The organism is Rhodopseudomonas palustris (assembly GCF_003226555.1).
GTDB lineage: Bacteria > Pseudomonadota > Alphaproteobacteria > Rhizobiales > Xanthobacteraceae > Rhodopseudomonas > Rhodopseudomonas palustris_I.
The window spans coordinates 1-111,336 of sequence record NZ_QKQS01000038.1 but is presented as its reverse complement, the minus strand read 5'-3'; the positions used below and the strand labels follow the sequence as shown (position 1 = coordinate 111,336).

Sequence of the window (111,336 nt, the reverse complement as noted above, 5' to 3'; positions counted from 1 at the left end):
TCACCCGCGACCGCGAGCGCCAGGAGGACGTGTTCCAGACCCTGCAGCACGCCATCGAATATCTCGACCATGCGCCTTGCGGGTTCTTCTCGGTCAATCCCGCCGGCAACCTGGTCTATGTCAACGCCACGCTGGCGAACTGGCTCGACCATGACCTCGCCGAGATCGGCTCCGGGGGTCTGAAGCTGTCGGATGTCGTCTCCGGCGACGGCGCCTCGCTGCTCACCTCGATCGTGCCCGAGCCGGGCGAGGTGAAGACCGAAGTGTTCGACATCGACCTGAAGAAGCGCGGCGGCCAGACCGTCCCGGTGCGGCTGTATCACAAGCTGGCGTTCGGCGCCGACGGCACGCCCGGCCCGTCGCGCACCCTGGTGATCAGCCGCGCCCGCGATGATCGGCTCGATCCGCAGCGTGCCGCCGAAATCCGCTTCATGCGGTTCTTCGATCAAACCCCGATGGCGATCGCCACCGTCGACAAAACCGGCATGGTGGTGCGCGCCAACGCCCGGCTGGCCAAGCTGACACAGAGCCTCGATCCGGCCGGTTCGGCGGGATCGAAGTCGATCCTTGCGGCGGCCTCCGCCCGTGACCGTGCGGTGCTTGCCGGCGCGATCGAGCAGGCCGCCAAGGGGCAGGCCGATATCGCCCCGGTCGAAGTGATGCTCGCCAGCGCCAAGGAGCGCTGGGGCCAGTTCTTCGTCACTGCGGTCGCCGACGAGACCGACAACGAAGCGGCGATCGTCTACATGCTGGAGACCACCGAGCGCCGTGCTCTGGAGAACCAGGTCAACCAGGCGCAGAAGATGGACACCATCGGCCAGCTCGCCGGTGGCATCGCGCACGACTTCAACAACGTGCTGTCGGCCATCATGATGGCCAACGACTTCCTGCTGAACGCCCACAAGCCGACCGATCCGTCGTTCCAGGACATCATGCAGATCAAGCAGAACGCCACCCGCGCTGCGACCCTGGTGCGGCAGCTCTTGGCGTTCTCGCGCAAACAGACGTTGCGGCCGCAGGTGCTCGATCTCGGCGAGGCGCTGACCGACATCGACCGGCTGCTCAAGCGGCTGATCGGCGAGAGGATCTCGCTGGAGATGCAGCACGGCCGCGATCTGTGGCGGACCAAGGCCGACGTCTCGCAATTCGAGCAGGTGATCGTCAATCTTGCCGTCAACGCCCGCGACGCGATGCCGGACGGCGGCAAGCTGACGATCCGCACCGCCAACGTCACGGCCTCCGCGGCCGCGCAGCTCGGGCACAACGGCATGCCGGCGGCGGACTATGTCTGCGTCGAAGTCTCCGACACCGGCACCGGCATCCCGCCGGAGATCGTCGACAAGATCTTCGAGCCGTTCTTCTCGACCAAGGAAGTCGGCAAGGGCACCGGGCTCGGACTGTCGACGGTGTACGGCATCATCAAGCAGACCGGCGGCTTCGTGTATGTCGATTCGGAAATCGGCAAGGGCACCACCTTCCGGATCTATCTGCCGCGCCACGAGCAGGCCGCCGAGCCGCAGGTCGAGGCGCCCGCCGTCGCCGCTGCGTCCGAGCCGGCACCGGCGACGCCGAAGCCGCGCGCCGACCTGACCGGGCAGGGCACCATCCTCTTGGTCGAAGACGAGGAAGGCCTGCGCTCGCTCAACGCCCGTGGCCTGCGTTCGCGCGGTTATGAGGTGATCGAAGCCTCCAACGGCGTCGAAGCGCTGGAGGAATTCGATGCCGTGAGCGGCGAAGTCGACCTCGTGGTATCCGACGTGGTGATGCCGGAAATGGATGGCCCGACGCTGCTGAAGGCGATGCGCGGCCGCAACCCGGACCTGAAGATCATCTTCGTCTCCGGCTACGCCGAGGACGCGTTCGAAAAGAGCCTGCCGGAAAACGAACAGTTCGCCTTCCTGGCCAAGCCGTTCGCACTCAGCGCGCTGGTTGCGAAGGTGAAGGAGACGATGGAGGCGAGTTGAAATACAGTGGTGAGAGGACGTATTTGATTTCTGAGATGATTTGATCAGTCCCGGTCTAGGGGCGGGCTGCTCGATGAGCATTTCGATGAGCATTGACGACAAGCGATCTAAGCTCACCCCACAGGCATTGGCGGGCAAAAAGAGGCTCGAGGTCTGGGCGCTCTTTCTGGAATGGCTTGACGGTCACGCCGATAGCGGTTGGGTCTTCCGCGGGATGGGAGATCCAGGGTTCGAGCTGGTGCCGGGTATTGGGCGTGGAAAGTACTCGCTCGCCAAGGAGCGGACGCTTATCGAAATATTCGAGCGGCGAGCTGCCGAGTTCATGGATTTGTCTCGGCTGAGCCGGTGGGAACGACTTGCCCTCGCTCAGCATCATGGCCTGCCCACCCGGCTGCTCGACTGGACAACCAATCCTCTTGTCGCAGCCTATTTCGCCGTTACGGCGTCTCCCAAGAGTGTATCGGTCCGGCTTACCAGACCGCGCTCGCCCTCGTTTCAGGCGGTGCCCGCCGCTGGCGAGGTCGGTGCGCGTATCGTCGCTTACCGAGTGAGGACACGGCAGATCATCGATCAAACGGAGGACGAGGATCCTTTCGCAAGGAGCGAAGTTGGATTTCTGCTTCCGCGTGCGGTGGCTACGAGGATCGTCAATCAAGGTGGGTTGTTCAGTTCTCATCCTGCACCGAACGTGCCGTGGGCGGCACCGCTCGACGAAGCCGCTCACGTTTTCGACATTCCGGCTGCTCTGCGCGGCTATTTTCAGCGGCGGCTGTTCTATTTTGGTATGGATTCGCAGCGGATCATGGGCGGATTGGACGGCCTGGGTGCGCGCCTTGCTTGGCAGTACAATGCTGGTATCGGATTGGGAGCGGTCAGATGACGGTCTCCGGCGCTCACAAGGTTCCGAAGCTGAAGCCGGTCGAAGATCGGAGGCTGCTTCGAGCGATCATTGATGCTGTCAGCGAGTACGATCTCGCCTCTTCGCCGGAATGGGATCAACTCGATCAATTATCGACCCACACCGAATTCGAGTCCATCGACGCGAATCCTGACGGTATTTTTGAGGGACCGGACAATTCGTTCGAGGCTGTGGGCGACGTGTATGTGACGTTGAATTACGGCGATCGTCGCGATTCGACGGCCGTCTCCGATGCCTTTCCGGTGCAAGTGGCGGGGACCTTTGACAGGCAGACCGGGAAAGTCGTCGTCGAATCCGTCAGCGTCGACACTTCTTCCTTCTACAATTAGGTTGCCAATTCACGCCTCCCGCGACCGAGGGCCGCAGGCGTGCGACGACGCGCCCGCTTCCTTTTTGATGGGCGCTGCCCATTTTAGCAGCGCTTCCCCCTGCCGGGGATTGAGGGAGTGACATGAATTTCTTGCATCGCACGCGTGGCATCGTCGCTGCTCTTGCCGTGACCATGGCTTTGGCGCTGCCGATGGCGATGGTGCTGTCGTCGGCCGCCGACGCCCGTGCCGGTCGGAGCAGCAGCATGGGCTCGCGCGGCTCGCGCAGCTTCTCAGCGCCGCCGAGCACCAGCACGGCGCCGGGCGCCGCCCAGCCGTTCAACCGCACCTACAGCCAGCCGGGCAGCCCCGGCATGAGCGGCCCGGCCGCCGGTGCCGCCAGCAAAGGCGGCTTCTTCAATCGTCCGGGCATGGGCATGCTCGGCGGCCTCGCCGCGGGCTTCCTCGGCGCCGGTCTGCTCGGCATGCTGTTCGGCGGCGGCTTCCTCTCTGGTCTCGGCAGCTTCGCCTCGATCATCGGGCTGGTGCTGCAGGTCGCGCTGGTCGTGATCCTGGCGCGTCTGGCCTGGGGCTGGTGGCAGCGCCGCAACAATCCGCAGGCGGCCTATGCGCCCGGTCCGGTGGCCGGCCAGGGACCGCGGCCCGATGGCGCCTATGCGATGGACCAATCGGCCAACCAGGGCGCACAGCCGGCCTCACGCGGCGGGTTCGGCTTCGGTGGCGGCGCCGGCAACGACCGGCCGCTGGAGATCAAGCCGGAGGATTACGAGGCGTTCGAGCGTCTGCTCGGCGACGTCCAGGCCGCTTGGTCGAACGAGGACATCGACCGGCTGCGTCAGCTCGCCACTCCGGAAATGGCGTCGTATTTCGCCAAGGATCTGGAGGAGAACAAGGCCGCCAACGACATCAACAAGGTGTCGGATGTGAAGCTGCTGCAAGGCGATCTCGCCGAAGCCTGGCGCGAGGGCGAAACCGACTTCGCAACCGTGGCGATGCGGTTCTCGCTGGTCGACAAGACCCTGGAGCGCGGCACCGATCGGCTGGTCGCCGGCAGTGAGACGCCTATCGAGGCGACCGAGATCTGGACCTTCACCCGGCGTCCCGGCGCGAGCTGGGAACTGGCGGCGATCCAGCAGACCAACTGACACCGTTCTCCCGAGCGATCCCTTCATCGAAGCGCCGCGGACCTTCCGCGGCGCTTTTTTGTTAGGCTTGGGCGTGCGGCGCCTTGCGGAAGGGCGGCGCGTCGATCACCACGGGGGGCCGAACCGATGGCTTACGAACTGTATTACTGGCCGACCATTCAGGGCCGCGGCGAATTCATCCGGCTGGCGCTCGAAGAGGCCGGCGCCGACTATGTCGATGCTGCCCGCCGCAGCAAGGCTGGCATGGCGACGATGATGAAGCTGATGCAGGCCAAGCAGGGCACGCCGCCATTCGCGCCGCCGTTTCTCAAAGCCGGCAAGCTGACGATCGGCCAGACCGCCGGCATCCTGCTGTATCTCGGCGGCCGCCACGGCCTTGCGCCCGCCGGCGAAGCGGGCCGGCTGTGGGTGCATCAGCTTCAGCTCACCATCGCCGATCTGGTGCAGGAGGTGCACGACACCCATCACCCGATCGGCACCATGCTGTACTACGACGACCAGCGGAAACCGGCGAAGAAGCGCACCGCCCAGTTCTGGGAGAACCGCGCGCCGAAATTCCTCGGCTACTTCGAACGCCTGATCGCCGGTGGGGGCGGCGCTTATCTCATCGGGCGCAAGCTGAGCTACGCCGACCTGTCGCTGTTTCAAATTGTCGAGGGCCTGCGTTACGCGTTTCCGAAGCACATGAAAAAATTCGAACGCGACATCCCCAAGCTGGTCGCGTTGCACGATCGCATCGCCGAGCGCCCGAACATCGCCGCCTACCTCGCCAGCGACCGCCGGATTCCGTTCAACCAGGACGGCATCTTCCGGCACTACAAGGAACTGGACAAGTAACAGCTCGTCGGTGGCGCCCGACCTCTCCCCACGTCATTCCGGGGCGCGCCGAGAGGCGCGAACCCGGAATCTGACCTGAGCCCATCACTTCGAGGTTCCGGGTTCGCTCGCTGACGCGAGCGCCCCGGAATGACCGTTGAAGGTGTCGCTGCGGACTACCTGTGCTGCTCGCGCCGGCGGAGTGTAGACGCGCCGGCCGTGCGCCACACGGCCTGCCGTTCGGCCCAGCGCCGAAACGACAAAGCCCCGCGCGTGGCGGGGCCCGTCGTCGCTTCTGAAACGCGCCTTCGCGGTCTACGCGAGCTGGTCGACGCGGGTGCCCTGTCCGGGCGGCAGCGCCGCTTTCGGCGGCTGGATGCTGGTGGTGTCCTTGTCGTCTTTCGGCGGCGGAGGTGGCGGCGGTGGGCTCGCCTGAGCCGCCGGCTTGGCCACCGGTGTCGACGACACGCTCGAAATGCTGTCCATCAGTCTTTCCTCGTGTTGGCCAACGTCCCCCGATGAGATGGTGCGTCGATGGCGGCTTGCCATCTGCCGCGCCCGGGTAGGCATCGGATCACGGCTGATGATCGCGCTGTCCGGTGAACTTTGCGCGCACCGCCGCGCCGGCATTTGTTTCAAATGCCGCGTTGTCGCCGCAGGACCAGCCGGGCCGGTTGCGGTTACTCGCTGCTGTCGCGGCTGATCGAGATCGAGGAGTCGGTCTTGGTCCGGGCGCAGCGCATGTCGAGCCGGCGGAAGCGGGTCTTGATGTCGTTGCCGCGCAGGATGCCGACCCGCCCAAAGCAGCGCTTGACGGCGCGCAAGCTGTCCGGCTTCGGGATCGTGAACACGATCGCGGCGGCGCTGGCGATCAGCTCCTGAAACTCCGGCGACGGCTTTCGCGCCGGGGCCTGACCGTAGATCTCGTTCTTCACCGTGCGGCTCGGACACCCCAGCCGCAGCGCCTTCGTGGCCGGATGCGACAGGTAGATCATATTGGCCGCGGTCTTGCCGATGCCGATCCCGCCGATCTGGGCCTTGAGCTGCTTGGCGAGATCGTCACAACGATCGGCCCGGGCGGGGGAGGCGGCGAACGCGGCGGCGGTGATGGCGACTCCGACGAGCCACGCGGCGCGGTCAGGCAAGCGGAACCAACGGTCGGCAACGGCGGTCATCAATCCCTCCGCGATCAGTTCGGGGCGAAGTCTCATAGCGGAGGGTGGCGGAAATGCAAACTGCCCCACCTTCTGTTGACTGCTGCGCTTTGTGGATGCTCTTGAGGCCGTACAAAAGTATGGTAACATAGCCATACCAGCGTGGCGGTCGGCCGATGACGAGCTTCGAGTGGGACGTCACCAAGGACAGGCTCAATCGCGCCAAGCACGGCGTCGGCTTCGCAGAGGCTCAGCTCGCATTCCTGGATCCATCGCGCGTGATCGCCGAAGACCTTGGTCATAGCCAGACCGAGCAGCGCTATTTCTGTTTCGGGAGAGTGGGACCCGGAATTCTCACGGTGCGTTTTACGTGGCGCGGCAGTCAGATCCGGATCTTCGGCGCCGGTTATTGGCGAAAGGGAAAGGCGACCTATGAAGAAATCAACGGTCAAATATAGCAAGGGAGAGATCGGCCGTGTTCGCGTCGTCGACGATTTCCTGCCGCCGCCGGATCAGCTCGTGTTGCGCGAAGCCAACGTCAAGGTGACCCTCAGCCTGTCGCAGCGCTCGGTCGAGTTCTTCAAGCGCGCCGCGGCAAAGCAGAACGTGCCGTATCAGCGGATGATCCGTGCGCTGGTCGACGCTTATGCGGAAAAGCAGGAGGGACGACGGTAGTTGAGCCGGCATCGCGGCTGACCTGCCCCCATCCCCGTTTTGAACCCTTCAAAACTCCGCCGAAACCGCCTAGACAGGGCCGCGAATTTCCCCATTCGAGGCCTTGTCCATGAACGCTCCCACGCCGATTCCGTCCGCCGCCACCCCGGTTCCGCCCTACAGGCACACCCCGCTGTTCCCGCTGGGCAAGGACGACACCGTCTATCGCAAGATCACATCGGATGGCGTGCGGGTCGAGAAGGTGCTCGGGCGCGACATGCTGGTGGTGGAGCGCGAGGCGCTGCGGGCGTTGTCGGAGGCGGCGTTCGGCGAGATCAACCATTATCTGCGGCCGGGGCATCTCGCCCAGCTCCGCAAGATCCTCGACGATCCGGAGGCGAGTCCGAACGACAAGTTCGTCGCGCTGGATTTTCTGAAGAACGCCAACATCGCCGCCGGCGGTGTGCTGCCGATGTGCCAGGACACCGGCACCGCGATCATCATGGGCAAGAAAGGCGCGAACGTCATCACCGACGGCGACGACGAGGCGGCGCTGTCGGAGGGCGCGCGCGACGCTTACTTGCGTCGCAATCTGCGCTACTCGCAGGTCGCGCCGCTGTCGATGTTCGAAGAGAAGAACACCGCCAACAACATGCCGGCGCAGTGCGAGATCTACGCCGAGGGCGACGACGCCTACAAGTTCATGTTCATGGCCAAGGGCGGCGGCTCGGCCAACAAGAGCTTCCTGTTCCAGGCGACGCCGTCGCTGCTGACGCGCGACCGGCTGCTGGCGTTCCTGAAAGAGAAGATCATGACGCTCGGCACCGCGGCGTGCCCGCCCTATCACCTGGCGATCGTGATCGGCGGCACCTCGGTCGAGACCACCATGAAGACGGTGAAGCTGGCGAGCGCGCGCTATCTCGATGCGCTGCCGACCCAGGGCTCCGAACTCGGCAACGCCTTCCGCGACGTCGAGATGGAGCAGGACATCCACAAGATGACGCAGAGCCTCGGCGTGGGCGCGCAGTTCGGCGGCAAGTATTTCTGCCATGACGTCCGCGTCATCCGGCTGCCGCGCCACGGCGCCAGTCTGCCGATCGGGCTCGGGGTGTCGTGTTCGGCCGACCGGCAGATGCTCGGCAAGATCACCAAGGACGGCGTGTATCTGGAGGAGCTCGAGCACAACCCGGCGCAGTATCTGCCCGAGGTCGAGCAGGCGCTCGGCGACGAGGTCGTCAAGATCGACCTCAACCAGCCGATGAAGGACATTCTCGCCACGCTGACCAAATATCCGACCAAGACCCGGCTGTCGCTGACCGGCACCATGATCGTGGCGCGCGACGCCGCCCATGCCAAGCTGCGCGACCGGCTGGAGAAGGGCGAGCCGCTGCCGGACTACTTCAAGAACCACCCGGTGTACTACGCCGGCCCGGCCAAGACGCCGGACGGCTACGCCTCCGGCGCGTTTGGTCCGACCACCGCGGGGCGGATGGATTCGTTCGTCGATCAGTTTCAGGCGGCCGGCGGCTCGATGGTCATGGTCGCCAAGGGCAACCGCGCACCGGCGGTGCGCGAGGCGTGCAAGAAATACGGCGGCTTCTATCTCGGCTCGATCGGCGGCGCGGCGGCCAACCTCGCCGAGCACTGCATCAAGAAGGTCGAGGTGCTGGAATATCCCGAGCTGGGCATGGAGGCGATCTGGAAAATCGACGTCGTCGACTTTCCGGCCTTCATCATCGTCGACGACAAGGGCAACGACTTCTTCAAGGAACTGAATCTGGGGTGAGCTGCCGATCGGCGCTCACCACTCGCACCGTCATTCCGGGGCGCTCACGACGTGAGCGAACCCGGAATCTCGCCGTTCACGGCACCCAACCGGTTCAATGCAGAGCATCTCGGGATTCCGGGCTCGCTCGCTGACGCGAGCGCCCCGGAATGACCGCTTGGGGCAGGGGGGCTGCCGCGTAGGCGGGGCGCTTTATGCCTTCGTCCCGGTGAACGGGAACGAGCCCATCGGGCCGATGCCCATCTCGCCAGAGATGCTGTCGCTCAGGATATTGTACGTCAGCAAACCACCGTCATTCCGGGGCGCTCACGACGTGAGCGAACCCGGAATCTCGCCGTTCATGGCACCCAAGCGGTTCAACGCAGCACATCTCGGGATTCCGGGCTCGCTCGCTGACGCGAGCGCCCCGGAATGACTGCTTGGGGCGGGCACGCTGCCGCGCAGGCGGGGCGCTTTACGCCTTCGTTCCGGTGAACGGGAACGAGCCCATCGGGCCGATGCCCATTTCGCCCGACATGCTGTCGCCGCTCACCGTGCCGGTGTAGCTCAGGGTCAGCGGCATCGGGTTGGTGATCGACAGTTTCCAGGCGACGTCGTCGCCGCTCACGGTGCCGTCGAAGATCTCGCCGGCATCGCCGTCGGCGGATTGCGTGCCGGTGAGCGTGCCGCCGTCGGCCTTCAACGTCAGATCGGCCTGCCGCTCGCCCATCGGCGTGCTCATGGTGAGTTTCCAGTTTCCGTCGACTGCCATGTGTTTCTCCCCTTGGTCCCGGCCCTCGTGAGTTCACCGGGCGGCCCCTCTTAGTATGCTGCGGGAGCGACAAACAAGCCCGAAGCTGCGGTACGGCTGCGGCCAGGGGCCGCGATGCTCCGAACGCGCAGATCGGGCGGTGTCCTGCTCCGCCTATCGTCCATGCAGATACCTGTGGTGCACTGCACACGTCGTGCTATTCTGATGCAACGATGGAGGACGCCTCGAGGTTCCACGGTAACGGTGGAGGCCCGACATGCGTTTGTCATTTGCGATCGCCGCGTTCGGCTGTGCGGCGCTACTGTCTGGAGTGATCAGCACCCCGGCCGCAGCCCAGGTCGAAGTGGTGTCCGAAGTGACCACGACCGGCCTCGACGTTGTGGCGCAGCCTGCAGTTCCCGGACGGTTTGTGTTGAACGCGGCCGTCCGCACTGACTACGGCGCCGGCGTCGCCGACGGGCGGATCGTGTTCTACGACCTTTCGACCAGCACGGTGTTGGGCTGGACCGATGCCGCAAGACCGAGCCTGACGGTGGATGGTCTGGCGCCGGGCCGGCATCTGCTGCGCGCCGATTACGCCGGCAGCGCCAGCCGGCTGCCGCTCGTCGTGCTGCCGAGCCAGTCGGCCGAGGTCGCGCTCGACGTCCTCGTCAAGCCGCGGCTGATCCTGTCCTCGTCCAATCCGGCACCGGCGCCTGGCGCGGTGGTCACGTTGACGGCGGCAGTCACGGGCTCGCACGGCCCGCCCACCGGCATGGTGAGCTTCCGCGACGGCGACCGGGTGATTGCCGCGCATGTGCCGCTCGATCGCACCGGGCAGGCTACTTTCACCACCTCAGCGCTCGACAACGGGATCGGAGGTGTCGTGGTGATTTACGAAGGCGACTGCCACTATGCCCCGGCCGCGGCCCAGATCGGCCCCACCGAAGATGGTGCCCTGGCGCTGGCAGCGACACCGCGGATGTAAGTTGCCACTAAGATTCCGCGCCGACAGGCGTGGCCACAGCCGGGTCGGCGACCGCCGCGGCTCGTCGCCGGTGACGGATCGCCAGCCGGAACACCAGATACTGCGCGGCGACGGCCGCCACCTTGAATGCCGGCGCGATCACCATGACGTAGAACGTCCAGATCTTGATGTCGCCGGTCATCGCCGCCGCGACCACCCCGGCGCCGAGCAGCAGCATCAGCGCCGCCCAGCCATAGCCGGCGATCCGCACATAGTCCGGGATGGTTGCGCCGACGATCGGCGGCACGTAGCGCAGCATCCAGTCGCGGCGCAGCATCAACAGCCCGACTGCGATGTGGCCGACGCTCGGCTTGATCAGGACGAAGCGGGGGTCATTGGTCAGCAGCGTCGCGCCGCCGAGCACCACCACCAGCGCGACGCTGGCATAGGCCATCACGTCGAGCCGCTGGCCCTTGATCTTGGCGTAGATGAACTGTCCGACCGCACCGAGCACGGCGACGATCGTCGCCAGGGCGACGTTGCCGGTGGAGAAATACAGCACCACGAAGATGATGGTGGAAAAGAAGTCGCTGCCGAGCTTGGCGAACACCGCCTTCATTGCACGTTTCTCCAGCTCGCGCCGCTGGCGGCCAGCCACGGCGGCGCGACGTCGGCCCCGCGCGATAGTGCGGGCCCCGTCTGGGGAAGTAAACCGCGGCGGCCCGGCGGCAAGGGCCGGACACCTACTTTAGAACGAGTTCAGTTTGGCGCGGCCAGGGCGGTGGCCCGGCCCGGGGCGCCGAACGGTTTGGGCCTGTCCGTGCCGCAGGCAAAGCCGCGCGCCAGCTCGTCAGCGGCCTGCCGCGCCAGCTCATTGGCGTTGCGGTTGGCGGCGACGTCGACATAGGCGACATGGCACACCGGGCCCGGCGGCAGCCGCGTCACCACCAGCATCTGCTTGGTGTTGGGCCGGCCGGCCTTGCCGACATCGTCGTTGTCGGCGAGGTGCCAGCGCTGGATGATCGCGAACGGCTTGCCGGCGCCGTCGAGCCGCCACTCCACCGTGTCGGTGGTGGAGTTGAACGGGCCGAACGAGGCGCTGGCCGCCGGCTGATCGTTGGCGTCCTTGCGGTTGCGGCCGACGGTGACGGTCTGGCGCAGGTCGATCTCCGCCACCACCACCACCAGTCCATCCTGGCCCGGGCAGAGCCACTCGCCGGCGTCTTCGTCCTTCCCGGCCGCCCGCACGACGCGGCAGGATTTCGGCGCGGTCGAGCTGTAGACGCTGGTCGCGCCGTCGGCCCGGGCCGGCGTATCGAGCGCCGGCAGTGCGGCGAGGAGGAGCGGCAGGGCGAGGGCAGGGAGCAGTCGCATCGGCAAGCCTTGCATCACATATCTCGTCGGTTCGACGCCGCTCGGCTGGGGAAGGTTCGAGACCGAATCCGCGAAAGCACTGCCATTCGTCGCGGAATCGCTCTAGAACGGCGCCTTCGTGTGTCCTTTAGCCGCGTTCGAATCGAAGAACCATGCCCCTGTTGTCGAAAGACCATTACCGCGTCGGCCGCTCCAAGACCGGGCTCGGCCTGTTCGCCGTCAAGCCGATCAAGAAGGGCGCCAAGATCATCCGGTATTTCGGACCGCTGCTCGATGCGCGCAACAAGAAGCACGACGGCATCGAGAACAAATATCTGTTCGAGCTGAACAAGCGCTGGACCATCGACGGCTCGGTGCGCAAGAACATCGCCCGCTACATCAACCACGCCTGCAAGCCGAACGCCGAGTCCGACGTCAACCCGAGCAAGAAGCGCGTGATCATTCGGGCCATCAAGAACATCGAGCCGGGCGAAGAGATCAACTACGACTACGGCACCGACTACTTCAAAGCCTATCTGAAGCCGATCGGCTGCAAATGCGCGTCCTGCGAAAAGAAGCGCAAGAAGAAGGCCGCCGAAGCCAGGGCCGAAAAAGCCAAGCTGAAGCTGAAGGCCGAGCGCAAGGCGCAGGCCGAGGCCGACAAGGCCGCCCGCAAGGCCGCGAAGGCGTCCGGCAAGGCGACGAAGGACAAGGCCTCGAAGCCGGACAAGGTCGCCACGTCGAAGGCGCCGGAAGGCGCGAAGGCGAAAACGGCGGCGACGACGAAGGGCACCAGCAAGGCAGCGAAGACCAAGGTGGTGACCGCGAAAGCCGGCAAGACCAAAGCCGCCAAGTCGGCAAAGACCACGTCGTCGCGCAAGACGTCTGCGAGCAAATCCAAGAGCAAATCCAAGGCCGCCTGATCGTCGGCATCGCCTCTCATCGCGTCATTGCGAGGAGGCGAAGCCGACGAAGCAATCCAGACCCGTGCACGAAGCTGGATTGCTTCGCTTCGCTCGCAATGACGGCGGAAGCTTTGGTGCTAACTGGCCAAGGCTGCATCACTCCGCTTCAGCCCGATGAACTGCAACTCGGCGAAGATCCCGACCACCGTCGCCTGCAGCAGCACGAAGGCGATGCCGAGCGCGTTCGAGGCTACTGACCCGCTGAGCAGCAGGGCGACGCTGCCGAGCGTCCACAGCGCGTTGCCCGCAATCACAATCAGCACCAGCGCGCGCGGCAGCACGGCGCGGGTGCCGAGCCATCCGACCAGAGCGGCGTAGCCGATCAGGAACAGTCCGGTTTCCAGCAGCAGCGGCTGCGGCAGGGCGAGAAGGCGCGAGAGTGTGCCGGCCGCCAAGCTCAGCAGCAGCGCCATCGCGCCGCTGACGAGTGCGTCGGCCTGCAAGGCGCGGCGGAGCAGCGTCGAGGGGCGGGTCATGGAGAGGTGGATCATGGAATATCTCCTTCGGTTGCAGCGATGCCCCGAAGGATGCCGCGATGCGCGACGCAATTCGATTACCTGGCAGGTCAGAGACGCTTTACCTCGGAGGTCATGGATGCTGTGCGGCGCGCGTGCTAGCCTTCGCGCATGAACACCAACGTGTCGTCGATCAGCGCCGTCGCCGGCGCGCAGCCGGTCCGGATCGGCGATTACTTGCGGCAGTGGCGGCAGCGCCGCCGGCTCAGTCAGCTCGATCTCGCGCTCGACGCGGAAATCTCGGCGCGGCATCTGTCGTTTGTCGAGACGGGACGCGCCTCGCCGTCACGCGAGATGGTACTGCGGCTCGCCGAACGGCTCGACGTGCCGCTCCGTGAACGCAACGTGCTGCTCGTCGCAGCCGGCTTCGCACCGGCGTTCCCGCAGCGCTCGCTGGACGATCCGGCGCTCGCTGCGGTGCGGGCTGCGGTCGATCAGGTGCTTGCCGCGCACGAGCCGAACCCGGCGCTGGCGGTCGATCGGCACTGGAACCTGGTGTCGGCCAACCGCATGGTGGCGCCGATGCTCGACGGCGTTGCGCCGCATCTGCTGGCGCCGCCGCTCAACGTGCTGCGGCTGTCGTTTCATCCCGAAGGCTTGGCGGCACGCACCGCCAATCTGGGCGAGTGGTGCGCGCATCTGCTCGAGCGCCTACATCGGCAGTGCGAGACCTGCGCCGATCCGAAGCTGATCGCGCTGTACGAGGAACTGAAAACCTATCCTGTGCCGGCACGCGCTACGCCAATCGCGCCGGATTCGGTCGCAGTGCCGTTCCGTCTGCAGTTCGGCGACGAGGTATTGAGCTTCATCTCCACCACCATGGTGTTTGGTACGCCGATTGACGTCACGCTGTCGGAAATCGCAATCGAGACATTCTTTCCGGCCGATCCGATCACGGGGACGCGATTGCGTGAGCTGGCGGCGCGGCTCTGATCCGCCTTGTCCGGCGTTGCCTGCGCCCCATCTGTGTGGGAGGGTGCCGCCAACGACAACGAGGAGACGCCGATGAGCACGCTGAAGCCGCTGACGATCGACGTGGTGTCCGACGTAGTCTGCCCGTGGTGCTACATCGGCAAGAAGCGCATCGAGCAGGCGATCGCGCTGGCGCCGGAGGTGCCGGTCGAGCTGATCTATCGGCCGTTCTTCCTCAATCCTTGGGTGCCGCGCGAGGGCATCAGCCGCGACGAGTACCTGACCAAGAAGTTCGGATCGCCCGAACGCTATAAGGAAATCGCCGGCCGCATCGCCGAGACGGCCGCGCAGGAAGGTCTGGAGTATCACCCCGAGCGCGTGCAGCGGCAGCCGAACACGATCGATTGCCATCGCCTGATCCATTGGGCGAGCGCGATCGGGCAGGGGCCGGCGATGAAGCAACGCCTGATGGAATTGTACTTCCGCGACGGCGGCGATCTCACCGATCCCGAGGTGCTGGTGCAGGCTGCGGCCGAGTGCGGCCTCGATGCCGACGACATCCGCGCCAGGCTCGCCACCGATCAGGATATCGAGGAAGTCTCGGCGCAGGCGCAGGAGGCCACCGAGAAGGGCATCTCCGGGGTGCCGACCTACGTGTTCATGCATCAATACGCGGTGTCCGGCGCGCAGGAGCCGGCCCTGATCGCCCGCGCCATCCGCAAGCTGTCGGCGGAGCTGAACGCCGAGGCTGCGGAGTAATCAGCGCTTCAATAGCCGCTTGGCGAGGTGCCGCAACCGGTCGCGCGCCGACAGCACCGCGACGATCGGCGCGAACAGCGGATCGCGCTTGCGCAGCGGCAGCACCAGATCGCCGACCGCGAACCGGCCGCGCCAGATCGGATCGATCATCGGATGCTGGGCGCTGGCGGTGGAGTCGGCGAAGCTGATCTCCTGGTCGGCGCACAGATGCCGCGTCAGCGCCAGCGTTAGCAGCACGCCGGGCGAACAGCGCGCAAAACTCTCGTCGATCCCGAGCTTGAAGAAATAGGCCCGGTCGCCGTGGCGCAGCACGATGCCGGCGGCGACCGGCGTCGTGCCGGCCGACAATGTGATCACTTCGCATTGGCCGCGCGAGGCGAGCGCGACCGCGGCGCTGCGCAGCCGGGCGGCCAGCTCCGGCTGCCGCTTCAGCGAACTGCCGCCGCGGCCCTTCCAGCCGCTGTCTTCCAGGGCGAGAAACACGTCGAATGCGCGGGCCGCATCGTCCGCCGAGCGTGCGGCAGTGAACCCCACTTCGCCGTGTTCGCCGAGACGCCGTTCCAGCCGGCGCAATTCCTTCAGCTTCTTGGCGCCGAGGCCGTCGCGCAGCAGCTCTTCCGCGTCCCGTGTGGCGTCGAGGCAAGCGCGGGTCCAGCCGCGGATCAGCCGCGGGGCGAGCCCTTGCGCCGCGAGCACACGGGTGAATGCTGCCACCGCTTCGCCGTCGCGCGCGACGTCGCGCAGCACCAGCGCCCTGGCACCGGCGGCGCGGGCCTGCGCCAGCAGCTTGGCGGCGGCTTCATCCGCCGCGCCGCGATCGAGCAGCGGGGTGTCGAGCGAACGGAACAGATCGGCCGACACCAGGGCCGGCAGCGGCAGGCGGAACGCGCGCCAGCAGGAGAGCACCGGTGCCACGCCGATCAGCCGTCCGATGGAATCGTGTGCGGTCAGCGTCCGCGTTGCAGCGTCGTCGCCATTCGCCGCAATCACCCAGTCCCGCAGGTAGTAGCCGTTCGGCTCGACCACTCGGGTCGCCAGATCGCACCACGCTGCCTGATCGATCGCGGCGATGCCGGACAGGACGCCCGGCCCGTCGGCCGTCGGCGCGGCGGCGCCGGCGCGTCGATGTACCAGCGGCGTGGTGGGGAAGGTCTCGGCCAAGGCTGTCGGTCCTCGAACTTGTCGAACGGCGCCGGCGAGCAACCCGGCGCGGGTGGTTTCAGAACCTAACCGCCGATCCCCCAACATCGCCTTGGCTGCGCAAGGCAAATTGCCGACAACGTTAACCGCAGCTTTCCTTGGCGATCGGCGCGCGGCGTCGATTTGCCACGTCGCGCGCCTGAACCGGCCGGCCCTGGACGGCGACCAACAGCGATTACCGACTGGGCAAGGAGGCGCCATGCGACGGGCGATGCTGAAGACCGCGGCGGTTGCCGCCGGTTTGCTGTTCGGAGTGGCCGCCGCCGCGGCGGAGAGCCGGGTCGCGCTGGTGATCGGGCAATCGGCCTATCGGGCGGTTCCGGCGCTGCCCAATCCGGTGAACGACGCCAAGGCGGTCGCCGCGCTGCTCGGCGAGGCCGGCTTCGAGGTCAGCGAGGCTGTCGATCTCGGCCAGACCGAGCTGCGCGCCAAGCTCGGCGACTTCGCCGCCACGGTCGCGGCCAAAGGGCCCGATACGGTGGCGCTGCTGTTCTATGCCGGCCATGGCATTCAGGTCGATGGCGAGAACTATCTGATCCCGGTCGATGTCGACCCCAAGCGCGAGGCCGACATTCCGCTGCAGGCGGTGAGGCTCGACGACGTGCTCAACACGCTGAGTTCGGTGCCGAGCAAGAGCCGGATCATCATGCTCGATGCCTGTCGCAACAATCCGTTTCCGAGCATCAACAAGACCACCGGGCAGGGGCTGGCGCTGGTCGATACCAAGTCCGGGGCGCCGGGCACGCTGCTGTCGTACTCGACCTCGCCGGGCGCGGAGGCCGAGGACGGAGGCGGCAGCAACAGCCCCTACACCGCCGCGCTGCTGAAGGCCGGGCGCGAGAACGGGCTGAAAATCGAAGATACCTTCAAACGGGTCCGGCTTGCGGTGCATCAGGTGACCGAAGGCCGGCAGACGCCGTGGGAAAGTTCCTCTCTGGTCGAGGACTTCCAGTTCTTCGCCGCCCCTGCCGCAGCGCCGAGCGACGACGCGACGCCGAAGCCGCGCACGGTCGAGGAGTGGCGCGATTTCCTCAAGGGCAAGCCGGTGGATCAGGCCAACGCGCTGATCGTGTCCGATGGTTCGGCCGACGCCTATGAGGCGTTCGTCGGGCTGTATGCCGAGCCGCCGTTCGCACCGGAGGCCAAGCGCTGGCTCGATCGCCATCGCCGGATGAAGGCCTGGAACAGGGCGGTGCTCACCAACACCGGTTCGGCCTACACCGCCTTCCTGACCGAATATCCCGACAGCGACTTGACCGGAACCGCGCGCAAGCTGGCGGAGCGGCTGCGCAACCGGCCCGACAATGCGGTGGTGGTGCCGGCCGCGCTGGCGACGCCGGTCGTGGCGGCTGCGGGCGCGACCTGTCCGTGCGGGCCGACGCCGCTGCTGAAGCAAAAGGTCGAGCCGAAGAAGGCCGACGTGAAGAAGACCAAGACCCGCGCCGAGCGCGACGATCCGCCCAAGCGCGGCAAGAAGGCGTCGCGTAGCCGGGTCTATGTCGAGGACGAAGAGGATGACGTCGTGGTCGTGCGGCGTCCGCCGGTCTACGCCGTGCCGCCCGGCCCGGTGATCCAGTTCGGCGGCGGTTACCGTGGCGGTTACGGCGGGCCCAATCGCGGCGGTTCAATCGGTCCGAGCCGCGGTCGCTACTGAACCTGCCACCCGCAAAGGTGTCGAGCGGCTGTTGTGAAGCCGGCGTCCGGCGCGCTCAGAGCATCGCGAACGCGCTCGATACCATTGCCACCGGCTTCCGGTCGTTGGCGCCGAGCAGCGTGACCCGGCCGAAGCTCATGGTGCGGCCGAGCCGGACCAGACGCGCGTCAGCGATCACGTCAGTCGAAGCGACCGCTTTGAGGAAGTGGGTGGTCTGATCGACCGTGGTCATCGGGCGGAAGCCGCGGTTGCCGGCGCAGACCGCGAACACCATCGCGGTGTCGGCCAGTGCCATCAGCGCCTGGCCGCAGACCACGCCACCGCTGCGGCACAGCCGCTCGGAGAATGCCATCCGCAAGACGGCGCCGGGCTGCCAGTCGGACGGGCTGCCGGCCGGCGGATCGAGTTCGAGCGCTTCAATCGACAGGCCGAGCTCCAGCACCCAGGGCGCGAACGCCTCCTGCAGCATCCGCCGCGCCTCCTGGAGGCCGAACTCCGCCAGATGCTGCTCTGCCATGCGTCTCTCCCTGACCCGTTGATTATCCGCGTGTTTCGCGACGTTTCGCAGCATCCCACCCGATTCGGGACGGCTTGAAAACGACACCGTCGATCCCTTAAGTTCGGCGGCATCCGAAAGGGGACACGATGGTCAGACGAGTTGCGTTGGTGGTCGGCCTGGTGGTGACGGCGATCGTGGTGAGCGGTTGCACCAAATGCGGTCCGATCTGGGAAGACTGGCAGTCGCCGAAATCCTGCCGGTCGGATCATCTGTAGCGCGGCAGCCGCTGAGGCGGCGCGGCGCGAGAGGAGTTTGCGATGAAGATTCTGCACGGCGTTGCCGTCCTGGCCCTGCTGACCGGACCGGCCTTTGCCCAGGGCGAGGGCCCGCACGTCAATCTGGTGCCGGAGATCCAGCACAAGAGCCCGGAAGAGAAGGCCCAGGACGCGATCCGGCAGAAGGCCTACCAGGAGTCGCTGCGCAAGATCCCGGACGCCCAGGCGCCCAACGACCCCTGGGGCGGCGTCCGCGGCGCGGACTCCGGTCAGCCCAAGGCCAAGCGCAAGGCCCATCAGGCCAATTAAGCTCGTCTGAAGACCACACCCCGGGTGATCGGCAGGTGGTCAAAACGGCACAGATTTTTTCTGCGATTTGAGGATGATGCGCTGACGGAACCTTGGCGTACGCAACTCGGTGCGCGCCGGCTCCGGCTGACTCATTCGTTTTCGTTCGCAGGATATCACGTGTCGTCAAGCGAGGTGCCGTTCGATCCAAAGGTCTTTCTTCGCAGTGCAGGTACGGGGCGCACCGTTCTGCAATTTCGAACCAACCAGACCATTTTCACGCAGGACGAAGCGGCCGACTGCGTGATGTATATCCAGCACGGCCGCATCAAACTGTCGGTAATGTCGGAGCAGGGCAAAGGCGCAGTCGTCGCCATCCTCCAACCCGGCCAGTTCTTCGGTGAGAGCGGGTTGCTCGCGCATCGGCGTCGCGCGACCGCGATCGCGCTGGAAGAGTGCACCGTCACCACGATCACCAACGCGACGATGATGGCGACGCTGCAGCGCGAGCCGGCGCTATGCGAGCTGTTTACCCGGCATCTGGTCGCCCGCAATACGCGGGTCGAGGACGACCTGATCGACCAGCTGTTCAACAACAGCGAGAAAAGGCTGGCGCGGCTGCTGCTGCTGCTCGCCGACGCGGTCGAGGATTCCCGGCCGATACCGATCGAGATCAGCCAGGAGACGCTGGCGGAGATGATCGGCACCACGCGCTCGCGCGTCAGCTACTTCATGAACAAGTTCCGCAAGGCCGGCTTCATCGACTACAATGGCCGGATCGAGGTCCATCCCACCTTACGAAACGCGGTCCTGCCCGACCGGCCCCGTGTTGTCGCGAGCGACCGCAAGCAGGAATGATCCGAGGCGGATTGATCGCGCCGGCTGGACCTCGGCCGGCGCTCTGCTGCGTGCCGCGTTAAACCGGTGTCTGGTTCATTCTTTCTTGTCGCCGAGTAGATGCCCGGTGCGGCGGTCGACGAAGTGCATCTGCGAGCAGGCCGGGCAATGCAGCAACTCGAAGGTCGCTTGGGCGGCGCTTTCGGAATCGTCTTTGAGCCAAGCCTGGACCTTCATGCCGGTCCGCGGACACTGATAAAGCACATGCGCCATAGGGAAGGCCGGTTCCGCCTTTAGTTCTAGAAGACGACTTGCCGGCAACGGCCGTCCATGCGCTTGATCTAGATCAATTAGCTTACTATTTTACCGTTAAATTGGGTTTGAATCGCAGGCAAGCCCAATCCGGTTGATACTCGCGGTAATTGATGCAGCCGCCCACAACCGAATCGTCAAGTCGCTGATCCGGAAAAGCAAAAGGCCGCAGGCGTCGAACGCCGTGCGGCCTGTTCAATGTTGCTCAGTCAGTGCGCGGGTTACTTGCGGGCGCAGCTCACCTCGATCCGCACCGAGCTGGCGCCGCAGCGCGCGGTCATGGTGCCGTTCTCGACTGTGATGTTGTCGCTGAACCGGGCCGAGCCGTTGCTGACGCAGAGTGCGGAGACCAATGTTTCGCCGGCTTCGCAGGTGGTCGGGCAACCATTGGCCGAACAACTGGTCGAGGTCAGGGTGCGGATGCTGGAGGCTGATGCGCCATCCTTGCCGGCAGGGCCCGCCGGTCCGGCGGGACCCGCTGGTCCTTGCGGGCCGGGCTCGCCTTGCGGTCCGCGGGCGCCTTGGTCGCAGCCCGCCAGCGCGATGGCGGCACCTGTTAGCGCGATCAGTGCGCTCATCCGAAGTCCATGCTTGGCTGCCCGCCGCATCGCGCACTCCCTGTCGCTTCGGCCGGATGCTGTCGGCAACCGGCCACTCATCTGTAAGGCGATCATCGAGCTGGTCGCCGCTTGCACCTGAATCCTAAAGCATCCGGGCTTGAAACGGAACCTGGCCGGGTGGTGACCAAATTGCCGCAGCAGCGCCGAATGGGGGAAGCTGCTGGTCCGCCACCTTCCGGCATGCAGCAGTTCTGGACGGGGAAAACAAGGAGCCCCGAACGAGGCCGTGTTCGGGGCTCCGGTCAGCGTCGAAACTCCCCACCTCTAGAAAGTTCGGCAGTGACACCGCTACGCTAGCGGCGCGGATTTGGCATTGCCTATGCGTCAGATCAAATACCGCTACGGCCACTAACCACTGGTGCTGGTTTGCGGATCGCGCTCGGTGAGCTGGGCGATCAGTTGCTTCAGCACCCGGCGCCGGTCTTCATCTTGGGTCTCTGCCAGCAGCCGGCGATACAGTTTCAGGTTCTCGTCACGGACGAATGTTTCCAAGACGCTCTCCTGTGCGTTGCTCCCCGAGGGGCTCGGCCACCATCCCGGCGCATGCTCCCGTCGTTGCTCGCCCCCTTCGCAGCCGGATGGCAATACCACATTAATACACGTAAAAGTTCATGTCGATCCGAAAGCTGTCCGAAAGTTGCAGGTCGCCGCCAGCCGATGTCCGGAGGACACTGGACGTCATGTCCATCGTCAACGGGGTGACCTCATCCGAAGGAATGTATGGCGAGGACGCGCGCGTGCAGTAAAGCTGACGGGCGGTCATTTCGCGGGACATGGAAGATGAGCTTTTGGTACGTGGTCGACGCCGTCGCGGTCGGAATCGTCCTGCCCTGGATCGTCGCGACCTATCGATTGCTTGAAGCGTTCAAGCGCGGCACCGGCGCCGGCCTGACCAAATGGGCGATCTATGCCGCGGTCTGCGTGCCGGCGATGCTGCTGGTGATGTGGGGAATCCAGAACCTGCGCTGAGCCCGGACGGCGCGGCGCTTACTGCGGCTCGGGAACGCCGTACACCGCCGTCGCGACGCTGCCGTTGCGGATCCGCCGCGCCTCGGTCATTGCCCGCTGCACGTCGAGGTCGCCGGAATCGCTGGAGAAGGTGATCAGGCGGTTACAATGCGGGCACTGGGTCTGAAACCCCTCCCGCATGTTCCTGATCTTCTCCCGGAACGGCACCCGGCAGCGGCTGCACTGCACCCGAACCTTGTCCGGGAGTTTTGGCGTGGCGAGAAGGCTGTCCATCCAGGCTTTGTGGCAAAGGAGAGTTAAAAAGGGTGAAACAGGGAGCCCAAACCGCTCTCTTTGGTCGGTCAAGGTCGGAGGGCACCGGCAATTCGGAAAGAACATATTGCGAACTGAGAACAAATGGAGTACATTGATTTCGCCGGCTGAGACCGGCGCCTGTTTGTCCGCTTGGCGAATCCGTCCATAAGGAGCACGTTGATGGCTGCCCCCACTGCATTGCGTATCGTCGAAGGTTCTTCCATGGACAAATCCAAGGCGCTGTCCGCGGCGCTGTCTCAGATCGAGCGCCAGTTCGGCAAGGGCTCGGTGATGAAGCTCGGCAAGAACGATCGCTCGATGGATATCGAGACGATCTCGTCGGGCTCGCTCGGGCTCGATATCGCGCTCGGCGTCGGCGGTCTGCCGAAGGGGCGGATCGTCGAGATCTACGGGCCGGAATCCTCCGGCAAGACCACGCTGGCGCTGCATTGCGTCGCGGAAGCTCAGAAGAAGGGCGGCATCTGCGCCTTCGTCGACGCCGAACACGCACTCGACCCGGTCTATGCCCGCAAGCTCGGCGTCAACGTCGACGACCTTTTGATCTCGCAGCCCGACCACGGCGAGCAGGCGCTGGAAATCGCCGACACCCTGGTGCGTTCCGGCGCGATCGATGTGCTGATCATCGATTCGGTGGCGGCGCTGGTGCCGCGCGCCGAACTCGAAGGCGAAATGGGCGACGCGCTGCCCGGCCTGCAGGCCCGCTTGATGAGCCAGGCGCTGCGCAAGCTGACCGCCTCGATCAACAAGTCCAACACCATGGTGATCTTCATCAACCAGATCCGGATGAAGATCGGCGTGATGTACGGCTCGCCGGAGACTACCACCGGCGGCAACGCGCTGAAGTTCTACGCCTCGGTCCGACTCGACATCCGCCGCATCGGCCAGATCAAGGAGCGTGACGAGGTGGTCGGCAACCAGACCCGCGTCAAGGTGGTGAAGAACAAGCTGGCGCCGCCGTTCAAGCAGGTCGAGTTCGACATCATGTACGGCGAGGGCGTGTCCAAGATGGGCGAAATCCTCGACCTCGGCGTCAAGGCCGGCATCGTCGAGAAGTCCGGTGCCTGGTTCTCGCACGACAGCCAGCGATTGGGGCAGGGACGTGAGAACGCCAAGGCGTTCCTCAAGGCCAATCCGGACATGACCGCCAAGATCGAGGCGGCGATCCGTCAGAACTCCGGCCTGATCGCCGAACAGATCCTCGCCGGCTCGCCGGAGCGCGACACCGACGGCGAGGAGCCGATCGAGGAATAAGCCGCGCACGGCCGGGCGGTCGCGCCGCCGGCTTTGTCCGGTCCGAGCTTTCGAAGCGAACGCAAGACGGCGAGTGCAGCGATCCCCTGTTGCCGGGGCCCCCGCGGCGCTCGCCGCATCCGTTTTGGGACGGCTGGATTGCTGCTCGAGACCGAAGATGCTGTGCTGATGCGTTGTTCTCAAACAAGCGCTGTTCTCGAACAAATGTCATGCGCGAGCTTGACCCGCCTGCGCGGTCGTAGCCGCTTCGGCGCGGCGAAGGCCCGCGCATCCATCGCGCGCGCAGCGCGCTCAATTGAGGCAAGTTGCAAAGAGGATGGATCGCCGGGGCGCGCCCGGCGATGACGTCTTCAGTGTGGCGAGGCCGCCTATCCAAAGACCGATCTTCCTACTCCGCCGCGCGGGCGTAGTCGGCGGCGAGTGCGTAGTCTTCAACCGGCGGGCACGAGCAGATCAGGTTGCGGTCGCCATAGACGTTGTCGACGCGGCCGACCGGGCTCCAATATTTGTCGGTGCGCGAGTTCGGCGCCGGGAAGCAGCCTTCGGTGCGCGGATAGGGCCGGGTCCATTCGGCGCTGGTGACGTCGTGCGCGGTGTGCGGGGCGTGGCGCAGCGGCGACTGGTCGATTTTGTAGCGGCCGTCTTCCACCTGCGCGATCTCGCGGCGGATCGCGATCATGGCGTCGCAGAACCGGTCGATCTCGGCCTTCGATTCCGACTCGGTCGGTTCGATCATCAGCGTGCCCGGCACCGGGAAGCTCATGGTCGGGGCGTGGAAGCCATAGTCGATCAGACGCTTGGCGATGTCGTCGACGGTGACCCCGGTGGTGGCCTTCAGCGGCCGCGGATCGATGATGCACTCGTGCGCGACCCGGCCGCGCTGGTTGCGATACAGCACCGGGAAATGCGGCTGCAGCCTTGCTGCGATGTAGTTGGCATTGAGGATCGCGATCTCAGTGGCGCGCTTCAGGCCGGCCGCACCCATCATCAGGATGTAGATGTAGGAGATCGTCAGGATCGAGGCCGAGCCCCACGGCGCCGCCGACACCGTGCCGCCGCCATGCAGGCCGCCGTTCAGCGGTTCGCCCTCGGCCGGATGGCCGGGCAGGAACGGCGCCAGATGCGCGCGCACGCCGATCGGCCCCATGCCCGGGCCGCCGCCGCCGTGCGGGATGCAGAAGGTCTTGTGCAGATTGAGGTGGCTGACGTCGGCGCCGTAATCGCCGGGGCGTGCCAGGCCGACCTGGGCGTTGAGATTGGCGCCGTCGAGATAGACCTGGCCGCCATGGGCGTGGACGATGTCGCAGATGTCGCGGATGTGTTCTTCGAACACCCCGTGGGTCGACGGGTAGGTGATCATCACCGCCGCGAGATTGGCCGAGTGCGCCTCGGCCTTGGCGCGTAGATCGTCGACGTCGACGTCGCCATGGGCGTCACAGCCGACCACCACCACGTCCATGCCGGCCATCGCCGCGGACGCGGGGTTGGTGCCGTGCGCCGACGATGGAATCAGGCAGACTTTGCGATGCGGCTCGCCGCGCGACAGATGATAGCCGCGGATCGCCAGCAGGCCGGCATATTCGCCCTGCGCGCCGGAGTTCGGCTGCAGCGACACCGCGTCATAGCCGGTGATCTCGGCGAGCCAGGTTTCCAGCCTGGCGAACAGCGCGTGATAGCCGGCGGCCTGCGCCTTCGGCACGAACGGATGCAGGCTGCCGAACTCGGGCCAGGTCAGCGGCATCATCTCGGTGGTGGCGTTCAGTTTCATGGTGCAGGAACCGAGCGGAATCATCGCGCGGTCGAGCGCGAGGTCACGGTCCGACAGCTTGCGCATGTAGCGCAGCAGTTCGGTTTCCGACCGATAGTCCTGGAACGCGGCTTGCGTCAGGTAGTCGCTGGTCCGCTTCAGCGCGGCCGGCAGCGCGGTGCCGAGCGCGTCACCCGCCTCGCGTTCCACCGCCGCATAATCGAGCGAACCGCCGAATGCGCGCCACAGCGCTTCGACGATCGCCGGCGTCGTGGTCTCGTCGAGCGAGATGCCGAGCGAGGAGGCGTTGATCCGCAGATTGATCCTGTCGGCCTCTGCGCGCGCCACGATGGCGTCGCGGCGATCGCCGACCGCGATGGTCAGCGTGTCGAAATACGTGCCGTTGTCAGGGGCGAAGCCGAGCTGCCGCAGGCCGGCCGCCAGCACCGCGGTGCGCCGGTGAACGCGGCGTGCGATTGCGGCGAGGCCGTCGGGCCCGTGATACACCGCATACATCGCGTTGATCACCGCCAGCAGCACCTGCGCGGTGCAGATGTTGGAGGTCGCCTTCTCGCGGCGGATGTGCTGCTCGCGGGTCTGCAGCGCCAGCCGGTAGGCCGGCTGGCCGTGGCTGTCGATCGACAGCCCGACGATGCGGCCGGGCAGGCTGCGCTTCAGACTGTCGCGCACCGCCATATAGCCGGCGTGCGGTCCGCCATAGCCCATCGGCACGCCGAAGCGCTGCGCCGAGCCGATCGCGATGTCGGCGCCGAGTTCACCGGGCGGAGTGATTAGCGTCAGCGCAAGCAGATCGGCCGCGACAACAGCCAGCGCGCCCTTGTGGCGCAGCGCCGCGATCGCGGCGCGCGGATCGCTCAAACGCCCCGACGACCCGGGATATTGCAGCAGCGCGCCGAATACGTCGGCGCCTTCCAGTTCGGTCTCCGGATTGCCGACGATGATGCGCCAGCCGAGCGGCTCGGCGCGGGTGCGCAGCACCGCGATCGTCTGCGGATGGGTGTCGGCATCGACGAAGAATGCCTTGGCGCTCTTGGCCGCCGCGCGTTCGGCGAGCGCCATCGCTTCCGCCGCCGCGGTGCCTTCGTCGAGCAGCGAGGCGTTGGCGACGTCGAGCCCGGTGAGGTCGCAGATCATGGTCTGGAAGTTGAACAACGCTTCCAGACGGCCCTGGCTGATCTCGGGCTGATACGGCGTATAGGCCGTGTACCAGGCGGGATTCTCCAGAATATTGCGCTGGATCACGGTCGGCAGGATGGTGCCGTAATAGCCTTGGCCAATCAGCGAGGTGAACACTTGGTTCTGTGCGCCGAGTTCGCTCATATGCGCCAGCGCTTCGCTCTCGGTCAGCGGCGCGCCGAGCTTCAGCGGCTCGCGATGCCGGATCGCAAACGGCACCGTCTCGGCGACCAGCTGCTCCAGGCTGCCGGCCCCGACCGTCGTCAGCATCGTGGCGATGTCCTGCGGTGAGGGCCCGATATGCCGACGCACGAAGTCGTTGGCGGCGTCGATCGGTCGGCGATGCGGCATGCTCTGGTCCTCGTCAAATGCAACGGCCCCGAGGGCTGTTGCTCGGAATGCTCTACGCGTCATTGCGAGGAGCGAAGCGACGAAGCAATCCAAGGCTCAGTGCTCGGGACTCTGGATTGCTTCGCTTCGCTCGCAATGACGAATGTGAAAGTTGATCGACCTAAGCCGTGTGGGCCTTGTAGGCGACCTCGTCCATCAGGCCGTCGAGTTCGCTCTTGTCGGTGATCTTCAGTTTGAAGAACCAGGCGGCGCCGCCGGCGTCGGAATTCACCAAGCCGGGCTCGGTGCCGAGCGTCTCGTTGATCTCGAGCACTTCGCCGGTGATCGGCGCGTAGACGTCGGAGGCGGCCTTGACCGATTCCACCACCGCGGCGGCCTCGGCCTTCTTCACGGCGCGGCCGACCTTCGGCAGCTCGACAAACACCACGTCGCCGAGCTGTTCCTGGGCGTAGTCGGTGATGCCGATCGTGGCGACGTCGCCCTCGATCTTCAGCCATTCATGATCGGGGGTGTAGAGCGTGGTCATGACGAGTCCTCAGCGCTTGTAGGTGTTCGGAACGAACGGCATTGCCGCGACGCGCAGCGGCAGACGCTGGCCGCGCACTTCGGCGAAAACGACGGTGTCGCGCACAGCCAGCGCGGCCGGCAGATAGCCCATCGCCACCGGCGCATTCAGGCTGGGCCCGAAGCCGCCCGAGGTGACAGTGCCGATCGGCTCGGCCGAATCGGCGGCTTCGAACAGCGGCGCGTTCTCGCGCACCGGCGCGCGGCCTTCGGGCCGCAGGCCGACACGCAGCCGCGCAGCGCCTGCATCGAGCTGGCTGAGAATCGCCGGGGCGCCGGGGAAGCCGCCAGGACGGGCGCCGCCATTGCGGCGGCTCTTCTGGATCGACCAGTTCAGGGCCGCCTCGACGGGCGTGGTGCCGGTGTCGATGTCGTGGCCGTACAGGCAGAGACCTGCTTCCAGCCGCAGGCTATCGCGGGCGCCAAGGCCGATCGGCAGCACGTTCGGATTGCCGAGCAACGCAGTCGCAAGCCGTTCGGCGCCGTCCGCCGGCACCGAGATCTCGAAGCCGTCTTCGCCGGTGTAGCCGGAGCGCGACACGATGCAGGCAAGGCCGTCGAGGCTGAGCTCGGCGACATCCATGAACTTCATCGTGGTGACGTCTGCACAGAATTTCGCCAGCGCGGCTTCGGCCTTCGGGCCCTGCAGCGCGATCAGCGCGCGATCTTTCAGCGCAGTGATGTCACAAGCGTCCGACAGATGCGCGCGGAGGTGGGCCTCGTCGGCGTCCTTGCAGGCGGCGTTGACCACCAGAAACAGCCGGTCGCCGAGATTGGTGACCATCAGATCGTCGAGAATCCCGCCGGATTCATTGGTGAATTGCGCATAGCGCTGGCGGCCGGGCGGCAGCGCCACGATGTCCTGCGGGATCAGCGTTTCCAGCGCGCGGGCGGCGTCTTCCAGCTTGCCGGACTTTGCCCGCAGCTCGATCTGGCCCATATGCGAGACGTCGAACAGCCCCGCCGCGCTGCGCGTGTGGAGATGTTCCTTCAGCACGCCAAGCGCGTATTGCACCGGCATGTCGTAGCCGGCGAAGGGCACCATCTTGCCGCCGCGGGCAAGATGCAGCGCATCAAGATGCAGCGCATAAAGAGGCGTGCGTTTCAACGATTGGGTGTCGTCACCCGCCAGCATATCCAGGCTCCCAAGGTTCCCGAGACCGATTTCTCGTCACCATCCGAGCCCCATCTGTCGCTGTGCCTGAGAGCATTATCCCGTCGGCGGACCCGTCCCGGGATCGCCCGGCAGGGTCTCTTTCCAGATGTCAGTTGGCCGCGCGGTCCGTTTGCCTGAGAGTTTCCGGGGCGGTTGCTCCTTCGGCGCCGGCCCCCCCTTCCCTGAAGGATTGGGCCGATCTCTCCCGACGCGACTTAGTCTTAGGTAGGTAGGACACAAACACGGCTTCAACAAGGCTGTCAACGCGGGTCGGCGAGCTATCAACGGGTCTTCGTAAACGCCCGTGGAAGTGGGCCTCCCGGCTGGCAAACAACTGGATCTATGCCCACTTTCTAGACAGCGCGCGCCCCCGCGTCTAAAAGGCATGACACCGGAAGAGGTGGGTTCGGCGGGCGTTTCGCGGGCATTCCGGGTGATTGGACGAACATGAGCGGCGTTAACGAAATTCGGTCTACGTTTCTGAACTACTTCGCCAAGAACGGCCACGAGATCGTGTCGTCGTCGCCGCTGGTACCGCGCAACGACCCGACCTTGATGTTCACCAATGCCGGCATGGTGCAGTTCAAGAACGTGTTCACAGGGCTGGAGAAGCGCAGCTATCAGCGCGCCACAACCTCTCAGAAATGCGTGCGCGCCGGCGGCAAGCACAACGACCTCGACAATGTCGGCTACACCGCGCGGCATCTCACCTTCTTCGAGATGCTCGGCAACTTCTCGTTCGGCGATTACTTCAAGGAACGCGCGATCGAGCTCGCCTGGAATCTAATCACCAAGGATTTCGGGCTGAAGAAGGATAAGCTGCTGGTCACCGTCTATCACACCGACGACGAGGCGGCCGGCTACTGGAAGAAGATCGCCGGCTTCTCCGATGACCGCATCATCCGGATTCCGACCAGCGACAATTTCTGGGCGATGGGTGACACCGGCCCATGCGGCCCGTGCTCGGAGATTTTCATCGATCGCGGCGAGCACATCTTCGGCGGCCCGCCCGGCTCGCCGGACGAGGACGGCGACCGCTTCCTCGAATTCTGGAATCTGGTGTTCATGCAATACGACCAGGTGACGAAGGACGAGCGCGTGGATCTGCCGCGTCCGTCGATCGACACCGGCATGGGCCTGGAGCGGATGGCTTCGATCCTCCAGGGCGTCGACAGCGTGTTCGACACCGACCTGTTCCGCAGCCTGATCGATGCGACCGCGTCGGCGCTCGGCCGCGGCCCGACCGAGCGGGACGCCGCGTCGTTCCGCGTCATCGCTGACCACCTCCGTTCGTCGTCGTTCCTGATTGCCGACGGCGTGCTGCCGTCGAACGAAGGTCGCGGCTACGTGCTGCGCCGGATCATGCGCCGCGCGATGCGTCACGCTCAGTTGCTCGGCGCCAGCGAGCCGCTGATGTGGCGGCTGGTGTGGGCGCTGGTGCGCGAGATGGGCCAGGCCTATCCGGAGCTGGTCCGCGCCGAGGCGATGATCGAAGAGACGATGCGGCTGGAAGAGACCCGCTTCCGCAAGACGCTCGACCGCGGCCTCGCGATTCTCGACGAGAAGAGCGCCGGCCTGAACAAGGGCGACATGTTCGACGGCGAAACCGCGTTCACGCTGTACGACACTTATGGCTTCCCGCTCGACCTGACCCAGGACGCGCTGCGCAACCGTGGCATCAACGTCGATATCGCCTCGTTCACCGACGCGATGGAGCGGCAAAGGACCAAGGCGCGCGCGTCATGGGCGGGCTCGGGCGAAGCCGCCACCGAGACGGTGTGGTTCGGTTTGCGTGAGAAGCTCGGCGCCACCGAATTTCTCGGCTACGACACCGAGACCGCCGAAGGCGTGGTCACGGCGCTGATCAAAGACGGCGCCGAAGTCGACGCGCTGAAGGCCGGCGACGCCGCGGCGATCGTGATGAACCAGACGCCGTTCTACGCCGAATCCGGCGGTCAGGTCGGCGACACCGGCGTACTCAGCGCCGACGGCGTCCGTTTCGTCGTCACCGACACGCTGAAGAAGGCCGGCGATCTGTTCGTGCATTTCGGCACCGTCGAGCAGGGGACGATCAAGCTCGGCGACGCGCTGGCGCTCGATGTCGATCACGCCCGCCGTTCGGCGATCCGCGCCAATCACTCGGCGACGCATCTGCTGCACGAGGCGCTGCGCCAGGTGCTCGGCGATCACATCGCCCAGAAGGGGTCGATGGTCGCGCCCGACCGGCTGCGTTTCGACTTCGTGCATCAGAAGCCAATCAGCACCGAGGAACTGCGCAAGGTCGAAGACATCGCCAACGACATCGTGCTGGAGAACGGCGAGGTGACTACTCGCCTGATGGCGGTCGATGATGCCCGCGAAGCCGGCGCCCGCGCGCTGTTCGGCGAGAAATACGGCGACGAAGTCCGCGTGGTGTCGATGGGCAAAGCGGCGCGCGAGCACGGCTCCAACGCGCTCGGCTGGTCGGTCGAACTGTGCGGCGGCACCCACGTCAAGCGCACCGGTGATATCGGCCTGGTGTCGATCACCGCCGAGAGCGCGGTCGCGGCCGGCGTCCGCCGCATCGAGGCGCTCACCGGGCGTTACGCGCGGCAGAGCGCCAATGCGGCGATCGCCACGGCGAAGCTCGCCGCCGCCGAGCTGCGGACCACGCTGGACGACATGCCATCGCGGATCACCGCGCTGATGGACGAGCGCAAGAAGCTGGAGCGCGAACTGTCCGAGGCGCGCAAGAAGCTGGCGATGGGCGGCAGCGCTGCCGGCGACGGTGCCGCCTCCGACGTCCGCGACATCGGCGGCATCAAGCTGATGGCGCGTGCGGTCGAGGGCATCGAGATTAAGGATCTCAAGGGTCTCGTCGATCAGGGCAAGAAGCAGATCGGCTCCGGCGTGATCGCGCTGGTGGCGACCTCTGAAGACGGCAAGGGCTCGATCGTGGTCGGCGTCACGCCGGATCTGGTGTCGCGGTTTTCCGCGGTCGATCTGGTCCGCAAGGCGTCCGAAGTGCTCGGCGGCAAGGGCGGCGGCGGCAAGCCCGACATGGCCCAGGCCGGCGGCCCCGACGGCTCCAAGGCCGGCGCGGCACTCGACGCGATCGCGGCTGCCATCGGCGGCTGATATGGACCACGTACTGGCGTGGCAGGTCGAACAGGCCTGCCACAATGCTTGGCCGAGCTTACGTAGCGCGCTGATGGGCGATTGGCTGCTGCGGTTCGGCGACGGCGTGTCGCGCCGGATCAATTCGGCCAATCCGCTGCATCCGGGCATCACCACGATCGCGCCGCAGCTGGGCGCATTCGATCGCCTTTATCAGGCGCAGGCGCAGCCGCTGATCGTGCGGCTGGTCTCGCTGCTGCCGGCACAGGTCGAGCGCGAACTCGACGCGCGCGGCTTTATGGCTGAGGGCGAGGCCTGCACGCTGTATCGCGATCTGGCGCCCGACAGCTTCGCCGGCGCGACGCCGGACGTCACCATCGCGCCGCGCGCCGATGCCGAATGGCTGGCCGCGATCACGCGGCTGCAGGCGCAGTCATCAACGCATGCGTCCGTCTATGCCCGCGTCGTGGGGGCGATCGCGCTGCCGACCGGCTTTGTCGCGCTCCGAAACGACGGCCGTATCGTCGCAACCGCCTACGGCGTGCTGCACGGCGATCTGGTGGTGATCGAGTCGGTGGTGGTCGACGAAGCGCTGCGTGGCCACGGCCTCGGCAAGCGCCTGATGACCGCACTGCTTGGCTGGGCAGCCGCCCAAGGCGCCACCGGCGCCTGCCTGCAGGTCGTCACCGACAACACCGCCGGCCGCGCGCTCTATGCCGGCCTCGGCTTCGACCGCGAGCTCTATCGCTACCATTTCCGCCGCGCGCGGACGAAGTAACAGCTTGCCCCATCATTCCGGGGCGCGAGCGCCAGCTCGCGAACCCGGAATCCCGATCGATTGAGCACTGAGCACAACAATCTCGAGATTCCGGATCGCCGCTGCGCGGCGTCCGGAATGACGTAGGCCGTCTATGACGACGCCGTTAATCCGCGGCCACGCCCTCGCGCACGCGCTTCTTGCGGGTGTCGCGCTCGTCGTGGATTGCGGCGATCACTTTGCCGGCCGGGACGCCGAGGGTCTGCAGCACCGAGCTGGCGATCTCGAAGCTGGCTTCCAGCACTTCGCGAATCACGTCGGTGGCGCCGAGCTGGAACAGCCGCGCGGCATGGTCGGCGTCGCGGGCGCGGACGATGATCGGCAGGTCGGCGCGCTCGGCACGGGCGGCGGCGACGACGTGCTCGGCCGCGGCGGCGTCGTGCATCGTCACCACCATCGCCGGCGTGTCGCCGAGCCCGCATTTGCGCAGGAAGGCGCGCTGGCTGGCGTCGCCATAGACGATATTGGCACCGGCCTTGCGCGCCCGCGCCACCGCCTCGGCGTCGACGTCGACGCCGATAAACGGCTTGCCCTGCTTGGTCAGGATCTCGCCGACGATACGGCCGACCCGGCCGTAGCCGACCAGGATGATCAGCGGCGTCTCGCCGGGTTGGGGATCGGCGTGGCCGGCCGCGACCGCCACCGCGCTGCGCGCCCGCGCGCTGGCCTTGCGGCTGAGACGCGCCAAATACGGCGTCAGCATCATGGTGCCGGAGGACACCAGCAGCATGAACTGCTCGACCTCGCGCGTGACCAGACCGCTTGAGCTGGCGAGCCCGAGCACCAGGAAGGCGAATTCGCCGCCACCGGCGAGCAGCAGGCTGGCTTCCGCAATCACCGGCCGCGACAGCCGGAATATCCAGGCCAAGCCGGCGATCACCAGTGCCTTGAGCGCCGTCATGCCGATCACCGAGGTGGCGACCATTACCGGATAACGCGCGACTTCGGCCAGATCGATCCGCATTCCGACCGAGATAAAGAACAGCCCGAGCAGCATGCCCTTGAACGGTTCGATATCGACTTCGACCTGGCGGCGGAATTCGGTCTCCGCCAGCACCAGGCCGGCGAGAAACGCGCCGAGCGCCATCGACAGCCCCGCGACATGGGTGACCAGCGAGGTGCCGACCACCACGAACAGAATCGTCGCCATGAACAATTCGCGATTGTTGGTCGAGGCCACCAGCCGGAATAGCCGCCGCAGCACCAGCCGGCCGAAGCCGACGATCAGCAGGATCGCGGCCGCCGCCTGCACCAGCGCCATCAGCAGGCCGAACCAGACCTGGCCGGCTTCGATCGAGGCGTCGCCGGCCGCCGCGCTGGCCTTGCCGAAGACCACGATCAGAAACAGGATCGGCACCACGGCGAGATCCTGCGCCAGCAGCACCGCGAAAATGCTGCGGCCAGCCATGGAGGCGAGCCGCTTCTGCTCGGCCAGCAGCTGCAGCACGATCGCGGTCGAGGACAGCGCCAGACAGGCGCCGATCACCAGGCTCGATTCGATCGTGTTGCCGAACGCCAGTGCGATGCCGCTGATCGCGGCCGTCGTCAGCACCACCTGCGACATGCCGAGACCGAACACCAGCCGCCGCATCGTCCACAGCCGGTCGAACGACAATTCTAGGCCGATCGTGAACAACAGGAAGGCGACGCCAAGTTCGGCGAGCCGATCGACCGCATCCTGCGACGTGATGGCGATGTAGCTGAGGACCGGGAGGTCGGCGCCGATCCGGCCGAGGCCGTGCGGGCCGAGCACCAGCCCGGCGACCAGAAAGCCGAGCACAGGGCTGACGCGAAATCGCGTCATCACCGGGATCAATACGCCTGCGGTCCCGAGAAACACCAAGGCTTCCCGGTAAACTCCGACACCGTTTTCGACTGCCATCGTTCCTTCAATCACGTGAGGTAGCGGGAGGGCGACGACATCGATCAAATCGTCGCAGGCTGCGGCAATAGAGCGCGATTCTGCACGCGGCCAAAACTGGTTCCATCTGCGCCGCGTTCGACGGCGATCGGTAGCCTCGTTCGGATGGACGGTCGCGGCGTCATGCCGCATATCGGCACGATGGAGCACACCACACCCCACTGATTTCTACCATCGCGGCCGACTTGGTGCTGGCTTTTGCGTTCAGTGTGGTGGCACAGCGGCTGAAGATCTCGCCGCCAAAGGCGGCCAGATCGTCGCCAAAGCGCGCGCGATCAATCCGGGCCTCTGGATCATGGCCCGCGCGATGATCGCCCGTCTCGGCGTCGAGCCCGGCAGCGGCGATGCAAGGGCAGGCGGCAGCCCCGCTGCCCCGGCTTCGGCCGGCGCGGCGGCGTGATCCGAAAGCCCTCCGGCTTGGCGAAGGTGCTCAGCGCGCGTGCTGCCGCCGCCGCCCGATCCACAGCCACAGCCCGGTCGCATACAGCGCCGGAAGCGCGATCCCGCAGAGGAAGACGACCGCCTGTCCGCTCCAGCCGAACCGCAGATCGGCGTGCAGCGGGTTGAGCCAGTCGCGCCGCAATGCGGCGTTGGCGTCGGCGACTTCGGTGACCGGCGCGGCACACCCTGTCCGAACCTCCACGGCGAACTCGCTGCGGACCGACCCGGGTGGGCGCAACCGGATCTGATAGGCGCCGGCCGGGCCGCGCGGCAGCGCGACACCGACAATGCGAGCGTCGGGGTGAGCTTGCGCCGCGGCGGCCATCGCGGCACGAAGATCGCCGCCCGCGGCACAGGCCGCATCAGCCGTCCCGAGGGCCGGTCTGGCCGGCGCGGCGCCCGGCAATCCCAGCCATTGCGGTTTGGTCAGCGCGAGTCCCGTCGTTGCCAGTATCAGCATCGGCGCCAGCAGATAGGCGGCCGACACGCCGTGCCATTCGATCAGGCGCCGCCGTCCGGCGGCGGATGCGCCGATCCACAATGATCGCCACCATTTGCGCTGCCGCGGCCACCACAGATACGCCCCCGACAGCAGCGACAAGGCAAGGCCGATACCGCAGCAGCCGACCACGCTGGCGCCGAGCGGCCCCGGCAGCAGCAGCCCGCGATGCAGATTGACCAGCGCGGCGAACCACGAGCGGTCGAACGCGAACAGCCCGAGCGGTTCGCCGCTCTGCGGATGCACGAACACGACGCCGAGTTCGCCCGGAGGCAGGCGGCCGAACACGATCGCAGCATCGCCGGGCAGGAAGCCTGCACCCGGCGCGTTGGCTCCGATCACTTTGAGATCGGGGTAGCGCTTGCTCGCTTGCGCGATCCAGATGTCGGCGGTGGCATCCGGCTGTCCCGCGCTACGCGGCGGCTTGACGATGTCGGTGCCGACCTCAACCGCCAGCAGCGGCTCCTTCAGCACCAGCAGCGCGCCGCTCGCGCCGATCAAAGCGAGGGCGGCGCCGACAATCAGCGCCAGCGACAGATGCAGCGTGCGCCAGATGCGGCGAGCCGGCCCCCGCCGCGCTGGTTGCTCGGCGTGCATCGTCACTGCGACAGCAGCTTCAATGTGCCGTTGCGATAGATCGGCCCCTGGACCTTGCCGCCGGTGAGCACGTTGGTCTGATATTGCTGGGTGATGCCGTCGAGCGCCGTCGACAGCTCGGCGCGAAACATCGCAAAGCCCGCCGAGTCGATCTGCTTCGGCACCGCGCCCTTCGCGAACAGCTGCTGCTTGGCGGCGTCGGGGGTCTGCGCCCGAACCCCGCCGCTCACCATCAGGTCGACGATCAGGCGGTCGCCCCGCCACCGGGCGGAGCCGCTGGCTCCGAGTTCGGCGTCGTCGAGCAACAGCGAGCCGGCGACCAGGTAGTCGCCGCTCGGCAGCGCAGCGAAACCGAGGCGCAAGGTGCCGGTCTCTCCGTCCTCCGATCGCCATGCCCAACGCTGTTCGCCGCGATAGGTGACGGCGGTTTGGGTAACGCCCGGCCGCAGGTCATGCGCTGAAGCGGAGCAGGGCGCCGTTGCGGTCCACGCGACGATGATCGCGGCGCGGGTCAGGTGATTCATGAAGCGCATCGTCTGGTCTCCTGAACGGTTCACCACCGGTAGCGAAGGCTGGCGATGACCGAACGGTCGAAGCCGGCATTGCAGCTCGTGGTCGAGCAGCTCACGTAGTATTGCTTGTTGGTGAGGTTGGTGGCGTTGACGGCGAGCCGCATTCCCTTCAGGTCGCGGTGAAGCTGGCCGAGGTCGTAGTGCAGCGCGGCGTCGAACAGCACATAGGACGGCACGCCGATGGTGTTGGCCGCGTCCGCGAACGTCTCGCCGACATAGCGCGTGCCGAGACCGGCGCCGAAGCCGGCGAGCGGGCCGCTCTGGAACGTGTAGTCGCCCCACAGCGACGCGGTGTCCGCCGGCAGCCCGGTCGGGCGATTGCCGAGCTCGGCCATTGTGTTGCTCTTGGTGACGGTAAGGTCGGCGTGGGTGTAGGAGGCCACCAGATTGAGCCCGGCGATCGGGTTGGCGACGCCCTGCAATTCGAAACCGCGGGAACGCACCTCGCCGACTTGAAGACGATTGAGGGCGTTGTTCGGATCGGTGGTCTGCACGTTCTCCTGATAGAGATCGAACACCGACATCGTGACGAAGCTGGTCGCTCCGACCGGTTGGTACTTGATGCCGATCTCGGCCTGCCGCCCGGTCGTCGGCTTGTAGGGCTGGCCGTAGAAGTCGGTGCCGAGCACCGGGCTGAACGAGGTCGAGTAGCCGACATAGGGCGCGAGGCCGACGTCGCTGAGATAGACGAGCCCGGCCCGGTAGGTGAACGCCTTGTCGTCCTGCGTCGCGGTCGAGCGCTTCAGGCGATTGTCCGTGGCGGTGTTCGACCAGTCCTGGCGGCCGCCGAGGCTCAGCACCCAATGGCGGTCGAACTTGATCTGTTGCTGACCGTAGATTCCGACCTGGTCGGAGGTCTGCCAGGTCGATGCGCTCGGCGTCGTCGCCACGCCGAGTGGCTGATCATAGACCGGATTGAAGATGTCGATCGATGGAGCGCGGCCGCTGTTGAGGTAGTAGTCCTCGGTCGAACGGCGATAGTCGACGCCGGCCAGCGACACGAATTGCGTCGATCCCATCCACCAGTCGGCCTGGATCTGATTGTCCGACGCGTAGGTGTCGCCGACGATGCGGAATTGATACAGCGCGCGGTTGAGCGTCCGCTGGTCGGCCGCAAGACTCATGCCCGACGCGGTGTTGGTCAGAAGGTCGACATGGCCGTAGCGGAAATTCGACCGCACCGTGAAGGTGTCGTCGAGATGACGTTCGAACAGATAGCCGGCGGAGTACTGTGTGCGATCGTTGTCGAGGCCGGGCTGGTCGAGGAACTGGTTGCGCGGCAACTGCCCGTTCTTGTTCGGAAGCAGCGTGCCCTGAATCGGAATATACGGGCGCGGCGGCCCGAACTTTTCGTGGCTGTAGTCGGTCAGAATGGTCAGCGTGGTGTCGAGGTCCGGCCGCCAGGTCAACGCCGGCGCGATGAACACTTTGTCGTCCGCGATCGCCTTGAATTGGGTATTGCTGTCGCGCACCAGCCCGGTCAGCCGGTAGAGAAACTGGCTGTCCTTGTCGACCGGTCCGCTCAGATCGAATTGTCCCTGCAGCCGGTCGAAGCTGCCGCCTTGCAGCATCACTTCGTGGAACGGAGTTTCGAGCGGACGCTTGGTGACGAGATTGACTAGGCCTCCCGGCGAGTTCTGGCCATACAGCACCGAGCTCGGCCCGCGCAGCACTTCGACCCGTTCGAGACCGTAAGGCTCGGTCTTCGGCCAGGCCTGCGCAGTCGTGCCGCGTAGGCCGTCGCGCAAGATGCCGCTGTTGCTGGCATCGAAGCCGCGAATGCTGAACGTGTCGAAGCGCTGCGAGATCGCCGGTGTGGTCGCCACGACGCCGGCGGAGTAGCGCAGCGCGTCGGTGACCGACTGAACGTTCTGGGCGTCCATTTGCTGACGATTGATCACCGAGATCGACTGCGGCGTCTCGATCAGCGGGGTGTTGGTCTTGGTCCCCGTCGTGCTGGTCCGCGCCACGTAGCCCGGTCCGTCTGCGGCGCGTGGGGTGCCTGGGCGTGACGCCTGGCGGGGTGGCGCTGCGGGAGCAGCGATCGCGGCCGGCCGTGCGGCGGTCCGCTTCGGCTTGCTGCGCTTCGGGGCGCTGACGACCACCGGAGGCAGCGCGCTCGCCGTCGGGGCGGCGGGCGTCGATGCGGCGGCCTGAGCCCGGGCATCCTCGGTGACGGTGCCGATCAGCAACAGCGCGCTCATCGGCAGCGAGGCGGCGAATCGGCGGCCTCGGCGTTTCGCGGGCTGTCGTGAATTGCGTAGTTCGGCCGAGCGCGGCTGTGTCGTCATCTTGATATTCCTCCAGGACGCGGCACAGAAGCGCGACTGCGAGGAATGCGGCAAGCCGCCGGACTTTTGATATCCGGACGAATTCTTACGATTACAAACGTTCTACGTTGTCGGCTCGGGGAGGCGGCCGAAAAGCGCAATCACAGTAGATCGCGCGGCGAAATGCCGAAGCGCTTTCGGAACACCGCCGAGAAGTAAGCGGGCGTGTAGCCGACGCGGTGCGCGGCTTCCGAGACGTTGGTGGCGCCGCTCGACAGCAGCCGATACGCTTCCTTCAAGCGTGCATCCTGCAGGAAGTCGTTCACGGTGGTTCCGAACGCCGCCTGGAATCCGTCCGTCAGCTTTCGCGTATTGAGCCCGACCGCCGCCGCCAGCGCCGGCAATTTCGGCGGGGCCCCGAGCCGCTCCAGCAGAAGGGCGCGCGCCTTCTTCAACCGCTCGATGTCGGCGAGCGAGGGCCGCAGCGTCTCGACCGCGGATGTCGTCTCGACCGCTTCGCATGCCCAAGCGAGGATCTCGAGCGCCTTCGCGGACAAGAACAGCTCGCGCGCCGCACCGACGAAGGGGCAGACTTCGAGCTGCGTGCACAGCGCCTGCAGCGCGCGCGGCGCAGCGATGTGTTGCAGGCTCGGGCGGTCGGTCGAGAGCAGCGATGTCAGCGGATCGCGTGCAGGGTCGGGCTTGCTGCCGGGTTCACAGCCGGCCTTGACCATCACGTAATGCAGCGGTTCGTCGGCGCTCACCATCTGACGACCGCAGGCGTCCGCCGGCGAGCGGATCACGCAGACCGTAGGGCCGGCGATCCTGAACTCGCCGCCGCAGCCGTCGATCCGCGCCCGCATCGCGCCGCGCAGGACCACGACCACCTTGGTGCCGTGATGTAGCTGTTCGTCGACCCAGTCGCCGTCGGGCTGTCGCAGCACGCCGCTGGCCAGATCGAGCTGCGAGATCGCGCCGGTCCACCTGTGCTCCAGTGTCATGCTTCGGCCGTTGAACTCCGCTGGTGGAAACGAGGAACACTATGACACCGAAGATGAACGTCGGCACCGGTGCTGCGTGGGGCGGATTCGAGAACATCTCAAAATTCGCGATGCGGAATGCACGGCCGGATGCGTCGAGGCTGCGAAGCGGCCTATGCCGGAAGCGAGCGCGGTCCGAACAGGATCGCGGTCATGCCGACCAGGCAGATCGCGGCGCCGATCACGTCCCAATGGTCGGGACGATTGCCTTCCATCGCCCAGCCCCACAGTAGCGCGCTGGCGATGTAGATGCCGCCATAGGCCGCATAGGCGCGGCCGGCGAGCGGGCTGTCGGCCAGCGTCAGCAGGTAGGCGAACAGTGCCAGCGCCAGCATGCCGGGGATCAGCCACAGCGGCGACTGGCCCAGCCGCAGCCAGGCCCAGAACGCGAAGCATCCGGTGATCTCCATCAGCGCGGCGGCAAAGAAGGTCAGCAGTGAGGTCATGGGCGCAGGCGGTCGCTTTCAGTGATGACGGATCGATGCGCCGAACCTTAGTCCAACGGCGCGACAAACGAAAAAGGCGCGGAAGACATCCGCGCCTTTCGATTGTTCAGCCGTTGCGCCCGATCAGGCGGCCTTGGTCTCGCTCATCGCCTTGTTCAGGTTCTGCGCGACCTTGTCGAGGAAGCCCTCGGTCGACAGCCAGCGCTGGTCGGCGCCGACCAGCAGCGCGAGGTCCTTGGTCATCGCGCCGGCTTCGACGGTGTCGACGCAGACCTTCTCCAGCGTATCGGCGAAGCGGGCCAGCTCTTCGTTGCTGTCGAGCTTGGCGCGATGGGCGAGGCCACGGGTCCAGGCGAAGATCGAGGCGATCGAGTTGGTCGAGGTCGCCTTGCCCTTCTGGTGTTCGCGATAGTGGCGGGTGACGGTGCCGTGAGCGGCTTCGGCTTCCACCGTCTTGCCGTCCGGCGTCATCAGCACCGAGGTCATCAGGCCGAGCGAGCCGTAGCCCTGCGCCACCGTGTCGGACTGCACGTCGCCGTCGTAGTTCTTACAGGCCCAGACGTAGCCGCCCGACCATTTCAGCGCCGAGGCGACCATGTCGTCGATCAGCCGGTGCTCGTAGGTCAGGCCCTTGGCGTCGTATTCGGTCTTGAACTCGGCGTCGAAGATCTCCTGGAAGATGTCTTTGAAGCGGCCGTCGTACACCTTCATGATGGTGTTCTTGGTCGACAAATAGACCGGGTAGTTGCGCATCAGGCCGTAGTTCAGCGAGGCGCGGGCGAAGTCCTTGATCGACTCGTCGAGGTTGTACATCGACATCGCGACGCCGGCGCCGGGCGCCTTGAACACTTCGCGCTCGATCACCGAACCGTCTTCGCCGACGAACTTCATCGTCAGCGTGCCCGGGCCGGGGAACTTGATGTCGGTCGCGCGATACTGGTCGCCGTAAGCGTGGCGGCCGATCACGATCGGCTTGGTCCAACCCGGCACCAGCCGCGGCACGTTCTTGCAGATGATCGGCTCGCGGAAGATCACGCCGCCGAGGATGTTGCGGATGGTGCCGTTCGGCGACTTCCACATGCTCTTGAGGCCGAACTCCTTCACCCGCGCTTCGTCCGGGGTGATGGTGGCGCACTTGACGCCGACGCCGACCTGCTTGATGGCGTTCGCCGCATCGATGGTGACCTGATCGTCGGTCTTGTCGCGGTGCTCCATCCCGAGGTCGAAATACATCAGCTCGACATCAAGGAACGGGGTGATGAGCTTGTCCTTGATCATCTGCCATATGATCCTGGTCATCTCGTCACCGTCGAGTTCCACGACGGGATTCTTCACCTTGATTTTCGCCATGCGGGATCGGGCCTTCTTGTGATTCTGCGCTTAAAGGGGCGGGAATTGGACTAAAGCCGCGCCCGCTATAGCACCGCCCCGGACCGGCCGAAAGGCGATTGGGGAAGCAATTTGGACGGATTCGCAGCGCGTTCGCGCATGGCTCGGGACCGCAGCGGCCCCGAGCACCGCCGCGGCCGGCGGCGGGGCGGGCGCGCGCTGTGTCAAGCGCACGTCACAGCGGTGCAAAGCGTGCGGCAAATCCACTATTTGCTTGAGAATTGCGCGCCGCCTTGGCAACGGGAAGGCGCGGCGGCCGCCGTTGTCCGGCCCGCGCCCCGCGGCTTTCCCCGCTTCCTCCCGCGCCGCCTCGGATCACTCCGAGGGCGCCCGTTTTTGAAAGACCATGCCCATGTCCGGTTCCGGCACCGACCGATCCAAGCCCGCGACCGCGCTCGACGGGCCGGTGGTGATTCTGGTCGAGCCCCAACTCGGCGAGAACATCGGGATGTGCGCCCGCGCGATGGGCAATTTCGGGCTGACCCGGCTGCGGCTGGTGAAGCCGCGCGACGGCTGGCCGAACATCGCCGCGCAGCGCTCCGCCGCCGGCGCCGACCACATCCTGAACGCGGTGGAGCTGTTCGACAGCGTCGCCGAGGCGGTCAAGGATTGTACGCTGCTGTTCGCCACCACCGCCCGCGCCCACGATCAGGCCAAGCCGGTGCGCGGGCCGGAAGCCGCCGCGAGTGAGATCGTCGCCGAGACCGCGTCGGGCGGCACCACTGGCCTGATGTTCGGCCGCGAGCGCCATGGCCTGGAGAACGACGAGGTCGCGCTCGCTAACCGCATCGTCACCTTCCCGGTCAACCCGGCGTTCGCTTCGCTGAACCTGGCCCAGGCGGTGCTGCTGATGGGCTACGAGTGGTTCAAGCACGCCACCCAGAATGCGCTGCCTTACGAGATGCCGGAGCGCAGCCCGCGCGCCTCGCAGCATCAGATCGACGCGTTCTTTTCCAATCTGGTCGCCGAGCTCGACCGCGTCGAATTCCTCCGCCCGCCGGAGAAGCGCGACACCATGCTGGTGAACCTGCGCAACATCTTCACCCGGATGGAGCCGAGCAAGCAGGACATGCACACGCTGCACGGGGTGGTGATGGCGATCGCCGACGGCCGCAAGGGCCCGGCCAAGGGCGGTGTGCTCGACGGCGAGCAGGCCACGCGGCTGCGCGCGCTGCTGGCCGAGCGCGCGGCCGGCGGCACCGAGGCCGACGGTGGCTCGCTGCGCGGGCTGGCGCGGCTGCTCCGCCGCAATCCCACCGACGCCGAGCGGCTGTTGTGGGAGAAGCTGCGCACCGACCGCCGCTTTGCCGGCAACTTCAAGCGCCAGACCCCGGTCGGCCGCCACATCCCGGATTTCGTCTCCTTCACCCGCCGCGTCGCGATTGAGCTGATCCATCCGGGAGAGGGCGAGACGGTCGCGAACGACCGCGCCGCGCGAAAAGACTGGCTCGAACAGCGCGACTATCGCGTGGTGTGGGTTGAGGCCGCCGAGGTCACCGCCGACATCGCAGCGGTGCTGGCGCGGCTGGAGACGGTGCTGGCGCAATAGGTGCCCTTGCGGGGGCATCGCGTGAGGCATATGTTTTTGGCATATGCCAAGAGGAGGCTGCCCGTGACCGATCGGCGCCACGTCCGCCTGTTCCGTAACGGTCGCAATCAGGCCGTTCGCATTCCGGTGGAATTCGAGATGCCCGGTGATGAAGCGATCATGCATCGCGAGGGCGATCGCCTGGTGATCGAGCCGATCCGCAAACGCGGACTGATCGCTTTGCTGAAATCGATGACGCCGCTCGACGAGCCGTTCCCGGTCATCGATGATCCCGCGCCGGCGCCGGAGAAGGTGCTGTGACGCGCTACCTGCTCGATACCAACATCCTCTCCGATCTGATCCGCAATCCGCACGGCGCTGCTGTTCGCCGCATCGCCGAGGTCGGTGAACGGAACGTCTGCACGAGTATCATCGTCGCCGCCGAACTCCGCTACGGCTGCGCCAAGAGCGGGTCGGTCAGATTGACCAAGGCCGTCGCCGATCTGCTCGAGGAAATCGACGTGCTGCCGTTCGAGCCGCCTGCCGACGAAGCCTATGGGGCGATCCGCTGTTCTCTCGAAGCGGCCGGCACGCCGATCGGCAGCAACGACCTGCTGATCGCAGCTCATGCCAAGTCGGTCGGTGCGACTATCGTCACCGCGAACACGCAGGAGTTTGGCCGCGTGCAGGGCTTGGCAGTCGAGAACTGGCTGGCGTGATCTTTCCGGCAAGCGAGTTGTTTGCGTTCGGCAGGCCCCGTTGACTTGCGACGCGGCGCACGTTCAGCTCTTACCAAGCGGCGGCTCGCCGCAGCACAAGCAATCGGGAGGGGACATGATGACGACATCGACCATGCGCCGGGCGGGATGGCTCGCCGGACTCGGCCTGCTGGCCGCGATCGCAGCGACCACAGCCGCGCGGGCCGACGACGTCGTCGGCACCTGGCTGCGCGATACCGGCGCCTCCAAGGTCAAGTTCGCGCCGTGCGGCGGCGCGGTCTGCGGCACGCTGGTGTGGATCAAGCCGGGCGTCGAGACCCCCGCCAAGGTCGGCCAGAAGGTGTTCTTCGACATGAAGCCCACCGGGCCGAACGCCTGGGCCGGCAGCGCCTTCAATCCGGAGGATGGCAAGACCTACACCGGCAAGATGAGCCTGTCCGGCGCCACCCTGACCACCCAGGGCTGCGCGATGGGCGGCCTGATCTGCAAATCCTCGACCTGGACGCGGGCGAACTGAGGCGGCAACGCATAGCGGGGCCGGTTGGCGAAATTTGCCGATCGGGTTAGTCTCGATGGCTCAAGGAGTTCCACCATGCCGACCCGTCACGTCAATCTCACCGACGAGCAGGACGCGTTCGTGGAGGATATCGTCCGCGCCGGCAAGTACCAGGATGCCAGCGAGGCGATCCGTGATGCCGTGCGTGGTTTGCAGCATCGCCTGAGGTCCGACGAATTGCGGCTCGAACTGCTGCGCACGCAGCTCAAAGCCGGACTCGACGCATTGGATCGCGGCGAATTCACCGAGGTGGAAGATGCTGACCTCGACGCCGCGCTGGACGACCTTGCCGCGTCCGATCCGCGGTGATCCGTGGCACGCTATCGGCTCTCACCGGCGGCGAGGGCGGATATCGCCGCGGTGCTGCGCAACAGCGAGACGCTGCACGGCGTCGATGCGCGCGTCCGTTATCGCGCTCTCCTCTCCGCAGCCCTGCGGCGCATTGCAGCGGATCCGAAGGGGCGCTCGACGGTCGATCACGGCGAACTATTCGCAGGTGTCCGGAGTTTTCACATCCGGCATAGTCGGAATGACAGCTTGGAGCCCCCGGTCGGCCGGCCGGTCCATGTGATCTTCTATCGAGTATTCGAGCCAGGCCTGATCGAGATCGTCCGCGTCCTGCACGACCGGATGGAACCGGGACGGCACGTAGAGGTCGAGAGCTGAAATCCGAAACTGGCCGATGGCTGATGTAGCGGTGCCGTTTTGGTGCCGAGATGGAGTTATGAAGTGAGCGTCGCTTTTACCAAGGAAGACAGTGCCGAGACCGCCTCGGAGACCGTGCTGCCGGATCGCCCGATCTCGCCGCATCCGAACCTCGTCACCGCCGCCGGGCTGGCCGCGCTCGAGGGTCTGCTTGCGGAAGCGAAGGCCGCGCTCGAAGCCGCAGCTGCGATCGAGGACGTCAACGAACGCCGCCGCGCCGAAGCGATCCCGCTCCGCGACGCCCGTTACTACGCGGCGCGCGTTCGCACCGCGCAGATGATGCCCGATCCGCCGTCCGCCGACGAGGTCGCGTTCGGCTCCACCGTCACCTTCCGCCGCGCCGACGGCCGCGTCCAAACCTACCGCATTGTCGGCGAAGACGAAGCCGACCCCAAGCAGGGCACGATCTCGTTCGCCTCGCCGGTGGCGCGGCTGCTGATAGGCAAGAGCGTCGGCGACGTGGTGGGGAAGGGCGCGCAGGAGTTGGAGGTGGTGGGGATCGGATGAGATGCTTTATAGTGCTGGAGATAGTTGTGCTTAATATCGATGCGAGCATCGATTGACTGATGGCGACGCGAGATCAACTTTATGCAAAGTTCGGAATAACTGCAGAGGCAGCTCAATTGTTCGAAGTTGAGCTGGGTACGCTGATTCTGTGTGCTAAGGGCCTGAAGAACGGTTGGCACGTTTTTCCGGATGCTGAGGCCGCCCAATCGGCGCTCGATCAAATAGACCGAAGCACGTTAGGTAATCTGTTTAGCTCTCTGAAGGCCTGCGTTGAAATCAACGAAGATATAAGTGATCGCTTTGTATCTGCTGTGCGGGCGCGCAATCGATTGAACCATGGATTCTTTGAAAGGAATCACCTCAAGATCCAGACTGACGAAGGTCGTGATGCGATGATCGCGGATCTTGAGAATTTGCACGATGAGCTCTTCAATGCTTGGCAGATTGCGAGCACGATGACCACATGCGCTATGCAGGCGCTCGAAGAGGCCTGCGCCAATGAGTTTTCAAAGCCTGCTTAGCAAGCCCGTAGGGCGTAATAGCGAAGCGTATTGCGCAGCTTGAGCTATGGGATGATGCTGCTCTGTCCTGCTAGCTGATCGTCAGCAAAATAGCCTTGCGTCTCAAAATCGCCGAAGGGTTCGAGCGTCACGGCCTGGATTCGCGCAGATAGCGCGCTTGCAAGCGCAACAATTCGCGTCGGCTCAGATGTCCCGCGCGCTGCAGGGACATCAACGTCTGCTCGATATCGTCCAAAACGACATCGTCACCCGCCAGCCGGCTGATGTGCCGCGCGAGGACATCGGATTCCGTCGCGGTAAGCTCAACCCGGTGCCGCCGCGCCAGATCCGCGATCAAGTCGGCAGCAGCATTGCGGTGGCCGGACATCGGATTTTCTCCCTCCTTCTTATATCACCTAAACGGCTGAAAACCCAAAAGATCCCCTTTGGAATGGAGTCGGCGGGGCGAGCAGAGGCTTGGCTGTTTGGCGCGTGAATGACCGACAGTTTCGTCCGAGGCGCGTTCACTCCGCTTCAGCGCCAGCGCGCTGTCCCCCGGTCTCTCTCGTTAACGTTTATCGCCCTCGGCCCGGTCGTGCTGCGTTTGCGCATGTCCATCTCTTGTGTGCGCAAGCTCGCCTACGCGCGAGATGCAGTGCGCAGCTTCCTGCCCGGCCCGATTCGCTGTGATTCGTCACCGCTTTGTTCCGGCTGCGTTCGGAACGTTAAGGCGTGGGATGGCGGCTGTCGCAGGGTGGGACACCTCGGCTGTCATGGGCGGCTTCGACGCTGCGACCGGCCCCGTGCTAGCGTCCCGCCAACACCAGCCAACATCACAGGGAGATCGCCGATGATCAGCACCGCCGCCAAGCGGGCCACGTTTCGCAAGCTGCACGAGTCCGGCTGCTTCGTGCTGCCGAATCCGTGGGATGTCGGCTCGGCGCGGGCGCTGGCGTCGCTTGGATTTCAGGCGCTGGCCTCGACCAGTGCCGGCTTTGCGTGGTCGGCGGGGCGGGCGGACAATCAGGTGAGCTGCGACGACGTGCTGGCGCATCTGACCACGCTGTGCGCGGCGGTGGATCTGCCGATTAATGCCGATTTCGAGAACGGCTTTGCCGACAGCCCCGACGGCGTCGCCGCCAATGTCACGCGCGCGATCGCCACCGGCACTGCCGGGCTGTCGATCGAGAATACGACCACCGATCCGGCGCAGCCGTTTTACGACGACGCGCTCGCCGCCGAGCGGATCAAGGCGGCGCGGGCGACGATTGACGCGTCGGGTAAGGACGTCGTGTTGGTGGCGCGCTGCGAGGGTTTCTTCAAGGGCGAGCGCGATCTCGCCAAGACCACCGCGCGGCTGGTGGCGTTCGCCGAGGCCGGCGCCGATTGCCTGTACGCGCCGGGCGTCACCACCGAGGTCGAGATCATCACGCTGGTGAAGGCGGTGGCGCCGAAGCCGCTCAACGTGCTGATCGCGCAGCCGAGCATGACGGTGCCGATGCTCGCCGACCTCGGCGTCCGCCGCATCAGCGTCGGCGGCTCGCTGGCGCGCTGCGCCTGGGCCGGCTTCCTCGGCGCCGCGCGCGAGATCGCCGAGCAGGGCACGTTCACGGCATTCGCCGGAGCGACCAAGGGCGCGGAACTGAACGGGCTGTTTGCGGGGAAGTAATAACTCTGCCTCGAAACCTTGCCGGTCCTCACTCTGTATGATAAGAACAAAATGAGAACATTTGTTGTCGTTGTTCGCATCCCAAAACTGGGATATTGTCATGCGACCGAAACTTGTGAGTGGGGAAAAGCCGCTCCGCTGGGTGGGGTCATCGAAAGACGACCTTTGCGCCTTTCCGTTGCCGGTGCAGCGCGAGATCGGCAATGCGCTGGGGCTGGCCCAGTTCGGCGGTAAGCATCCGCGCGCCAAGCCCTGGAAGGGTGAGGGGCCGGGCGTGTTCGAAATGGTCGATGATTTCGACGGTGACACCTATCGGGCGGTCTATACGGTGCGCTTCCGGCACGCGGTCTACGTGCTGCACGCATTCCAGAAGAAGTCGCCGCGCGGGATCCGAACCGCACGCGGCGATATCGAACTCATTGCGCGGCGGCTTAAGTTCGCACGACAAGACGACGAGGCTCATGATGGCGAGAATGATCACTAACAAAGACACGGCAGCCGAGATCACTCGCGGCAGCGGCAATGTGTTTGCGGACCTGGGCATGCCCGACGCAGAGGAGAGGCAGACCAAGCTCAGGCTCGCCCATGCTTTGAACGCGTTGATCGACCGCGCTCGCCTGAGCCAAGCCGCCGCCGCCGTGCGGCTCGGGATCAACCAGCCCAAGGTCTCGGCCTTGCGAAACTACAAACTGGAAGGCTTTTCGGTCGAGCGGCTGATGACGCTGCTCACCGCGCTCGATCAGGATATCGAAATCGTCATCCGCAAAAAGCCACGCTCGCGCGCGGCGGCGCGGATCAGCGTAGTGGCGGCGTAGTCGAGGAGGAAATCGGCCACGGTATAGGGCGGTTGACCGTATGCACTACACGTCAATGCAAACGCCTTTTTGATTGCGGCCTGGCAAAATACACCCGGTAAGAGATATCGTGCTGTTGGGCGTGAGACGCCGATTTGACGGTGAAGAAATTGGTGACGCTTTGAAGGACATCGAAGGCCCCCGCAACGATAAGCCTATTACCGAACCAACCGACGACAGGTTTGGAATTGATCCTTTCGCCAAAGCACTCGCTGCCAGCATCCGTAAAATGCGTGCTCCTGAGGGGACTGTTATTGCGTTGAATGGGCCATGGGGCTCAGGCAAGAGCAGCGCCGTCAACCTAATACTGCACCATCTAACGGATGCCATCGAGAACGATGAGATTGCGGTGGTTAATTTCGCGTGCTGGTGGTTTCGGGGGGAGGAGGCGTTGGCGCTCGCCTTTTTTCGCGAGCTTTATGCTGGTCTTGGTCCGTCACTAGGTGACCAGTTCAGAAAGGTGCTTCCAAAAATCGGCGCGCGGCTCTTGCGCGCGGGTTCTGTCGTTAGCGCTGGAGCTGACCTCGCTGGGGCGCGAGGCATTGGCTCCGTTGCTGCGGGGACCATGTCATGGTTTTCCGATCTGATCCATGCGGAAGATACGGTCGAAAAACTTCACGCTGACCTGACGAAGGTTCTCGGAGAACAGAAGAAGCGATTTCTTATCGTGATCGATGACATCGATCGGCTTTCGCCCGATGAGGCGCTATTGATCTTTCGCCTCGTAAAGTCGATTGGCCGTCTGCCAAACGTTATTTACTTACTTGTGTTCGATCGCTACCTCGCTGAGGCGATCGTGTCTGAGCGCTATCCCTCGGAGGGGCCCCACTATCTCGAGAAAATGATTCAAGCAGGCTTCGATATTCCGGAGCCGCGCCAAGTCGATCTGAATCACGAACTGCTTCGCCAAGTTGAAGCTATCTGCGGTTCACCGACCGAGGATTCCTTGGTTCGTTTCATGAATGTCTTCTACGACGTGATCGCACCCGAAATTCGGACCCCCCGCGATTTGACACGCCTCACAAACGCGCTCTCGGTCACGTGGCCTGGAGTGGGCAGTGAGGTTGATGTGGCTGACTTTATCGGGGTAGAGACCCTTCGGCTTTTCAGGCCCGGACTTTACCGTGCAGTTCGCGGCAACAAAGAAAGACTATGTGGCACAGGCGACAGATATGGGCGTTCCGGTCGTGATCAAAAGGCCGAGATCGATGCGCTGATGCTTGGCTCTGTTGATGCCAAGGAGCATGAGCGGCTTCGTCGTGCGCTTATGCGCTTGTTTCCGCGTCTTGAGTCTGTCTGGAGCAACATGAATTACGGAGGGGATTCTGCTAGTCAATGGGCGCGGCAGCGTTTTGTTTGCTCCAGTGAGCATTTTGAATCTTACTTCCGTTTCTCGATTGGTGATGACGTTCTGCCACGTCGTGAGATCGACGCCTTGATTGCGAGGGCCTCGGACAGCGAATTCATAAAGCAAAAGCTGCGCGAGGCGCTCACCGTTACCCGCAAAGATGGGAAAACCAAAGCCATGCTCATCCTTGATGAGCTTAATCGATATGCTGCAAACGTCTCTGATGAAGATGTTGAGCCTCTTCTCGCAGCGATATTCGAGCTTGGCGATGATCTCGATGTTGAATCAGATAAGGCTGGCGCTTTTCGTATAGGTGACAATCAGCTTCGTATACATTGGCTGCTTCGCCGACTAACGCTTGATCGCTTTGATTTGGCTACACGCTCTGCACTTTTTATGGCAGCGATTAAGAGAGCGGCTTTAGGCTGGCTTGTGCATTTCTCGCAATCTTCATATCAGGACTACCACCCCCGGGAAGGGAAGAGTCCTGAGCCCGAAGAGAACTGCCTTACCACTGAATTAGACGCCGAGGCGCTTCGGCACCTATCACTTGGGCGCCTGCGCTCTGCAAGCCAATGCGGCGAACTAGTCAATTCAAACCCGCTTGCGTATCTGATGTTTGCATGGCGAGAGCTAGCCAATGACGATGGGGCGGAGGTAAAAGCGTGGACCGTTTCTAAAATGAACGATGACGCCGCTATCGCCTTGTTCGCCAAGGCATTCACATCGTATTCTTGGAGCCAAGGGCTCGGCATGGCGGGTCTCGGAGACAGGGTAGCTAAGCGGACTACGCGTGCAGGCATTGATTCAATCGACAAAATTCTTGACAAAGATGCATTCCGGGCTCGAGTCGAAGAAGTGGCGGCGAAGAATGAGCAGGAAGAAGCAGGCAGGGTCGTCCGCGAATTTTTAGCCGCGTGGAAACGTCGCGATGAGAATCCTCGAGACTAGACCCAAGCCTCCACTTATGCCCTTCGAACTTGCCATTGGAGCCGCGCAGCCATCGGTCATGCGCGGCGATGTCGCTGCGAACTGCTTGATGGATTCGGCCAGTGTCGCATAGCGGATGAAAGTAATTAGGCCGGCGCTGGCGCTGTGATTGCGGCCGCCTCCCCGCAAGGGGGGAGGGTGAAGCCTGTGGCGACTGCAAACTGTCGCGGGCGAATGTACAGCCCATTGCCCCGCTTACTTCCTCCTCCTCGGCCCCCGCCGCACCACCTCTCGTACCGGCGGCGTGTAGGCGTCGTCCAGCAGCGCCATGGCTTCGGCGGGGATGCAGGTGGTGAAGACGCCGGCGTGGCGCATGTCGGTGAGCGCTTTGCGGATCGCGGGCTCGCGGTCGAGCCAATCCTCTTCGGTGCGGGGCGCCGGGCCGGGTTTGCCGGGGCGGCCGCGACCTTTGTAGGTGAGCCGCGCCATTTTCAGCACCTCCATGGCCTCGATCAGCCGGTTGAGATCGACCGATGGTGCTCGCCACAGCTCGTCGGCGTAGCGTTCGGCGAGCTGCTGCAGTTTGCTGCTGAGCATCCGCAGCTTCAGCCGGCGGCCGGCGCGCTCGGTCGGCACGGTGTCGCTGGGGCGCGGCGCCAATGGGTGACGCGTCCAGTTGAACTCCCGCGTCCAACGTCCGACGGTGCCGGCGCTGACGCCGGTCTTCGCCTCGATCTCCTTGTAGGTGTGCGACGTCTGCTCGATCAGACGGCGCACCTGCGCGACCTTGGCATTGGTATGCAGCCGCTTACAGCCCTTCGGGCGGCCGCCCGGGACCGGCGGCGGGCCGTCGTCCAGTGTGGCCAGCACCGGTCGGTCGATCGAGGAGTTGCTCATGCGGATCAGGGAGGAAAACAAGGGGGAGCGCATGCGGGCCTCCGGCAAAAGCATAGCGTCATCAATAAATAAGAATATATACCTAGATTTGGTGTCCCGGCAAGTCCCGCCTCGCAGCGGGCTCGGTCGGGTGAGTGCAGTCGGGTCGGGATGGACACGGCGGGAGCCGAAGCCGCGCCATCTCTTGAAGATCCGACCTCCGCCGCCTCCAGGTCGTTGCGACCATCGGCATTAACTCTTGCGCCCCGTTTCACCGCCGGCGGCGAGGAATCGGCTTCCAGCCTTGGTGGGGGCCTGCGTGTGGAGGCACGACGGACAGCGCTCGGCTCGCGGGGGACGGCCGATTCGCAGCGATTCGTCGCTGCTTTGTTCCGTCTGCGTGCCGAGTGTTAACGCCGCAAGGGTGGGCTGTCGCAGAGCGGGACACTCTCGGGCTGTGGTCCGCCTCGGCAGCGCGCGGCGGAAACACGAATGCCCGGGACTGGCCCGGGCATTCGGCAGATCAGGTCAGGGAGCTGGCCGCTGTAGCGGCCGGCGGGGACCTCAGGTCCCGGACTTCACGTCTTGCACCGCCTGGGCATAGAACTCGGCCATCTTGGCGCGCAATTCGGTCTCCGGCAGGGTGATGCCCTTGTCGGTGAGGTCCTTGGTGACCTTGCGCACGACGTCGTCGTCGCCGGCCTCTTCCAGGTCGGCGATCACCACGTCCTTGGCATAGGCGGCGGCTGCGTCGCCGGACAGGCCGAGCTTTTCGGCGATCCAGAGGCCGAGCAGCTTGTCGCGGCGCGCTTCGGCCTTGAACTTCTGCTCTTCGTCGAGCGCGAACTTCCTCTCGAAGCCTTCCTCGCGCTTGTCGAACGTGGTCATGTCTGTGTTCCGATCTTGAGCCGGCAGAAGGGCCGGTTTGCGGTGGGCGGGTTCGATGCCTAGATATCCAGAGCCGCCCGTTAAGACAACTGCCACAATGGCGCACAGCGAGGGGTAAAACTCCGGGCCTCCCGGCCGGATCGATTGTATCGAGGGGGCCAATCAGCTAGGTTGCAGCGAGGCTGGGTTCTCGTTCTGTTTCCTATTCCCGGCCTGTTCGGCAGCTCCGCCGTGGGCCGCTTTCGTCAGACGGAGCCCACCACCCGATGGATTTCAACAAAACACGGTACATCCCCATGAGCCGGCGACGTCGCATTTACGAAGGCAAGGCCAAGGTGCTGTATGAAGGTCCGGAACCCGGAACGCTGATTCAGCACTTCAAGGACGACGCCACCGCGTTCAATGCCAAGAAGCACCAGGTGATCGAGGGCAAGGGCGTCCTCAACAACCGGATCTCCGAGTACCTGTTTCAGCACCTCAACGACATCGGGGTGCCGACCCATTTCATCCGCCGCCTCAACATGCGCGAGCAGCTGATCCGCGAAGTCGAGATCGTGCCGCTCGAGGTGGTGGTGCGCAACGTCGCCGCCGGCAGCCTGTCGCAGCGGCTCGGGATCGAGGAGGGCACCCAGCTGCCGCGCTCGATCATCGAGTTCTATTACAAGAACGATCAGCTCAACGACCCGATGGTCTCGGAAGAGCACATCACCGCGTTCGGCTGGGCCACGCCGCAGGAGATCGACGACATCATGGCGCTGGCGATCCGCGTCAATGATTTCCTCACCGGCCTGTTCCTCGGCATCGGCATCCGCCTGGTCGATTTCAAGATGGAATGCGGCCGGCTGTTCGAGGCCGAGATGATGCGCATCATCGTCGCCGACGAGATCTCGCCGGACAGCTGCCGGCTGTGGGATATCAAGTCGAACGAGAAGCTCGACAAGGACCGCTTCCGCCGCGACCTCGGCGGCCTCCTGGAGGCCTACACCGAAGTCGCGAAAAGGCTCGGCATCCTGATGGAAAACGAGCGCCCGATCGGCTCCGGCCCGGTGCTGGTGAAGGGCTGACGACGCGCGGTCATTCGCAACGTCATTCCGGGGCGCGCGTAGCGCGAACCCGGAATCCAGAACTTACAGAACGATCGAGATTCCGGGTTCGCGAGCTGCGCTCGCGCCCCGGAATGACCGGCAGGGCGAGGCTTGCGCCCGGCATGACGAGGGGATCATCGAGGCGACCATGAAGGCACGGGTAACTGTTACCTTGAAGAACGGCATCCTGGATCCGCAGGGCAAGGCGATCGAGGGTGCGCTGAAGTCGCTCGGCGTCGCCGGTATCGCCAGCGTGCGCCAGGGCAAGGTGTTCGACATCGAGCTCGACGGCGCCGCCGACACCGCCAAGGCCGAAGCTGCCCTCAAGGACGCCGCCGACAAGTTGCTGGCGAACACCGTGATCGAGAATTATGCTATCGAGGTGAAGGGTTAGTTTCTGCGTCTCGCGTGGAGCGGAGGGCAGTGCAATGGCTGAAATCAGTCCCGAGCTGATTTACGAAGTGCTGAAGTCGGTGCAGGCGCGCCTCGCGCAAGTCGACGGCAAGGTCGACGAGCTGAAGCAGGACATGCAGGCGTTGCGCCACTCGCACAACGGCCTCCGCCACGAGATCGTCGGCATTCATACCGAACTCGGCAGCATCCACGCCACGCTGGTGCGCCACGAACAGCGGCTCGACCGCATCGAACGTCGTCTCGAACTGAACTAAGTATCGACCTCATGAAATCCGCCGTCCTCGTCTTCCCCGGCATCAATCGCGAGCGCGACATGGCGCGCGCGTTGAAACTCGTCTCCGGCAACGATGCCGCCATGGTGTGGCACGCCGAGACCGAGCTGCCGAAGGGCACCGACCTCGTCGTCGTTCCCGGCGGCTTCTCCTATGGCGATTACTTGCGCTGCGGCGCGATCGCGGCGCGGGCGCCGGTGATGGACGCGGTGCGCAAGTTCGCGGCCGATGGCGGCCTGGTGCTCGGCGTCTGCAACGGCTTTCAGATCCTGTGCGAATCCGGCCTGCTGCCGGGCGTGCTGATGCGCAATGCGCGGCTGAAGTTCATCTGCCGCGACGTGCATCTGCGCGTCGAGCGCAACGACACCCCGTTCACCAGCGGCTACACCGCCGGCCAGGTGATCAAGGTGCCGGTGGCGCACGGCGAGGGCAATTACGAAGCCGACGAAGACACCGTGAAGCGGCTCGAAGGCGACGGCCGGGTGCTGTACCGCTACTGCTCGCCGGAAGGCGAGATCGGCGAGAGCTCAAACATCAACGGCGCCGCCGCTTCGATCGCCGGCATCGTCTCCGAGCGCGGCAATGTGCTCGGCATGATGCCGCATCCGGAAAACCACGTCGAAGACATTATGGGCTGCACCGACGGCCGCGGCCTGTTCGCCGGCCTCGCTCAGCATTTCGCCAAGGCGGCGTGAGCGGCGAGGCCTCGTCGGTGGTCTAACGCCGAAGACAGCGCGTCATCCTTCGAGGCTCGCTGCGCTCGCGCCTCAGGATGACGTTCCCTACGTGTCGGCCGCAGCGGCGAAGCTCGTACGTCTGCTGCAGCCACAAAAAAGCCCCCGCAAACCGGGGGCTTTTCGTTGGGCTCCGTGCCGCTGTCGACAGCTCGCCTCAGCTCTCGCCGAACACCCGCTTGAAGATGGTGTCGACGTGCTTGTGGTGATAGCCGAGGTCGAACTGCTCTTCGATTTCGGCGTCGGTCATGTACTTCTTCATGTCCGGATCCTGCTTCAGCAGCGTCAGGAAGTCGCCTTCGCCGCGCCACACCGGCATCGCGTTGCGCTGGACGAGTTTGTAGCTCTCTTCGCGCGAGCAGCCCTTCTGGGTCAGCGCGGTGAGCAGCCGCTGCGAATGCACCAGGCCGCCGAGGCGGTCGAGGTTCTTGGTCATGTTCTCCGGATACACCACCAGCTTCTCGATCACGCCGGCCAAACGATTCAGCGCGAAGTCGAGCGTGACGGTGGAGTCCGGTGCGATCATGCGCTCGGCCGAAGAGTGCGAGATGTCGCGCTCGTGCCACAGCACCACGTTCTCCATCGCCGGCATCACATAGGCGCGCACCATGCGGGCGAGACCGGTGAGGTTCTCGGTCAGCACCGGGTTGCGCTTGTGCGGCATCGAGGACGAGCCCTTCTGGCCTTGCGAGAAATACTCCTCGGCCTCGAGCACTTCGGTGCGCTGCAGGTGGCGGATCTCGGTGGCGAGCCGCTCCATCGACGAGGCGATCACGCCGAGCACCGCGAAGAACATCGCGTGGCGGTCGCGCGGGATCACCTGGGTCGACACCGGCTCCACCGCGAGGCCCATCGCTTTGGCGACGTGCTCTTCGACCCGCGGGTCGATATGCGCAAACGTGCCGACCGAGCCGGAAATTGCGCAGGTCGCGACTTCTTTGCGGGCGGCGATGAGGCGTTCCTTGGCGCGCGAGAATTCGGCGTAGGCGTAGGCCATCTTCAGGCCGAACGTCACCGGCTCGGCGTGGATGCCGTGCGAGCGGCCGATGGCGGGGGTCATCTTGTGCTCGAAGGCGCGGGCCTTCAGCGCCGCCAGCACGCGGTCGAGGTCGGCCAGCAGAATGTCGGCGGCGCGGGTGAGCTGGACGTTGAAGCAGGTGTCGAGCACGTCCGACGAGGTCATGCCCTGGTGCACGAACCGCGACATCGGCCCGACGAACTCGGCCAGATGGGTCAGGAAGGCGATGACGTCGTGCTTGACCTCGCGCTCGATCTCGTCGATCCGCGCCACGTCGAACGCGGCGTCCTTGCCGCCCTTCCAGATCGCCTCGGCGGCCTCCTTCGGGATCACCCCGAGCGCAGCCTGCGCATCGGAGGCGTGGGCCTCGATCTCGAACCAGATCTTGAAACGGGTCAGCGGCTCCCAAATGGCAGCCATTTCCGGACGGGTATAACGCGGGATCATCGCAAACTCGTGAGTTTTGGGGATTACGCCGCGCTTTAGCAGATCGGCGGGGCAGGGGCTAGGCAGGCGGGCTGGCCCGTAGCCCGTAGCCTCGATGAAGCGAAGCGAAATCGGAGGTCTGCCGCGACCGCGGCCGACCTCCGGTGCCTGGCGTCGCCGCTCCCCGGGATCACGCTGCGCTCCATCCGGGGTACAGATCTTGACAATATTCCTATTATGATTATAATCCGCGCTGTCCTGTCCGTGAGGGGCGCTTCGCGAGGCGTCGTCAAGCGGGACAGATCACCGGCCGGGAGGCTGGCCGGTGACGGCCTGGCGAAGCCGCGCGACGCGGTAACGTCCGGCCGGATGCGGCGTCCTGCGCGATGTGCTTCGCACGCATCTCGTCCGGGAGGCCGAGGGCCACCGTCCGCCGCTACTACGAGCGGCCGCCGCTTCAAGAGGCTGGACGGGTCGGGTCGAGGCCGGGGAAAGCCCGCAAGCTCGCCCGGTCCCGGAAGCACGGTCCTTCGGCCCAAAAATCGCCGCTGGTGGGCGCGCCGTGAGGCGACGCGAGGGATCGCAAGCCCTCGCGACAAGCACCACCCGTTGCGCCAACCGGCGCGCCCCCACCCCTCGCTGTGATAGCGACGGGTGCAGAGCTCGGGCTCAATAGAGCCGCGAGAGGGAAGAGGCGTGGCTGTTTGACATCGCGATCAGCATGGACGTAGCCCGGATGAGCGCAGCGACATCCGGGAAGCAGCCTCAGCCCCGCATATCGCTTCGCTTATGCGGGCTACACGCCGCTGTTGCGCGCCGGTAGCCAGACAAGCGTAGCGACAATCGGAAAGCTGCGTCAGCTCCTCATAACGCTTCGCTCATGCGGGCTTCTTGCTAGGATCGTTAGGAGAGATGACACGCCGGTCATCGAACTTCACTTCTAGCGAGGCCCGGGCTTGAAGCATGAGCCGTTCGGCAAAGATCCTGAAGCTGGTCCAGCCTGCGCTGCCAGGTGCCGTGCTCTGTCGCGACGTTTTGGTGCTCGCGCCGACGGGCTACCTGCTGCGCGGGTTCTTTCTGAACGCGACGTCGCAAAAGCATCACATGGATCTTTGGAAGGTGGTGATGCCGCTGCACCGCCCGTTCGATACTCTCGTGCTGACCTACGGTACTATCATCGCCGGGCCTGATGACCACCGCGTCAAGGTCGATGATGTCGAGCGAGCGGCCGAAGTGGTGAAGCAGTGCCTTCGCCATGAAGTTCAGGCGTTGCGAGATCTCGAAGGACCACCGCAGTTCTTACAGCGTATCAGTCGGATGAGCGACAGCGAGTTCGAGCTGGTGCAACTCGACTTCGCGCTGACGCATTTTCTGATCGGGAACGTCTCAGAGGCGAGGCGGATCCTGCGCTCGCAGATGGAGCGCCCAGAGATCTATCCAACCCATAGGCAAGTCACCCGGTGGGCCTTCGATGCGTTGGAAGCCGGCCCGGAGGCGCTGCAGAGTCTCATCGATGGCTGGCGAGACGACAACATTGCGCGGTTCGGCCTCGAACCAACGAGCCGCAGGCCGTCAGGTGTGCGGCTCGTTGGACCAACTTAAACCACTTCCCCCCGCGCACTCATCGCCGCATTCCTGATCCCCGCGATATTCGCCTTGTACGCTTCCAGCGTCCCGCCCTTGAACACGGCAGAGCCCGCCACGAGCGCATTGGCGCCGGCGGCTGCGAGTTCACCGGCGACCTTGTCGGAGACGCCGCCGTCGACCTCGATGTCGATCGGGCGGTCGCCGATCATGGCGCGGATCTGGCGGATCTTCTGGACCGCGCTCGGGATGAAGGCCTGGCCGCCGAAGCCGGGGTTGACCGACATCACCAGCACCAGGTCGATGTCGTCGAGCACGTATTCGATCGCGCTCGGATGCGTGCCGGGATTGAGCGAGACGCCGGCCTTCTTGCCGAGGCCGCGGATCGCCTGCAGCGAGCGGTGCAGATGCGGGCCGGCTTCGGCGTGCACGGTGATGTGGTCGCAACCGGCCTTGGCGAAGGCTTCGAGATACGGATCGCACGGCGCGATCATCAGATGGGCGTCGAAGATCTTCTTGGTGTGCGGCCGCATCGCCTTGATCACGTCCGGGCCGTAGGAAATGTTCGGCACGAAATGGCCGTCCATCACGTCGAGATGGATCCAGTCGCAGCCGGCGGTATCGACCGCGCGGACCTCTTCGCCGAGCTTGGAAAAGTCCGAGGCGAGGATCGAGGGCGCGATGGCGAGCGGACGGTGCGCGAAGGAGGACATCAGGGCTTCCAGTTGCGTGTGAGCGGATCAGCTTCGCTACCACGCCGCGCCGGTTCCTCGCAAATCGAGAACGCAAGGTCGGTCGGGCGCGCCCGGCAGGTTGTGCCGGAGGAGGCAGAAATTGCCGTCCGGGCGGCGCTGCCGCAAGGCGAAAAGCCCAGCATTTCCGGTCGTTTCGAGGCTGGCACGGGGATTGCTCAATCACATCCGGAATGATCCGTGCGTAGTTGCCGGCCGCGGCTCGCGGTGGAATGCGGAGTTTCAGTCATGCTGCCTGCTCTTGGCGCGCTCGGCGCGCTGTCCGGACTGCTCAACACGCTGAGTGCGGCGACGTCGAAATCGTCGGCGAAGACCACCGGCTTCACCAATCCGTTCGAGACATCGAGCAGCAGCGCGAGCACCTCGTCGTTCCCGAGCCTGCCGACCGGCGGCAGCGGCGCGTTACCGTCGAGCGGGCTGTCGCAGGAGACGATGCAGGCGCTGCTCGATGCGCAGAGCCAGCAATCGGTCAGCAACCCCAACTCGACCGCCTCGAAGACGCGAGACGCCGCGCTGAAGGATCTGTTCAATCAGATCGACGCAGATGGCGACGGCGCGATCACCAAGGGCGAGTTCGAAGACGCGCTCGGCGCCGGCGGCACCAACCTCGCCAATGCCGACAAGGTGTTCGGCAAGCTCGACAGCGACGGCGACGGCAAGGTCACCGCCAAGGAGCTCGCCAGCGCGCTGATGCCGCGCAAAAAGAACGATCACGACCATGACGAGGCGAGCAAGGCCGGCCGCGGTAACGGTGGCGGATCGGGCGATCAGCTGCTGCAGGCGCTGTCCGGTTCATCCTCGACCAGCGCCACCAACTCCGACGGCAGCGTGACCACCTCGGTCACTTATGCCGACGGCAGCAAGGTGTCGATGACCTCGGCGGCGACCAGCTCGTCGTCCAGCAGCGCCACGTCGTCCTATAATTTCGTCGAGCAGTTGATCCAGCGCCAGGCCGCGCAGATCCAGGCCGCCTCGGCGTCGTCGCTGTCGGTCAGCGCCTGAACCGATCGCGCCACGCCGGTTGCGCGCCCTTGAACGGCAGGGCAGTGGCTTCATAGACGCCGCGCGCGATCGCCCGCGCCACCGCATTGGCCGCGATGGTGCCGAGCTCGGTCAGGCCGGCGAGCGGCTCGACCGGTTTGACGCCGGTGGCCGCGGCGAACACCACGTCGCCGTCGAGCGGCGCATGCACCGGATAGATCGCGCGGGCAAACCCGGTCTGCGCCAGCATTGCCAGCCGCTTGACCTGGGTCTTGGTGAGCGCGGCATCGGTCACCACCGCGACCAGCGTGGTGTTCTCGATCGCGCTCGCTGCTGCCGCGCCTTTCAGCCGCACCTTCAGCATGTCGGGCGTGAAGCTGCTCGGCATCCCGAGCCCGCCGAATTCGTCGCCCTGTTCGAACGGCGCCGACCAGAACCACGGGCCGTCGCCGATCGTGGCGCTGCCGATCGCGTTGACCACCGCGATGGCGCCGACGGTGACGCCGCTCGGCGTCGTCGCGGAGGCCGAGCCCAGTCCGCCTTTCAGCGTCGCGGTGGTGGCGCCGAGGCCGGCGCCGACGCTGCCGAGCGCGAAGCTGTCGCCGGCCGCTTCTGCCGCCGCGTAGCCGAGGTCACGATACGGCGAGAACCGGCCCCAGGCCTTGTCGCCGCCGTTGATCATGTCGAACACCACCGCACCCGGCACGATCGGGATGGTCGCATCGCCGATCGCGAAGCCGCGGCCACGCTCGGCCAGCCAGGCCTGCACGCCGCCGCCGGAATCGAGGCCGAAAGCCGAGCCGCCGGACAGCGTGAATCCGTCGACCTGCTCGACGGTGTTGACCGGTTCCAGCAGCACGCCATCGCGAATCCCCGGGCCGCCGCCGCGCACGTCGATCGAGGCGACCGCCGGCTTGTCGAACAGGATGGCGGTGACGCCGGAGGCGAGCTTGGTGTCGTGTGCATGGCCGACGCGGACGCCGGCGACATCGGTGATCAAGTTGAGCAAGATCGATCCGTCCGGAAAACTGACTGAAGGGGGAACAGTTTCGGCATAAACAATTGGTCGAAGCAATCCCTCCGGCGCGATCACAAGGCGCGGAACGATGACGCAGCGGCTTGCATGGGTGCGAAGCGGGGGGCATGTAGCCGGCCATGATCCACGACGTCTCGATCCCCGCCGCCCTGATCGCCGGCCTGGTCAGTTTCCTGTCGCCTTGCGTGCTGCCGCTGGTGCCGCCGTATCTGATCTATCTGACCGGTGCGACGATCGAGCAGGTCGCCGCCGACGAAGCCGAGCGCAATTCGAAGCGTGCGGTGATGATCTCCGCGGCGATGTTCGTGCTCGGCTTTTCCACCGTGTTCGTCGCGCTCGGCGCCAGCGCCAGCCTGGTCGGCGCCCTGATCCGAGCCTATTCGGCGCAGCTGGCGATTCTCGCCGGCATCGTGATCATCCTGATGGGGCTGCACTTCCTCGGCCTGACGCGGATCAACATGCTGATGCGCGAAGGCCGCCTGCCGATTCCGAAGCCGGTCGGGCTGTGGGGCGCCTATGTGATGGGGCTGGCGTTCGCGTTCGGCTGGACGCCGTGCATCGGTCCGATCCTCGCCGCGATCCTGTCGGTCGCCGCCGCCGAAGCCACGGTCGCGAAAGGCGCCGGCCTGCTGGCGGTGTATTCGCTCGGCCTCGGCGTCCCGTTCCTGCTCGCTGCGCTGATGGTCGAACAATTCTCCGGCCTGTTCGCCCGGATGAAGAAACACCTCGCCACCGTCGAACGGGTGATGGGCGTGCTGATGGTCCTCACCGGCATCGGCTTCCTCACCGGCGCCATCAGCGACGTCTCGATCTGGCTGCTGAACACGTTCCCGGCGCTGGGGAATATCGGGTGAGGGCACAGCCGCGGAACTGATGCGGCGCAGCTCATCAGCGAAGGCGTATCCCATTCACAATCGTCATCCTCCGCGAATGCGGAGGATCCAGTATCCCAGAGTGTTCATTGCTCTACATGAGTAGCAGCACTCTGGAATACTGGGCCGCCCGGTCGAGCCGGGCGGTGACGGTTTGTGGATGGAACGAGCGCGCGCGCCGCGGAAGCCGCAGCGCGACGATCGGTCGGCTCAGTTGCTGATCTCCGCGTAGTTGCCCTTGGCGTCCCATTTGTAGACGACGTAGTCGATCGCCTTGATGTCGCCCTTGGCGTCGAACGCCATCTTGCCGAGCACGGTGTCCCACTCGCCGGCCTTGATGGTGTCGATCACCTTCTTCGGGTCGGTCGACTTCGCCTTCTCGACCGCCTGCGACCACACCTGGAACGCCGCGTAGGTGTACAGCGTGTAGCCTTCCGGATCGATGCCCTTGCCCTTGAAGGTCTCGACGATCTGCTTGGCGGTCGGCTTGTTGCGCGGATCGGGGCCGAAGGTGAACAGCGTGCCTTCGGCGAGCGGGCCGGTGATCGAGGCGAATTCCTTGTCGTTCATCGCGTCCCCGGCCATCATCACGGTGCTGAGGCCCTGGTCGCGCATCTGGCGCAGAATCAGGCCGGCCTCGCGATGATAACCGCCGATATACACCAGATCGATGCCGTCGCGCTTCAGCCGCGATACGATCGAGTTGAAATCGTTGTCGCCCTTGTTGTAGGACTCGAACATCTTCTCCTGGAAGCCGGCCTTGTTCAGCGCCTTCTTGGTCTCGTCGGCCAGCCCCTTGCCGTAGGTGGTCTTGTCGTTGAGAATGGCGACGTTCTTGCCCTTGAAGTTCTTCAGGATGTACTCGGCGGCGACCAGGCCCTGCTGATCGTCGCGGCCGCAGACGCGCAGCACATTCCACAGCTTGCGCTCGGTGAACAGCGGGTTGGTCGAGGCCGGGGTGATCTGCAGCACGTTGCCGTCCGCATAGGCTTCCGACGCCGGGATCGACGACGAGGAGCAGAAGTGCCCGGCGACGAACGGGATGCCGTCGCCGGCGATCTTCTCGGCGACCGAGCGAGCCTGCTTCGGATCGCAGGCGTCGTCTTCGACGTCGAGCACCAGCTTCTTGCCGAGCAGCCCGCCCTTGGCGTTGAGGTCGATCACCGCCTGTTCGGCGCCATTCTTGAGCTGTCGTCCGAACGCGGATTCGCCGCCGGTCATCGGGCCGGCGACAGAGACCTTGATGTCCTGCGCCAGCGCCGTGGTCGAGAGCGCCAGCGAGGCGCCGAATGCCAAACCGAGGAGTTTCAGTTTCATCGATGAATCCTTGCGATGGATTTGCAAACGAATAGCCGCGCTCCAGCCCGCCCGAAGCGCCTAACCGGCCGGCATTGTTGGCTGATTTTCGCGACAAGTCATCGACAAAATACGTCGCGGGCGGCACCCGGTTGCCGCATTGTGCCGCAGGGCTCGCGCTGTCGGGGGGAATTACCTCAGACCTTGCGACCGCCTTCGAGGTAAGCCGCCCGCACCTCGGGCTGCGCCAGCAATTCGGCGCCGGAACCGCTCATGGTGATCAGCCCGTTGACCAGAACGTAGCCGCGGTGCGCCAGCTTCAGCGCGTGGTTGGCGTTCTGCTCGACGATCAGCACGGTGAGGCCGTCCTGTCTGTTCAGCGTGCGGATCGCTTCGAAGATCTGCCGGGTGATCAGCGGCGCGAGGCCGAGCGACGGCTCGTCGAGCAACAGCAGGCGCGGCCGGCTCATCAGCGCGCGGCCGATCGCCAGCATCTGCTGTTCGCCGCCGGAAAGCGTGCCGCCGCGCTGGCCGAACCGCTCGCGCAGCCGCGGAAACAGGGTCAGCACCCGCTCCAACGTGGCGGCGCGTTCCTCGTTGCTGCCGGTGCCGGCGTCCGCGCCCATCTGCAAATTCTCGGCGACGCTCATCCGCGGGAAGATGCGGCGGCCCTCCGGCGATTGCGCGATGCTCATCCGCGCGATCAGGTGGGTCGGCATCGTGGTGATGTCGACGCCGTCGAACACGATGCGGCCGGCCTTTGCGCGCGGCTTGCCGAAGATCGACATCATCAGCGTCGATTTGCCGGCGCCGTTGGCCCCGATCAGGGCCACGATCTCGCCCGGCTGAATCGAAAGATCGACGCCCTTCAGCGCCTCGATCTTGCCGTAGGCGGCGCGGAGGCCTTCGATACGGAGCAGGGGAGCGGTGGAGGTCATGATGCGACCTCGCCGAACACCCTGCGACCCCGCTTGTCATTGCGAGGAGCGCAGCGACGAAGCAATCCAGGAGCCCAGTGCACGGAGTCCCTGGATTGCTTTGCTTCGCTCGCGATGACGATCGTGGATGGCCGGGTCAAACCCGGGCATGACGACGGACTGTGGCGCAACGACCTCACAGCCCGAGCTCCTGCTCGACCTTTTCGACCTCTTCGTCCTCGACGCCCAGATAGGCGGCGATGACGCGCGGGTCGTCGCGGATCTCGGCGGGGGTGCCGTCGGCGATCTTGACGCCGTAGTCGAGCACGACGACGTGGTCGGAGATCTCCATCACCACGCTCATGTCGTGTTCGATCAGCAGGATCGAGGTGCCGTGATCGTTGCGGATCGACAGCAAGAGTTCGCTGAGCTCGGCGCTCTCGCGGGCGTTGAGGCCGGCGGCCGGTTCGTCGAGACACAGCAGCACCGGCTCGGTACACATCGCGCGTGCAATCTCCAGCCGGCGCTGATCGCCGTAGGGCAGGTTGCCGGCGGCGTCGTCGGCGCGGTCCTGCAGGCCGATCTGCTTCAGCCAGAAGGTGGCGCGTTCGATCGCCAGCTTTTCCGCCGCGCGCCAGGACGGCGCACCGAACAGGCCGAGAAAGGTCAGGCCGGAGGCGCGCATCAGCGCGTTGTGCTGCGCCACCAGCAGGTTCTCCAGCGCGGTCATGCCGGCGAACAGCCGGATGTTCTGGAAGGTGCGCGCCACCTTGGCGATCTTGGTGATGCGGAAGTCGCCGAGCCGGTCCAGCCGATAGCTCGATCCGTCGCCATGGGCGAGGCTGATCCTCCCCGCGGTCGGCTTGTAGAACCCGGTGATGCAGTTGAACACCGTGGTCTTGCCTGCGCCGTTCGGGCCGATCAGCGCGGTGATCTTGCCCTGGCGCGCCGTGAACGACAGCTCGTTGACGGCAATGATGCCGCCGAACTGCATGGTCAGACGATCGACCTGGAGGATGTCGGGCGCGCTGCTCATCCGTGGCCTTCCTTGACGAGGTCGGACGAGATCGTCTGCTTGTGCTGCAGATACACGGTCGGCGCGCGGTGGCCGATCAGGCCGCGCGGCCGCCAGATCATCAGCAGCACCATCGCCATGCCGAACACCAGCATGCGGAACTGATCGAGGCCGCGGAACAGTTCGAAGCCGCCGATCAGCGCCACCGCGGCGAGCGCGACGCCGAGCTGCGAGCCCATGCCGCCGAGCACGACGATCGCCAGCACCAGCGCCGATTCCTGGAAGGTGAAGGATTCCGGCGAGATGAAGCCCTGCCGGGTGGCGAAGAACGCACCGGCGAAACCGCCGAATAGCGCGCCGGTGGCGAAGGCGGTGAGCTTGGTGGTGGTGGTGTTGATGCCGAGCGCGCGGCAGGCGACTTCGTCCTCACGCAAGGCTTCCCATGCGCGGCCGATCGGCAGCCTTCGCAGGCGGATCGTCGCCCAGTTGGTGATCAGCGCCAGGATCAGGATCAGATAGAACAGGAAGACGAGGCGATGCGTCGGCGAGAACGGGATGCCGAGCTGCGCCGCCAGTCCGTTCGGCCCCGGCGCCAACGGAATGCCGAACAGCGTCGGGCGCGGAATGCCGCTGATGCCGTTCGGGCCGCCGGTGAGATCTTGCCAGTTGATGATGACGAGGCGGATGATCTCGCCGAAGGCGAGGGTGACGATGGCGAGATAGTCGCCGCGCAGCCGCAACACCGGAAAGCCGAGGATCACGCCCCAGAACGCCGCGAGGATGCCGGCGAGTGGCAGGCAGATCCAGAATGACAGTCCGAAATTGGTGGCGAGCAGCGCGTAGGAATAGGCGCCGACGGCGTAGAACGCGACGTAGCCGAGATCGAGCAGGCCGGCGAGGCCGACCACGATGTTCAGCCCCCAGCCGAGCATCACGTAGGTCAGCACCAGGATGCCGAGATCGAGAATGTAGCGCTGATTATAGAAGATCACCGGCACCAGAAAGGTGAAGATCAGCAGCGCCGGGGCGACGATGCGGCCGGCGAGGCCGAGTGTCTTGCGCGCGCCGGCCGGCATCATCTTCGCGGTATCGACCGGTCCCCACCACATCCGCAGCAGTTCGACCACGATCGAGCCGACAAACACGCCGCCGACCATGCCGGCGAGATCGCCGAACCGCGTCCAGTAGATCAGGCCGCCCTCTGGGCCGGCTTCGGTGCGAACACCGATCATCAGCGAAAACAAAACCAGCGCCACCAGGGCGCTGATCAGGGCTTTCTTGAAGATGAACGCGACGCCGACATGGGCGGCGGCGGGGGCAGCGGCGGCGTGCGCGAGCTTTGCCACGTCGGTGCCCGCTCAGACTTTTTCGACTTCCGGCCGGCCGAGCAGGCCGGTCGGCATGAAGATCAGCACGATGATCAGGATCGAGAACGCCGCGACGTCCTTGTATTCGACCGAGAAATAAGCCGACCAGAAGGTCTCGATCAGGCCGATCAGTAGTCCGCCGAGCATCGCGCCGGGCAGCGAGCCGATGCCGCCGAGCACGGCCGCGGTGAACGCCTTGATGCCGGCGATGAAGCCCATGGCGAAGTCGACCAAGCCATAATACAGCAGGTACATCATGCCCGCGACCGAAGCGAGCGCGGCGCCGATCACGAAGGTCATCGAGATGGTGCGGTCGACGTCGACGCCGAGCAGCGCCGCCATGGTCTGATCCTGCTCGCAGGCGCGCATGTCGCGGCCGAGCCTTGTCTTCGCCACCAGCCAGGTGAAGATGCCGAGCAGAATGACCGTGGTGACCACCACCAGAATTTGGACGTTGGAGAGCTGGACGTTGAAGCCATCGGTGCTCTCGTGCAGCGTGTAGCCGCCGGTGATGATCGGCGGCACCGGCTTGACGCGGGCGCCTTGCGACACCTGGGCGTAGTTCATCAGCACGAACGACATGCCGATCGCCGACAGCATCGGGGCGAGGCGGAACGAGTGCCTGAGCGGGCGGTAGGCGATGCGTTCGACCGTCCAGCCGTACAGCGCGGTGATCGCCATGGATACCAAGAGCACGACCAGCAGGATCAGCGGCACGAAGGTGAGGCCGAACGACACCAGGATCAGGAAGCTGATCAGCGCGATGAAGCCGCCGATCATGAAGATGTCGCCGTGGGCGAAATTGATCATGCCGACGATGCCGTACACCATCGTATAGCCGATCGCGATCAGGCCGTAGATCGAGCCGAGCACGAGACCGTTGATGAGCTGCTGGGCGAAATAGTCCATGCGCTGCCGTCGTCAGAGGACTCGAAAGATCGGAACTCGAAAGACCGTGGATTGCGACGCAAACGGCACCGCTTTGGAGATCGCGCACGCACTGCACAAACGACGCGGCGAGGGCCCCGGCAGCCGGAACGTCGCGTCGCTTCGTAATTTTCTAACAGTGGGTCGCGATCGCGGCAACAGCACCCGATTACAACCTTTTGCCCTGTGGATGGCGGCGGTGCTCACTCCGGTTCCGCTGGGCGCGATGCCGCCGCGCAAAAGCCGCGCAAAGATCACGAGTAAGCGCGCAACCGCAGGCATGGTGTCGCCGTTGTGAGTGCGGGGGCAACACTCCGCTAAAGGAGACCCATGATGTCGAATCAGAATCAGCAGAAGCCGACCCCGAGCCAGACCTCGGCGGGCCAACAGCAGCAGGGCGGCGGCGCCCGCCCTGGCCGACAGCAGCAGGATCCTGGTCGTCCGGGGAATGCGCCGGATCGGCAGCAGGGCGGCCAACAGCACGGCGGCCAAGGCCGATAGCCGGACGGCCGCTAACGTCAAGCTCGCCCGGTCACGGTTTTCTCCAGACGGCCGTGCGCCGGAGCGAGAGCAGGGAGCCCCGCCCCACGGCGGGGTTTTCCGCGTCTGGCCTATCGTTTCGTACGAATTCACGCCAAACAAGACGCAAGTTTCATGCCGAATGTTCGCGTTTTCCCCGGATCGCCGTCGTCCATAGTCCACGACCTCGTGTTAAGGTTAACAAAACGTTTCCATTGCCGGTTATCGTTAACCTGGGGTTAGCTTTGAAGGCGCGGCTCGGATTCGGCGCGCTCAGGCTGGCGGGATACGATGATGAAAACGGATTGGCGGATCAGCTCGGTGAACGGCGTTCTGCTCGCGGCCTATATCGCACCGACTTGGCTGATCGTCGCGTATCGCCTGATCGTCTCGCCGATTCACGCGCTGTACGACCGTCCGAACATCTCGGTGGCGATCTTCGTCAGCGATCACCTGCACCTCGGCGCGGTTGCGACGATGAAGATGGCGTGGCTGTTGGCGCTCGCCAAACTGACGGTCGCCGGCTTCCTGCTGGTGTTTTCGGCATTGCTGACACGGCCGTCGGTGCGTCTATCCGGCGGCTGCAACGAGGCGCTGGCGTTCGCGCTGACGCTCGGCAGTGTCATCTCGTTCGCCAGCATGGTGATGGCCTCGCAGGTCGCCGAGCCGGAAGCGATGCGGCTGCACGCCACCGAGCTGCTGCTGTTTCTCGGCACCGCGATCCTGATGCTGGTCGAGCCTTCGGCACAATCTGCGGCTGCACCGCGTCCCAGCAAGGCGGCGTTTGAGCCGAACTATCCGGCCGCAGCGCAGCGCTCCTGATCGCGATTTCGCCGTCGTGATGGCTTGACGCTGGCGCTCCGGCCGGGCGGGACCTATCTCACCACCCGCATAACTGTTATCGCCGCCGGTCACTTGGGCGCGGTGTTGAGATACTTTTTCTTTGCCGTCCGGCATGCTTAAGTAGTCGCAATGCCGCTGTCCGAGGCGGTGCGCCGATCCGGGAGGAAATATCCATGGCCATGACGATGAACGGCGAAGTCCAACTGGACGCGCCGAAAGATTTGGTGTGGAGCAAGCTCAATGATCCGGAAGTGCTGAAGGTCTGCATTCCGGGTTGCGAGGAATTGGAAAAGACCGAGGACGACAGCGGTTTTCGTGCGGTGGCCAAGTTGAAAGTCGGCCCGGTGTCGGCCCGCTTCAAGGGCAAGGTGACGCTATCCGATCTCGATCCGCCGAACGGCTACAAGATCACCGGTGAAGGCGAGGGGGGGGTCGCCGGCTTCGCCAAGGGCGGTGCCACGGTCGGTCTGTCCGACAAGGATGGTGGCACGCTGTTGTCCTACGATGTCGAGGCGCATATCGGCGGCAAGCTGGCGCAGCTCGGGCAGCGGCTGATCAACGGCTCGGCCAAGAAACTCGCAGACGAGTTCTTCGCCAATTTCTCGAAGGCCGTGCAGAACGGCAACGGCGCGGCGTGACGGCGCCGCGGCGTCCGATCACGCGGATGTCATTACACGGCCGCGGCTCCGGCACGGCCAGAGCCGATCGCGGTTGCCGATCCTGGGGTTGCCCCGTAAGATCGGTTCAAGAAACACAACTAAAAGACGAATGATCGCCGTGCAACGCGGCGGTGCGCATTGAAGAGAGGGCCGATGGCCAAGATTTCCCTGATCGTCAATGGCAATCCCGTGACCGCGAACGTCGATCCGCGCACGCTGCTGGTGCAGTTTCTGCGCGAGAACCTGCGGCTCACCGGCACCCATGTCGGTTGCGATACCTCGCAGTGCGGCGCTTGCGTCGTGCATCTCGACGGCAAGGCGGTGAAGTCCTGCACCACGCTGGCGGTGATGGCCGACGGCCATGAAGTGACGACGATCGAAGGGCTCGCTGCCGACGGCGCGCCGCTGCATCCGATGCAGGAGGCGTTTCGCGAGAATCATGGCCTGCAGTGCGGCTTCTGCACCCCGGGCATGATCATGACCGCGGTCGATATGGTGCATCGCAAGGGCCACGATCTCTCCGACGAGACGATTCGCGAAGAGCTCGAAGGCAATCTCTGCCGCTGCACCGGCTATCAGAACATCGTGGTGTCGATCGCGGCCGGCGCCAAGGCGATGGCGAACTCCGACCGCACCTGACCGGCACTGCGCCGGCCCGCTTCAACGAGGCCGCGCGGCACGCCCAACGAGACGCAGGAAGCTCAGGGAAGCGCAATGTACGAATTCAAATATCACCGCCCCGGGACCGTTCGCCAGGCCGCCAATCTGCTGCTGAAGAACGAGGACGCCAAGCTGATCGCGGGCGGCCACACGCTGCTGCCGGTGATGAAGCAGCGCCTGGCGGCGCCGCCGCATCTGGTCGACCTGTCGCATATCGAAGGCCTGAGCGGCATCGAGATGAAGGGCCGTTCGCTGGTGATCGGCGCCACCGCCACACATGCGGAAGTCGCAAACTCGGCGATCGTCGGCGAGGCGATCCCGGCGCTGGCCGAACTGGCGTCGCTGATCGGCGATCCGGCGGTGCGCCACAAGGGTACGATCGGCGGCTCGCTCGCCAACAACGATCCGACTGCGGACTATCCGGCGGCGGTGCTGGCCCTCGGCGCCACCGTGGTCACCAACAAGCGCAAGCTGAAGGCCGAAGAGTTCTTCCAGGGCATGTACGCGACCGCGCTCGAGCCGGACGAGATCATCACCAAGGTGCAGTTTCCGCTGCCGAAGAAGGCCGCCTATATCAAGTTCCGCAACCAGGCGTCGCGCTACGCGCTGGTCGGCGTGTTCGTCGCCCGCCGGCCGTCGGATGTCCGCGTCGCGGTCACGGGGGCAGGCGCCGATGGCGTGTTTCGTGTCACTCAGTTCGAAGAGGCGCTGAAGGCGCGGTTCAATTCCAAGGCGCTCGACGGCCTGCACGTCTCCGCCGACGGACTGAACAGCGATCTGCACGGCAGCGCCGAGTATCGCGCGCATCTGATCGGCGTGCTCACCAAGCGTGCGGTCGACGCCGCCAACGGCAAGGCGTGAGCCTGCAACCGGATCGGTCATGACCGCAACCGCGCCTCCCGCCTCCGTCGACGCCACGCTTGAGCTGCTGACGAGCCGCGGCTATCTCGCCGAGCGGTCGCTGGCGACGGTGGTGTTTCTGGCGCTGCGGATGGGCCGGCCGCTGTTTCTTGAGGGCGAGGCCGGCGTCGGCAAGACCGAAATCGCCAAGGTGCTGTCGGCTGCGCTCGGCCGCCGCCTGATCCGGCTGCAGTGCTACGAGGGACTCGACGTCGCCTCCGCGGTGTACGAGTGGAATTCGTCGGCACAGATGATCGCGATCCGGCTCGCCGAAGCCGCCGGCGACACCGACCGCGACCAGCTCTCCAGCGACATCTTCTCCGAGCGCTTCCTGATCAAGCGCCCGCTGCTACAGGCGCTGGAGCCGGACACGGCTGGCGCGCCGGTGCTGCTGATCGACGAGCTCGACCGCGCCGACGAGGCGTTCGAGGCTTACTTGCTCGAAGTGCTCAGCGACTTTCAGGTCACCATTCCGGAGTTCGGCACCATCAAGGCGCCGGCGCCGCCGATCGTGATCGTCACTTCCAACCGCACCCGCGAGATCCATGACGCGCTGAAGCGGCGCTGTCTCTATCACTGGGTCGACTATCCGAACGCCGAGCGCGAACTGGCGATCGTCAAGTCGCGCGTGCCGGGGATCTCGGCCAAGCTGTCGCAGCAGGTGGTGAACTTCGTCCAGGCGCTGCGCGAGCAGGATTTCTACAAATCGCCCGGCGTCGCCGAAACGCTCGATTGGGCGACCGCGCTGACCGAACTCGACGCCCGCGCGCTGACCGCCGAAGTCGTCGGCGACACCCTCGGCGCGCTGCTCAAGTACCAGGACGACATCGCCCGGATGCAGGGCGACACCGTGCAGAAACTGGTCAAGGATGCGACCGAAGGGAAGTAATAGGCCTCTTTAGTCGGGCTCTCTGGTTTGTTGCCTGCTTCGGCTTTCGCCACAGCGGCAGCGCGCTCCCTCTCCCGCTTGCGGGGGAGGGCTGGGGTGGGGGAGCCCCAGGCACGGTGCTCGCGTCGCCCTCACCCCACCCCTCTCCCGCAAGCGGGAGAGGGAGCAGGTCGTGCGGCCGGCGAGGGCGTGTATTGACTGGGTGTTCGTCATTCCGGGGCGCGAGCGGAGCTCGCGAACCCGGAATCTGAAGCGGGCACTGATGTCGAGATTCCGGGTTCGCGCTGCGCGCGCCCCGGAATGACCGAGGAATAGGTTGTCGTCAGATGCAGCGTAATCCGACCGCGATGATCGACCATCTCAATCCGCCGACCGGCAAGATGGCGGACAATGTGGTCGGGTTTGCCCGGGCGCTGCGGGCGGCGGGGCTGCCGGTCGGGCCGGGCGCGGTGATCGATGCGCTGGATGCGCTGCAACTGATCGAGATCGGCCATCGCGACGATCTGTACGCCACGCTGGAAGCGATCTTCGTCAAGCGCCGCGAGCATCTGTTGATCTTCGACCAGGCGTTCGCGCTGTTCTTCCGGGCCGCCGAGGACTGGCAGCACATGCTGGATTCGATTCCGCTGCCGGACGCCGCCAAGAAGAAGCCGCCGCCGGCTTCGCGCCGGGTTCAGGAGGCGATGGCGCCCGCCGCAACGCGCGACATGCCGTCGGCCGAGGAGCAGGAACTGCGTCTTGCCGTCTCCGACAAGGAGATCCTGCAGAAGAAGGACTTCGCGCAGATGAGCGCGGCGGAGATCGCCGAAGTCACCCGCGCGATCGAGCGGATGCGGCTGCCGCAGGCCGAGCTGCGCACCCGCCGTGTCAGGCCGGATCGCCGCGGCCTGAAGCTCGACCTGCGCCGCACGCTGCGCGCGTCGTTGCGCACCGGCGGCGAGGTCGTCGACATCAAGCGGCTCGGCCTGATCGACAAGCCGGCGCCGATCGTGGCGCTGCTCGATATCTCGGGCTCGATGAGCGAATACACGAGGCTGTTCCTGCACTTCCTCCACGCCATCACCGACGATCGCAAACGGGTCTCGACCTTCCTGTTCGGCACAAGGCTGACCAACGTCACCCGCGCGCTGCGCCAGCGGGATCCGGACGAAGCGCTGGCGAGCTGCACCTCCTCGGTCGAGGACTGGGCCGGCGGCACGCGGATTGCGACGTCGCTGCACAGCTTCAACAAGCTGTGGGCGCGGCGGGTGCTCGGCCAGGGCGCGGTCGTGCTGCTGATCTCCGACGGGCTGGAGCGCGAAAGCGATTCCAAGCTGGCGTTCGAGATGGACCGGCTGCACCGCTCCTGCCGCCGGCTGATCTGGCTCAACCCGCTGCTGCGTTACGACGGCTTTGAGCCGCGCGCCCAGGGTATCAAAATGATGCTACCCCACGTTGACGAATTCCGACCGGTGCATAATTTGACCTCGATGCACACGCTGATCGCGGCGCTGTCGTCGGCACCGCCGCCGCACTATTTCAGTACGATCCGTTCCGTCGCCTGACCGGCACCCGCAACAGCCACGCAAGAGGAGACGCCTCCATGCAGCTCGATCGCGACGAAGACATCCTGCGGGCCGCCGAGGACTGGCGCAAAGCCGGCCGCGGCGTTGCGCTCGCCACCGTGGTCGAAACCTGGGGGTCGGCGCCGCGCCCCGCCGGCTCCAGCCTGGTGATCAATGACGAGGGCACCTTTCTCGGCTCGGTGTCCGGCGGCTGCGTCGAGGGCGCGGTGGTCACCGAAGCGCTCGACGTGATCGACAGCGGCACGCCGAAACTGCTCGAATTCGGCGTCGCCGACGAGGCCGCCTGGAAGGTCGGGCTGAGTTGCGGCGGCACCATCCGGGTGTTCGTCGAAAAGGTCGATTAGTTGCCATGGAATTGGGAATTTTCCGTCATTGCGAGCGGAGCGAAGCAATCCAGAAGTCCAGTGCACCTAGCTCGGGATTGCTTCGTCGCTTCGCTCCTCGCAATGACGGAGTTTCAATTCCAAGGTCGTTGTCTTCGGTTGGGCTCTGAGGCGGGATCTAGGCAAGTGGGGCGGTCATCGTGAAGTTCGAGATCCTGCAGCAACTCAACGCCGAGCGCGCCGCGCGGCGTCCGGCGATCGTGGTCACCGACACCGCGACAGGCGCGCAGCGGCTGGTGAAGGCCGCCGACATTGCCGCCGATCCGCTGGCCGCCGAGCTTGGTAAGCAGCTTCGCATGGGCAAGAGCGCGACCATCGAGGCGGATGGCGGAAAGCTGTTTCTCAACGTCTATGCGCCGACCGCCAAGCTGGTGATCGTCGGCGCCGTGCATATCAGCCAGGCGCTGGCACCGCTGGCGCGCTCGCTCGGCTACGACGTCACCGTGGTCGATCCGCGCACCGCGTTCGCCAGCCCGGAGCGCTTCCCCGACGTGCCGTTGATCGCCGAGTGGCCGGACGTCGCACTGCCGCCTCTCAACATCGATCACTACACCGCCTTCGTGGCGCTGACGCACGATCCGAAGATCGACGATCCGGCGCTGCTGCACGCCTTCGCGCGCGACTGTTTCTACATCGGCGCGCTCGGCTCGAAGAAGACCCATGCCAAGCGGCTGGAGCGGCTGAAACAGCAGGGCGCATCCGACGCCGATTTGGGGCGGATTCACGCGCCGATCGGGCTGGCGATCGGTGCGGTGTCGCCGTCCGAGATCGCGGTGTCGATCATGGCGGAAATCACCGCGGCGCTGCGGCTGCCAGCGTCGTCCAAGGCGGCCGCGGCATGAAGTTCGGCCCGCGCCGTCCGGCCGATGCGATCGGCGGCGTCACCGTGCATTCGCTGCGGCAGAATGGATTGCTGCTGAAGAAGGGCACGACGATCGGCGCCGCCGAAGTCGCGGCGCTGGAGAAGGCCGGCATCGCCGAGATCGTAGTGGTTCAGCTCGAACCCGGCGACGTGTCCGAGGACGTCGCGGCCGCGGATGTCGCGGGCGCGGTCGCCGACGATGGCATCACAGTCGATCGCGCGTTCACTGGCCGGGCCAATCTGTTCGCGGCGCGGACCGGCGTATTGGTCATCGATCGCACCGTGGTCGATCGCGTCAACGCAGTCGATGAAGCGATTACGCTCGCGACGCTGCCGGCGTACAAGCCGGTGGTCGAAGGCGAGATGGTCGCCACCGTCAAGCTGATCCCGTTCGGTGTCGAAGGCGGCCTGCGCGATGCCGCGGTGGCGGCGGCGCAAGGCGGCGCGCTGCGGGTCGCGCCTTACCTGATCAAGCGCGTCGGCGTGGTGTCGACGCTGCTGCCCGGCCTCGCCCCGAAGGTGATCGACAAGACGCTGCGCGTCACGGCCGAGCGGTTGGCGCCGGCCGGCGCCGAAATCATCGCCGAGCGCCGCGTCGCGCACGACGAGGACGCGCTGTCAGCCGCGATCAAGGAACTACTTGGGCTCGGCGCCGAGATGGTGATCGTGTTCGGTGCTTCGGCGATCGCCGACCGCCGCGACGTCATCCCGGCAGCGATCGGCGCGGTCGGCGGCACGATTTCGCATTTCGGCATGCCGGTCGACCCCGGCAATTTGCTGCTGGTCGGCTCGGTGTCGGGCGTGCCGCTGCTCGGCGCACCGGGCTGTGCGCGCTCGCCGGTCGAGAACGGCTTCGACTGGGTGCTGATGCGGCTGCTCGCCGGGCTCAGCGTCACTCGCGCCGACATCACCGCGATGGGGGTCGGCGGCCTGTTGATGGAAATCGTGACGCGACCGCAGCCGCGGGTGCCGGTCGCTGAGAGCGGCCGCAATGTCGCGGCGATCGTGCTCGCCGCCGGGCGTGGCACCCGAATGGGCGGGCCGAACAAGCTGCTCGCCGATCTCAACGGCAAGCCGCTGGTGCGGATCGTTGCCGAGCAGGCGCTGGCTTCACAGGCCGCGCGCACCATCGTCGTCACGGGCCATCAGGCAGAGGAGGTCGAAGCGGCGCTGAATGGGCTCGATCTCACCTTCGTGCACAATCCAGACTTTGCCGAAGGCATTGCTTCGTCCGTGAAGTCCGGCATCGCGGCGCTGGGCGACGATGCCGATGGCGCGATCGTCTGCCTCGGCGACATGCCGCTGATCGACGCCGCCTTGATCGACCGGATGATCGCCGCGTTCGACCCCGATCGCGGTGCGCTGATCGTGGTCCCGGTCGCGGAAGGCCGACGCGGCAATCCGGTGCTGTGGTCGCGGCGGTTTTTCGCCGAGCTGATGACGCTCGGCGGCGACGTCGGCGCGCGGCATCTGATCGCCAAGCACGGCGAAGCGGTGGCCGAAGTGCCGGTCGAAGGCGAGGCGGCGTTCCTCGACATCGACACCCCGCAGGCGCTCGACCAAGCGCGGCGGGGCTGACACATCGCGGCTGACACATCGCACTCGGCGAAACGTTCAATCCTTCATCGCACCGGATCTGCCGGATCGAGGATCTGGAGATCCGACTCCGATTGTCTCGAAGCCGGATTCCAGCGCGCCGCGCGATTGCTATTTCTTCTTGGTGCCGGTGAGCTTCTCGCTGCCGGTTCCCGCGGCTTTCGCTGCGTCGGCGGATTTCATCAGCTTGGTCTGATCGCCGTTGGCGAACTTGAAGAAGTCCGCCCCGGCGCTGATGCCGTTCCAAGCCACCGGCTCGGCCAGCGACAACAGCCACAATCCCTGGAAATCCGCGCTGGTGGTGAGCTGGCCGGTCCACACCGTGGTCGAGTCGCAGCCGGCGAAATTCACCGCGAAGCTGATTGCGGTGCCGGTGCCCCACGACAGCCAGCCGGTCATCGGCTGCGGCTTGCCTTCGTCGCAGCTGTTTTTCGCGTTGTTGGTATAGGTTCCAGATAGCGCGCCGGTGTTGGTGTCGAACGAGTTGACCGCCAGCGTCGAGCCGTACTGGTTCTTCCAGGTCCATATCGTCTGGGCATCGGCTGGGATCGTCGTCGCCAGGGCCAGATATGCACCTCCAACCAAACCGATGACCAATTTGCCGATCAGTCGCATGGCCGTCTCCTATGACTAGGTTTCGAAATACCACTATCTTGGTGTATCATCATGTAATACAACCATAAGGAGAGTAGTCACGAGGGCGTGTGAATCCGAACGGGTCCCGCGCCGTTCGTCACGGCCGGTCGTCTTGGCTCTGGCGCGGCGCGTGTGTTCAGTGGCCGGGGGCGCGCGCGAGCCGGGCCGCAAATGCCGTCGCTGCCTTGGTTTCAGACGCCAGCTTCCACAGCAGCGCGACGTTTCGCTCCAGCGTCAAGCCGGTGACGTCGAGTGCGCGCAGCGTGCCTTCGCCCCAATTCGCCGGTGCCAGAGTGCAGCCGACATTGGCTGCGACCAGCATCGCCGCGGTCGCCTCCTGATGGGTTTTTGCCACGACGCGAAACCGAACCCCGGCGGCGTCGAGCAGGCGCCTGCCGTTGCCTAGTCGCTCGCAGCCCTGTCGCAGGATGAACAGTTGCCCGGCGAGTTCGGCGAGGGCGACGCTGCGCCGTCCCGCCCATGGGTGATCCGGGCCGACGAACAGCTGAAACGGCTCCTTTATCAGCACCCTGTGCGGGAGCTTGCGTTCGGGCGCGATCGACAGCGCGAAGTCGAGCGCCCCGTTGCGGACGAGTCGCTCCAGGTCGCCGCTCGCCGCTTCGACGATATCGACCGCACCGGCTCCGGCGCTGATCAGACCAGGGAGCCAGCCGGCGGCGAGGCTCGGCAGCACGCCGAGCTTCAGCCGCGCCGGCGCCGATCCGCCGAGTTCGCGCTTGGCCTCGGCCAGCGTCTGCAGCGCCGCGCGCACCTTGGTCTCGAGCTGCTTGGCGCTCGGCAGCGCGCGAATGCCGCGGCCGTCGGGCGCGAACAACGGTGCGCCGAACTCGCGCTCCAGCCCTTTCAACGCCTGCGACAGCGTCGGCTGGGTGATGCCGAGCTCGCCGGCGGCGCGCGATACCGAGCCGGTACGCATCACGGCGAGGAAGTAATGCAGGTGCTGCACATTCATCGAAATTCTCTATCGATCATTGAGATCAATCGATTTTACCGTGAGAAGCGCCGAATGCTACATCGAATGCCGTGAGTTGAAGCGAGGAGCGCGGCCCGCGATGTTGGTGGAGATCGAACGCAACGATGCCGTCGGTGTCGTCACATTGAACCGGCCGAGTGCGCGCAACGCGCTGTCGCGCGAGCTGATCGCCGATTTGGCTGAGGCGCTCGATGCACTGGAGCGCGATGCGGCGATCGCGGCGATCGTGCTCACCGGTCGCGAGGTGTTCTGCGCCGGCGCCGACATCGCCGAGATGCGGGGCATCGATCTGGCGACGGCGCTCGCCGAGGATTTTTCCGGCTGCTGCGATCGTCTGGCGTCGTGCACCAAGCCGCTGGTCGCCGCGGTCGAAGGTTACGCGATCGGGGGCGGCTGCGAGCTGATCGAGATGTGCGATCTGGTGATCGCCGGCGCATCCGCGAAATTCGGTCACCCCGAGATTGCGCTTGGCACGCTATCGGGCGGAGGCGGTACGCAAAGGCTGGCGCGTGCGATCGGTCGGGCCCGTGCGATGGATCTGGTGCTCACAGGGAGGTTGATTGCCGCGGCCGAAGCGGAGCGGATCGGCCTGATCAGCCGCGTGGTCGCGGACGGTACGGCGCTCGCTGCCGCCTGTGAGGCCGCCGTGCAGGTCGCGGCGCATCCGATGCATGCGGTGCGATTCGCCAAGCAGGCGGTCGATCGCGCGGTCTCGGTCGGGCTCGCCGATGGGCTGGCGCTGGAACGGCGACTTTTTCATCTCAGCTTCGCCGCAGGCGAATTTCTGCCGCGTCTCGAACAGTTTCTGGCGCGGCGCGGTCCGGTGCGCTGATCGTCCTCGACCGGACGATACGTGAGGTGCGGTTTGTTCACCAAGTTGAAACGGCCTCGCGGATAATTTGGAACCCGGGATGAACCTCGGGGGAGGGGGACGTTGAAATTGTCGATTGCCGCGTGGCGCAGAGCCGCGCTGATTGTCGTTGTTTGGATCGCCTGTCTGCATCTGCTCGCGCCCGCGCATGCGGCTGGAGCTTTGGCGATCGGCAAATGCGGCGCCTATGGACAGGCGTTCGACTATTCGGCCGAGGAGGCGGCGATCGCCGCGGCGCGCAAGCGCTGCAAGGGGGATTGCACCACGCTCACCATGCGCCGGGCCTGTGCCGCGCTGTCGATCGACATGAGCAACCCGTGCGGCGCGCACGGCTACGCCGTCGAACCGAAGATTTCATCCTCGCTCAACGCTGCGACCCGCCGGTGCTACGAATATGGCGGCAAGGAATGCGTGATCCGCGCCTGGGCCTGCGACGCCAAGGGCTGAGCGATGTGATCTGAAACGATCGTGAGCTGACAGGCCGGGACCGCCCTGCTATCAGCACGGCATGCAGTTCGATACCAAGATCGCGCTCGTGATCCGCACCGACCTCGAAGCCTGGCAGAAGCTGAACGTTGCGGCGTTTCTCACTTCCGGCATCACGGCGGCGTTCCCGGAGTGCATCGGCGAGCCCTACGAAGACGGCAACGGCACGCCGTATCATCCGCTGATCGGTCAACCGATCCTGGTCTACGGCGCCGATGGCCCCGGCCTGTCACGCGCGCTGGAGCGGGCGCTGGCTCGCAACGTCAAGCCGGCGATCTACACCGAAGCGATGTTCAAAACGACGCACGACGCCGCCAACCGCGATGCCGTGAAGGCAGTGGCGCGGGCCGATCTACCGCTGGTCGGCCTCGCCGTCCGGGCCGACCGCAAGGTCGTCGACAAGATCCTTGACGGCCTCAAATTCCACACCTGAAGACGGGGTTATTCCGGCATCGGCCGCGGTCGCTCCTGCAGATCTTCGGCGCGATAATTCTCCTTGGTGACCGTCTCGGTGGTTCGCTTCTCGGCCGCGCTGCGGGTCCGGTTGCGCATCAGCGCGTAGGCGATCGCGATGCCGAGCACGACAACGCCAATTCCCCACATCCATTCCGTCGACATGTTTTCTCTCCCAGGACATTCCTGTCAGGACAATCCCAAGTGCTGTCGGCCGTTCCCGATCGGTCGCCTCGTCGGGCGCGGCTTAGCGCCTCGTTAGGCATTGCTTGCGGAACCCGTGAGCAGCGGCGCCTTAATCAACGCGGCGTAAGTGATCGTGGGCTCAAGGAGTATCGCGGCGGCATCGCCGATTTTCGCGGACGAGAGCGTGAACGAACTGTTCCCTATCGATCAACAGCGTCGGGCTTCCGATTGGCCGGAAGCCGCCCGTCAGATTCGGGGCGCGGGTGCGCGCCAGCGCTTCCTGGTCGGGGCGCTGCTGGTCAATGTCGCAGCGCTCGCCATCGACGTTGCCGTGCTGGACCCGCGGCATCTCGCAGTGGCTGCAGGCCTGCGGCTGCTGCTGGTGACACCGCTGGTGCTGCTGGCGCTTACGCTCAACCGTCGGCCAGCCGATCGGCCGCTGCAGGCGGTGATACAGGCCACAGCCGTCGTCGTCTTCACGCTGTCGGTCACCGCGATCGGGCAGTTCGCACCGGAACCGTTCGCCGGGCGTTACATGATGTCGGCGCTGTTCGTCGTGTTCGCCGGCGCGCTGGTGTCGGCGTTGTCGTGGCGCACCACCAAGATCATGACCGTCACCGCGACGGTGCTGTATGCCCTGATCGTCGTCTCCGGCCTTCGCTGGCCGCCGGCGTGGGCCAATATCGATCTGGTCGGACTGAGCCTCGTCACTTGTGTGGTCGGGCTGCGCGCCCGTCGACGCAAGGAAGCGCAGATTGCCGAGTTGGTGGCGATCCGCCGCAGCGATGCGCGCCTGAAGCGCGATCTGCGCCGGGCGAATGCCGCGCTCGAGCAACTGTCAGCGACGGACGCGCTGACCGGTGTGTTCAACCGCCGCTATCTCGACGACTTGATCGAGCAGGAGACGGCTTCGCTCGTCCCATCGCTCGGCCAGAGCGTGTTGATGATCGACGTCGATCACTTCAAGCTGTTCAACGATCACGGCGGCCACGCCGCCGGCGACCGTTGCCTGCAGCAGATCGTGACCGCGATCCGCCGCAACCTGCGGTCCTGCGACGTCGTGGTGCGCTACGGCGGTGAGGAGTTCGCCGTGGTGCTGCCCGGGCTCGACGAATCTGAGCTGCAGGAGACCGCCGAACGGCTGTGCCATGCGGTCAGCAATCTGAAGATCGCGCATCCGGGTCTCGGGGACGGGGGCGTGGTCACCATCAGCGTCGGCATTGCGCCCGCTGTGCCGGCTGAAACGCTGGCGCATGCGATTCAGCGCGCCGACCAATCCCTGTATCGCGCCAAACACAGCGGTCGGAACCGAGTCAGCGCCTGAACGATCAGGTCGCTTCGACGATGGAACTTTTCGGCATTGACGATGACTGACCAGTCAGTCATAATACTTTGATGAAACGCACGCCACCCGGTCCATCGGCTTCTGCTCCCGTCACCCGCAAGAGAGCCGGTACGGCTGTGTCTACGAAACCAGATTCCGAGGCGGACGCGCTGTCGACCCGGGCGGCCAAGGCAGCGGAACGGCGCACGGCGATCATCGAGGCGGCGCTCGATGAATTCACCGCGCGCGGTTTCGCCGCGACCCGGATCGACGACATTGCCAAGCGCGCCGGTGTCGCCAAGGGCACGATCTATCTGCACTTCACCGACAAAGAAGCGATGTTTCAGGAACTGGTGCGCACGGCGCTGGTGCCGAAGTTGCAAAGCCTGACCGCGGAGCCTGCGCCCGGCACCTCTGTGCGGCAGATGCTCGAGGTCTTCGCCGACACCTTCTTGCGTGACGTGGCGCAGACCCGGCGGGGCGACATCGTGCGGTTGGTGATGGCGGAGGGCACCCGGTTTCCGTCGCTGGCGGAATTCCATTACCGCAATGTCGTCGAGCCCGGCATTGCCGGCATCGGCCGCATTCTGGAAATCGGCGTCGCCCGCGGTGAAATTAGCGTGGCGGCGTTGGCGCGATTCCCTCAGCTCGCGATCGCGCCGGTGCTGCTGTCGGTGATCTGGCAGGGGCTGTTCGGCCGGTTCGCGCCGCTCGACGTCCAGGCGATGCTGCGCACCCATCTCGATCTGATCTTCGGCGAAAGGACAGAGTCATGACGCGAGCCTCGGTCGTTGTGCGCGGCTGTGCCGCTGTCGTCCTCGCGCTGGCGCTCGCAAGCTGCGGCCCAGACCGCGACCCGGGCTATCAAGGCTGGGTCGAGGCCGATCTGATCTTCGTCAGCCCGGATGAAGCCGGCCGTATTACAAAGCTCACCGTGCGCGAAGGCGACGAGGCCAAGAAGGGCGAGCTGATCTACACGCTCGACGACGATCTGCAGCAGGCCGACCTCAATCAGAATCTCGCCACGCTCGCCAACGCCAAGCAGACCTTCGATCGCGCCCAATCGCTGTCCAAGACCGGTTCCGGCACCCAGGCCAATCTCGACTCGGCAGTCTCGGCGCTGCGCGTCGCTGAAGCCCGGGTCGAAACCTCGAAGACTCGGCTGGCGCGGCGCCAGATCCGCTCGCCGGTGACCGGCACGGTGCAGCAGATCTACTTCCGCGAGGGCGAGATGGTTGCGGCGCAGAAGCCGGTGCTGTCGATCCTGCCGCCGGGCAACATGAAGATCAGGTTCTACGTGCCGGAGCCGGAGCTGCCGAAGCTCGCGATCGGCGACAAAGTGCGGGTGACGTGTGACAACTGCACGCCGGATCTGTCGGCCGAGATCTACTTCATCTCGACCACCGCCGAATACACCCCGCCGGTGATCTACAGCCTCGATGAGCGCAACAAACTCGTCTATCTGATCCAGGCGCGGCCGAGCAAACCGGCAAGCCTGCGGGTCGGCCAGCCGATCAGTGTGTATGTCACGCCGAAGGCCGCGGCTTCGCCGGTGGCGGCCGGCCGGTCATGACCGAGGCGCCGACCATCGCGGCGGACCATCGCGACATCGCGATCGATGTTCGCGGCCTCACCAAATCCTTCAACGGCCGCGAGGTGGTGCACGATCTGTCGATGCAGGTGAAGCGCGGCTCGATCTACGGCTTCCTCGGGCCGAACGGCTCCGGCAAGACCACGACGATCCGCATGCTGTGCGGCCTGCTGACGCCGGATCGCGGCGACGGCACCTGCCTCGGCTTCGACATCCGTACCGATGCGGCCAAGATCAAACGCCGCGTCGGTTACATGACGCAGCGCTTCAGCCTGTATCAGGACCTGTCGGTGCGCGAGAACCTCGAATTCGTCGCCCGGCTGTACGGCGTGCCCGATGCGCGCGGCGCAGCCCGCGAGATGATCAAGCGGCTCGGCCTGTCGGGGCGCGAGGAGCAACTAGCCGGCGAGCTGTCCGGTGGCTGGAAGCAGCGGCTCGCGCTCGGCGCCTGCACGCTGCCCAACCCGCAATTGCTGCTGCTCGACGAGCCGACCGCCGGCGTCGATCCGAAAGCGCGCCGCGACTTCTGGAACGAGATCCACGCGCTCGCCGCCGAAGGTCTCACCGTGCTGGTCTCCACTCACTACATGGACGAAGCCGAGCGCTGTCACGAGATCGCTTACATCGCTTACGGTTATCTCTTGGCGCACGGTACCGTCGATCAGGTGATCGCCGGCTCGCAGCTCTCCACCTGGGTCGCCACCGGCGAAGGCCTCGGCGCGCTGGCGCACGAACTCGCCGGTAAGCCCGGCGTCGACATGGTGGCGCCATTCGGCACCAGCCTGCACGTCTCTGGCCGCGACCAGGCCGCGCTCGAACAGACGCTGGCGCCGTATCGCAGCGATCCGCGACAGAGCTGGCAGCACGGCGCGCCGTCGCTCGAGGACGTGTTCATCGAGCTGATGAGCCGGTCGAAGGACAACTTCCAATGACCATGGCCGATAACGATGCGCCGAAAGCCGGTGCACCGATCAAGGAGCGCCGGTTCGGATTTCTGCGCCGCTCCTACGCGATGCTGGTCAAGGAGCTGATCCAGCTCAAGCGCGACCGGCTCACCTTCGCGATGATCATCGTCATCCCGGTGATGCAGCTGCTGCTGTTCGGTTACGCCATCAACACCACCCCGCGGCATCTGCCGACCGCGGTGCTGCTGCAGGAGGATTCCGATCTCGGCCGCTCGATCTTGAAGGCGCTGGAGAATACCGCGTACTTCAAGTTCACCCGCGAAGTGCACAGCGTCGCCGAATTCGACGATCTGTTGCTGTCCGGGCGCGTGCTGTTCGGCGTCGAGATCCCGCGCGGCTTCGAGCGGGCGGTGCGGCGTGGCGAGAAGCCCGCGATCCTGGTCGCGGCCGATGCCACCGATCCGGTGGCCGCCGGCTCGGCGCTGTCGTCGCTCGGCCAGATCGTGCAGAACGCGCTGGTCCACGACCGTGTCGCCGGCGAGCCCGCCGATCCGCCGTTCGAAATCCGCGCTCACGCCCGCTACAATCCGGCCGCCTCGTCGCGGCTCAACATCGTGCCGGGTCTGGTCGGCACTATCCTGACCATGACGATGCTGATCTTCACCGCGCTGTCGGTCACCCGCGAGATCGAGCGCGGCACGATGGAGAACCTGCTGTCGATGCCGATCACCCCGGTCGAGGTGATGCTCGGCAAGATCCTGCCTTATGTCGGCGTTGGCTTCATCCAGGCGTCGCTGATCCTCGGCATCGGTGTGCTGCTGTTCGGCGTGCCGCTGCGCGGCAGCTTGGCGATGCTGGCGCTGTTGTCGACGCTGTTCATCACCACCAATCTGGCGATCGGCTACACCTTCTCGACCCTGGTGCAGAACCAGTTGCAGGCGATGCAGGCGTCGATGATGTTCTTCCTGCCGTCGATCCTGCTGTCCGGCTTCATGTTTCCATTCGCGGGGATGCCGATCTGGGCGCAGTATATCGGCGAGTGCCTGCCGCTGACGCATTATTTACGGATCGTTCGTGCGATCATGCTGAAGGGATCGACGCTGGAGAATCTGCACTACGACGCGCTCGCGCTGCTGGCGTTGATGCTGGTGGCGATGACGATCGCAGTGACGCGGTTCAGGCGAACGCTGGACTGACGGCGCCACCGCGGGCGGGGACAGGACGATGCAGATGCGGTGGCGGCTGGCTGCGAAGGTGCCGCGCAAATCGTCATTGAAGGAAGAGGTCGGCGGCGCGCTTACGCGTGAAATCCTGCGAACTGAATTGCTGCGCGTCAGGGTTGTGCTGGTCACGGTGTCGCTGTTGATGGCGACGATGGTGAGCGGCTATTGGCTGTTTCCGACCGAGATCGAAACGATCTGGCACGGCAAGTTTTCGTTTGCGCAACTGCTGGTGTCGTTCACGCCATTCCTGGTGTTCGAGACCTATCTGATGGTGCTGCTGCGCCGTCGGTTTGCGCAGGGCAGCGATCTGCCGGTTTGGCGACGCTATGTCGGTGTGCTGGTCGAAACCAGTCTGCCGACCGTCGGCATCTATCTGCAGATGGATACGATGGGGGCCAATCAGGCGCTCGCCTTCGCGGCACCGTTGGGTTATTTCATCTTCATCATCCTGTCGACGTTGCGTCTGGATTTTTGGCTGTCGACCTTCACCGGCTTCGTCGCCGCGGCCGAACTGCTCGGCATCGCGATGCTGTACCAACCGCCGGGCTTCGCCGACCATCAGCCGCCGGATTTCGCCTTCCACTTCATCCGCAGTGTCATCGTGTTCACGTGCGGCATGCTCGCCGGCGGTGTCGGGTTGCAGCTGAGGCGGCAGTTCGAGTCCTCACTGGTGGCGGTCGATGCACGCGATCACGTGACCAATCTGTTCGGTCAGCACGTCTCGCCGCAGGTGGTCGACAGACTGCTGTCCACCGGCACCAGCGGCGCGGGCGAGGTCCGCAAGGTGGTGGTGATGTTCGCGGATTTTCGCAACTTCACCGCCGGTGCGCGCGAGCGGTCGCCCGATCAGGTGGTGGCACGACTCGACGAAGCCTTCGCGATCCTGGTCGAGATCCTCGATCGTCACGGCGGCATCGTGAACAAGTTTCTCGGCGACGGCTTTTTGGCGCTGTTCGGCGCTCCGATCGAGGATGCGGCCGCGGCCTCGCAAGCGGTGGCGGCCGCCCGCGAGATGATCGCCGCGATGCACAGCCACAATGACGGGCACGACTGGCCGCTGCGGATCGGCATCGGCATCCACACCGGCGACGTCGTGGTCGGCAATGTCGGATCACCGCGCCGCAAAGAATACACGGTGATCGGCGACACGGTGAATTTCGCTTCGCGGCTGGAGTCGTTGAACAAGGAGTTCGGCACGCAGCTGCTGATTTCGTCGGCGATGCGCGATGAAATCGGAGCGGCGGCCGCCGATGCCTCGCTGATCGGCTATGTGCCGGTCCGTGGCTATGCCGAACCGCTGGCGGTGTGGCGGATCGATTAGCAATGCGCTTCGCTACGGCCGGAGCTGAGCCCCCATCCGCATATAGACACCGCCTCTGCCAAAGCTGTCGCGGACGTAGCCGGCGGCAGCTGACCATTCCAGCGCGGCGATCCGCAGGCCGCTGAGATGCAGTCCGATCCGGGTCTGTCGACTGAACTCGTCGGCCGAGCCGGACATTTCCGGCCCCCACCAGAACATGTCGAGCGCTCGCCGTCCTGCGGCGATGCGCGTGCCGTAGCTGCTCGCCACGGTGGTCGCGTAGAACGAATAGGTCAGCATCGTCTCCGGCGTCGGCTCGGCCCAGCCCTCTATCGCGATCCGCAGGCCGCCATGACTGCCGCGCCAGCGTCTGTCGCGGATGTCCGGGGTCGAGGTGCGATGTTCGAGATCAGGACCGGCGAGGATCTTCAGCTCGAACTGACCGACCTTGAACCGCCAGCCTGCCAGCACGGAGGCGCGGGAGATGTCGCTGACATAGACGAAGCGCGTGGTCTGATAGCGTTCGAGAGCTTCCGAGGCCTGCAGACGGATCACCCATCCGTTCTCGGCCGGCCCGATGCCGGACCATTCGGCCCCGCCATAGAGCGAGACCCCGTTGCGCCAGACGTCCTGGCCGCCGAAAAGCAGCGCGTGGTTCGTTGCCTCTGCCGCGCTTGGGCGGCCGGTTTGGATCACGGCCAGATCGGCAAGATCGTTTCCGTCGGGAAGATCGCCCCACAGTCCGTCGTCGTCGGTTGGGTCGAACCAGGTCGCGTCCGCGGCCGGTGAGCCGAGCGGTGCAGTCAGTGCGGCAGGCGACGGCAGCTCTTCGGAAGCCTCACCATCAAGGGTGGGCTCGAATGTCTGGGATTGGGCGCCGTCGGGGTCTGCGACCAAGATCGCGATCAGGCTCAACGCGCCGATCCACCCAACGCAACGCACCGTCCGGCCACCCAACGCAACAACTTTTAAGAGAATTATATATACATATAACTCACGGTTGTCGAGGTTGTCCAGCCGGGACGGTGCTTGGAATTAATCAGGCTGCGGTTCGTGCTGATCGCGGCGCGTGATCGCGTGTTCGAGTTCGACGGCGAGCTGACGATTGATATCGGCCATACCGTCGATATAGGCCTCGGACAGCGACAGCCCCTGCGGAGCGTTCGGCGCGGCGCGAGCCTTGGTTTCGAAATGGTGGCGCAGGATCGTCGGCGAGGGATGCGACTTGATCAGCGCATTGGCGAAGTTGAGCAGGGCCTTGATCTGCCCGTTCATGAAGTCGATTTTGTCCATCCGAAACCGGACCCTTTTGTTGAGGTAGTACATGCGCCCGAGCCTATGGGGCGCGCACGATCATCCCATTGATTGGCCGCAAGGCTTTGCGGTGACGCAATGTCGCGCGTCACGACCGCTCACTTGGCCGTGTTTGCCGCAGTTTAGCCGACGAGTTTGATCAGCTCCATCGCGGCGGCGGGGGCGCGTACCTTGCCTTCATGAATCACATAGGCGAACACATCCCGCTTTCGCGATTTCTCAGGTGCCGGATCGACCTTCGGCAGATCGTCCGGTTCGCCGCCGCCCGCCCAAAGCTGCAGCCGCCGCGCCCATGCCGACAGCGCCTTTGCCGGATAGCCGGTAGCGATGTCGTCCTTGCCCTTCTGCAGCCGCGCATAGACGAAGTCTCCGGTCACATCGGCGATCTCCGGATAGATCGCGTGTTCGGAGTACACGACCGGAATGGCGTGCTCGCGCAGCAGCGCGATGAAGGCCGGCGTCTTGAAACTGTCATGCCTGACTTCGACGACATGCCGCAGCTTGCGGCCGTCGAGTTCACGCGGCAACAGTTCGAGAAATTTGCCGAAGTCGGCTTCGTCGAACTTCTTGGTCGGCGCGAACTGCCACAGGACCGGGCCGAGCCGGTCGCCGAGTTCGAGCACGCCGGAATGATAGAACCGTTCGATGCTGTCGCCGGCTTCCGCCAGGATCTTGCGGTTGGTCGCGAACCGCGGCCCTTTGAGCGAGAACACGAAGTCCGCCGGCACCTCGCTCGCCCATTTGCGAAAGCTCTCCGGCTTCTGCGAGCCATAGAACGTTCCGTTGATCTCGATCGAGGTCAGCTTCGAGGCGGCGTATTCCAGTTCGCGCCGTTGCGGCAGCTTGTCCGGATAGAACACCCCGCGCCACGGCTCGTAGGTCCAGCCGCCTATCCCGATCCGGATATTGCCCGCCTGCGCTTTCTTCATATCTCCCCCTTGCGAATGCCGTGTCCCGTTCCTATCTTGGTTGCAACGGCGACGTCGATGCTCCGAGATGGAGCGTGCGACGCCGAGACGACCACTGAATAGTAGGGAGCGCCGGATGTACGCGCACCTGTTGTTCGTGGTCGTTGACCTTTTTGGGGGCCTCACGCCACCCGATTTCCCTACATTTCTGGACGGATTCGGGCCGCGCTCGCCTTGGCAGGGTCGGGGGCGGCGGCTATACGCATGGCGCAATGATCGATGCCAGTCCAGCCGCGGTTGCGACCCGTGCCCAGCCTGCCGCGGTTCCGCTGCAGCTCTCGGTGGTCGTCCCGACCTTCAATGAACGTGATAATGTCGAGCTGCTGTTCCATAAATTGGAGGCGGCGCTCGCTGGCGTGGCGTGGGAGGTCGTCTTCGTCGACGACAATTCTCCCGACGGCACCTGGCAGGTTGTTCGCGACATGGCGCAGCGCGATTCCCGCGTGCGCTGCATTCGCAGAATTGGCCGGCGCGGTCTGTCGGGCGCCTGCATCGAAGGTATTCTTGCGTCCGGCGCGCCGTTCGCCGCGGTGATGGACGCCGACCTGCAGCACGACGAGACCCAGCTTGCCAAGATGCTGTCGCTGCTGGAGAGCAACGCTGCCGATCTCGTGATCGGCAGCCGCTACGTCGAAGGCGGCAGCGCCGACAGCTTCAACAAGCAGCGCGCCGGGATCAGCAGCATCGCCACCCGGGTCGCGCAGAAGGTGCTGAAGATCGAGGTCGCGGACCCGATGAGCGGCTTCTTCATGATCCGCCGCGACCGCTTCGAGCAGCTCGCACCGCAGCTTTCGACCCAGGGCTTCAAGATCTTGCTCGACGTGATCGCGACCGCGCGCGGCAGCCTGCGGATCGTCGAAGTGCCGTTCACCTTCGGCTCGCGGCTGCACGGCGAGAGCAAGCTGGATTCGATGGTGGCGCTGGACTTCCTTGGACTGGTGCTGGCGAAGTTCAGCCACGACGTGCTGTCGCTGCGCTTCATCCTGTTCGCGTTGGTCGGCTCCACCGGCGTCGTGGTGCACTTCGCCACGCTGTTCGTGGTGCTGAAGCTGTTCGAACAACCGTTCGCAGAGGCGCAGGGCGCCGCCGCGCTGGTGGCAATGACCAGCAACTTCATTCTCAACAATTTCCTGACCTATCGCGACCAGCGCCTCAAAGGCTTCGCGATTCTGCGCGGCCTGCTGCTGTTCTATCTGGTGTGTGGCGTCGGTCTGCTCGCCAATGTCGGCGTCGCCTTCGCGGTCTACAACGAACACATCACCTGGTGGCTGGCGGGGGCGGCCGGTGCGCTGATGGGCGTGGTGTGGAACTACGCGATGTCCGGCCTGTTCGTCTGGCGCAAGCGATGAGCGACGCGATACGGCGGCCTCCCGTCGCCACGATCCTGATCGTCGTCGGGCTGGTCGCGCTTCGGCTGGTCGCCGCGGCGGTGACGCCGCTGACCTTCGACGAGGCGTATTACTGGACCTGGTCGAAGAATCTCGCGCTCAGCTATTTCGACCACCCACCGATGGTGGCGGTGGTGATCAAGCTCGGCACGCTGATCGCCGGCGATACCGAGTTCGGCGTCAGGGTGGTGTCGATCCTGCTGGCGCTGCCGATGAGCTGGGCGGTGTGGCGCGCCGCTATTCTATTGTTCGACGACGAAGGCATCGCCGCCACCGCGACCCTGCTGCTCAACGCCACCATGATGGTGTCGGCCGGCACTACCATCGTCACCCCCGATGCGCCGCTGCTGGTGGCATCCAGCTTCGTGCTGCTGGCGCTGGCGCAAGTCGCTGCGACGGGCAGGGGCGTGTGGTGGCTCGCGGTCGGCGTCGCGGTCGGGCTGGCGCTGCTGTCGAAATACACCGCGCTGTTCTTCGGCCCGGCGATCCTGATCTGGCTGTTGTGGGTGCCCTCGATGCGGCGCTGGCTGCTGTCGCCCTGGCCGTATCTCGGCGGCGTGATCGCGTTCGCGCTGTTCTCGCCGGTGGTGATCTGGAATGCGCAGCACGATTGGATTTCCTTCGTCAAACAGTTCGGCCGCGCCAAGCTCGGCGGGTTCGAGCCGCATTTCCTCGCCGAGCTGATCCCGACCCAGTTCGTGCTGGCGACGCCGTTCGTGTTCGTGCTCGGGGTGATGGGCCTGATCGCGCTCGGCAAGCGGAGCACGGGACCTGCGGCCTCGCGCGTTCTGGTCGCCGCCACGGTGTGGACGATCGCGCTGTATTTCGCCTGGCAGGCGCTGCACGACCGGGTCGAGGCGAACTGGCTGAGCCCGCTGTATCCGGCGTTTGCGCTCGCCGCTGCCGTTGGGGCCGCCTATCCGCATTGGAAGCCCGGCCTCGCGCGTGTCGTCACGGTGTGCCGGCGCTGGGCGGTGTCGACCGGCGCGGTGCTGTTCGCGCTGGTCGTCGTCCAGGTCAATACCGGCGCGCTGACCGGCTATCGTCGCGACGCCACGGTGCGGTCAGTCGGCGTCGGCGTCCCGCAGATGGTGGCGGAGATCGATCAGGTGCGGCGGCGGATCGGCGCCAGCTGCGTGCTGACCGACGATTACGGCACCACCGGCTGGCTGGAATTCTATCTGCCGCCGGGTACCTGCGTGGTTCAGCGCGGTGAACGGTTCCGCTGGCTCGCGGCCCCGGCGCCAACTCCTGAGCAACTCGCCGGTCCGCTGCTGGTGGTAGGCGTCGAGAACGCCGCGGCGCGGCCGGATCTGCAGGCCGCTTTCGCCAAGATCGAGCGGGTCGGCGCGGTCACCCGCTCGCGTGGACCGCTGCTCGTCGATGCGGTGCCGCTCGACATGCTGTCGGAGCCGAAAGGGCCGATCCTCGATCAGCGTCCGCCGATCTACTGACGCGGTCGGGTAGCCGCCCGGCAAACCTGCTGACCTGTGGTGGCCGAGTATGCTACAGGCTGGGTCGATCCCCACCTTCCGCGCGTCCGCCGCGCCGATCCCAACTCAACGAGCTCAACGATGAACGACACGGTCTTGATTGCTGGAGCCGGACACGCCGGATTTCAGGTCGCCGTATCGCTGCGCCAGGCGAAATACGCCGGGCGTATCGCGCTGATCAACGACGAAAAGCACCTGCCGTATCAGCGCCCGCCGCTGTCGAAGGCTTACTTGAAGAGCGGCGGCGATCCGAACTCGCTGATGTTTCGCCCGGAGAAGTTCTTCCAGGATCAGGCGATCGAGTTGATTTCCGACCGGATGGTGTCGATCGACCGTGAGAGCCGCAAGCTGCTGCTCGCCTCCGGCACCGCGATCGACTACGGCCACCTCGTGCTCGCCACCGGCGCGCGTAACCGGATGCTCGACGTGCCCAACGCCTCGCTGCCGGATGTGCTGTACTTGCGCACGCTCGACGAGAGCGAGGTGCTGCGGCAGCGGATGCCGGACAAGAAGCACGTCGTGGTGATCGGCGCCGGCTTCATCGGTCTCGAATTCGCCGCCACCGCACGGGCCAAGGGGCTCGAGGTCGACGTCGTCGAGCTGGCGCCGCGGGTGATGGCGCGTGCGGTGACGCCGGAGATCTCCAGCTACTTCCACGACCGCCACAGCGCAGCCGGCATCCGCCTGCATTACGGCGTCCGCGCCACCGAGATCGAAGCCGATGGCGACCGCGTCACCGGCGTCGCGCTCAGCGACGGCCAGACGCTGCCCTGCGATCTCGTCGTGGTCGGCGTCGGTGTGCTGCCGAACGTCGAGATCGCCGCTGCTGCGGGGCTGCCGACGGCGGCCGGCATCATCGTCGACCAGCAGCTTCTCACCAGCGACCCGAACATCTCGGCGATCGGCGATTGCGCGCTGTTCGAAAGCGTGCGGTTCGGCGAGACGATGCGGGTGGAGTCGGTGCAGAACGCCACCGACCAGGCGCGCTGCGTGGCCGCGCGTCTGACCGGCGACACCAAGCCGTATGACGGCTATCCGTGGTTCTGGTCGGACCAAGCCGACGACAAGCTGCAGATCGTCGGCCTGACGGCAGGCTTCGATCAGGTAGTGATCCGCGGCAGCGTCGCCGAGCGGTCGTTCTCGGCGTTCTGCTACAAGGCCGGCAAGCTGATCGGCATCGAGTCCGTCAACCGCGCCGCCGATCACGTCTTCGGCCGCAAGATCCTGCCGCTCGACAAGTCGGTGACGCCGGACCAGGCCGCCGATCTCAGCTTCGACCTGAAGAAGGCGGTGGCGTAGTTCGGTGCCGCACCCTCAGTGCGATTAGATAGAATCTAGCCGTCGCCTTATTGCCGGAACCGCCCCCGTTATCTAGCCACAATGGCGATATCGGGGGACCCTATGATCATCATCAACCATCGACGATACGTGCTTCTCGGCGCAGCGACCACCATCGCGTCGCTTTGGTTCTGCAGCGTCCCCTCTCTCAGCCGAGCGCAGACGGCACCGTCGACCACGCTGCCGCCGGTTTCTGTCGACCCGCCTCGACAGCGCGAACGCGCCACGACTGTTCGCACGCGGTCGGCAGCGCCAAAGCGCGCCGGCCGCGTTGTGCCCCGACAATCCGCCGAACGGCCTCCGGCGGCCAGACAGGCCGCCACGGTCGGGACCACGCACACGATTGGCGATCCGCCGCCCGCTTACGCCGGCGGGCAGGTGGCGATCGGCGGCCGAGTCGGTCTTCTCGGCAATCTCGCCTACGCGAACTCACCGTTCAGCGGCGTCTCGTACACATCCGAACTGATCAGGAATCAGCAGGCCACCAGCGTCGGTGACGTGCTGCTCAACGATCCGACGGTGCGTGTCGCGCAAGGATTCGGCAATTTCGCCGAGCTCTACATCATCCGCGGCTTTCCGCTCTACGGCGATGATCTTGCCCTCAACGGCCTGTACGGCATCGTGCCTCGCCAGTTCGTCGCAGCGCCGATGGTCGAACGGGTCGAAATCCTGCGCGGCGTCAGCGCCTTCGTCAACGGCGCGGCACCCGGCAACAGCGGCGTCGGCGGTTCGGTCAATCTCGTGCCGAAGCGGGCCCCGTTGTACGACCGGAACAGCCTCACCGTGGGCTACGAGAGCTCGGGTCAGGTCGTCAGCACCATCGACGTGGCGCGCCGGTTTGGCGATTTCAAAGAATGGGGCGTTCGTGTCGGTGCGATCGGGCGGACCGGAGAGACGGCGGTCGACGGCCAGGATCGAAGGCTCGGCGCCGCATCGCTCGACGTCGACTACAACGGCGAGAATGCGCGTTTCAGCGCTGATCTCGGCTATCAGGATCATCGGCTCGACAGCCCGCGGCCGCAGGTCGGACTGACTGGCGCGCCGCCCAGTCCGCCGAAGGCCGACCAGAACTATGCGCAGCCGTGGACATACGCGAAGGATCGCAATCTGTTCTTCGTCACCCGCGGCGAGGTCGACCTCACCGAATCGGTTACGGCGTGGGCTTCGGCTGGCTTCCGGTTCGGCGACGAAGACAATGTCCTCGCAAATCCGAAGGCGACGTCGACCGGCACCTTGAGCGCCTATCGGTTCGACAACGTTCGAAAAGACACGGCCTTCTCGGGTGATGCCGGTGTGCGAGCCACCTTCGATACCGGCCCGGTGGGGCATCGCGTGGTCGTGTCGGCGGCCGGAACCACGCTCGATTCCAAGAACGCGTATGCGTTCTCCAATTTCGCGGGGTTTGCAGCGGGCACGCTCTACAATCCCATCAGTGTCGCGCCTCCCGCGGCGAACTACCTTCTGGGCGGCATTCTCGCCGATCCTTTGACGACGGAGAAGACGCGCACGTCGAGCTTCGCCGTCGCCGACACGATGTCGTTTCTAAGCGAGAGCGTCCTGCTGACGCTCGGCGGTCGCTACCAGAAAGTATCCCAGGACACGTTCGACTATAATACAGGGGCGCTCGGATCGGCTGCCGAGGGGTCGGCGGTCACACCGGTAGTCGGGTTTGTGGTGAAGCCCCTCCGCGGTGTGTCGCTTTTCGCCAACTATGCCGAGGCGCTTCAGCGCGGCGGAATCGCACCGGCGACCAGCGGTGGGCAGGTCATTCGGAACGCCGGTGAGGCGCTCAGTCCCTATGTCAGCAAGCAGTACGAGGTCGGCGCCAAGTTCGACGGCGGCAATTTCGGCGCGACGCTCAGCCTGTTCTCGATCACCCAGCAGCAGGCGATCGTCGAAAACCAGATCTATCAGGCGGCTGGAGAGCAACGAAACCGGGGCGTCGAACTGTCGTTCTACGGCGAGCCGGTGAAGGGAGTGCGGCTGCTCGGCGGTGTCACCGGCATCGATCCCAAGCTGCAGAACACGCAAGATGGACTCACCAATGGCAACTACGCCGTTGGCGTGCCGCGGTTTCAGGGCAATCTGGGCGCGGAATGGGATCTGCCCTTCATCCCCGGCATGACCGTCGACGGCCGGCTGATCCACACCGGCAAACAATACACCGACACGGCGAACATCTATCAGGTCGACGGCTGGACGCGTCTGGATCTGGGTTTGCGCTATGCCACGGCCTGGAACAAGACGCGCGTCACCTATCGTTTCCGCGTGCTCAACGTGGCCAACGAATCCTATTGGGCCTCGGTCGGCGGATATCCTGGAGCGAACTACCTTGTGCAGGGGGCTCCTCGAACCTTCCTGGCCAATATGAGCGTGGACTTCTAAGCCAGCTGCAATTGGCGGCACGAAAGCGTCTTCCAGTAACGTGGAAGCCGCTTCGCGTGCGGAAAGCGCATCAGAACAAGCAAAGCGGCGTTCCGGTTCTGATCAAATCAGAACCGGACCTTTTCTAGTCCGCGGCCGCCGCGAACTCGCGCTTGACGGCTTCGATATCGGCCACCGTCGGCAGGCCGGCTTCGTTGCCGAGCCGCTGGATCTTGAAGGTCGAGGCGGCGCGGGCGAATTCGAAGTGGTGCTGCCAGCTCTGCGCCGGGTTGTTCAGGTACGAGAACACATAGGCGCCGTGAAACACGTCGCCAGCGCCGTTGGTGTCGATCACCCGTTCGCGCGGGATCGGCAGCGCCGGCAGGGTCCGCACCGTGCCGGCTTCGTCGTACCAGTACAATCCGCGCTCGCCGAGCGTGATGCCTCCGACCCGGCAGCCGCGCGACTTCAGATAGTCGAGCATCTTCTCCGGCGTCATGTCCATCTGTTCGCACAGCCGCTCGGCGACGATCGCGACGTCGATGAACTCCAGAAGCTCGTGGGTGTTGGTCCGCAGGCCGCCGCCGTCGAGCGAAGTCAGGATGCCGGCCTCGCGGCAGAGCTTTGCATAGTGGATCGCAGCATCAGGCTGATGGCCATCGACGTGCAGGGCGCGGCAGGGGCCGAGATTGAGCAGCGGAAACGGGTGGATGTGCTCGTCGTCGCGGCAGCGCACGATGGCGCGCTTGCCGTCTTTCGGCATGATGAACGACAGCGACGACGAGGCGACCTTGCGCGGGTGAATCTCGATGCCGTATTTCGCGCTCATGTCCATGAACATCCGCCCCAGCCAATCGTTGGCGATGGTGGCGATCAGGTCGGGCACGATCCCGAGCTTGGCGCAGCAGAATGCCGCAGTCACTGCGTTGCCGCCGAACGACACCGCATAGTCGGACGCGACGTGCTTTTCGTCGCCGGTCGGCAGGTGGTCGGTGATGAACGTGACGTCGATATAGGTCTGTCCGATGAAGAGTGCTTGCATGAGAGTCCCGAGGCTGCGACCTGTTCTGGCGCGTTCAGCATAGCATTGCCGTTCGCTGCGCATTCGCTAAAATTTTCCGCAGGATCACAACTGATACGACAGCGATTTCGCCGAGAATCCGGTCATAACGGTGTGCGTGCTGCCTTGTTCCGGGCAGCCGCGGTCAGGGAGGCGAGGGTGGCGGTTGGGTGCGAGCGGACGGCTCACGGCATGGCCGGTGACGGCGACACCTCGTTATCGTCCGGGGTTTGCATGCCGATGAACCGCCGTGACAAACCCGATAGCATCGCACAGCAAATCACCGCGTGGGGGCGGTGCTTGCGAGGGAATGTCCATGATCAGCGCGATTGATCATCTCGTTGTCTTGGTCAGCGACCTTAACGAGGCGGTCGCGACCTACCAGACGCTGTTCGCCCGCGCGCCGGCTTGGCGCGGCGGCGACGACGGCTCCGACAACGTCCTGTTTACTCTCGACAACATGTCGCTGGAATTGATGGCGCCGTCCGGCAGCGGACCGACCGCCGAGCGCCTGCGCACGCTGATCAAGCTGCAGGGCGAGGGGATCGCCAGCCTGTGTTTCCGAGTCGCCGATGTCGCAGCAGCGCACCACCGGCTGGAGCGGGTGGCGTTGCGGCCGACGCCGGTCGCCGAGGTCGAGGGCCGCGATCGGACGACCGGTGCCACGTTGACATGGAAGCGCACCCGGGCCGCGACCGAGGCCACCCGCGGGGTGCGGCTATTCTTCCTCGAACTCGGCTCCGAGCGGCCACATTCGCCGGTGACCGGGCCGTCGCCGGTCGTCGGATTGGATCATTTGGTGATTTCGACATCGGCTCCCGAGCGTGCCGCGGCCCTTTATGGAGCCAGGCTGGGGCTCGACATGGCGCTGGACCGGTCGCAGCAGGACTGGGGACGGCTGATGTCGTTTCACTGCGGCGATCTCAGGATCGAGGTCGTGCACCGCCCGGTCGCGGGTTCGGACGCCGAGCATGACAAGCTGTGGGGCGTGGGCTGGCGTGTCGACGACGTCGAGGCGTCCCGCGAACGGCTGATCGCGGCCGGCCTGACCGTCACCGCGTCGCGGGCCAGCCGTCACGCCGACACCCGTGTAGTGACGGTGCGCAGCGGCACCAACCGGATTCCGACGCTGCTGGTGCAGCGAATGTCGGCTCCAACGATGGCGTGACCAGCGCGTGACGCTGGCGCGTCACCACCAGCTCGATTGCGGCTGATAGTAATAATCGCCGCCGCGCCGACGAGGGGCGGAGCGGCTCTCCATCCGGCGGGGGAAGCCGTCGCTCGACCAGCCGTTGTCCCAGCCGCTGTTGTTGTCCCAGCCGCCGTCGCCCCAGCCGTCGTCGCTCGCCACCGGCACCTCGCGCGTCGGCTTGCGGGTGATGAAGCCCCCCTGCGGCTGATCGCTCAGCACCGCGACGAACTCGGTGCGATAATTGGTCTCCGCGCTCAGCGGCTCGTCCGAGATGATGATCGACGAGCGCGGCTGCGCGGTCGGGGCGATCCGCTCCAGCACCTCCGGCGGAATCGTGATGCGATCGAGCGCGCTCTTGGCGTCGTCGGCGTTCTCGATCGACACCGCGCTCCAGCGCAGGCCGGAATCGCCGCGTGCCATCGCGGTGAAGATGTGAGTGCCGATCGGCCGGTCGGGATCGCGGATCGTCACCGGGACCTCGATCGAGGCATCGAACAGCTCGCCGCCGTCCGGCAGCGGCTTGTGGGTGTTGCGCCGGACGTAGAGCTTCTGCGTCGCGCGGCTGATGTAGATCGACACCGGCTCCATCGCCAGCTTGGCGTCGGTCGCCAGCTTCGCGGTCTCCGCCTTCTGCGCCGCCGCGGCTTTCGCGGCCTCCTTGGTGGCGGTCATGGAGGCCTGCTTGGCATCGGCGTCGGCTTTGGCGGTTTCGAGCTGGGCCGCGGCCTCGCCCAACTGCTCCGCGGCCTTCTGCTGCCGCTCTTCCGCCTTGGCCTTGGCCTCGTCGGTCTTGGCGGCGATCAGCACCTTGTCGGCGGCCTTCAGCGCCGCTTCGGCACGCGCCTTGGCGCGCTCCAGCTTGCGCAGTTCGCCCTTCAGCGGCTTGACGGCGCGGGCGGCCGCGGCCGCGGCGGTCTTGGCTTCGTCGGCGGCCTGGGCGGCCTGCTCGGCCTCCCGCGCCGCCGTCTCGGCTCGCGCCGGCGCGGCGGCGAGCGCATCGGCGGTCGGGGAAAACAATACCGGGTGGCTGATGTCGACCGGGGCGGCATCGTCCGGGGACACGATCACCCGCATCCCGATCTTGGCCTTGTCGAACACCCGCTCGGCGAAGCTATAGGGCATCCGCACGCAGCCGTGCGACGCCGGGTACCCGGGCAGCGGGCCGCCATGCAGCGCGACGCCGTTCCAGGTGATGCGCAGCATGTTCGGCATCCAGGCGTCGTCGTACATCGTCGAGCGGTGGTCCTTATCCTTCTCCACCACGGCGAACACGCCGGCCGGGGTCTCGCGCCCAGTGGTGCCGGTCGAGACCGGCGCGCGATAGATCCAGCCTTCGGAGTCGTACAGCGTCACCCGCTGGCTCTTGATCGACACGATCGCCATGATCGGCTCGCCGGCTTCCCGCGGAGCGGTCGCTTCGGTGGTTGCGGCAGGGCGCGCCCGTTTGGCGCTGGCGTCCGGTGTCGGTGCTGTGACGGCGAGCAGCGTCGCCAGGCCGAGGAGGGTGGGCGTTTTGAAACGCCGCAAGGCGCCATGCTTCATCGTCGATCGAATCACTGCGCCTCGCTTGAGAAATTGCCGCCCGGATCGGCCGGACGAATCCTTGCCTATGTTGTTCGAAATCCGGAAGCGCCGCCACCGGTTGCATGCCGGTTGGCGGTGCGACGATCTGCCCGGATCTTCGATCGATAGCCTTCGCAGGCGAGTGTGGCGGGTCGATGGGAATCGGCGCCGGCTTCAGCCGAGCCTGCATGGGACGCTGAGGTACCCTCGGAACCGGACCCGGCCACCACGTTGCGGCGGCCCGTCGAGAACGTAGTCCGGGAAGCGGGCGAGAAAGCGGGCGATTGCGATCGCCCCTTCAAGCCGCGCCAGCGCCATGCCGGCGCATTGATGCGGCCCCGACGCGAAGGCCAGATGCCGGTTCGGGCTGCGTGCGATATCGAACCGGTCCGGATCGGTAAATTGCGCCGGGTCGCGATTGGCCGCGCCAATGCACAGCGTCAGCGAGGTGTTGGCCGGCATCGAGATGCCGCCGATCTCCACCTCCGCGGTGGTGATGCGGTTGCCGAGCTGGTTGGAGCTTTCGTAGCGCAGGATTTCTTCGACCGCTGGTTTGGTCAGGGCCGGGTCGGCGATCAGCCGCTGCTTCTGATCGGGATTGAGCGCCAGCGTCACCAGGCCGTTGCCGATCAGATTCGTAGTGGTCTCGTGGCCGGCGTTCAGCAGGAAGATGCAGTTGTGCAGCAGCTCCTTGGCGGTCAGCTTCTCGCCGCCGGTCTCGCCCTGGATCAGCCGGGTCAGCACGTCGCGCTCCGGATCGCCCGGCTGTGCGGCGCGGCGCGTGATCAAGGTGTCGAGATAGCCGAGAAACTCATGCACCGCCGCGTTGCCGAACGCGAAGGCATCCGCCCCGATCACCGGCTCAAGCGCCCCGAGGATCGCCAGCGACCAGCCGCGCAGCGGCGCCCGTTCGTCGTGCGGCACGCCGAGCAGATTGCCGATCACCTCGATCGGAATCGCGGCGGCAAAGTCTTCGATCAGATCGACCCGGCCCTTGGCCGCCATCGCATCCAGCAGGCGGTCGACCAGCGCGACCAGGTCCGGCTCCATGCCGGTGATCGCCCGCGGCGTCAGCGCGCCCATGATCAGCCGGCGGACGCGGGTGTGCGACGGCGGGTCGTTGAACACCAGGCTGGTGGTGTGATGCTCGAACAGCAGGGAATCGCCGTATTTGGGCGCGAATTCGCGCTTCTTGTCCGACGAGAACAGCGAAGTGTTCTTGTAGACCGCGACCAGATCGTCGTAGCGGGTCAGGAAGTAGCCGCCGCTCGCCAGCCGCTTGACCGGCTGATGCGCCTGCAGCGCGTGATAGGTCGGGTAGGGATCGTCATAAAAATCGGGCGTCAGACGTGCGAGATCGAACGCTTCCGCGAGCTGTGCTTGGGACGTTTCCATGTCGTTTCCGTTTTTTGACGTGTATAGGCGATTTACGACGTTGCCGAAACGATCGGGAAATCCGCCGCCGAGGTCTTGCGGATGGAACCCGTCCGACGCATGTCTGGCGACGCCCGGTTTTGCGGATCGGACGGCGCGGCAGGCTTCGGAGCGGCGCAGAGGACCGACCTCCACCTCACGATTTAGTGCGCAGCCGCGATCGTGATTGACAATTGCAAAGGTGAGCGCTTACTCACAAGATGACCTCATTGCGCATGACCAGCGATTTGCGCCGGGAATTGATCCTGAGCGCAGCCAAGCGTTGTTTCGCCCGGAACGGCTTTGCAGGAACCACCACCAAGAGCGTCGCGGCTGCCGCGTCGATCTCGGAAGGGTTGCTGTTCAAGCATTTCCCGAGCAAGGCGGCGCTGTATGCCGAGATCCTGGCTTGCGAGTGCGAGGCCGACCCGGCGTTGCTCGATTTGCTCGGCACAGAGCCCTCGACCAAAACGCTGGTCGTGCTGATCCGGGAGATGGTGCAGCACTTTATGCACGCCTCCGACCAGCCCGACCAGGACGAGGAGCAGCGGTTGCGCCTGTTGGTGTCCAGCCAGCTCGACGACGGCGAATTCGCCCGTCTGGTCTACGAGAAGATCACCGGGCTGATCGCGCGGACGTTCGCGGCTTCGTTGGAGCGGGCGGTGGAAGCGGGCGACGCGGTTCGGGTCGGCCAGGAGCCGATCAATCTGTTTTGGTTCGCGCACCACACTGTGCTGATGGCTGCGCTGGCGCAGCTTCCGGCTGTCCCGTGTCTGAGCTACGGCGACCCCGACGGTCTCGAGCGCCAGATGTGCGAATTCATCCTACGTGGAATTGGTCTGAACGAAGCCGCAATTTCCGTCCATCTCGACCGCGAATTTTCGCCGGGTCGGATGCGGACGGAAACGACAGAAAGTGCATGATATGACGCTTGCGACAGAAACTCCGCCGTCGGCGCGGAGCTCCAGCGAGAATCCCCGCCCGCGCCCGGTGCGGACGGTGCGCTGGTTCATCATCGTTGGGTTGCTGCTGGCGCTGCTGGTCGGCATCCTGGTCGGCTTCAATGCCTTCCGCAATCATATGATTGCGCAGTTCTTCGCCAACAACAAACCGCCGCCGATCACCGTGACGGTCTCCGAGGCCAAGAGCGAAGTGCTGCCGAATCTCTTGACCGCGGTCGGCGATCTGGCTGCCGTGCATCAGGTCAATGTCACGTCGGACGTGTCGGGCCGCATCGTCAAGATCATGTTCGAGCCCGGCTCGGATGTCGACAAGGGCGCGCCGCTGGTACAGCTTTTTGATGGGCCGGATCAGGGCGATCTCGCCAACTACAGGGCGCAGGCCAAGGTCGCCGAACTGTCGCTCGATCGCGCCAAGCAGTTCGCCGCCCGTCAGTTCGGCCCGCAAGCGACGGTCGACCAGGCGCAGGCCGCCTTCGACCAGGCCAATGCCGGCATCGCCAAAACCGAAGCGATCATCTCGCAGAAGCTGGTGCGTGCGCCGTTCGACGGCGTGCTCGGCGTCCGCCACGTCGAAGTCGGCCAGTATCTCACGGCCGGCACCCAGATCGTGACGCTGACCAATCTGTCGCACATCTTCGCCAACTTCACAGTGACGGAGAAGGACTCCGGAACCTTGAAGGTCGGCCAGGCGGTGCGGATCAAGGTCGACGCCTATCCGGACCGCCAGTTCGATGGAACCATCACGACGATCGAGCCGCAGATCTCCTCCGACACCCGTAACATCCGGGTGCAGGCGACGCTCGACAATCCCGGGCATGTGCTGCGGCCGGGCATGTTCGCCACCACTACGGTGGTGCTGCCGGACAAGCCGGCGGTGATCACCGTGCCGGAGACCGCGGTCGACTACACGCTGTACGGCGACTCCGTTTTCCTGATCAAGGAGGAGAAGGGCGAGGACGGCAAGTCCAAGCTGTCTGCGGTGCGGACCTTCGTTCGTACTGGGGACCGGATCAACGGCCGCACTGTCATTTTGAGCGGGTTGAAGGCAGGGGATCGCGTCGTCGCGGTCGGCCAGCTCAAGCTGCAGTCGGGTGCCGCGGTCACGATCTCGACCGATCCACCTCCGCCGCAGCCGAAGACGCCGCCGCGTTACTAACGCCAGGAGTGCTGGCTGCGCCGTATGGCGCGGCCAACTCGTCGTCGAAATGGTCCGGCCGGCGATCGTCGCCGTCCGGGGACAACTCAACCGCAGCTCGGTCGCGCAAGGCGCACCGGGCGTGCGCCACGGAGCGTCCGTATGGTCCTCACAGACATCTTCATCAAGCGCCCGGTGCTGTCGCTTGTGGTCAGCATGCTGATCCTGCTGATCGGCTTTCGCGCCGCGATGACGCTGCCGATCCGGCAGTATCCGAAGCTGTCCAACACCGTGGTGACCATCACCACGGCGTATCCAGGCGCGTCTCCGGATCTGATGCAGGGCTTCATCACCACGCCGCTGGAGCAGGCGGTCGCCTCGGCCGAGGGCGTCGACTACATCACCTCGTCCTCGACCCAGGGGCAGAGCCTGATCACGGTCTACGTCAAGCTCAACTTCGATCCGAACCAGGCACTCACCGAGGTGATGGCCAAGGTGAATTCGGTCAAATACCTGATCCCGAAGGAAGCCAACGACCCGGTGATCGTCAAATCCACCGGCCAGACCACGGCGGTGATGTACATCGGATTCTCGAGCAACGAATTGTCGGGCTCGGCGATCTCGGACTACCTGACGCGTGTGGTGCAGCCGGTGCTGTCCACCGTCGACGGCGTCGCCTCGGCCGATATTCTTGGCGGCCAGACGTTTGCGATGCGGATCTGGCTCGATCCGATCCGGATGGCGGGGCGCGGTGTGTCGGCGAACGACATCACGGCGGCGATCCAGGCCAACAACTTCCAGGCGGCGGCCGGTCAGACCAAGGGCTATCTGACTGTCTCCAACATCACCACCAACACCGACCTGCAGAACGCCGATCAATTCAAACGCATGATCGTCAAAGCCAAGGACGGCGGCTTCGTGCGGATGGAGGACGTCGCCACCGTCGAACTGGCGGCGCAGAGCACCGATTCCAGCGTGGCGTTCTCGGGTGAGCGAGCGATCTTCATCGGTGTGCAGGCGACGCCGCAGGGCAACCCGCTCAACATCGTCACCGGGGTACGCGCGCTGTTCCCGGACATCGAGCGCAATTTGCCGCCGTCGATGCACATGAAGGTGGCCTACGATTCCACCAAGTTCATTCGCTCGTCGATCGACGAGGTGGAGAAGACGCTGATCGAAGCGGTCGGCATCGTCATCGTGGTGATCTTCCTGTTCCTGGCCTCGCTGCGGTCGGTGATCATTCCGGTGGTGACGATTCCGTTGTCGCTGATCGGCGTCTGCACCGCGATGCTGGCGATGGGATTCTCGATCAACCTCCTGACGCTGCTGGCGATGGTGCTGGCGATCGGTCTCGTGGTCGACGATGCCATCGTGGTGGTGGAGAACATCCATCGCCATCTGGAGGAGGGCAAGAGTCCAGTCCAGGCCTCGCTGATCGGCGCCCGCGAAATCGTCGGGCCGGTGATCTCGATGACCATCACGCTGGCGGCGGTGTACGCGCCGATTGGTTTCCTCGGCGGCCTCACCGGCGCGCTGTTCCGCGAATTCGCGTTCACGCTCGCCGGCTCGGTGATCGTGTCCGGCATTATCGCGCTGACGCTGTCGCCGATGATGTGCTCGGTGCTGCTCAAGCATCAGGAAAGCCAGGGCTGGTTCGCCCGCAAGGTCGATTCCGTGTTCAGCGCGGTGACGCGGTGGTACGGCCGGCAGCTCGACCGCTCGCTCGACTACCGGCCGATCACCGGGCTGTTCGCGGTGGTGATCCTCGGCCTCGTCGGCTTCATGTACATGAATACGTCCAAGGAGCTGGCGCCGGAAGAAGACCAGGGCATCGTGTTCGCGGTGACCAAGGCGCCGAAATACGCCAACATCGACTACGCCAACTATTACGGCGAGAAGCTCGACAAGGCCTATGCCAGCTTCCCCGAAACCGATCTGCGCTTCATCCTCAACGGCACTTCGGGCCCGAACAACGGCATCGCCGGCATGCTGCTGAAGCCGTGGGACGAGCGCAAGCGCACTGCGATGCAGCTCAAGCCGCTGGTGCAGGCCGAGCTCAGCAAGATCGAAGGCGTTAACGCTTTCGCCTTCAACTTGCCGCCGTTGCCCGGCGGTCCGGGTGGTCTGCCGATCCAGATGGTGATCAACTCCACGGCCGGCTTCCGCGCGGTCTACGAGGAGATGGTCAAGCTGAAGGACGCCGCGCGCAAGAGCGGGCTGTTCATCGTCTCGGACAGCGACCTCGACTTCAACCAGCCGGTAGTTCGGGTGACGATCGATCGCACCAAAGCGAGCGACCTCGGCATCAACATGCAGCGACTCGGCTCGACGCTGGCGACGTTGCTCGGCGGCAACTATGTCAACCGCTTCAACCTCGAAGGCCGGTCGTACCAGGTGATCCCGCAGGTGCCGCGCGCCGACCGCCTGACCCCGCAATCGCTCGATGGTTTCTATGTGCCGAGTGCGAGCGGGCAGCAGGTGCCGCTGTCGACGCTGGTGAAGATCGAGACCGCGACCGACCCGAACGCGCTGACGCACTTCAACCAGCTCAACTCCGCCACCTTCCAGGCGGTGCCAATGCCGGGCGTCACCGTCGGCAAGGCGGTCGACTTCCTCGAACAGCAGGCCAAGAACCTGCCCTCGGGCTTCAGCCACGACTATCTCGCCGACGCGCGGCAGTACGTGCAGGAAGGCAACCAGCTCGCGATCACTTTCGGTTTCGCGCTGATCATCATCTTCCTGGTGCTCGCCGCGCAGTTCGAAAGCCTGCGCGACCCGCTGGTGATCATGATCTCGGTGCCGATGGCGATCTCGGGCGCGTTGATCCCGCTGTTCTTCGGTGCGGCGACGATCAACATCTACACCCAGGTCGGTCTGCTCACCCTGGTCGGCCTGATCAGTAAGCACGGCATCCTGATGGTGGAGTTCGCACGCGAGCTGCAGATCAAGGAGGCGCTCGACAAGCGCACCGCGATCGAGCAGTCGGCACGAGTGCGGCTGCGGCCGATCCTGATGACCACCGCCGCGATGGTGACCGGCCTGCTGCCGCTGCTCACTGCCTCGGGCGCGGGCGCGGCGAGCCGGTTCTCGATCGGTCTCGTCGTGGTCTCGGGCATGTTGATCGGCACGCTGTTCACGCTGTTCGTGCTGCCGGCGGTGTATGTGGCGATCGGCACCGATCACCGCGCCGCGCTGGAGTCCGATCGCACCAAGCAGATCGAAGACTACGAGATGGAGCACGGTTCGCCGGCGTTGAAACCGAGCTGAGCCAACTGGCGACGATCCGACCAAGCATGGCGGGCCGGTTGGCCCGCCATTGTGTTTTCGGCGCGGCGATTCGTCATCGCTCTGTCATTCGGGGCGCGCGGCCCTCGAGAATATGCCTGTCGCAATGACGTGAAAGAGAGCGCGTTGCCCGGCGTTTGAGCGGTCATTGAGGAGACTGTTTGCAGCGCGCCGCGCCAGTCGTGATGCGCCGTTATGGCACCATTGCAAACGCGGTTTGGGATTTGCGAACTCGCCGCGATGCGCTTAACTCGGAGCCATGAAGCGGAACGAGACCGATGTCGTGGTGCTCGGCGCGGGCATCGTCGGTGTCTGCGCTGCGTTACATCTGCAGCGCCGCGGCCGCGACGTGGTGCTGGTCGATCGCAACGGCACTGCGGGCGACGAGACCAGCTACGGCAATGCCGGGTTGATCGAATGCGCCTCGGTGTTTCCCTACGTGTTTCCGCGCGATCTCGGCCATCTGCTGCGCTACGCACTGAACGGTTCGGCCGAGGCGCATTACCAGGTCTCCGGCATTCCCGAATTCCTGCCCTGGCTGGTCCGCTATTTTCTGGCCTCCTCGCCGCGACGCGTCGCCGAGACAGCCAAGGCGGCGTTGCCGCTGATCCGGCGCAGCCTCGCCGAACACGAGACGCTGATCGCCGAAGCCGGCGTGCCGGAGCTGCTGCGCAAGACCGGCTGGATCAAGCTGTTTCGCTCGCCGAAGAGCTTTGGCAAGGCGCTCGGTGACCTGGAACGGGCCCGGCAGTTCGGTGTCGTCGCCGACGTGCTCGATCAGCGCGGCATCGCCGAACGCGAACCGAATCTCACCGGTGAATTCACGGGGGCGATCCACTGGCTGGAGCCCGGCTCGATTCCGGATCCGGGCGGGCTGGTCAAAGCCTACGCGACGCTGTTCTCCCAGCGCGGCGGTCGATTCGTCAAAGGCGATGCCCGCACGCTGCAGCAGGAGGAGGGCGGCTGGCGGGTTGCGACCGAGCTCGGAGTCGTCAGCGCGCGCGAAGCGGTGGTGGCGATGGGGCCGTGGTCGGACCTGGTGTTCAAGCCGCTCGGCTATCGTTTCCCGCTCGGCGTCAAGCGCGGCTATCACATCCACCTCGCGCCGCGCGGCAACGCCAGCCTGCAGCACGCAGTGCTCGACGCCGATCGCGGATACCTGCTGGCGCCGATGAATCGCGGCATCCGCCTCACCACCGGCGCCGAATTCGCACGTCGCGACGCGCCGCCGTCGCCGGTGCAGGTCGCGCAGACGTTGCCGATGGCGCGCGCGCTGTTCCCGCTCGGCGACACCATCGAGCCGCAGCCGTGGATGGGCGCGCGGCCGTGCCTGCCCGACATGCTGCCGCTGATCGGCCGCGCGCCGCGCCATCCCGGCCTGTGGTTCGATTTCGGCCACCAGCATCACGGGCTGACGCTGGGGCCCGTCACCGGTCGGCTGCTCGCCGAGATGATGACCGGCGAACAACCGCTCACCGATCCGCGGCCGTTCTCCGCCGAACGCTTCGGTTGAATCGACGTGGCAGCGCGTCGGATCGCTTGCATCGCGGCACCAGTCGCGGCGATACTGCAGTGATGCGTCAATGCAGGACTGTGGAGCGGCCATGAAAGTCAACGTCGAGATCGATTGCACGCCGGAGGAAGCGCGGCAGTTCTTCGGGCTTCCCGACGTGCAACCCATGCAGACCGCGGTGATGGACAAGCTCCAGGAGCAGATGCTGTCGAACATCGAGAAGGTCTCGCCCGAGGCGTTGATGAAGACCTGGTTCACCTTCGATCCCAAGCTCGCGGAACGATTCGGCGAGATGTTCATTTCGATGACCGGCCTCGGCAGTGCGCTGACCAAGGACAAGAAGTAACCGATCATTGGAGACGCGATGCCTGTCGACAGCGGCGCCATCGTGAATCGCGAGCGGCTGAAGCCGCCCAGCGTCGCGTTGCTGCTCGCCGAGGCGCGCAGCTTCTTCGAATTCAACGCCAGCCTGCTGCTGTCGCCGCTGCTGCTGCAGGCGCCGCGCGGCGACGGTCATCCGGTGCTGGTGCTGCCCGGGCTGCTGGCGAGTGATCTGTCGACTGCGCCGATGCGGCGCTATCTGAAGCAACTCGGCTATCAGGTGTTCGCCTGGGAGCTCGGCCGCAATCTCGGTGGCATCTATCGCATGCGCGCCAGACTGCGGCGCCGGCTCTCCGCCGTCTATGAGGCGAGCGGCCGTAAGGTCAGTCTGGTGGGGTGGAGCCTCGGCGGCGTCTATGCCCGTGACCTCGCGTTGCACGCACCCGAGATGGTGCGCGACATCATTACGCTCGGCAGTCCATTCACCGGCGACGTCACCGCCACCAACGCCAAGCGGGTCTACGAGAAGCTGTCCGGCGAGGAACTGACCGAGGTCCGGCTCGAAGATCTCGAACCGCTCGGCGGCGAGATGCCGGTACCGGCCACCTCGATCTATTCGCGCACCGACGGCATCGTGAACTGGCGCACCTCGCAGCTGACGCCGTCGCCGCGCGCCGAGAACATCGAGGTGGTGCTCGCCAGCCATATCGGCCTTATCGTCAATGCCGCGGTGCTGTGGGCGATCGCCGACCGTCTGGCACAGCCGGAAGGCGAATTCACCCCGTTCGATCGCTCCGGTCCGTTTGGCTTCGCCTACGCCGCGCCGACCCGCTAAAAGGTCGTCGCGCGGTGTGCCGCGCGGATGAAAAAGGTCGTCGCGCGGTGTGCCGCGCGGATGACAAGAGGGGAGACGGCAATGGCCGACAAGGACAACGATCCGGCAGCGGCGTGGCAGGCGATGTTCGGCGAAATGAGCAAGGGTTTCGCAGCCTTCGCCAATCAGGCGCTGACATCGCCGGAGCTCGGCAAGGTGGCGCAGCAGGTCGGCGGTGTCTCCGCCGAGGCGCACAAGCAGTTCGCCGAGATGATGGACAAATATCTCGCGGGTATGAATCTGCCGTCACGCGCGCAGATGCAGGAGTTCAACACCCGGCTCGCCGAGGTCGAGCGACGGCTGGACGAACTCGCGGCCGCGATCCCGCCGGCGAAATCAGGCAAGCCCAAGGGTTAGGCTCGCAGTTCATTTCGAGCATTTCGCATGAAAAGCACGGTCTGGTTGTTGCTCTCGTAACTAAAAATGTAATTATTTCAATGGTATGTTCCAGATACCGTGTTGCGTTGCAATAAACATATTGCGGTGCAACATGGTTTATGACATATTTTCCCTGCCCGGGCCGCAGTTCGGACGGGAAGACCATAGCTCAGCCAACGAGGATGGAGATTTCAGATGACCGATGCTGCTAATCACGAGAGCTACACCCAGGCGGCCGAAACGGTGGCCGACAGCGTCAAGCAGGCGTTCCAGCCGGTGACCGACGCGTTCAAGAACTTCCAGACCCTCGAGGTTCCGGAAGCCGCCCGCGACTTCGTCAAGCGTGCCGCTGGCACCGCCAAGGAGAAGGCCGCGGATTTCCACGCCGGTTCGGAGAAGGTGACCTCGGTGATCGAGGAAACCGTGGCCAATTCGGTGAGCGAAGCCGCCAAGATCACCCGCAACATTCAGCAGGCGATCTACCACGACACTGAAGCGTTCTTCACCGGCATCGACAAGCTGGCGTCGGCGAAATCGGTCAACGAGGCGTTCCAGATCCAGTCCGACCTTGCGCGTTCGCAGGGCGAAGTGCTGGTGTCGCGCGCCAAGTCGGCGACCGAGTACTTCAGCAAGCTGGCCAGCGACAGCGCCAAATCGGTGCAGGACAACTTCGCCAAGACCTTCAGCAAGTCGGCCTAATCGCCGCTGCTGTAGACCCCGAGCCTCAGCTATCGAGGCTCGAAGTTCCTCCCGACCTCGGCCCGCTCGCGCGGGCCTTTCTTTTTGATGGCACCTTGTCCCCGTCATTCCGGGGCGCTCGCGTCAGCGAGCGAGCCCGGAATCCCGAGGTTGTTGTGCGAGGTCGAGATTCCGGGTTCGCGCCTTCGGCGCGCCCCGGAATGACTCGGGGAGGGAAAGTGCGTGACCTACGCCCGCCGCGCCACCGCCGCCCGCTCGTTCTTCTTGCGGGGCGATGCGCGCTCGGCTTTGCCCGGCGGCGCGGTGATCGCGTCGATCGCCTGTTCGGCGCCGGCGATCATCAGCGTGGTCACCATCTGCGCGTAAGTCTCACGCGACAGGCCCTTGCCCTCGCGGAACCAAAGGTAGTGCCAGTTCAGCATGCCGAACAGCGACATCGTCAGCGGCTTCAGTAGCTCCGGCTTGGCGGCGGCGGCCGGGATCGCGGCGGCGATCGCATCCGACATCGAGACGACGAGTTTTCGCTCCAGCGCCTTCAGCACGTCCTGCTGCTCCGGCGGCAGCAGCTTCAGGCTGGAGATCTGCACCTGATGCTCGGCATCGGCGCCGCGATAGGCTTCGAGCAACGCCGCCGAGATCGCGAACAGCCGGTCGCCTGGATCGCCATTGCCCTGTGCAGCTTCGTCCACCACCGTGACCAGATGCTGCAGATGATCTTCGAGCAGATCGAACAGCACCGCATCCTTCGACGGGTAGTAGTGATACATCAGCGCCTTCGAGACGCCGCAAGCGTCGGCGATCATGGTGATCGAAGTGCCGGTGTAGCCGTGTTCGGCGAACAGCCGCGCGGAACGGCTGAGAATGCCGCGGCGTTTATCGTCGTAGTCGGTGGCTCGCGTGCGCGCCATGGGCGGTCGGAATCCTGTTGGCGGACAGTGCGTTGCGACGCACCATCGATGATCGGTTCCGACACTTGCATTGACCGTCCAATTGGTCAATTATATTTCCAACAACGCCGGAGGAGATCGCCATGTACACCCAGGCACTGAACGTGTCCGACGGTGACGAGCGGAACATCGAGGACGCCGAACGGGCGGCGCGGTTCCAGGCGCGGATCGACGCCGAGGAGCGGATCGAGCCGAACGACTGGATGCCGGCCGCTTACCGCAAGACGCTGGTCCGCCAGATCTCCCAGCACGCGCATTCCGAAGTCGTCGGTATGCTGCCGGAAGGCAATTGGATCACGCGCGCGCCGACACTGCGGCGCAAGGCGGCGCTGCTCGCCAAGGTCCAGGACGAGTGCGGCCACGGCCTGTATCTCTACGCCGCCGCCGAAACTCTCGGCGCCTCGCGCGAGGAGCTGGTCGACCAGCTGCTCAGCGGCAAGGCCAAATACTCGTCGATCTTCAACTACCCGACCCTGACCTGGGCCGACATCGGCGCGATCGGCTGGCTGGTCGACGGCGCCGCGATCATGAATCAGATCCCGCTGTGCCGCTGCTCTTACGGGCCCTATGCGCGCGCGATGATCCGCGTCTGCAAGGAGGAGTCGTTCCACCAGCGCCAGGGCTACGAGATCATGCTGACGCTGGCCAAGGGCTCGGCCGAACAGAAGGCGCTGGCGCAGGACGCGCTGAACCGCTGGTGGTGGCCGTGCCTGATGATGTTCGGCCCGCCGGATCAGGCCAGCCAGCACAGCGACACCTCGACCAAGTGGAAGATCAAGCGGTTCTCCAACGACGAGCTGCGCCAGAAATTCGTCGATGCCACGGTGCCTCAAGCGCATTATCTGGGCCTGACGCTTCCCGATCCCGATCTGAAGAAGAACGAGGCGACCGGGCATTGGGAGTATGGCGCGATTGACTGGGACGAGTTCAAGCAGGTGCTCGCCGGCAACGGCCCGTGCAACCGCGACCGGATGGCGGCGCGCCGCAAGGCGCATGACGACGGCGCCTGGGTGCGCGAGGCGGCCGCCGCCTACGCCGAGAAACGCAAGAACAAACTGGCGGCGTAACAACCGCCGTGGAATTTTGAACCTCTCCCCGCGCGCGGGGAGAGGTCGGATTGCGCAGCAATCCGGGTGAGGGGGCGGCGGCCGAATGGTCGAGACTCGCGGAGGCGGGGGGGGGGGGGGGGGGGGGGGGGGGGGGGCGGGGGGGGGGGG

General features: G+C 65.3%; 115 protein-coding genes, 1 pseudogene and 1 riboswitch (1 of these 117 only partly in view). Of the genes and pseudogenes, 73 read left to right on the top strand and 43 right to left on the bottom strand.

The features are described 5' to 3' along the window. From cckA to DNX69_RS24390, 5 genes are all read left to right on the top strand, one after another. Positions 1-1,964: the 3' portion of a cell cycle histidine kinase CckA gene (gene cckA, locus DNX69_RS24410; RefSeq protein WP_234827078.1), read on the top strand. 598 nt of this gene lie to the left of the window's left edge; only the last 1,964 of its 2,562 coding nucleotides appear in the window; the start codon falls outside the window, past its left edge; its stop codon occupies positions 1,962-1,964. A gap of 85 nt (positions 1,965-2,049) precedes the next feature. Then, positions 2,050-2,844 (top strand): FRG domain-containing protein, encoded by a 795-nt coding sequence (locus tag DNX69_RS24405; RefSeq protein WP_110788770.1) that lies wholly within the window; start codon positions 2,050-2,052, stop codon positions 2,842-2,844. Further along, positions 2,841-3,212, top strand: a complete 372-nt coding sequence (locus DNX69_RS24400) for a hypothetical protein (protein ID WP_110788596.1) — start codon at positions 2,841-2,843, stop codon at positions 3,210-3,212. Before DNX69_RS24405 ends, DNX69_RS24400 begins: the two co-directional genes overlap by 4 nt. Positions 3,213-3,334: 122 nt before the next feature. Next, positions 3,335-4,357 (top strand): Tim44 domain-containing protein, encoded by a 1,023-nt coding sequence (locus DNX69_RS24395; protein WP_110788595.1) that lies wholly within the window; start codon positions 3,335-3,337, stop codon positions 4,355-4,357. Positions 4,358-4,483: 126 nt separating this feature from the next. Further along, positions 4,484-5,194: a glutathione S-transferase family protein gene (locus DNX69_RS24390; protein WP_110788594.1), complete on the top strand. Its 711-nt coding sequence runs from the start codon at positions 4,484-4,486 to the stop codon at positions 5,192-5,194. A 294-nt stretch (positions 5,195-5,488) separates the two neighbouring features. On the opposite strand, the gene DNX69_RS26425 is transcribed toward DNX69_RS24390, so the two are convergent. Then, positions 5,489-5,659 carry a hypothetical protein gene (locus DNX69_RS26425; protein WP_165825323.1) on the bottom strand — a complete coding sequence of 57 codons (171 nt, stop codon included), beginning with the start codon at positions 5,657-5,659 and terminating at the stop codon, positions 5,489-5,491. A 194-nt stretch (positions 5,660-5,853) separates the two neighbouring features. After that, on the bottom strand, positions 5,854-6,348 hold the full coding sequence (locus DNX69_RS24385; protein WP_207803187.1) for a hypothetical protein: 495 nt from the start codon (positions 6,346-6,348) through the stop codon (positions 5,854-5,856). Between the two features lie 155 nt (positions 6,349-6,503). On the opposite strand from DNX69_RS24385, the gene DNX69_RS24380 reads away from it, so the two are divergent. The 3 genes from DNX69_RS24380 to DNX69_RS24370 all read left to right on the top strand — a co-directional run bounded on the left by DNX69_RS24380 (position 6,504) and on the right by DNX69_RS24370 (position 8,767). Further along, positions 6,504-6,785 (top strand): BrnT family toxin, encoded by a 282-nt coding sequence (locus DNX69_RS24380; protein ID WP_110788593.1) that lies wholly within the window; start codon positions 6,504-6,506, stop codon positions 6,783-6,785. Continuing rightward, positions 6,760-7,002, top strand: coding sequence for a hypothetical protein (locus DNX69_RS24375; RefSeq protein ID WP_110788592.1), 243 nt, complete (start codon positions 6,760-6,762; stop codon positions 7,000-7,002). Before DNX69_RS24380 ends, DNX69_RS24375 begins: the two co-directional genes overlap by 26 nt. A gap of 109 nt (positions 7,003-7,111) precedes the next feature. Next, positions 7,112-8,767 (top strand): fumarate hydratase, encoded by a 1,656-nt coding sequence (locus tag DNX69_RS24370; RefSeq protein WP_110788591.1) that lies wholly within the window; start codon positions 7,112-7,114, stop codon positions 8,765-8,767. 454 nt (positions 8,768-9,221) lie between these two features. On the opposite strand, the gene DNX69_RS24365 is transcribed toward DNX69_RS24370, so the two are convergent. After that, positions 9,222-9,518: a hypothetical protein gene (locus DNX69_RS24365; RefSeq protein WP_110788590.1), complete on the bottom strand. Its 297-nt coding sequence runs from the start codon at positions 9,516-9,518 to the stop codon at positions 9,222-9,224. Positions 9,519-9,774: 256 nt separating this feature from the next. On the opposite strand from DNX69_RS24365, the gene DNX69_RS24360 reads away from it, so the two are divergent. Next, positions 9,775-10,485, top strand: coding sequence for an Ig-like domain-containing protein (locus DNX69_RS24360; protein ID WP_110788589.1), 711 nt, complete (start codon positions 9,775-9,777; stop codon positions 10,483-10,485). A gap of 7 nt (positions 10,486-10,492) precedes the next feature. On the opposite strand, the gene DNX69_RS24355 is transcribed toward DNX69_RS24360, so the two are convergent. Then, complete coding sequence (locus DNX69_RS24355) at positions 10,493-11,083, bottom strand: inner membrane-spanning protein YciB (protein ID WP_110788768.1); 591 nt, start codon at positions 11,081-11,083, stop codon at positions 10,493-10,495. Positions 11,084-11,223: 140 nt separating this feature from the next. Then, positions 11,224-11,853, bottom strand: coding sequence for a hypothetical protein (locus tag DNX69_RS24350; protein WP_110788588.1), 630 nt, complete (start codon positions 11,851-11,853; stop codon positions 11,224-11,226). A gap of 137 nt (positions 11,854-11,990) precedes the next feature. Here DNX69_RS24350 and DNX69_RS24345 point away from each other — a divergent pair, with 137 nt between their 5' ends. Continuing rightward, a complete protein-coding gene (locus DNX69_RS24345; protein WP_110788587.1) occupies positions 11,991-12,740 on the top strand; it encodes an SET domain-containing protein in 750 nt (249 codons plus the stop codon). A 119-nt stretch (positions 12,741-12,859) separates the two neighbouring features. Here the strand turns inward: DNX69_RS24345 and DNX69_RS24340 are convergent, their stop codons facing one another. After that, positions 12,860-13,258 carry a hypothetical protein gene (locus tag DNX69_RS24340; protein ID WP_110788767.1) on the bottom strand — a complete coding sequence of 133 codons (399 nt, stop codon included), beginning with the start codon at positions 13,256-13,258 and terminating at the stop codon, positions 12,860-12,862. Between the two features lie 150 nt (positions 13,259-13,408). Here DNX69_RS24340 and DNX69_RS24335 point away from each other — a divergent pair, with 150 nt between their 5' ends. After that, positions 13,409-14,230, top strand: a complete 822-nt coding sequence (locus DNX69_RS24335; protein WP_110788586.1) for a helix-turn-helix domain-containing protein — start codon at positions 13,409-13,411, stop codon at positions 14,228-14,230. Positions 14,231-14,302: 72 nt separating this feature from the next. Then, the gene (locus DNX69_RS24330) at positions 14,303-14,968 is read left to right on the top strand and encodes a DsbA family oxidoreductase (RefSeq protein WP_110788766.1); all 666 of its coding nucleotides are present in this window, start codon (positions 14,303-14,305) and stop codon (positions 14,966-14,968) included. Here DNX69_RS24330 and DNX69_RS24325 read toward each other — a convergent pair whose 3' ends face one another. After that, positions 14,969-16,129: a GNAT family N-acetyltransferase gene (locus DNX69_RS24325; protein WP_110788585.1), complete on the bottom strand. Its 1,161-nt coding sequence runs from the start codon at positions 16,127-16,129 to the stop codon at positions 14,969-14,971. Positions 16,130-16,367: 238 nt separating this feature from the next. Between DNX69_RS24325 and DNX69_RS24320 the strand changes: the two genes are divergently transcribed. After that, on the top strand, positions 16,368-17,822 hold the full coding sequence (locus DNX69_RS24320; protein WP_110788584.1) for a caspase family protein: 1,455 nt from the start codon (positions 16,368-16,370) through the stop codon (positions 17,820-17,822). 55 nt (positions 17,823-17,877) lie between these two features. On the opposite strand, the gene DNX69_RS24315 is transcribed toward DNX69_RS24320, so the two are convergent. Further along, a complete protein-coding gene (locus DNX69_RS24315) occupies positions 17,878-18,339 on the bottom strand; it encodes a PaaI family thioesterase (RefSeq protein WP_110788583.1) in 462 nt (153 codons plus the stop codon). Positions 18,340-18,467: 128 nt separating this feature from the next. Here DNX69_RS24315 and DNX69_RS24310 point away from each other — a divergent pair, with 128 nt between their 5' ends. From DNX69_RS24310 to DNX69_RS24300, 3 genes are all read left to right on the top strand, one after another. Further along, on the top strand, positions 18,468-18,596 hold the full coding sequence (locus DNX69_RS24310; protein WP_110788582.1) for a peptidylprolyl isomerase: 129 nt from the start codon (positions 18,468-18,470) through the stop codon (positions 18,594-18,596). A gap of 42 nt (positions 18,597-18,638) precedes the next feature. Continuing rightward, positions 18,639-18,905 (top strand): hypothetical protein, encoded by a 267-nt coding sequence (locus DNX69_RS24305; protein WP_110788581.1) that lies wholly within the window; start codon positions 18,639-18,641, stop codon positions 18,903-18,905. A 159-nt stretch (positions 18,906-19,064) separates the two neighbouring features. Then, on the top strand, positions 19,065-19,742 hold the full coding sequence (locus DNX69_RS24300; protein WP_110788580.1) for a Crp/Fnr family transcriptional regulator: 678 nt from the start codon (positions 19,065-19,067) through the stop codon (positions 19,740-19,742). Positions 19,743-19,817: 75 nt separating this feature from the next. Here DNX69_RS24300 and DNX69_RS26420 read toward each other — a convergent pair whose 3' ends face one another. The 3 genes from DNX69_RS26420 to DNX69_RS26415 all read right to left on the bottom strand — a co-directional run bounded on the left by DNX69_RS26420 (position 19,818) and on the right by DNX69_RS26415 (position 21,145). Next, positions 19,818-19,958, bottom strand: a complete 141-nt coding sequence (locus DNX69_RS26420) for a hypothetical protein (protein ID WP_165825318.1) — start codon at positions 19,956-19,958, stop codon at positions 19,818-19,820. A gap of 296 nt (positions 19,959-20,254) precedes the next feature. Then, a complete protein-coding gene (locus tag DNX69_RS24295; RefSeq protein ID WP_234827068.1) occupies positions 20,255-20,611 on the bottom strand; it encodes a hypothetical protein in 357 nt (118 codons plus the stop codon). 390 nt (positions 20,612-21,001) lie between these two features. Further along, positions 21,002-21,145 (bottom strand): hypothetical protein, encoded by a 144-nt coding sequence (locus tag DNX69_RS26415; protein ID WP_165825322.1) that lies wholly within the window; start codon positions 21,143-21,145, stop codon positions 21,002-21,004. 288 nt (positions 21,146-21,433) lie between these two features. On the opposite strand from DNX69_RS26415, the gene DNX69_RS24285 reads away from it, so the two are divergent. Next, on the top strand, positions 21,434-21,622 hold the full coding sequence (locus DNX69_RS24285; RefSeq protein ID WP_110788577.1) for a hypothetical protein: 189 nt from the start codon (positions 21,434-21,436) through the stop codon (positions 21,620-21,622). 18 nt (positions 21,623-21,640) lie between these two features. Here the strand turns inward: DNX69_RS24285 and DNX69_RS24280 are convergent, their stop codons facing one another. Next, complete coding sequence (locus DNX69_RS24280; protein WP_110788576.1) at positions 21,641-21,895, bottom strand: hypothetical protein; 255 nt, start codon at positions 21,893-21,895, stop codon at positions 21,641-21,643. A gap of 201 nt (positions 21,896-22,096) precedes the next feature. On the opposite strand from DNX69_RS24280, the gene recA reads away from it, so the two are divergent. After that, positions 22,097-23,188: a recombinase RecA gene (gene recA, locus DNX69_RS24275; RefSeq protein ID WP_110788575.1), complete on the top strand. Its 1,092-nt coding sequence runs from the start codon at positions 22,097-22,099 to the stop codon at positions 23,186-23,188. A gap of 388 nt (positions 23,189-23,576) precedes the next feature. On the opposite strand, the gene gcvP is transcribed toward recA, so the two are convergent. The 3 genes from gcvP to gcvT all read right to left on the bottom strand — a co-directional run bounded on the left by gcvP (position 23,577) and on the right by gcvT (position 28,182). After that, positions 23,577-26,483, bottom strand: coding sequence for an aminomethyl-transferring glycine dehydrogenase (gene gcvP / locus DNX69_RS24270; protein ID WP_110788574.1), 2,907 nt, complete (start codon positions 26,481-26,483; stop codon positions 23,577-23,579). Between the two features lie 160 nt (positions 26,484-26,643). Continuing rightward, positions 26,644-27,009, bottom strand: coding sequence for a glycine cleavage system protein GcvH (gcvH, locus tag DNX69_RS24265; protein ID WP_110788573.1), 366 nt, complete (start codon positions 27,007-27,009; stop codon positions 26,644-26,646). A 9-nt stretch (positions 27,010-27,018) separates the two neighbouring features. Further along, positions 27,019-28,182 carry a glycine cleavage system aminomethyltransferase GcvT gene (gcvT, locus tag DNX69_RS24260; protein ID WP_110788572.1) on the bottom strand — a complete coding sequence of 388 codons (1,164 nt, stop codon included), beginning with the start codon at positions 28,180-28,182 and terminating at the stop codon, positions 27,019-27,021. A gap of 133 nt (positions 28,183-28,315) precedes the next feature. Then, a riboswitch (glycine riboswitch) is annotated at positions 28,316-28,422 on the bottom strand. A 228-nt stretch (positions 28,423-28,650) separates the two neighbouring features. Between gcvT and alaS the strand changes: the two genes are divergently transcribed. Both alaS and DNX69_RS24250 read left to right on the top strand, forming a co-directional pair. After that, positions 28,651-31,320 (top strand): alanine--tRNA ligase, encoded by a 2,670-nt coding sequence (gene alaS / locus DNX69_RS24255; protein ID WP_110788571.1) that lies wholly within the window; start codon positions 28,651-28,653, stop codon positions 31,318-31,320. 1 nt (position 31,321) lies between these two features. Beyond that, on the top strand, positions 31,322-32,077 hold the full coding sequence (locus tag DNX69_RS24250) for a GNAT family N-acetyltransferase (protein ID WP_110788570.1): 756 nt from the start codon (positions 31,322-31,324) through the stop codon (positions 32,075-32,077). Positions 32,078-32,222: 145 nt separating this feature from the next. Here DNX69_RS24250 and DNX69_RS24245 read toward each other — a convergent pair whose 3' ends face one another. From DNX69_RS24245 to DNX69_RS24215, 7 genes are all read right to left on the bottom strand, one after another. Next, entirely contained in the window at positions 32,223-33,998 is a 1,776-nt protein-coding gene (locus tag DNX69_RS24245) for a cation:proton antiporter (RefSeq protein WP_110788569.1), read from the bottom strand. Between the two features lie 469 nt (positions 33,999-34,467). Further along, on the bottom strand, positions 34,468-35,574 hold the full coding sequence (locus tag DNX69_RS24240; RefSeq protein ID WP_110788568.1) for a PepSY-associated TM helix domain-containing protein: 1,107 nt from the start codon (positions 35,572-35,574) through the stop codon (positions 34,468-34,470). 2 nt (positions 35,575-35,576) lie between these two features. Then, positions 35,577-36,107 carry a hypothetical protein gene (locus DNX69_RS24235; RefSeq protein WP_110788567.1) on the bottom strand — a complete coding sequence of 177 codons (531 nt, stop codon included), beginning with the start codon at positions 36,105-36,107 and terminating at the stop codon, positions 35,577-35,579. Between the two features lie 20 nt (positions 36,108-36,127). Then, entirely contained in the window at positions 36,128-38,437 is a 2,310-nt protein-coding gene (locus tag DNX69_RS24230; RefSeq protein WP_110788765.1) for a TonB-dependent siderophore receptor, read from the bottom strand. 140 nt (positions 38,438-38,577) lie between these two features. Next, positions 38,578-39,417: a helix-turn-helix transcriptional regulator gene (locus tag DNX69_RS24225; protein WP_110788566.1), complete on the bottom strand. Its 840-nt coding sequence runs from the start codon at positions 39,415-39,417 to the stop codon at positions 38,578-38,580. Between the two features lie 152 nt (positions 39,418-39,569). Next, positions 39,570-39,902 carry a YnfA family protein gene (locus DNX69_RS24220; RefSeq protein WP_110788565.1) on the bottom strand — a complete coding sequence of 111 codons (333 nt, stop codon included), beginning with the start codon at positions 39,900-39,902 and terminating at the stop codon, positions 39,570-39,572. Positions 39,903-40,025: 123 nt separating this feature from the next. Beyond that, the gene (locus tag DNX69_RS24215; protein ID WP_110788564.1) at positions 40,026-41,252 is read right to left on the bottom strand and encodes an NADP-dependent isocitrate dehydrogenase; all 1,227 of its coding nucleotides are present in this window, start codon (positions 41,250-41,252) and stop codon (positions 40,026-40,028) included. Between the two features lie 391 nt (positions 41,253-41,643). Between DNX69_RS24215 and DNX69_RS24210 the strand changes: the two genes are divergently transcribed. From DNX69_RS24210 to DNX69_RS24175, 8 genes are all read left to right on the top strand, one after another. Further along, entirely contained in the window at positions 41,644-42,840 is a 1,197-nt protein-coding gene (locus tag DNX69_RS24210; RefSeq protein WP_110788563.1) for a TrmJ/YjtD family RNA methyltransferase, read from the top strand. A 63-nt stretch (positions 42,841-42,903) separates the two neighbouring features. Further along, positions 42,904-43,140, top strand: coding sequence for an antitoxin (locus DNX69_RS24205; RefSeq protein WP_234827067.1), 237 nt, complete (start codon positions 42,904-42,906; stop codon positions 43,138-43,140). Continuing rightward, entirely contained in the window at positions 43,137-43,538 is a 402-nt protein-coding gene (locus DNX69_RS24200) for a type II toxin-antitoxin system VapC family toxin (protein WP_110788561.1), read from the top strand. Before DNX69_RS24205 ends, DNX69_RS24200 begins: the two co-directional genes overlap by 4 nt. Before the next feature lie 115 nt (positions 43,539-43,653). Next, on the top strand, positions 43,654-44,055 hold the full coding sequence (locus tag DNX69_RS24195) for a DUF2147 domain-containing protein (RefSeq protein WP_110788560.1): 402 nt from the start codon (positions 43,654-43,656) through the stop codon (positions 44,053-44,055). Between the two features lie 75 nt (positions 44,056-44,130). Next, complete coding sequence (locus DNX69_RS24190) at positions 44,131-44,403, top strand: type II toxin-antitoxin system ParD family antitoxin (protein WP_110788559.1); 273 nt, start codon at positions 44,131-44,133, stop codon at positions 44,401-44,403. A gap of 3 nt (positions 44,404-44,406) precedes the next feature. Beyond that, positions 44,407-44,760, top strand: coding sequence for a type II toxin-antitoxin system RelE/ParE family toxin (locus tag DNX69_RS24185; RefSeq protein WP_110788558.1), 354 nt, complete (start codon positions 44,407-44,409; stop codon positions 44,758-44,760). 63 nt (positions 44,761-44,823) lie between these two features. Continuing rightward, the gene (greA, locus tag DNX69_RS24180) at positions 44,824-45,306 is read left to right on the top strand and encodes a transcription elongation factor GreA (protein ID WP_110788557.1); all 483 of its coding nucleotides are present in this window, start codon (positions 44,824-44,826) and stop codon (positions 45,304-45,306) included. Between the two features lie 59 nt (positions 45,307-45,365). Next, the gene (locus tag DNX69_RS24175; protein WP_110788556.1) at positions 45,366-45,827 is read left to right on the top strand and encodes a hypothetical protein; all 462 of its coding nucleotides are present in this window, start codon (positions 45,366-45,368) and stop codon (positions 45,825-45,827) included. Positions 45,828-45,954: 127 nt separating this feature from the next. Here DNX69_RS24175 and DNX69_RS24170 read toward each other — a convergent pair whose 3' ends face one another. Next, positions 45,955-46,194, bottom strand: coding sequence for a hypothetical protein (locus DNX69_RS24170; RefSeq protein ID WP_110788555.1), 240 nt, complete (start codon positions 46,192-46,194; stop codon positions 45,955-45,957). Between the two features lie 462 nt (positions 46,195-46,656). Between DNX69_RS24170 and DNX69_RS24165 the strand changes: the two genes are divergently transcribed. From DNX69_RS24165 to DNX69_RS24150, 4 genes are all read left to right on the top strand, one after another. Next, a complete protein-coding gene (locus DNX69_RS24165) occupies positions 46,657-47,475 on the top strand; it encodes an isocitrate lyase/PEP mutase family protein (RefSeq protein WP_110788554.1) in 819 nt (272 codons plus the stop codon). A gap of 64 nt (positions 47,476-47,539) precedes the next feature. Continuing rightward, positions 47,540-47,959, top strand: a complete 420-nt coding sequence (locus DNX69_RS24160; RefSeq protein ID WP_425327325.1) for a type II toxin-antitoxin system RelE/ParE family toxin — start codon at positions 47,540-47,542, stop codon at positions 47,957-47,959. Then, the gene (locus tag DNX69_RS24155) at positions 47,940-48,290 is read left to right on the top strand and encodes a helix-turn-helix domain-containing protein (RefSeq protein ID WP_110788552.1); all 351 of its coding nucleotides are present in this window, start codon (positions 47,940-47,942) and stop codon (positions 48,288-48,290) included. Before DNX69_RS24160 ends, DNX69_RS24155 begins: the two co-directional genes overlap by 20 nt. Positions 48,291-48,399: 109 nt before the next feature. Then, positions 48,400-50,628 (top strand): KAP family P-loop NTPase fold protein, encoded by a 2,229-nt coding sequence (locus DNX69_RS24150; protein WP_110788551.1) that lies wholly within the window; start codon positions 48,400-48,402, stop codon positions 50,626-50,628. A gap of 234 nt (positions 50,629-50,862) precedes the next feature. Here the strand turns inward: DNX69_RS24150 and DNX69_RS24145 are convergent, their stop codons facing one another. Together DNX69_RS24145 and DNX69_RS24140 are read right to left on the bottom strand one after the other, a co-directional pair. Further along, complete coding sequence (locus DNX69_RS24145; RefSeq protein ID WP_110788764.1) at positions 50,863-51,537, bottom strand: hypothetical protein; 675 nt, start codon at positions 51,535-51,537, stop codon at positions 50,863-50,865. A gap of 510 nt (positions 51,538-52,047) precedes the next feature. Further along, positions 52,048-52,371 (bottom strand): DUF1476 domain-containing protein, encoded by a 324-nt coding sequence (locus DNX69_RS24140; RefSeq protein ID WP_110788550.1) that lies wholly within the window; start codon positions 52,369-52,371, stop codon positions 52,048-52,050. 296 nt (positions 52,372-52,667) lie between these two features. On the opposite strand from DNX69_RS24140, the gene purC reads away from it, so the two are divergent. The 4 genes from purC to purQ all read left to right on the top strand — a co-directional run bounded on the left by purC (position 52,668) and on the right by purQ (position 54,837). Continuing rightward, the gene (gene purC, locus DNX69_RS24135) at positions 52,668-53,435 is read left to right on the top strand and encodes a phosphoribosylaminoimidazolesuccinocarboxamide synthase (RefSeq protein ID WP_181902418.1); all 768 of its coding nucleotides are present in this window, start codon (positions 52,668-52,670) and stop codon (positions 53,433-53,435) included. Between the two features lie 169 nt (positions 53,436-53,604). Beyond that, a complete protein-coding gene (gene purS, locus DNX69_RS24130) occupies positions 53,605-53,850 on the top strand; it encodes a phosphoribosylformylglycinamidine synthase subunit PurS (protein WP_110788549.1) in 246 nt (81 codons plus the stop codon). 34 nt (positions 53,851-53,884) lie between these two features. After that, positions 53,885-54,124 carry a hypothetical protein gene (locus DNX69_RS24125; protein ID WP_110788548.1) on the top strand — a complete coding sequence of 80 codons (240 nt, stop codon included), beginning with the start codon at positions 53,885-53,887 and terminating at the stop codon, positions 54,122-54,124. 11 nt (positions 54,125-54,135) lie between these two features. Continuing rightward, on the top strand, positions 54,136-54,837 hold the full coding sequence (purQ, locus tag DNX69_RS24120) for a phosphoribosylformylglycinamidine synthase subunit PurQ (protein WP_110788547.1): 702 nt from the start codon (positions 54,136-54,138) through the stop codon (positions 54,835-54,837). A 196-nt stretch (positions 54,838-55,033) separates the two neighbouring features. On the opposite strand, the gene purB is transcribed toward purQ, so the two are convergent. After that, complete coding sequence (gene purB, locus DNX69_RS24115; RefSeq protein ID WP_110788546.1) at positions 55,034-56,341, bottom strand: adenylosuccinate lyase; 1,308 nt, start codon at positions 56,339-56,341, stop codon at positions 55,034-55,036. 942 nt (positions 56,342-57,283) lie between these two features. On the opposite strand from purB, the gene DNX69_RS24110 reads away from it, so the two are divergent. Further along, on the top strand, positions 57,284-57,922 hold the full coding sequence (locus DNX69_RS24110; RefSeq protein ID WP_110788545.1) for a hypothetical protein: 639 nt from the start codon (positions 57,284-57,286) through the stop codon (positions 57,920-57,922). Here the strand turns inward: DNX69_RS24110 and rpe are convergent. Continuing rightward, complete coding sequence (rpe, locus tag DNX69_RS24105; RefSeq protein WP_110788544.1) at positions 57,919-58,617, bottom strand: ribulose-phosphate 3-epimerase; 699 nt, start codon at positions 58,615-58,617, stop codon at positions 57,919-57,921. The genes DNX69_RS24110 and rpe overlap by 4 nt on opposite strands. A 267-nt stretch (positions 58,618-58,884) precedes the next feature. Here rpe and DNX69_RS24100 point away from each other — a divergent pair, with 267 nt between their 5' ends. Further along, complete coding sequence (locus DNX69_RS24100; RefSeq protein ID WP_110788543.1) at positions 58,885-59,658, top strand: EF-hand domain-containing protein; 774 nt, start codon at positions 58,885-58,887, stop codon at positions 59,656-59,658. Here DNX69_RS24100 and DNX69_RS24095 read toward each other — a convergent pair. Then, positions 59,648-60,646 (bottom strand): P1 family peptidase, encoded by a 999-nt coding sequence (locus tag DNX69_RS24095; RefSeq protein WP_110788542.1) that lies wholly within the window; start codon positions 60,644-60,646, stop codon positions 59,648-59,650. The two genes, DNX69_RS24100 and DNX69_RS24095, sit on opposite strands and share 11 nt — an antisense overlap. A gap of 146 nt (positions 60,647-60,792) precedes the next feature. Here DNX69_RS24095 and DNX69_RS24090 point away from each other — a divergent pair, with 146 nt between their 5' ends. Next, positions 60,793-61,527 carry a cytochrome c biogenesis CcdA family protein gene (locus DNX69_RS24090; protein WP_110788541.1) on the top strand — a complete coding sequence of 245 codons (735 nt, stop codon included), beginning with the start codon at positions 60,793-60,795 and terminating at the stop codon, positions 61,525-61,527. 228 nt (positions 61,528-61,755) lie between these two features. Here the strand turns inward: DNX69_RS24090 and DNX69_RS24085 are convergent, their stop codons facing one another. The 5 genes from DNX69_RS24085 to DNX69_RS24065 form a co-directional block, all read right to left on the bottom strand. Continuing rightward, positions 61,756-62,862 carry a branched-chain amino acid ABC transporter substrate-binding protein gene (locus DNX69_RS24085; RefSeq protein WP_110788540.1) on the bottom strand — a complete coding sequence of 369 codons (1,107 nt, stop codon included), beginning with the start codon at positions 62,860-62,862 and terminating at the stop codon, positions 61,756-61,758. 176 nt (positions 62,863-63,038) lie between these two features. After that, complete coding sequence (locus DNX69_RS24080; RefSeq protein WP_110788539.1) at positions 63,039-63,779, bottom strand: ABC transporter ATP-binding protein; 741 nt, start codon at positions 63,777-63,779, stop codon at positions 63,039-63,041. Positions 63,780-63,954: 175 nt separating this feature from the next. Beyond that, positions 63,955-64,794, bottom strand: coding sequence for an ABC transporter ATP-binding protein (locus DNX69_RS24075; RefSeq protein WP_110788538.1), 840 nt, complete (start codon positions 64,792-64,794; stop codon positions 63,955-63,957). After that, positions 64,791-66,119: a high-affinity branched-chain amino acid ABC transporter permease LivM gene (gene livM / locus DNX69_RS24070; RefSeq protein ID WP_110788537.1), complete on the bottom strand. Its 1,329-nt coding sequence runs from the start codon at positions 66,117-66,119 to the stop codon at positions 64,791-64,793. The genes DNX69_RS24075 and livM overlap by 4 nt, the downstream gene beginning before the upstream one ends. 12 nt (positions 66,120-66,131) lie before the next feature. Further along, entirely contained in the window at positions 66,132-67,049 is a 918-nt protein-coding gene (locus DNX69_RS24065) for an ABC transporter permease subunit (RefSeq protein WP_110788536.1), read from the bottom strand. A gap of 46 nt (positions 67,050-67,095) precedes the next feature. Between DNX69_RS24065 and DNX69_RS26175 the strand changes: the two genes are divergently transcribed. The 11 genes from DNX69_RS26175 (at position 67,096) to DNX69_RS24015 (ending at position 75,925) form a co-directional block, all read left to right on the top strand. Continuing rightward, positions 67,096-67,365: a hypothetical protein gene (locus DNX69_RS26175; RefSeq protein WP_133256044.1), complete on the top strand. Its 270-nt coding sequence runs from the start codon at positions 67,096-67,098 to the stop codon at positions 67,363-67,365. A gap of 35 nt (positions 67,366-67,400) precedes the next feature. Next, positions 67,401-67,568, top strand: coding sequence for a hypothetical protein (locus DNX69_RS26410; RefSeq protein ID WP_165825321.1), 168 nt, complete (start codon positions 67,401-67,403; stop codon positions 67,566-67,568). Positions 67,569-67,880: 312 nt separating this feature from the next. Then, the gene (locus DNX69_RS24060; RefSeq protein ID WP_110788763.1) at positions 67,881-68,408 is read left to right on the top strand and encodes a hypothetical protein; all 528 of its coding nucleotides are present in this window, start codon (positions 67,881-67,883) and stop codon (positions 68,406-68,408) included. 194 nt (positions 68,409-68,602) lie between these two features. Then, positions 68,603-69,067, top strand: coding sequence for a CoxG family protein (locus tag DNX69_RS24055; RefSeq protein WP_011159342.1), 465 nt, complete (start codon positions 68,603-68,605; stop codon positions 69,065-69,067). A 174-nt stretch (positions 69,068-69,241) separates the two neighbouring features. Then, positions 69,242-69,727, top strand: a complete 486-nt coding sequence (locus DNX69_RS24050; protein WP_110788535.1) for a (2Fe-2S)-binding protein — start codon at positions 69,242-69,244, stop codon at positions 69,725-69,727. 75 nt (positions 69,728-69,802) lie between these two features. Next, positions 69,803-70,609: an FAD binding domain-containing protein gene (locus DNX69_RS24045; protein ID WP_110788534.1), complete on the top strand. Its 807-nt coding sequence runs from the start codon at positions 69,803-69,805 to the stop codon at positions 70,607-70,609. Between the two features lie 19 nt (positions 70,610-70,628). Then, positions 70,629-71,537, top strand: a complete 909-nt coding sequence (locus DNX69_RS24040) for an AAA family ATPase (RefSeq protein ID WP_110788533.1) — start codon at positions 70,629-70,631, stop codon at positions 71,535-71,537. Positions 71,538-71,863: 326 nt separating this feature from the next. Further along, entirely contained in the window at positions 71,864-73,081 is a 1,218-nt protein-coding gene (locus tag DNX69_RS24030; protein WP_110788532.1) for a vWA domain-containing protein, read from the top strand. A gap of 38 nt (positions 73,082-73,119) precedes the next feature. Continuing rightward, a complete protein-coding gene (locus DNX69_RS24025; protein ID WP_110788531.1) occupies positions 73,120-73,446 on the top strand; it encodes an XdhC family protein in 327 nt (108 codons plus the stop codon). Between the two features lie 179 nt (positions 73,447-73,625). Then, complete coding sequence (locus tag DNX69_RS24020; protein ID WP_110788530.1) at positions 73,626-74,327, top strand: XdhC family protein; 702 nt, start codon at positions 73,626-73,628, stop codon at positions 74,325-74,327. Continuing rightward, positions 74,324-75,925 carry an NTP transferase domain-containing protein gene (locus DNX69_RS24015; RefSeq protein WP_110788529.1) on the top strand — a complete coding sequence of 534 codons (1,602 nt, stop codon included), beginning with the start codon at positions 74,324-74,326 and terminating at the stop codon, positions 75,923-75,925. Before DNX69_RS24020 ends, DNX69_RS24015 begins: the two co-directional genes overlap by 4 nt. A 129-nt stretch (positions 75,926-76,054) precedes the next feature. Here the strand turns inward: DNX69_RS24015 and DNX69_RS24010 are convergent, their stop codons facing one another. Then, positions 76,055-76,558 (bottom strand): avidin/streptavidin family protein, encoded by a 504-nt coding sequence (locus tag DNX69_RS24010; protein WP_110788528.1) that lies wholly within the window; start codon positions 76,556-76,558, stop codon positions 76,055-76,057. Between the two features lie 157 nt (positions 76,559-76,715). After that, positions 76,716-77,552: a LysR family transcriptional regulator gene (locus tag DNX69_RS24005; RefSeq protein WP_110788527.1), complete on the bottom strand. Its 837-nt coding sequence runs from the start codon at positions 77,550-77,552 to the stop codon at positions 76,716-76,718. Between the two features lie 100 nt (positions 77,553-77,652). On the opposite strand from DNX69_RS24005, the gene DNX69_RS24000 reads away from it, so the two are divergent. The 3 genes from DNX69_RS24000 to DNX69_RS23990 all read left to right on the top strand — a co-directional run bounded on the left by DNX69_RS24000 (position 77,653) and on the right by DNX69_RS23990 (position 79,363). Then, positions 77,653-78,405, top strand: a complete 753-nt coding sequence (locus DNX69_RS24000) for an enoyl-CoA hydratase-related protein (RefSeq protein ID WP_110788526.1) — start codon at positions 77,653-77,655, stop codon at positions 78,403-78,405. Between the two features lie 138 nt (positions 78,406-78,543). Beyond that, positions 78,544-78,891 (top strand): DUF4189 domain-containing protein, encoded by a 348-nt coding sequence (locus DNX69_RS23995; RefSeq protein WP_234827077.1) that lies wholly within the window; start codon positions 78,544-78,546, stop codon positions 78,889-78,891. Positions 78,892-78,952: 61 nt separating this feature from the next. Beyond that, complete coding sequence (locus DNX69_RS23990; protein ID WP_110788524.1) at positions 78,953-79,363, top strand: DUF2000 family protein; 411 nt, start codon at positions 78,953-78,955, stop codon at positions 79,361-79,363. 8 nt (positions 79,364-79,371) lie between these two features. Here the strand turns inward: DNX69_RS23990 and DNX69_RS26405 are convergent, their stop codons facing one another. Then, entirely contained in the window at positions 79,372-79,548 is a 177-nt protein-coding gene (locus DNX69_RS26405) for a hypothetical protein (RefSeq protein ID WP_165825320.1), read from the bottom strand. 205 nt (positions 79,549-79,753) lie between these two features. On the opposite strand from DNX69_RS26405, the gene DNX69_RS23985 reads away from it, so the two are divergent. The 6 genes from DNX69_RS23985 (at position 79,754) to DNX69_RS23960 (ending at position 85,933) form a co-directional block, all read left to right on the top strand. Beyond that, on the top strand, positions 79,754-80,893 hold the full coding sequence (locus DNX69_RS23985; RefSeq protein ID WP_110788762.1) for a GGDEF domain-containing protein: 1,140 nt from the start codon (positions 79,754-79,756) through the stop codon (positions 80,891-80,893). A gap of 71 nt (positions 80,894-80,964) precedes the next feature. Continuing rightward, positions 80,965-81,669 (top strand): TetR/AcrR family transcriptional regulator, encoded by a 705-nt coding sequence (locus DNX69_RS23980; protein ID WP_110788523.1) that lies wholly within the window; start codon positions 80,965-80,967, stop codon positions 81,667-81,669. Next, complete coding sequence (locus DNX69_RS23975) at positions 81,666-82,466, top strand: HlyD family secretion protein (RefSeq protein ID WP_110788522.1); 801 nt, start codon at positions 81,666-81,668, stop codon at positions 82,464-82,466. Before DNX69_RS23980 ends, DNX69_RS23975 begins: the two co-directional genes overlap by 4 nt. Beyond that, positions 82,463-83,416, top strand: coding sequence for an ABC transporter ATP-binding protein (locus tag DNX69_RS23970; protein WP_110788521.1), 954 nt, complete (start codon positions 82,463-82,465; stop codon positions 83,414-83,416). Before DNX69_RS23975 ends, DNX69_RS23970 begins: the two co-directional genes overlap by 4 nt. Continuing rightward, positions 83,413-84,585 carry an ABC transporter permease gene (locus DNX69_RS23965; RefSeq protein WP_110788520.1) on the top strand — a complete coding sequence of 391 codons (1,173 nt, stop codon included), beginning with the start codon at positions 83,413-83,415 and terminating at the stop codon, positions 84,583-84,585. Before DNX69_RS23970 ends, DNX69_RS23965 begins: the two co-directional genes overlap by 4 nt. A gap of 28 nt (positions 84,586-84,613) precedes the next feature. Beyond that, a complete protein-coding gene (locus DNX69_RS23960) occupies positions 84,614-85,933 on the top strand; it encodes an adenylate/guanylate cyclase domain-containing protein (protein WP_110788519.1) in 1,320 nt (439 codons plus the stop codon). A 12-nt stretch (positions 85,934-85,945) separates the two neighbouring features. Here DNX69_RS23960 and bcsS read toward each other — a convergent pair whose 3' ends face one another. From bcsS to DNX69_RS23945, 3 genes are all read right to left on the bottom strand, one after another. Next, complete coding sequence (gene bcsS, locus DNX69_RS23955) at positions 85,946-86,827, bottom strand: cellulose biosynthesis protein BcsS (protein WP_234827066.1); 882 nt, start codon at positions 86,825-86,827, stop codon at positions 85,946-85,948. A 120-nt stretch (positions 86,828-86,947) separates the two neighbouring features. Further along, positions 86,948-87,205, bottom strand: coding sequence for a hypothetical protein (locus DNX69_RS23950; protein WP_110788760.1), 258 nt, complete (start codon positions 87,203-87,205; stop codon positions 86,948-86,950). A gap of 143 nt (positions 87,206-87,348) precedes the next feature. Continuing rightward, the gene (locus DNX69_RS23945; RefSeq protein ID WP_110788518.1) at positions 87,349-88,155 is read right to left on the bottom strand and encodes a DUF72 domain-containing protein; all 807 of its coding nucleotides are present in this window, start codon (positions 88,153-88,155) and stop codon (positions 87,349-87,351) included. 251 nt (positions 88,156-88,406) lie between these two features. Here DNX69_RS23945 and DNX69_RS23940 point away from each other — a divergent pair, with 251 nt between their 5' ends. The 4 genes from DNX69_RS23940 to DNX69_RS23925 all read left to right on the top strand — a co-directional run bounded on the left by DNX69_RS23940 (position 88,407) and on the right by DNX69_RS23925 (position 94,798). Then, a complete protein-coding gene (locus tag DNX69_RS23940) occupies positions 88,407-89,543 on the top strand; it encodes a glycosyltransferase (protein WP_110788517.1) in 1,137 nt (378 codons plus the stop codon). Continuing rightward, positions 89,540-91,036 carry a glycosyltransferase family 39 protein gene (locus tag DNX69_RS23935; RefSeq protein ID WP_110788516.1) on the top strand — a complete coding sequence of 499 codons (1,497 nt, stop codon included), beginning with the start codon at positions 89,540-89,542 and terminating at the stop codon, positions 91,034-91,036. The genes DNX69_RS23940 and DNX69_RS23935 overlap by 4 nt, the downstream gene beginning before the upstream one ends. A 120-nt stretch (positions 91,037-91,156) precedes the next feature. After that, positions 91,157-92,374, top strand: coding sequence for an NAD(P)/FAD-dependent oxidoreductase (locus DNX69_RS23930; RefSeq protein WP_110788515.1), 1,218 nt, complete (start codon positions 91,157-91,159; stop codon positions 92,372-92,374). Positions 92,375-92,686: 312 nt separating this feature from the next. Further along, a complete protein-coding gene (locus tag DNX69_RS23925) occupies positions 92,687-94,798 on the top strand; it encodes a TonB-dependent receptor (RefSeq protein ID WP_165825319.1) in 2,112 nt (703 codons plus the stop codon). 124 nt (positions 94,799-94,922) lie between these two features. Here DNX69_RS23925 and DNX69_RS23920 read toward each other — a convergent pair whose 3' ends face one another. Continuing rightward, positions 94,923-95,819 carry a sugar kinase gene (locus tag DNX69_RS23920; RefSeq protein ID WP_110788513.1) on the bottom strand — a complete coding sequence of 299 codons (897 nt, stop codon included), beginning with the start codon at positions 95,817-95,819 and terminating at the stop codon, positions 94,923-94,925. Between the two features lie 334 nt (positions 95,820-96,153). On the opposite strand from DNX69_RS23920, the gene DNX69_RS23915 reads away from it, so the two are divergent. Beyond that, positions 96,154-97,005 carry a VOC family protein gene (locus tag DNX69_RS23915; protein WP_110788759.1) on the top strand — a complete coding sequence of 284 codons (852 nt, stop codon included), beginning with the start codon at positions 96,154-96,156 and terminating at the stop codon, positions 97,003-97,005. A 21-nt stretch (positions 97,006-97,026) separates the two neighbouring features. Here the strand turns inward: DNX69_RS23915 and DNX69_RS23910 are convergent, their stop codons facing one another. Continuing rightward, the gene (locus tag DNX69_RS23910; RefSeq protein WP_207803186.1) at positions 97,027-98,571 is read right to left on the bottom strand and encodes a L,D-transpeptidase; all 1,545 of its coding nucleotides are present in this window, start codon (positions 98,569-98,571) and stop codon (positions 97,027-97,029) included. A 195-nt stretch (positions 98,572-98,766) separates the two neighbouring features. Beyond that, positions 98,767-99,987, bottom strand: coding sequence for a cytochrome P450 (locus DNX69_RS23905; RefSeq protein WP_110788511.1), 1,221 nt, complete (start codon positions 99,985-99,987; stop codon positions 98,767-98,769). A gap of 239 nt (positions 99,988-100,226) precedes the next feature. Between DNX69_RS23905 and DNX69_RS23900 the strand changes: the two genes are divergently transcribed. The 8 genes and pseudogenes from DNX69_RS23900 (at position 100,227) to DNX69_RS23865 (ending at position 109,172) form a co-directional block, all read left to right on the top strand. Further along, a complete protein-coding gene (locus tag DNX69_RS23900; protein WP_110788510.1) occupies positions 100,227-100,928 on the top strand; it encodes a TetR/AcrR family transcriptional regulator in 702 nt (233 codons plus the stop codon). Between the two features lies 1 nt (position 100,929). Further along, entirely contained in the window at positions 100,930-102,123 is a 1,194-nt protein-coding gene (locus tag DNX69_RS23895) for an efflux RND transporter periplasmic adaptor subunit (RefSeq protein WP_110788509.1), read from the top strand. A 141-nt stretch (positions 102,124-102,264) separates the two neighbouring features. Further along, positions 102,265-105,369 carry a MexW/MexI family multidrug efflux RND transporter permease subunit gene (locus DNX69_RS23890; protein ID WP_110788508.1) on the top strand — a complete coding sequence of 1,035 codons (3,105 nt, stop codon included), beginning with the start codon at positions 102,265-102,267 and terminating at the stop codon, positions 105,367-105,369. A gap of 277 nt (positions 105,370-105,646) precedes the next feature. Next, positions 105,647-106,900, top strand: coding sequence for an FAD-dependent oxidoreductase (locus DNX69_RS23885; RefSeq protein WP_110788507.1), 1,254 nt, complete (start codon positions 105,647-105,649; stop codon positions 106,898-106,900). 91 nt (positions 106,901-106,991) lie between these two features. Continuing rightward, entirely contained in the window at positions 106,992-107,246 is a 255-nt protein-coding gene (locus DNX69_RS23880) for a DUF6489 family protein (RefSeq protein WP_011159311.1), read from the top strand. Between the two features lie 18 nt (positions 107,247-107,264). Next, entirely contained in the window at positions 107,265-108,056 is a 792-nt protein-coding gene (locus tag DNX69_RS23875; protein WP_110788506.1) for an esterase/lipase family protein, read from the top strand. Between the two features lie 21 nt (positions 108,057-108,077). Beyond that, positions 108,078-108,452: pseudogene (locus DNX69_RS23870) on the top strand (poly(R)-hydroxyalkanoic acid synthase subunit PhaE); the annotation flags it as partial. 216 nt (positions 108,453-108,668) lie between these two features. After that, complete coding sequence (locus DNX69_RS23865) at positions 108,669-109,172, top strand: phasin (protein ID WP_110788504.1); 504 nt, start codon at positions 108,669-108,671, stop codon at positions 109,170-109,172. Between the two features lie 227 nt (positions 109,173-109,399). On the opposite strand, the gene DNX69_RS23860 is transcribed toward DNX69_RS23865, so the two are convergent. Next, positions 109,400-110,080, bottom strand: a complete 681-nt coding sequence (locus DNX69_RS23860) for a TetR/AcrR family transcriptional regulator (RefSeq protein ID WP_110788503.1) — start codon at positions 110,078-110,080, stop codon at positions 109,400-109,402. 122 nt (positions 110,081-110,202) lie between these two features. Here DNX69_RS23860 and paaA point away from each other — a divergent pair, with 122 nt between their 5' ends. Beyond that, positions 110,203-111,186, top strand: coding sequence for a 1,2-phenylacetyl-CoA epoxidase subunit PaaA (gene paaA, locus DNX69_RS23855; protein ID WP_110788502.1), 984 nt, complete (start codon positions 110,203-110,205; stop codon positions 111,184-111,186). The last annotated feature ends 150 nt before the right edge of the window (positions 111,187-111,336 follow it).

Coding starts and splice junctions, on each gene's coding strand:
- DNX69_RS24405 (WP_110788770.1), top strand. CDS start 2,050: ATGAGCATTGACGACAAGCGATCTAAGCTCACCCCACAGGCATTGGCG.
- DNX69_RS24400 (WP_110788596.1), top strand. CDS start 2,841: ATGACGGTCTCCGGCGCTCACAAGGTTCCGAAGCTGAAGCCGGTCGAA.
- DNX69_RS24395 (WP_110788595.1), top strand. CDS start 3,335: ATGAATTTCTTGCATCGCACGCGTGGCATCGTCGCTGCTCTTGCCGTG.
- DNX69_RS24390 (WP_110788594.1), top strand. CDS start 4,484: ATGGCTTACGAACTGTATTACTGGCCGACCATTCAGGGCCGCGGCGAA.
- DNX69_RS26425 (WP_165825323.1), bottom strand. CDS start 5,659: ATGGACAGCATTTCGAGCGTGTCGTCGACACCGGTGGCCAAGCCGGCG.
- DNX69_RS24385 (WP_207803187.1), bottom strand. CDS start 6,348: ATGACCGCCGTTGCCGACCGTTGGTTCCGCTTGCCTGACCGCGCCGCG.
- DNX69_RS24380 (WP_110788593.1), top strand. CDS start 6,504: ATGACGAGCTTCGAGTGGGACGTCACCAAGGACAGGCTCAATCGCGCC.
- DNX69_RS24375 (WP_110788592.1), top strand. CDS start 6,760: ATGAAGAAATCAACGGTCAAATATAGCAAGGGAGAGATCGGCCGTGTT.
- DNX69_RS24370 (WP_110788591.1), top strand. CDS start 7,112: ATGAACGCTCCCACGCCGATTCCGTCCGCCGCCACCCCGGTTCCGCCC.
- DNX69_RS24365 (WP_110788590.1), bottom strand. CDS start 9,518: ATGGCAGTCGACGGAAACTGGAAACTCACCATGAGCACGCCGATGGGC.
- DNX69_RS24360 (WP_110788589.1), top strand. CDS start 9,775: ATGCGTTTGTCATTTGCGATCGCCGCGTTCGGCTGTGCGGCGCTACTG.
- DNX69_RS24355 (WP_110788768.1), bottom strand. CDS start 11,083: ATGAAGGCGGTGTTCGCCAAGCTCGGCAGCGACTTCTTTTCCACCATC.
- DNX69_RS24350 (WP_110788588.1), bottom strand. CDS start 11,853: ATGCAAGGCTTGCCGATGCGACTGCTCCCTGCCCTCGCCCTGCCGCTC.
- DNX69_RS24345 (WP_110788587.1), top strand. CDS start 11,991: ATGCCCCTGTTGTCGAAAGACCATTACCGCGTCGGCCGCTCCAAGACC.
- DNX69_RS24340 (WP_110788767.1), bottom strand. CDS start 13,258: ATGACCCGCCCCTCGACGCTGCTCCGCCGCGCCTTGCAGGCCGACGCA.
- DNX69_RS24335 (WP_110788586.1), top strand. CDS start 13,409: ATGAACACCAACGTGTCGTCGATCAGCGCCGTCGCCGGCGCGCAGCCG.
- DNX69_RS24330 (WP_110788766.1), top strand. CDS start 14,303: ATGAGCACGCTGAAGCCGCTGACGATCGACGTGGTGTCCGACGTAGTC.
- DNX69_RS24320 (WP_110788584.1), top strand. CDS start 16,368: ATGCGACGGGCGATGCTGAAGACCGCGGCGGTTGCCGCCGGTTTGCTG.
- DNX69_RS24315 (WP_110788583.1), bottom strand. CDS start 18,339: ATGGCAGAGCAGCATCTGGCGGAGTTCGGCCTCCAGGAGGCGCGGCGG.
- DNX69_RS24310 (WP_110788582.1), top strand. CDS start 18,468: ATGGTCAGACGAGTTGCGTTGGTGGTCGGCCTGGTGGTGACGGCGATC.
- DNX69_RS24305 (WP_110788581.1), top strand. CDS start 18,639: ATGAAGATTCTGCACGGCGTTGCCGTCCTGGCCCTGCTGACCGGACCG.
- DNX69_RS26420 (WP_165825318.1), bottom strand. CDS start 19,958: ATGAAGGTCCAGGCTTGGCTCAAAGACGATTCCGAAAGCGCCGCCCAA.
- DNX69_RS24295 (WP_234827068.1), bottom strand. CDS start 20,611: ATGAGCGCACTGATCGCGCTAACAGGTGCCGCCATCGCGCTGGCGGGC.
- DNX69_RS24285 (WP_110788577.1), top strand. CDS start 21,434: ATGAGCTTTTGGTACGTGGTCGACGCCGTCGCGGTCGGAATCGTCCTG.
- DNX69_RS24280 (WP_110788576.1), bottom strand. CDS start 21,895: ATGGACAGCCTTCTCGCCACGCCAAAACTCCCGGACAAGGTTCGGGTG.
- recA (WP_110788575.1), top strand. CDS start 22,097: ATGGCTGCCCCCACTGCATTGCGTATCGTCGAAGGTTCTTCCATGGAC.
- gcvP (WP_110788574.1), bottom strand. CDS start 26,483: ATGCCGCATCGCCGACCGATCGACGCCGCCAACGACTTCGTGCGTCGG.
- gcvH (WP_110788573.1), bottom strand. CDS start 27,009: ATGACCACGCTCTACACCCCCGATCATGAATGGCTGAAGATCGAGGGC.
- gcvT (WP_110788572.1), bottom strand. CDS start 28,182: ATGCTGGCGGGTGACGACACCCAATCGTTGAAACGCACGCCTCTTTAT.
- alaS (WP_110788571.1), top strand. CDS start 28,651: ATGAGCGGCGTTAACGAAATTCGGTCTACGTTTCTGAACTACTTCGCC.
- DNX69_RS24250 (WP_110788570.1), top strand. CDS start 31,322: ATGGACCACGTACTGGCGTGGCAGGTCGAACAGGCCTGCCACAATGCT.
- DNX69_RS24245 (WP_110788569.1), bottom strand. CDS start 33,998: ATGGCAGTCGAAAACGGTGTCGGAGTTTACCGGGAAGCCTTGGTGTTT.
- DNX69_RS24240 (WP_110788568.1), bottom strand. CDS start 35,574: ATGCACGCCGAGCAACCAGCGCGGCGGGGGCCGGCTCGCCGCATCTGG.
- DNX69_RS24235 (WP_110788567.1), bottom strand. CDS start 36,107: ATGCGCTTCATGAATCACCTGACCCGCGCCGCGATCATCGTCGCGTGG.
- DNX69_RS24230 (WP_110788765.1), bottom strand. CDS start 38,437: ATGACGACACAGCCGCGCTCGGCCGAACTACGCAATTCACGACAGCCC.
- DNX69_RS24225 (WP_110788566.1), bottom strand. CDS start 39,417: ATGACACTGGAGCACAGGTGGACCGGCGCGATCTCGCAGCTCGATCTG.
- DNX69_RS24220 (WP_110788565.1), bottom strand. CDS start 39,902: ATGACCTCACTGCTGACCTTCTTTGCCGCCGCGCTGATGGAGATCACC.
- DNX69_RS24215 (WP_110788564.1), bottom strand. CDS start 41,252: ATGGCGAAAATCAAGGTGAAGAATCCCGTCGTGGAACTCGACGGTGAC.
- DNX69_RS24210 (WP_110788563.1), top strand. CDS start 41,644: ATGTCCGGTTCCGGCACCGACCGATCCAAGCCCGCGACCGCGCTCGAC.
- DNX69_RS24195 (WP_110788560.1), top strand. CDS start 43,654: ATGATGACGACATCGACCATGCGCCGGGCGGGATGGCTCGCCGGACTC.
- DNX69_RS24190 (WP_110788559.1), top strand. CDS start 44,131: ATGCCGACCCGTCACGTCAATCTCACCGACGAGCAGGACGCGTTCGTG.
- DNX69_RS24175 (WP_110788556.1), top strand. CDS start 45,366: ATGGCGACGCGAGATCAACTTTATGCAAAGTTCGGAATAACTGCAGAG.
- DNX69_RS24170 (WP_110788555.1), bottom strand. CDS start 46,194: ATGTCCGGCCACCGCAATGCTGCTGCCGACTTGATCGCGGATCTGGCG.
- DNX69_RS24165 (WP_110788554.1), top strand. CDS start 46,657: ATGATCAGCACCGCCGCCAAGCGGGCCACGTTTCGCAAGCTGCACGAG.
- DNX69_RS24155 (WP_110788552.1), top strand. CDS start 47,940: ATGGCGAGAATGATCACTAACAAAGACACGGCAGCCGAGATCACTCGC.
- DNX69_RS24145 (WP_110788764.1), bottom strand. CDS start 51,537: ATGCGCTCCCCCTTGTTTTCCTCCCTGATCCGCATGAGCAACTCCTCG.
- DNX69_RS24140 (WP_110788550.1), bottom strand. CDS start 52,371: ATGACCACGTTCGACAAGCGCGAGGAAGGCTTCGAGAGGAAGTTCGCG.
- purC (WP_181902418.1), top strand. CDS start 52,668: ATGAGCCGGCGACGTCGCATTTACGAAGGCAAGGCCAAGGTGCTGTAT.
- purS (WP_110788549.1), top strand. CDS start 53,605: ATGAAGGCACGGGTAACTGTTACCTTGAAGAACGGCATCCTGGATCCG.
- DNX69_RS24125 (WP_110788548.1), top strand. CDS start 53,885: ATGGCTGAAATCAGTCCCGAGCTGATTTACGAAGTGCTGAAGTCGGTG.
- purQ (WP_110788547.1), top strand. CDS start 54,136: ATGAAATCCGCCGTCCTCGTCTTCCCCGGCATCAATCGCGAGCGCGAC.
- purB (WP_110788546.1), bottom strand. CDS start 56,341: ATGATCCCGCGTTATACCCGTCCGGAAATGGCTGCCATTTGGGAGCCG.
- DNX69_RS24110 (WP_110788545.1), top strand. CDS start 57,284: ATGAGCCGTTCGGCAAAGATCCTGAAGCTGGTCCAGCCTGCGCTGCCA.
- rpe (WP_110788544.1), bottom strand. CDS start 58,617: ATGTCCTCCTTCGCGCACCGTCCGCTCGCCATCGCGCCCTCGATCCTC.
- DNX69_RS24100 (WP_110788543.1), top strand. CDS start 58,885: ATGCTGCCTGCTCTTGGCGCGCTCGGCGCGCTGTCCGGACTGCTCAAC.
- DNX69_RS24090 (WP_110788541.1), top strand. CDS start 60,793: ATGATCCACGACGTCTCGATCCCCGCCGCCCTGATCGCCGGCCTGGTC.
- DNX69_RS24085 (WP_110788540.1), bottom strand. CDS start 62,862: ATGAAACTGAAACTCCTCGGTTTGGCATTCGGCGCCTCGCTGGCGCTC.
- DNX69_RS24080 (WP_110788539.1), bottom strand. CDS start 63,779: ATGACCTCCACCGCTCCCCTGCTCCGTATCGAAGGCCTCCGCGCCGCC.
- DNX69_RS24075 (WP_110788538.1), bottom strand. CDS start 64,794: ATGAGCAGCGCGCCCGACATCCTCCAGGTCGATCGTCTGACCATGCAG.
- DNX69_RS24065 (WP_110788536.1), bottom strand. CDS start 67,049: ATGGACTATTTCGCCCAGCAGCTCATCAACGGTCTCGTGCTCGGCTCG.
- DNX69_RS26410 (WP_165825321.1), top strand. CDS start 67,401: ATGTCGAATCAGAATCAGCAGAAGCCGACCCCGAGCCAGACCTCGGCG.
- DNX69_RS24060 (WP_110788763.1), top strand. CDS start 67,881: ATGAAAACGGATTGGCGGATCAGCTCGGTGAACGGCGTTCTGCTCGCG.
- DNX69_RS24055 (WP_011159342.1), top strand. CDS start 68,603: ATGGCCATGACGATGAACGGCGAAGTCCAACTGGACGCGCCGAAAGAT.
- DNX69_RS24050 (WP_110788535.1), top strand. CDS start 69,242: ATGGCCAAGATTTCCCTGATCGTCAATGGCAATCCCGTGACCGCGAAC.
- DNX69_RS24045 (WP_110788534.1), top strand. CDS start 69,803: ATGTACGAATTCAAATATCACCGCCCCGGGACCGTTCGCCAGGCCGCC.
- DNX69_RS24040 (WP_110788533.1), top strand. CDS start 70,629: ATGACCGCAACCGCGCCTCCCGCCTCCGTCGACGCCACGCTTGAGCTG.
- DNX69_RS24030 (WP_110788532.1), top strand. CDS start 71,864: ATGCAGCGTAATCCGACCGCGATGATCGACCATCTCAATCCGCCGACC.
- DNX69_RS24025 (WP_110788531.1), top strand. CDS start 73,120: ATGCAGCTCGATCGCGACGAAGACATCCTGCGGGCCGCCGAGGACTGG.
- DNX69_RS24015 (WP_110788529.1), top strand. CDS start 74,324: ATGAAGTTCGGCCCGCGCCGTCCGGCCGATGCGATCGGCGGCGTCACC.
- DNX69_RS24010 (WP_110788528.1), bottom strand. CDS start 76,558: ATGCGACTGATCGGCAAATTGGTCATCGGTTTGGTTGGAGGTGCATAT.
- DNX69_RS24005 (WP_110788527.1), bottom strand. CDS start 77,552: ATGAATGTGCAGCACCTGCATTACTTCCTCGCCGTGATGCGTACCGGC.
- DNX69_RS24000 (WP_110788526.1), top strand. CDS start 77,653: ATGTTGGTGGAGATCGAACGCAACGATGCCGTCGGTGTCGTCACATTG.
- DNX69_RS23990 (WP_110788524.1), top strand. CDS start 78,953: ATGCAGTTCGATACCAAGATCGCGCTCGTGATCCGCACCGACCTCGAA.
- DNX69_RS26405 (WP_165825320.1), bottom strand. CDS start 79,548: ATGTCGACGGAATGGATGTGGGGAATTGGCGTTGTCGTGCTCGGCATC.
- DNX69_RS23980 (WP_110788523.1), top strand. CDS start 80,965: ATGAAACGCACGCCACCCGGTCCATCGGCTTCTGCTCCCGTCACCCGC.
- DNX69_RS23975 (WP_110788522.1), top strand. CDS start 81,666: ATGACGCGAGCCTCGGTCGTTGTGCGCGGCTGTGCCGCTGTCGTCCTC.
- DNX69_RS23970 (WP_110788521.1), top strand. CDS start 82,463: ATGACCGAGGCGCCGACCATCGCGGCGGACCATCGCGACATCGCGATC.
- DNX69_RS23965 (WP_110788520.1), top strand. CDS start 83,413: ATGACCATGGCCGATAACGATGCGCCGAAAGCCGGTGCACCGATCAAG.
- DNX69_RS23960 (WP_110788519.1), top strand. CDS start 84,614: ATGCAGATGCGGTGGCGGCTGGCTGCGAAGGTGCCGCGCAAATCGTCA.
- DNX69_RS23950 (WP_110788760.1), bottom strand. CDS start 87,205: ATGGACAAAATCGACTTCATGAACGGGCAGATCAAGGCCCTGCTCAAC.
- DNX69_RS23945 (WP_110788518.1), bottom strand. CDS start 88,155: ATGAAGAAAGCGCAGGCGGGCAATATCCGGATCGGGATAGGCGGCTGG.
- DNX69_RS23940 (WP_110788517.1), top strand. CDS start 88,407: ATGATCGATGCCAGTCCAGCCGCGGTTGCGACCCGTGCCCAGCCTGCC.
- DNX69_RS23935 (WP_110788516.1), top strand. CDS start 89,540: ATGAGCGACGCGATACGGCGGCCTCCCGTCGCCACGATCCTGATCGTC.
- DNX69_RS23930 (WP_110788515.1), top strand. CDS start 91,157: ATGAACGACACGGTCTTGATTGCTGGAGCCGGACACGCCGGATTTCAG.
- DNX69_RS23920 (WP_110788513.1), bottom strand. CDS start 95,819: ATGCAAGCACTCTTCATCGGACAGACCTATATCGACGTCACGTTCATC.
- DNX69_RS23915 (WP_110788759.1), top strand. CDS start 96,154: ATGATCAGCGCGATTGATCATCTCGTTGTCTTGGTCAGCGACCTTAAC.
- DNX69_RS23910 (WP_207803186.1), bottom strand. CDS start 98,571: ATGAAGCATGGCGCCTTGCGGCGTTTCAAAACGCCCACCCTCCTCGGC.
- DNX69_RS23905 (WP_110788511.1), bottom strand. CDS start 99,987: ATGGAAACGTCCCAAGCACAGCTCGCGGAAGCGTTCGATCTCGCACGT.
- DNX69_RS23900 (WP_110788510.1), top strand. CDS start 100,227: ATGACCTCATTGCGCATGACCAGCGATTTGCGCCGGGAATTGATCCTG.
- DNX69_RS23895 (WP_110788509.1), top strand. CDS start 100,930: ATGACGCTTGCGACAGAAACTCCGCCGTCGGCGCGGAGCTCCAGCGAG.
- DNX69_RS23890 (WP_110788508.1), top strand. CDS start 102,265: ATGGTCCTCACAGACATCTTCATCAAGCGCCCGGTGCTGTCGCTTGTG.
- DNX69_RS23885 (WP_110788507.1), top strand. CDS start 105,647: ATGAAGCGGAACGAGACCGATGTCGTGGTGCTCGGCGCGGGCATCGTC.
- DNX69_RS23880 (WP_011159311.1), top strand. CDS start 106,992: ATGAAAGTCAACGTCGAGATCGATTGCACGCCGGAGGAAGCGCGGCAG.
- DNX69_RS23875 (WP_110788506.1), top strand. CDS start 107,265: ATGCCTGTCGACAGCGGCGCCATCGTGAATCGCGAGCGGCTGAAGCCG.
- DNX69_RS23865 (WP_110788504.1), top strand. CDS start 108,669: ATGACCGATGCTGCTAATCACGAGAGCTACACCCAGGCGGCCGAAACG.
- DNX69_RS23860 (WP_110788503.1), bottom strand. CDS start 110,080: ATGGCGCGCACGCGAGCCACCGACTACGACGATAAACGCCGCGGCATT.
- paaA (WP_110788502.1), top strand. CDS start 110,203: ATGTACACCCAGGCACTGAACGTGTCCGACGGTGACGAGCGGAACATC.